Raw genomic sequence first — 112247 nt, forward strand, 5'->3', positions numbered from 1 at the left:
GGGGCGGCGGGGCGGCGGGGCGGCAGGGCCGGGGGGGGCGGCGGGGCGGGGTGATCGGGGTCAGCGGGCGTCGACCAGCGGAAGGGCCTTTCCGGCGCCGCCGCCCGGCATCGCGATCGAGGAGAAGTGCGAGACCACCCGCTCGTCGGTCGGGTCGTCGGCCGGGGTCCGGTGCACGGCCAGCCGGTTGTAGAGGGTGTCCCGCTGGGCGGGGATCCGGTCCGCCGCGCGGATCATGCCGATCAGCTCGTGCAGGTTCGAGCGGTGCCGAGCCCCGGCGGAGGAGATGACGTTCTCCTCCAGCATGATCGAACCGAGGTCGTCGACGCCCATGTGCAGGGCGAGCTGCCCGACGTCCTTGCCGGTGGTCAGCCAGGACGCCTGGAGGTGCGGCACCGTCTCGAAGAAGAGCCGGGCCACCGCGACCAGCCGCAGGTATTCCAGGGTGGTGGCCTGGGTGCGGCCCTTGAGGTGGTTGTTCTCCGGCTGGTACGTCCACGGGATGAACGCCCGGAAGCCCCGGGTGCGGTCCTGCACGTCGCGGATCATCCGCAGGTGCTCGATCCGCTCGGCGGCCGTCTCGCCGGTGCCCATCATCATGGTGGCGGTCGACTCGACGCCCTGCCGGTGCGCCAGCTCCATGACCTCCAGCCAGCGCTCGCCCGACTCCTTCAGCGGCGCGATCGCCTTGCGGGGTCGCTCGGGCAGCATCTCCGCGCCGGCACCGGCGATCGAGTCCAGCCCGGCCGCCTTGATCCGGGCGATCGCCTCGTCCAGGCTGACGCCGGACACCTTGGCCATGTGCAGGATCTCGCTCGGGCCGATGGAGTGGATGGCGAGCTGCGGGTAGGCCTTCTTGACCGAGGAGAACAGCTCCTCGTAGTACTCCACGCCGTAGTCGGGGTGGTGACCGCCCTGGAGCATGACCTGGGTGGCCCCCAGCTCGACCGCCTCGCCGCAGCGGCGCAGGATCTCCTCGGTCGGGTGGGTCCAGCCCTCCTTGTGCTTGGGCGCCCGGTAGAACGCGCAGAACTTGCACGCCGTCACGCAGACATTGGTGTAGTTGATGTTGCGGTCGATCAGGTACGTGACGATGTTGTCCGGGTACCGCCGGCGGCGCACCGCGTCGGCAGCCTCGCCCAGGGGGTGGAAGGGCGCCTCGGTGTAGAGCAGCAGGGCCTCCTCGGGCGTGATCCGCCCGCCGTCCGCGCCACGCTGCAGGATGTCGTCGATCTCCCGGCTCACACTCACCCCCCGAGCCTACGTCGCCCGCTCGGGCGGCCGGTCGATGGCCACCGAACAACCCGCCCGGCGACCGTCACCTGTGACGCCGTTCACGCTCGCCGGCCGGGCTCCGGCGGTGCGGCGTCGCCCGTCGGACGACGCCGCACCAACCGGTCAGAAAATACGCGGCACGGTGCTGACCGCCCAGGCGCTGCCCGCGTCACCGGGGCTGGTGGCGTACAGCTTGAAATCGGCGCTCAGGTCTCCGGTGGACCGGAAGCCGCGCAGGTTGCCGGCGGCGTCCTGGCCGATCAGGTCGGCGCGCCCGTCCCCGGTGAGGTCCCCGACCAGGATGCGGGGCCGGTTCGTCGCGCCCCAGTTGGTGCCGACGAACGGGAACGGCCCGGAGAACAGGGGCTCGTCACCGGTCAGCGCCCCCGACGACCGGAACGCCCGCAGCCGCCCGTCGTCGAGCTGGGCGACCAGGTCGGTGGTGCCGTCACCGTCGATGTCGGCCGGCAGCGCCCGGGGAATCGAGGAACTCTGCCAACCGGTGCCGACCACCTTCGCCACAAAGGTCGCCGGGAAGAGCCTCATGTCCATGGAAAGATCTCCGCTGGACCGGTACCCCTTCATGGTGCCGTCGGCGTGCTGGGCGATCAGGTCGGTCCGCCCGTCGCCGTTGAAGTCGCCGGTCAGGATCCGCGGCACCTCCGTGGTGGTGAAACCGGTGCCGACGTCTCTCGTCGCCCCGGCAAACAGCCGGGCGTCGGCGGAGAGATCACCCGTGGACGTCCAGACCCGTAGCGTGCCGTTGGACAGTTGACCGAGAAGGTCGGTGCGGCCGTCGCCGTTGAAGTCACCCGGGATGATCCGGGGCATCGAGCCGATGCTGAACCCGGTGCCGACGATCGCGGTCGCTCCCGAGAAGAGCCGGTAGTCGGCAGAGAGATCGCCGGTCGACGCCCAGGCGGTCAGCGTGCCGTCAGCAGTCTGCCCGATGATGTCCGTCCGGCCGTCCCCGGTGAAGTCCCCGGTGAGCACCCGTGGCCGGTTGGTCCCACCCCAGTTCGTCCCGACGTACGGATTGGACGCCGGGAAGAGCGGAGTCGCACCCGAGAGGTCGCCGCTCGAAGCGTAGGCCCGCAGCCGGCCGTCGGCGAGTTGGGCGAGCACGTCGGTGCGGCAGTCGCCGGTCCAGTCGCCCAGGATCACCACACCTGCCTGGTCTGCCGGGCCGTGACTCGCGCCACCGGCACTGCAGTTGTTGGGGGTGTTCTGGCGAATCCAACCGGCCAGGTCGTCGATGCGGGTCTCGGTGGCGTCCCGCCGGGTCTCCGTCTCGCCGAGGCAGCCACCCTGCCAGGAGGTGGCGTGTACGGCAACCAGCTCGGGACTTCCGTTCACCACCCGCACCGCCGGCCCCCCGGCGTCACCCTTGCAGGTGGTCGGCCCACCCTGCCCGTTGCTGATCGCGATGGTGGTGGCCGAGACGGTGCCGACCGTGACCGGCGCACCGTGCAGCTTGTCGGGCACCCACTCGGTGGCGGTGCGGCCGAAGCCGAGCGCCTGCAACGTCTCGCCCGGCACGGGTGCCCCGGTGGCGAGCGCGACGGGGGTGACGCCGACCACCGGCAGCGTGAGCCGGAGCAGCGCGAGGTTCCGGTCCGGGTGCGACACCACGAGATTGGCACGCTGCACCCGGCCGTCGTTCGTGGTCAGGTCCAGCCGGCCCACGGTGACCGTGGTGGGCCACGCGGGAGCGCTCGCGGTCGAGCGCGGGCCCGCGCCGGGGGGAAGGCACGAATGGGCCGTCAACACCCACTGGGGCGCGACCAGCACCCCGGAGCAGGCACCCAACTCGCCGAAGGTGACCTTCGCCGCGAAGGCGTACGCGCTGTCCGTTACCGGGCTACCCCCGCTTACCGCCCGGGCCGGCGCACCTGCGACAGCCCCTGCCGTCAACGCGGCAGCGACACCGATGACGAGGGCTCTTCGCCGTCGTCGCACCATCTGAACCATCAGGACTCCCACTCCTCGGGCACGGCTGCCCGATGACGAGATCAATATAGATAAAGGAGAGTCTCCGCATCGCCCCACGCGACCGCCTCACGACGCCCCGACCTGCCAGCGTCCGACACGTCGTCTCCGGCGGGCGGGAGCCACCCACGCCGGCGTCGGCGACGACCGCCGGGCCGACCTGTGGCACAGCATCGCCTTCGACGGCCAGGTCACTGATTCACCGCGGCGGCGGCCGGCTCGTCAGGCGTCGTAGTCGACAGTCAGGGTGTCGGTGGTCGGGCTGGACTGGCAGGTCAGGACGTAGCCAGCGGCCACCTCGTCCGGCTCCAGCGCGTAGTTGCGGGCCATCGTGACCGCGCCGTCGACCACCCTGGCCTTGCAGGTCGAGCAGACCCCGCCCTTGCAGGCGTAGGGCAGCTCGCCGCGCACCTTGAGCGCCGCGTCCAGCACCCGCTCGTCGCGCCGCATCGTGAAGCGCGACGACCGGCCGTCCAGCAGGATCGTCACCTCGGCGCCGCCGCCCGGCTCGTCGGCCGGTCGCCTCGGCGGGGCCGGGGCCTCCGCGACGTGGAACAACTCCGCGTGCACCGCCGACTCCGGCACGCCACGCGCGGTGAGCACCTCCCGGGCGTCCACCACCATGCCGTACGGGCCGCACAGGAACCACTCGTCGACGGCGTCGGCGGGCACGATGGTGTCCAGCAGCCGGCCCAGCCGCTCGGCGTCGATCCGGCCGGAGAGCAGCGGCGACTCGCCCTGCTCCCGGGAGAGCACGTGCACCAGGTGCAGCCGGGCCGGCCACCGGTCCTTCAGGTCGGCCAGCTCCTCGGCGAACATCACCGTGTTCGCCGTGCGGTTGCCGTACACCAGGGTGAACGTGCTGGCCGGCTCGACGGCGAGCGCCGTGGCGACCAGCGCGAGCACCGGGGTGATGCCCGAGCCGGCGACCACCGCGCCGTAGTGGCGGGCCCGGTCCGGCGCGAAGGCCGTGGTGAAGTGCCCGAGCGGCGGCAGCACCTCGACGGTGTCGCCGCCCCGCAGCGCGCCGCAGGCGTACGCGGAGAAGGCACCGCCGGGGATCTCCCGCACGCCGATCCGCAGCCGGCCGTGCCGGGCAAGCTCGTCGGGGGTGGAGCAGATGGAGTACGACCGCCGCACGTCCTCCCCGGCGTCGGTGCTGCGCCGGACGGTGAGGTGCTGGCCGGCGGCGAACGCGAACGTCTCCCGCAGCTCCTCGGGCACGGCGAAGGTGACCGCCACGGCGTCGTCGGTGAGCCGGTCGACGGCGGCGACGGACAGCGGGTGGAAGACCGGCCGGCGACGGACCGGGCGGGTGATGGTGACAGTCACAGCGCCTTCAGGTGGTCGAAGGGTTCACGGCAGGTACGGCAGCGCCAGAGCGCCTTGCACGCGGTCGAGCCGAAACGGCTGACCTGCTCGGTCTCGGCCGAGCCGCAGCGCGGGCAGCGGACGGCGAGGGTCAGTGGCACCGCGTTGCCGGCGGGGACGGGTGCCGGCGGGGCGATGCCGGCGGCGGCGAGCTTCGCCCGGCCGGCGGCGGAGATCCAGTCGGTGCTCCACGCCGGGCTGTAGACGGTGCGAACCTCGGCGTCCGGGTGCCCGGCCGCCGCCAGCGCCCGGCGGATGTCGGCCCGGATCACGTCCATCGCCGGGCAGCCCGTGTAGGTGGGGGTGATGGTCACGACCACCCGGCCGGTGGCCGGGTCCTCGTCGACCGCCCGCAGGATGCCGAGCTCGTCGATGGTGACGACCCGGATCTCCGGATCCACCACCGCCGCCACGGCCTCCCTCGGGTCCGTCACCGGTATGGCCTTCCGTTCGCGACTGCGGGGCTCCGCTGCGCTGCACTCCTCGCGCTCACCGGTACCCCCTCACCAGTTGGCCCCGGGGTGGGCGCGGTGCAGCACCTGCATCTCCGCGAGCAGGAAGGACAGGTGCTCGGTGTGCACCCCGTCCCGCCCACCGGCCGGCGCCCAGCCGGCCTCCGGCAGGGTCAGCGTCGCCTCGTCGAGCACGGCGGTCACCCGGGCGTCGAAGTCGGCCCGCAGGGTGGCCGGATCGACCGGCGCGGCCGGGTCCGCAGTGAACAGCTCGTGCACGTACGGCCAGACCTGGTCGACCGCCGCCTGCATGCGCCGGTGCGACTCCTCGGTGCCGTCGCCGAGCCGCTTCACCCACAGTGAGCCGTGGTCGAGGTGGTAGGCCGACTCCTTACGGGCCTTGGCCCCGATCGCGGCCAGCCGCTCGTCGGTGCACCCGGCCAGCGCGGTGTAGAGCGGGACCTGGTAGGCCGCGAGGAAGAACAGCTTGGCCACGGTGACCGCGAAGTCGCCGTTGGGCAGCTCCACCAGCAGGCAGTTGCGGAACTCCCGGTCGTCGCGGAGGAACGCCAGCGCGTCCTCGTCCCGGCCGGCGCCCTCCAGCTCGCCCGCGTACGACAGCAGGAGCCGGGCCGCGCCGAGCTGGTCGAGGGCGATGTTCGCCAGGGCGATGTCCTCCTCCATCTCCGGCGCGCGGGTGGTCCACTCGGCCAGCCGCTGCGCCGCGACGAGCGCGTCGTCGCCGAGGGCGAGGGTGAAGTCGAAGGGGCCGGTCACGCCGCCACCCCGCTCCGCTCGGCGGCGGCGCGACGCGCCCCGGTGCCGAACCGGATGGTTCGCTCGCTGCGCTCGCTCACAGGTGCGCCACCCCGTCCGGCACCTCGTAGAAGGTGGGGTGGCGGTAGACCTTGTCGGCCGCCGGGTCGAAGAAGGCGTCCTTCTCGTCGGGGCTCGACGCGGTGATCGCGCCCGCCGGCACCACCCAGATGGAGACGCCCTCCTGGCGGCGGGTGTAGAGGTCCCGGGCGTTGCGCAGGGCCAGCTCGGCGTCGGGCGCGTGCAGGCTGCCGACGTGGGTGTGCGACAACCCGCGCCGGGCCCGCACGAAGACCTCCCACAGAGGCGAAGGACCGCTCACACCGCGCAAAGGCGACGGACCGCTCACACCGCGCAAAGGCGACGGATCACTCACACCGCGCAAAGGCGACGGATCGCTCACGCCGCGCTGATCCGTTCGCTCGCTACGCTCGCTCACGCCGACACCTTCTCCTTCTTCTCCGCCCGCTTGGCGGCGTACGCCGTCGCGGCCTCGCGCACCCAGGCGCCCTCGGTGTGGGCGCGGCGGCGGTGCTCCGCCCGCTGCCGGTTGCACGGGCCGTCTCCCTTGATCACCCGCATCAGCTCGTCGTAGTCGGGCTGGGTGAAGTCGTACGACTGCCGTGCCTCGTTCCAGCGCAGGCCCGGGTCCGGGATGGTCACGCCGAGGATCTCGGCCTGCTGCACGCACATGTCGACGAAACGCTGGCGCAGCTCGTCGTTGGAGAACCGCTTGATCTTCCAGGCCATGGACTGCGCCGAGTGGGTCGAGTCGGTGTCCGGCGGGCCGAACATCGCCAGCGACGGGTACCACCAGCGGTCGACGGCGTCCTGCGCCATCGCCTTCTGCGCTCCGGTGCCGTGCGCCAGCGTGTGCAGGATCTCGTAGCCCTGCCGCTGGTGGAACGACTCCTCCTTGCAGACCCGGATCATCGCCCGCGCGTACGGCCCGTAGGAACAGCGGCACAGCGGCACCTGGTTGACGATGGCGGCGCCGTCCACCAGCCAGCCGATCGCGCCCACGTCGGCCCAGGTCAGCGTCGGGTAGTTGAAGATCGAGCTGTACTTCTGCCGGCCGTTGAGCAGCAGCTCGACCAGCTCGTCCCGGCTGATCCCGAGGGTCTCGGCGGCGGCGTAGAGATAGAGGCCGTGGCCGGCCTCGTCCTGGACCTTGGCCAGCAGGATCGCCTTGCGCTTGAGCGAGGGTGCCCGGCTGATCCAGTTCCCCTCCGGCTGCATGCCGATGATCTCGGAGTGCGCGTGCTGCGCGATCTGCCGGATCAGCGTCTTCCGGTACGCCTCGGGCATCCAGTCGCGCGGCTCGATCTTCTGGTCGGCGTCGATGACCTCGGCAAAGTACGCCGCGAGGTCCTCGCCCGGGGCGGGAGCACCGCCCTGGCGCCCCCGCTCGGCGGCCTCCCGCAGGGCCGCCTCCGCCGCCTCGACCTCACCGAGCAGGCCACCGCCGGATGTGTCCTCGGCGGAGAAGTCGTTGCCATACATGAGCCAAGTGTTACAGCTCGCATCTTGTGGCACCAGAGGTGTGTAACAGGTTTCCGGAGCCGCCCAACGGATGGCGGCCCGTGCCGGGGCGGGCCGAAACTATGACTTGGGTCACGAACAGGAGGTGAATCCTCTCAATGACCGCATAGCGGTCCGATATCCCGCCTTCATGGCAAGTTGCCAGGTGTCGGGTCGTGGCGTGCCGCCGATCCGCACGTAGACTTCCTCCGTCACACCGATCGGCTGACGGCGATCGCCCGAGCAACACGGAGGCCGCTTCCCCCCGGCCCCGGCGGTCCGCCGATCCGTCCCGACAACAAGCCGGTCCCCCCGGCCCTGACATCTGGAGTTCATCCGCTCATGCGATCCCGCGTGCCCCTGGTGCTCGCCGTCGTGGCGGTCCTTCTCGGTGGCGGCCTGTTGGTTCCCGCCGCGTACGCCAAACTCGCCGGCGACGACGACGCCGCGAGCGGCGGAAGCGGCGGCGGGAGCGTCGCGGCACCCGCACCGACCACGCCGCCACCGCCGACCCTGGCCGCCGGCCCGGTCTCGGTGAACTTCAAGGGCGAGTTCTTCTCGTGGGCGCTGATGGACCGGGAGACCGGCGAGATCTCCGGGTCGAAGAACCTGGCCGCGACCAGCTCCACCGAGTCGATGATCAAGGCCTGGATCGTCGCCGACTACCTGCGCCAGCTCGGCGACAAGGAGCCGTCGGCGAAGTTGAAGCAGCAGGCGAGCCTCGCCATCCGGGACAGTAACGACGACGCCGCCAACGCCGTCTACTACGCCGCGGGCGGCTCATATCGGAAATCCCCGGACGGCCAGCCGGGTCCGGTCATCAAGCGGGCGATCAGCATCTGCGGCCTGACCGACACCAAGCGCGGCAACGTGGTGGGGTACGAGGGCTACTGGAGCTTCACCCGGATGTCCCCCCGGGACGCCGTCCGGCTCGGTGACTGCATCGCCGACGGCAAGGCGGCCGGGCCGAAGTGGACCCAGTGGGTGCTGGACGAGATGTCCAAGGTGCGCGGCAGCGTGAAGAGCCAGCAGGCCAAATCCGGCGGCGGCAAGTGGGGCATCGTCGACGGCCTGCCGGCCGAGATCAAGGCCCAGGGGCCGGTGAGCATCAAGAACGGGTGGACGCCCCTCAACTACGACGGCAACTGGCACGTGAGCTGCCTGGCGGTCGCCGACAAGTGGAGCCTCGCGGTCATGCTCCGCTACCCGCAGAAGAGCGGCCTGAACTACGGCGCGCAGGTCTGCGCCTCCGTCGCCACACAGCTCGTGACCCCGCAGCCCGGTGCCGCCCTCAAGGTGCCGCAGCAGCCGGCCGGGAAGCTCTGATGGCGCGCCAGCGGCGGGCCGACCGGGGCGGCGACGCCTCCCCCGTCAAGCTGATCGCCGTCGCCGTGGTCCTCGTCGGCCTGGTCCTCGTCTCCCTGCGGCTGCTGCCGGGCTCGCCGTTCGAGTCCACCGCCGCCGCCAGGTGGGGCGCCCCCGCCGGCCCGGTCGACCGCGCCACGGGTGCCCCGAGCGACCGCAGCTCGCGGCCGTCGCCGTCGCCGACACCGAGCCCCACGCCGGAGCCGTTGCCGTTCGAGGCACAGGAGCTCGACCTCGACATCGAGGGCTGGTATTCCTGGAGCGTCCTCGACCGCCGCAGCGGCGAGATCATCGGCTCGGACAACATGGACGAGACCAACACCACCGCGTCGCTGATCAAGGCCTGGATCGTCGCCGACCACCTGCGCCGGGCCGACGAGCAGGGGCAGACCCCCAGCGACGCCAAGCTGGCCGACGCCACGAGGATCATCCGAGACAGCGACAACACCCGGACCCAGCAGTTCTACAACGCCCTGGGCGGGTCCGCCTCGATCAAGCGACTGCTCGCCAAGTGCGAGCTGACCGACAGCAGCGTCGCCAGCGACGGCGGCTGGAGCCGGACGAAGCTCTCCCCCCGGGACACCGCCCGGATGGGCGCCTGCATCGCCGACGGCCGGGCGGCCGGCCCGAAGTGGACCAAGTGGCTGCTCAACGAGATGCGGCTGGTCCGGGGCAGCGGCGACTTCGGCATCCGCAAGGCGTTCCCGGCCGCCGAGCGCAAGACCATCGCCATCAAGAACGGCTGGATCGACCGGACCAAGGAGCAGGAGATGCACATCAACTGCCTCGCCATCGGTGACACCTGGACGATGGGCGTGATGGTCCGCTACCCGATCGACATGGGCTACGAGTACGGCATGAAGAACTGCCAGAAGATCACCGAGGCCCTGCTCCGCCCCGCCACCTGATCCCCCCGCCGCCCGCCCGCCCGGGCCTCGGCCGGGGCGGGCGCGTGACGAAGCGGCGGGTCAGCCCCGGAAGAAGTCCGGCCCGGAGTCGGGCAGGGGCGGGGCGGCGCCGAGAGTGGCCGCCCGACGGGCGAACTCCCGCAGGCCGGCCACCTGGCGCTCGCCCAGCGAGAAGTCCAGCGCCCGGAAGTAGGTCGCCAGGGTCTCCGCGTCGAACGGCTCCCAGCGCGCGGCGGCCTCGGCCACCTGGTCCAGCTCGGCCAGGCAGAGGTCCCGGGAACGCAGGAACGCCTCGTGCACCTCCTTGACCAGGCCCGGGTGGGCGGCGGCGAAGTCGCGGCGTACCGCCCACACGGCGAAGACCATCGGCAGGCCGGTCCACTCCCGCCACGCCTGCCCGAGGTCGGTGACCTCCAGGCCGCGCCGCGGCGCCTCGTAGAGGGCACGCAGCGCCACGTCGCCGATCAGCACCCCGGCGTCGGCCTCCAGCAGCATCTGGGTCAGGTCGGGCGGGCAGCGGAAGTACTCCGGGTTCACCCCGTACCGCTCGCCGAGCAACAACTGGGCCAGCAGCACGCCGGTCCGCGAGGTCGAGCCCAGCGCCACCTTGCCATGGTCGAGGTCGGCCAGCGGGCGGGTGGAGACGATGTTGACCGACAGCACCGGCCCGTCGCTGCCGACCGCCAGGTCGGGCAGGAGCAGCAGCTCGTCGGCGTGGCGCAGGTACTCCACGTGGGAGATCGGGCCGATGTCCAGGTCACCGGCGACCAGCGCGGCGCTCAGCCGGTCCGGGGAGTCCTTGTGCAGGTCGACGTCGATCAGGGCGCCGGAGCGCATCAACCCCCAGTAGATCGGCAGGCAGTTCAGGAACTGGATGTGCCCGACCCGGGGGCGTGCGACGTGCTCAACCATGCCCCGACCGTATCCCCGCCGCCGCGCCGGGGCTCAACGGGCCGGGCTGGGAGTGGCCAACCCCGCATCCGCCGCCCGACCGCCGCCGCCCTGCCCGCCGGTCTGCTCCGCCACCACCGACCCGGCCACGGCGACGCCGCCCACGCGCCCGCCGTCTGCGTCGCCGTCGGTGGCGGTGGCGGTGGCGGTGGCGACGGACCGGGCACGCCGGACGGACCGGACGACGGCCGGCACGATCGCCGCCACGACCAGCAGGCCGACGGCACCGGCTGCCGCGATGAGGGGTCGCGGTGACAGCACGGCCAACAGGGCGCCCCCGATGAGGTAGCCGCCCATCGAGCCGCCCTGCACGGCCGCCCCGTAGGCGGCGTACGCCCGGCCGCGCGCCGCCTCGGGCACCCTGCGGGCGGTGAGCACGTTGGCGAAGACGTTCTCCCCGCCGTTCGCCGCGCCCGCGACCAGCCAGAGCGGGACCAGCAGCGCGGCCGTCGGCACGGCGGCGGCAACCAGCACCATGAGGCAGATGCCGCCGAGCGTCGCCAGCACCCCGTACACCAGGGCACCGTCGTCGGTGAGCCGGCGGGCCAGCCGGGCGCAGAGCCAGCTCCCCGGCATCATGCCCGCCATCCAGGCGGCGCCGACGAGCCCGTACGTGGTGGGCGAGCCGCCGAGCGTCTCCCGGATGAAGAAGACCTCGATCACGTTGAGGCCGCCCACCGCCGTGATGACCGCCGCCGTACTGAGGACGACGACCAGCAGCAACGGGTCGCGGCGCAGCCGCCACGCCTGGGCCTGGCCGGCCCCGGTCCCCGGCACGACCGCGACGGTCCGCCGGCCGCCCCGCCGGGTCTTCAGCAGCAGGCCCACGGCCACCAGGGCGAGATAGCTCGCGGCGTCGATGAGTAGCGGTACGCGGGTGCCGAACTGCCCGACGAGGAGCCCGGCGAGCACCGGGCCGCCGAGCGCGCCCAGGGACGAGGCGGTCTGGCTGATCGCGCTGGCCCGGGGCAGGTCGGCGGGGCGCACCATCGTCGGCAGCAGCGCCGCGAGGCAGGGCTGGGTCACGGCCAGCCCGCAGGCGAGCAGCGCGACCAGCCCGATGATCAGGGCGGGGTGGTCGGCGAAGGCGAGCAGGGCGCACACGGTGGCCTGCCCGAACCCGACGGCGACCAGCAGCGTACGGCTGTCCACCCGGTCGGCGAGCCGCCCGGTGACCGGGGCGAGCACCACCAGCGGCAGGGTGGCCGCCAGCAGCAGCCCGGACACGGCGAGCCCGCTGGCCCCGGTGGCCTGGAGCGCGAGCGCCAGCGCGGTGGCGGCGAGGAAGTCCCCGCAGATCGAGGTGCCACGCGCGACGGCGGCGAGCCAGACATCGGACCAACGCGAACCGTCAGTTGTGAAGGACATACTTCGAAAATAATCCTTCACAACTGATCGGATCAACCCCCTTACGCCAGCGGCACCACCCGGTAGTGCACCGCCACCGAACGCCCACCGGCGGGCGCGTCCGCCTGCCGGTTCCGCTGCCGGTACGGCTCGAACAGCGCGCTCACCGCCTCGTTCAGCTCGGCCAACTCCTCGGCGGTGAGCAGCAGCACCGTGTCGCTGAACAGCGCGGCGTCGTACCACTCGGGGGGCTCCTCGCCCGCCCGACGCAGCCAGTCCCGGGCCCGCTCCAGGTCCCGCGCCGCGTGCGCCTCCACCAGCGCCTGCTCGGCCGCGCGCACCTCGGGCCCGGCGGAGCGGCCCGCGTCGACCATCAGGCCTTGACCGACCGTGCGCCACAGCCGCTCGCGCGCGTCGCCGCGGCTCGGCGCCTGCTCCACCAGGCCCGACTTCGCCAGCGCCCGCAGGTGGTAGCTGGTGGCGCTCGGCGACAGCCCGGCCACCTCCGCGCACTCGGTGGCGGTCGCACCGCCCGGCACCCTGCCCAGATGCTCCATGATCGCGATTCGGGCCGGATGGGCCAGCGCCCGCATCACCTGCGGATCGCTGACCGTCATCTGGCGCCGCTCGGGACGCGCCTCCGTCATGCGTCCATGATTCCTGGTCGCCCGGCCGCCAGCGGCCCCCGGCCGGCCAGCACACCGCCGCGCCGACCGGCCCGCCGTCGTGACTGCGGAAATCCGGTGGTCCGCACCCCGATGTGGACCGGCAGCGGCGCCGGGGGCCCTACCGATGGTTTCGAGGCAACTACGATCCATGACATCGTCGCGCGTTGAGCCCGCAGGAGCAGCTGATGATCACCGATGAAACGCTCGCCCGCATCAACCAAGGTGTGCAGTTGCATCATCAGCAAGGCCAACGCGAGGCTGCTCGCGACCTGTTTGCGCGGATCTGGGACGATATCGGCGGCGAGCAGGGCGATCCCCTGCACGTATGCGTCCTCGCGCACTCGATGGCCGACGTGCAGGACGACGTCCACCAGGAGCTGGTCTGGGACGAGCGGGCGCTGGCGGCGGCCGACCTGCTCACCGATGACCGGGTTGCGCAGGCTGGGGTGCCGATGTCCGTGGCCGGCCTCTATCCGTCGTTGCATCTCAACCTCGGTGAGTGCCACCGCAAGCTCGGCGACCTCGACCGGGCCCGCGAATGCCTCCAGCAGGCGCGGGCGGGGATCGGCGCGCTCGGTGATGACGACTACGCACAGCTGATCAAGGGCGGGCTGGATCGGCTGGCGCAGCAACTGACCTCTGAGCAGGCACGTACCGCGGAAGAGACCACCCGGTAGCCGGGGCGGCGGGGTCGGGTCCGGATCGGCAGCAGAGCCCGAACGTCTTCCGACACGCGCAACTCCGAAAAACCGGTGGGACCCGCCGCACCCGCGCGCGTAAGATGTCAGGCCGCTGACGGCCGGGGTGAGAGTGACCACCGCATCGGACGTCCCGCGCCGGGGCCGGCCATCCGCCCGCCGGACACGCGAGCGATCAGCAGATGACCCGATGGGATTCAGCGTGACGGCACTCGACCTCGACCTCGACGCCGACCTGGCCGCCGAACGCACGCACCTCGCCACCTCGCGGACGGCCCTGGCCCAGATGCGGGAACGCGCCGAGGCCCTCTTCTCCACCGGCGACCAGGTGGCCGGCGACGCGTACGCGGCCGAGACGCTGGGGCGCACCCTGGCCCGCCGCGTCGCCGAACTCGCCGACGACCCGACCACGCCGCTCTTCTTCGGCCGCCTCGACTTCGGCCCGGCAGCCGGCGGCGCACCCGGCGAGGCGCCCGTGGGCGGCCGGTCCGGCGGCTGGTCCGGTGCCGCCGACGACCCCTCGGGCGGGTGGCACCACGCGGAGCACGCCGGGCGGCGGTACCACGTCGGCCGACGGCACGTCACCGACGAACGGGGCGAGCCGCTGGTGCTGGACTGGCGGGCCCCGGTCTCCCGGTCGTTCTACCGGGCGAGCGCGAGCGACCCGCAGGGCGTGGCGGTGCGGCGCCGCTTCGGGTTCAGCAACGGGGCGCTGACCAGCTTCGAGGACGAGCGCCTCGACCAGGGCGAGGAACTCGGCACCGCCAGCCGGATCCTGACCGCCGAGATCGAGCGGCCGCGCGTCGGGCCGATGCGTGACATCGTCGCCACCATCCAGCCGGAGCAGGACGAGCTGGTCCGGGCCGACCTGAGCGCCTCGATCTGCGTGCAGGGCGCCCCGGGCACCGGCAAGACGGCGGTCGGCCTGCACCGGGCCGCGTACCTGCTCTACCTGCACCGGGAACGGCTGCGCCGGGCCGGTGTGCTGATCGTGGGGCCGAACCGGGCCTTCCTGTCGTACATCGCGGCCGTGCTGCCGGCACTCGGCGAGGTCGAGGTCGAGCAGGCCACGGTGGAGGACCTGGCCGGCCGGGTGCCGGTGCGGGCCGTCGACGACCCGGCCGGCGCGGCGGTCAAGCACGACGCCCGGATGGCCGAGGTGCTGCGCCGGGCGGTCGCGGCGCACATCGGCGAGCCGCCCGAGCCGATCATGGTTTCGGACGGCTCGTTCCGTTGGCGGATCGGGCTGGAGCCGCTGCACCGGCTGGTGGAGGAGACCCGCCGGGAGCAGCTCCCGTACGCCACCGGGCGGGAACGCGTCCGGGCCCGGGTGGTCGCGCTGCTGCAACGGCAGGCCGAGGCGCGGCGAGCCGAGTCGCCGAGCGACGCCTGGCTGCGCCGGATGGGCAGGGCCACGCCGGTCACCACCTTCCTCGACGCGGTCTGGCCGGCGCTCACCCCGGAAGGGCTGGTGCACGCCCTGCTCACCGACGCCGACCTGCTGGCCGCCGCTGCGGACGGGCTGCTGACCGCCGACGAGCAGGCACGGCTACGCGGGACGGCCGCCCCGGTCGGGACACCCGAGCCGGCGACGGGTGGCGCAGCCGACGTCCCGCGCCCGGCGCGCCGCCCGGCTGCGGCCGGAACAAAGCTCGGGCGGACGCCGAAGGCCACCAGATGGACGGCCGCCGACGCCGTACTCATCGACGAGGCGGCCGGGCTGATCGAACGGCCGGCCGGCTTCGGCCACGTCGTCGTGGACGAGGCGCAGGACCTCTCCCCGATGCAGTGCCGGGTGATCGCCCGGCGCAGCGAGCACGGGTCGGTCACCCTCCTCGGCGACCTGGCCCAGGGCACCGCCCCGTGGGCCGCCGCCGACTGGCGGGAGTCCCTGCGCCACCTGGGCAAGCCGGAGGCGGTCGTGGTGCCGCTGACGGTCGGCTTCCGGGTGCCCGCCGCCGTGGTCGCGTTCGCCAACCGGCTGCTGCCGGCGCTCGCCGTCGACGTGCCCCCGGCCGAGTCGCTCCGCCGCGACGGCGCGCTCGACGTGCGTACCGTCGACGACCTGACCGCCGCGACGGTGGCCGAGGTGCACGCGGCGCTGGCGTTCGACGGCTCGGTGGCGGTGATCGCCGAGGACGCCGCGGTCGACGACCTGCGGGCGGCGCTGGAGACCGCCGGTGTGCCGACCGGGACCGTCGACGACCCGGCCGCCGCGGCGCGCGTCACGGTGGTGCCCGCGACCCTGGTCAAGGGCCTGGAGTACGACCACGTCGTGGTCGTCGAGCCGGCGGCGATCGTGGCCGCCGAACCGCGCGGCCTGCACCGGCTCTACGTGGTGCTCACCCGGGCGGTCTCCCGCCTCACCGTGCTGCACGCACGACCGCTGCCCGCGCCGCTCGGCTGACCCACCGGCTCGGCTGGTGCCGCTGGCGGGGCGCGCCGGGGTCGACGGTTCAGTTGACGTTTCGCCCGAACCGCCCCGGGGCGCGGCGGGTCGGTGCCACGATTCCGGCAGGGCGTGCCGGCGTGGCCGCCCCCAGCCGAGAGGGGTCGACGTGAGCACCGTCCCGCCGGGTACGCCCTGCTGGGCCGACCTCGCCACCCCCGGTCTCGCCGACGCGCGGCGGTTCTATCCCGAACTGTTCGGCTGGACCGGGCGGATCGACCCGGAACCCGAGGCGGGCGGCTACACGGTCTTCCTGCTCGGCGGGCGGGCGGTGGCGGGCGCCGGACCGCCGGCCATCCCCGACCAGGTGCCGATCTGGTCGACGTACCTGGCGACCGACGACGCGGACCTGGTGGCCGGCCGGGTCGAGCGGGCCGGCGGGCAGGTGGTGGTGCCGCCGTTCGAGGTCTTCGACCGGGGACGGATGGCGGTCTTCGCCGACCCCGCCGGGGCCGCCTTCAGCGTCTGGCAGCCGATGGCGATGCCCGGCGCCGAGGTCTTCGACACCCCGGGCGCACTGACCTGGACCGAGCTGGTCACCCCGGACCCGGACGGCGCCAAGGTCTTCTACGAGCTGGTCTTCGGCTGGCACCCGGACGACCAGCGGACGGGGCCGGTCACGTACACGGGCTGGCGGCTCGGCACCCGGATCGTGGCCGGCATGCTGCCGCCGCTGGGTGACGGGTTCCCCGCGGACACGCCCGCGTACTGGTCGGTGTACTTCGGAGTGGCCGACGCCGACGCGGCCGCGGCCCGCGCCGCCGAACTCGGCGGCACCATCCTCGTCCCGCCCCAGGACGCCCCGGCGGGCCGCTACGCCGCCCTCCGCGACCCCCACGGCGCCCTCTTCAACATCCTCACCCGCCCCTGACCCTCATCCCCGCCCGCCCCTGACCCTCGTCCCCGCCCCGCCCCGCCCGCCCCCCGCGCCCGCCCGCCCCCTCGCCCCCTCGCCACGCGATCTTGCACATACTGCCCCGACGAATCGCACATAAGGGGCAGTTCGAGGGCCGAAAGTGCAAGATCGCGGGGGCGAAGACGCGGGGCAGGGGCAGGGCGGGGGGCAGGGCGGGGACGGGGTGGGTCAGCGGGGGCGGGTGGGGACCACCAGGGGGCCGTGGTCGCCGGGGATGACGCGGACGGAGGCGCGGTACCAGGTCGCGAGGAGTTGCTCGGTCAGCACCTCACTCGGGGTGCCGACCGCGACCACCCTGCCGTCGGCGAGCAGCACCATGCGGTCGGCGTACTCGCCGGCGATGGAGAGGTCGTGCATGGTGGCGAGCACGGTCAGGCCGTGCTCGCGGCGCAACCGGTCGACCAGTTCCAGCACCTCCTGCTGGTGGCCGATGTCCAGGGCGCTGGTCGGCTCGTCCAGCAGGAGCAGGGTCGCGCCCTGGGCCAGCGCCCGGGCCAGGAAGACGCGCTGCCGCTCGCCGCCGGAGAGGGTGGCCAGTTCCCGGGTGTGGAACGCGGCCAGGTCCAGCCCGTCGAGCACCTCGTACGCGGCGGCCAGGTCGGCGGCCGACTCCCGGCCCAGCGGCGGGATGTAGGGGGTGCGGCCCAGCAGCACGTAGTCGAGCACCGTCATGCCGGCCGGCACAGCCGGGGACTGCGCCACCGTGGCCACCACCCGGGCCCGGTCGCGACGACGCAGCGCCTCGCTCGGCGTACCGAAGAGGAAGACGGCGCCCGGCGCGGGCAGCAGGCCGCCGACGGCGCGCAGCAGGGTCGACTTCCCGGCGCCGTTCGGGCCGATCACGGTGACCCACTCGCCGGGCGCGACGGTCAGGTCGACGCCGGCCAGGATCGGCGTGCCGTCCAGGCGGACGTGCAGGTCGCGTACCTCGACGGCGGGCGCGCCGAGCCCGGCCTTCCGGACCCCACCGTCCCGTGCCGGCGGGACCGGCGCACGGCGCCCGCTCATTGCATGACCCGGCGGGAGGTACGCAGCACCAGCACGAAGAACGGGCCGCCGAGCAGCGCGGTGACCACGCCGATCGGGATCTCCGACGGGGCGGCGGCGGTGCGGGCGACCACGTCGGTCAGGGCCAGGAAGGCACCACCGAAGAGCAGCGACAGCGGCAGGATCACCCGGTAGCTCGACCCGGCGAGCAGCCGGATGGCGTGCGGCACGATGATGCCGACGAAGCCGATCAGGCCGGAGACGGAGACGGCGGCCGCGGTACCCAGCGACGCGGCGACGATCAGCAGGTAGCGCGAGCGCTGCGGGTGCAGGCCGAGACTCGCGGCCTCGTCGTCGCCCACGGAGAGCACGTCGAGCTCCCGCCGGTGCAGCAGCACCACCAGCGCGGTGAGCAGGAAGTACGGAAGCACCAGCCGGACGTCGTGCCAGCCGGCGGTGGCGAGCCGCCCGAGCAACCAGGAGTAGACCTGCTGGATGCTGTCCGAGTTGCGTTGCAGCAGATAGGTCTGCCCGGCCGAGAGGAACGCGGAGACGGCCACCCCGGCGAGGATCAATGTGGCCGGGGATCGGCCGCGCCCGCCGGAGGCGCCGAGCAGGTACGTCATCAGCACCGCCCCGATCGAGCCCACGAAGGCGGCCAGCGGGATGGTGAGCGGCAGCCCGGTCAGCGCCCCGCCGGCGCCGACCCCGAGGGTGAGCACGGCCGTGACCGCGAGCCCGGCCCCGGCCGCCACGCCGAGCAGGTACGGGTCGGCCAACGGGTTGCGGAACACCCCCTGGTAGCAGCCCCCGGCCAGGGCGAGCAGCCCGCCGACCAGCAGGCCGAGCACCACCCGGGGCAGCCGCAGCTCCGTGACGATGGCGATCTCGCGCTCGGTCAGGCCGCTGTCGACGCGTACCCCGGGGACGAGGTTGAGCAGCTCGGCCGCGACGCTGCCCGGCGGCAGGCTGACCGGGCCGAGCGACACCCCGGCGACCAGGGCGACCAGCACGGCGGCGACCCCGGCGACGAGCCAGCGCGGGCGCAGCCCGGCGGGCCGGTACGCGGGAGGCGTCCCGGCCCGTCGGGTGGTGCGTGCGCTGACGGGCGCCTTGGTCATGGGCGGTCGTTGCTCACGCGGGCACCTTGGCGACCGCGTCGACGACGGCCCGGAGCAGGTCCACCACGCGGGGGCCCCAGCGCGACGCGACGTCGTCGTCGAGCGCGACGATCTGGTTGTTCTTGACCGCGGTGACGCCCGCCCAGCCGGCGCGCGCCTTGACCGTCTCCGCGCTCTGCTGGCAGCACTTGGTGTCGGCGAGGAAGACGAAGTCCGGGTCCGCCTTGACGATGACCTCCTGGGAGAGCTGCGGGTAGCCGCCGCTCTTGCCGTCGGCGTCGGCCGGGTCGGCGATGTTCTCCAGGCCGACCAGCGCGTAGAGCGAGCCGATGAAGGTCTTGCTGGTGGCGGTGTAGAACTCCGGACCCAGCTCGTGGTAGTAGGTCAGCTTCTCGGCGCGCTGCGGCAGGTCGGCGACCAGCTTGGCGATGTCGTCCTTCATCCGCCTGGTCACGTCGGCGGCCTCGTCCGCGTGACCGGTGAGCGCGCCCAGCTCGGTGATCTGCCGGTACGAGTCGTCGAGCGTCTTCGCCGCCGGGGTGAGGTAGACCGGGATCTTCAGCGTGGTCAACTGCTCGACGATCTTGTTGCGGTCGTCCGAGAGCACCACCAGGTCGGGGCTCTTGCCGGCGATCGCCTCGGCGTTCGGGGTGAAGCCCGAGAGGTCGGTCTTCGGCGCGTCCGCCGGGTGGTTCGACTGGTCGTCGACGGCGGTGACCTGCTTGCCGGCGCCGATGGCGAAGAGCATCTCGGTGGCCGACGGGGAGAGTGACACGATCTTCTCGGGCCGCTTCTCCAGCGTCAGCGCGCCCACGGTGACCGGGTAGGTCGCGCCCGCCGAGCTGGCGCCGGCGGCGGGGGTCTCGTCGGCGGTCTTCTCGGCGCACGCGCCGAGGGCGAGCGCGGCCACCGCGAGGGTCGCCGCGAAGAGCCGGGGGGTACGTCTGAGCATCGGTCCTCCTGTCGGTCGAGGAGCGTGGTGCTTCGCCGACAGGGAGCAGAGCGCCCGTCCGCGAGGCGCCCTTCCTCGAGAGCGCGTGTCGCGACCACGGACGCAGGCGACCTGGCTCGTCCCCGCCGCGCCCGACGCTCGGCCGGGGTGGTGGGGCATCACAGTTGCGGGACAGCGCCGGTTTCGCACCGGCTTCGCTGCGCGTGGTCGGTAGAACGGTAGCGCACGCCCCGGACGTGCCAGATCGATCCGGGACGCATCGGCGCTCGTTGATCATCAACGGCGGCGATATGCCCTGGATCGACGACTGTTGGGGAGGTGGTGGGGCCCCGCCGGGGCGGAGCGGGGCCCCACCCGGGTCAGGAACTGGTGATGGTGACGTTGTCCACAGCCGCCTCGACCAGGCTCGCGCCCGAGGCGTCCGCCGCCTCCACCAGGATCCGCACCGACTGGCCGGCGTACGGGGTGAGGTTGGCGTTGGCCACCGCCCAGGCGCCGTTGCGGTTGCTGGCCGCGCCGGCCTGGGTGAACAGGGCCGTGGTGCCGCCGTCGTGCACCACGCTCACCCGGAGGTAGTCGGCCGACGAGGCGTTCGAGCCGTGGGCCAGGTACCAGGCGAGGGAGAGCGTCAGCGTGCCGCTCGCCGGCAGGGTCACGGCCGGCGACCGGGCGCTGGTCACGCCGCCGTCGAGGTCGTAGTCACCCGCCGCCGTGCCGGCCAGCCGGCCGGTGACCAGGTCGTTGGCGCCGGCGTACGGGGCGAGCTGCTTCGCGCCGCTGGAGTTGGTCGCCTGGGCGGCGCCCCGCTCCCACGCCCCGGAGGTCGCGGTGTCGGTGCCGCTGGGGTTGATGGTCCAGCCGGTGGCCGTCTCGAAGGTGTCCGACCAGACCGTGGTGCCGCCGCCACCGCCGCAGTACTGGTCCTGCTTGCCGATGACCCGGTACGGGCAGTCGGCGTACTCGCTGATCAGCAGGACCGCCTCCCGGTTGCGCGAGGTCTGGGCGGGGATCACCTCGTCGGGCGGGTAGAAGCCGCCGCCGCCGGCCGAGCCCGGGTACATCTCGAAGGTGTATGCCCAGATGCCGTGCTGGCCCCACATCCAGTCGATGCTGTCCCCGTCGGTGATGTAGAGGTCGCTGGACTGCTGCGGGGTGTAACCGTTGGTGTTCGCCATCTGCTGGCCCAGGGTGGCGAAGGTGTTGTACTGGTCCGTCGTCATCCCGGGGGCGGTGTTGTTGTACGTGTAGCCGAACGGCCAGAGCACCAGCTCCGAGTAGGTGTGGAAGTCGATGTTGGCCTTGATCTGCTGCGTGCCGCCGACGACCCGGCTGTTCACGAAGTTCCGCAGCGCCGCGGTCTCCGGTGCGGAGAACGCCGACGGGCCCCGGTAGGTGTCCGACGAGGTCGTGCCGGACGAGCCGCCGCAGCAACCCCACTGGTAGGACCAGTTGCGGTTCAGGTCGGTGCCGACGGCCGTCGAGCCGCTGTTCGGCTGCCGGTTCTTGCGCCAGGAGCGGTACGAGCCGGTGGCGATGTCGTACTCGCTGCCGTCCGGGTTGACCGTGGGCACGATCCAGATCTCCCGGCTGTTCACGATGCTGCTGATCCGGGAGTCCGTGCCGTAGCTGTCGGTGAACAGGTTGAGCAGGTAGACCGCCATCTCGACGGTCAGGTGCTCGCGGGCGTGCTGCTGCGAGTTGAACAGGATCTCCGGCTCGTTCTCGTCGGTGGCGACGTTGTCGGAGATCTTCACCGCCATCAGGTCCCGGCCCTCGTACGAGGAACCGATGCTGATCTTCCGGGCGATCGAGGGATGGTCGGCGACCACCTTGTTCACGACGGCGGTCAGCTCCGCGTAGTCGTGGTAGTTGGAGTCGGCGGGCGGGAAGGCCGCCGTGCCGACGTCCCCCTCGGCATGGTCGTGGCCGTGGGCCGACGGGGCGGCAGCCGCCTCCAGCCGGAACCCGAGCCGGGTGATCGCCGCCGCCTCGGCCGGGGTGGCCGAGACGTTCAGCACCCCGTGCTCGACGAAGTCGATGGCGGCGCCGGTGCCGGCCACGGCGGTGCGGTCGGCGACCGTACGTGGGCCGAGCACGCGGTAGGACGTGGCGGCGGAGTCGGCGGCGTGTTCCGGGGCCGGCCGGGCGGTGGCCGGCGCGGCGGCGACCGCGAGCAGGCCGAACCCGGCGGCGACGGCGATCGCCAGGCGACGACGGAGGGCAGTGTTGCGGAAGGCCATGGACAACCTCCTCGGGGGCGGGCAAAGATCCCGCGCGGTGGGGAAACTCCACCACCACTCACATGGTCATATCAACATCCATCGCTGCCTGTTTGCATCTCAGCCGGATCCTCACATCGGCAAGGATTTTCCATCTCTCGACCTCTGGCGAAAGTTCCTTCCGAGCGGGACACTGACCCGCAACGATCGTCCGTCCCTGCGGAGGACTTATGCCCAGACCACGCCTGCGCACGGCCGCGTTCGCGGCCGCCACCGCGCTCACCCTTCTCGGCACCGCGACCCCCGCCGTCGCCGCGCCCGTCGAGGCCCCGGCGACCACCCGGCCGGTGGTCCACGACGAACAGATCACCTTCCAGGAGTGGTCCCGCTACCCCGACTGGCGGAGCGGCACCCACACCGGCACGCGCGCCGTGCCCGGGCTCCGGCCGGGCGTCACCCTGGCCCAGCCGCTCGGCACCACCGACTACGCGGACCCGCACACCGGCGTCACCAAGAGCTGGGAGTACGCGACCTGGACCTCCCCGGTCACCCAGGTCGGGTTCGACGCGACCGAGCTGATCGCCTCGTGGAACGCGAAGACCCCGGCCGGCACCTGGATCCAGGTGGAGATGCAGGGCACGTACAACACCGGCGTCCAGACCAAGTGGTACGTGATGGGCCGGTGGGCCTCCGGCGACGCCGACATCAAGCGCACCAGCGTCAACCGGCAGGGCGACCCCTGGTCGACCATCTGGACCGACACCTTCAGCATCGACGACGCCTCCGTCGGCGTGCTGCTGCGGGCGTACCAGCTGCGGTTGACCCTCTACCGGGCGCCGGGCCAGCAGGCCGCGCCGGTGGTCCACACCCTGGGTGCGATGAGCTCGAACGTCCCCGACCGGTTCACCGTCGAGCCGAGCGCGGGCGGCATCGCCTGGGGCAAGGAACTCTCCGTCCCCCGCTACTCGCAGAACGTCCACGCCGGCCACTACCCCGAGTACGACGGCGGCGGCCAGGCCTGGTGCTCCCCCACGTCCACCACGATGGTGATCGAGTACTGGGGCCGGAAGGCGTCCGAGGAGGACACCTCCTGGGTCGACCCGACCTACCCGGACCCGACGGTCAACCACGCCGCCCGGATGGTCTACGACTACCAGTACGACGGCGCCGGCAACTGGCCCTTCAACACCGCGTACGCCGCCAGCTTCCCGGGCCTGGAGGCACGGGTCACCCGGCTGCACTCGCTGGACGAGGTGGAGCGCTTCATCGCCGCCGGGATCCCGGTCGTGACCAGCCAGTCGTTCCTGGCCAGCGAGCTGGACGACGCGAACTACGGCACCTCCGGGCACCTGTTCGTCATCGTCGGCTTCACCGCCGAGGGCGACGTGATCGTCAACGACCCGGCCTCGTCGAGCAACGACGTGGTGCGCAACGTCTACAAGCGTGAGCAGTTCGAGCAGATCTGGCTGCGGACCAAGCGGATCAACGCCAGCGGCGGGGTGTCCGGCGGCTCCGGCGGCGTCGTCTACCTGATCAAGCCCACGTTGAAGCCGTGGCCGAAGGTGGCCGGCTCCACCAACTGGTGACCTGACACCGACCCGATCGACCGAGGGGTCCGCGTCGCCCGGCTCAGCCCGGCGACCGGGCCCCTCGGCCGTTCCCGGTAACGACGATCATGTGCTCGCCAGGTGTCTACGGGTTCGCCGACTCGCCACGTTAATAGGGCGTGACATTCGAGGAGTACGCGTTCGCCCGCACTTCGGCGCTGGTGCGGCTCGCCCGGTTGCTGACCGGTGACGAGCATCGGGCCGAGGACCTGGTCCAGGACGTCCTCGCCAGGGCGTACGCCCGCTGGGCGCGCATCTCCCGGACGGAACGCCCCGATGCGTACGTCCGCCGGATGCTCGTCAATGCCCACCACTCGTGGTGGCGCCGGCGTAGCAGCCAGGAGATCTCCGTCGCCGTGGTGAACGATCGGCCGGACGCCACGGACGAGGCCGCCGGTGTCGCGGAACGCGACGCGCTCTGGCGGCTCGTCTGCGATCTGCCGATACGTCAACGCACCGTGATCGTGCTCCGCTACTACGAGGATCTTGACGACGCCATGATCGCCGAGATCCTGGACTGTTCGACCGGCACAGTTCGTACCCACGCGAAGCGGGCCCTGTCGGCACTCCGCAAGCGGCAGGAAGCATCCGCATCCGCATCTGCCCGTACAGGAGGAGAGTTCTGATGTCCAGCGACCTCGATCAGCAGCTCGCCACGACGCTCCAGCTCCACGCGGGCGGCGATGTCGACCCCACGCCGATCGTGGAACACGCCCGGCGTCGCGGCCACCGCCTCCGACTGCGCCGCCGGTGGCTGGCCACCGGGGGAACGGCAGCAGCGTGCCTCGTCCTGGCCACGGCGGTCATGGCGGTTCCGTTCGATCGGCCACCCGATGGCGCGACCATGCAGGCCACGGCACTCGTGCTGCCGGACGCGCCGGGCCAGCCCGGCGCCATCGCCCGGCCCGAGGTGGTGGGGGCCGACCCCGGCGTGGTGCACTTCACGACCGACAGCCTGGTCAGCGATGCCACGTCCGCGACCTGGAGCGCCGGCCGTGGCGTCGAGAGCGTCGAGTTCCAGGGCCCGACCGGGCAGGCCCGGTTCGCGTTGGCGCGCAGCGTCGCGACGCTCGACGGGCTGCAGCAGACCATATCGTCGGCGGGGCGACCCCAGCCGCCGGCCGACGTACGCATCGGAGGCCGCCCGGGAATCGCTTGGTTCGATCCGTCCGGCGACACGAAACTGTGGTTCGTCCGTTGGCAACCCGTCGACGGGCTCTGGGCTCAGCTCGACATCTACGCGACCGGCCGCGACGAGGCGACAGACGCCGCTAGTCGGGTCCGGTTCGACGGTGCCCACCGCTGCGTGGTGCCGTTCCGCCTGCGGTCGCTGCCGCCGGGTGGGCGGCTGCTCGGCTGCTCGGTCACGCTGCTCCGGTCGGCGCATGGCTCCTTCAGAGAGGCCTCGCTGGTGGTAGGTGACGAATCCGGTCGCTGGCTGACGGCTCGGGCGCAACCCGTGCCGGGCCGCGATTCGGAGGCCGCCGACCTCGTCGCAGGGCCCTACCGGGCACGCCGGCAGGGCAGCGACGTGCTGGAGATGTTCGTCGAGCCATGCGTCGTCGAGGCGTTCCTCAAGGGTTGGGGGAACGGCTACACCGAGTCGGAAGGCCTGACGGTTCTGAGCGGATACCAGCCGGCCCGCGACCTCGACCGCCCCGACACCTGGTGACAACATCCGACGCCGAGGGAGGCCGTTGGAGCGTCCAACCGTTCGCCCGTCTGCGAGGCGCATGCGGAGTCGGACGGGGCACCGGCAGGGTCGTCGGGGAACTAAACTCGGTGCCCCATCGAGGGAGGCGGATGTGGCGGACTGCTCGAAGTGTGGCCGGTCAAAGAACTACGCGGGCGAGTGCATGTACTGCTGGGGGCGGGAGGCGGGAGACGACATAAATGCCGGGAGAACCATGCGCCTGCCGAACTCCGATTCGCGGCGCGACATACACACCGGGCAGACCTACCACAACCCGAAGAACTCCTCCGGCTGCCTCGTGCTCGCCGTGCTCACACTGTCGTTGTCCGGGCTGATTCCCGGCGTACTGCTGATGTGGCGGCTGGCAAGCTGACCGAGGCGACGCCCGGGCACCCGCCAACAGCAACTGCGCCCGCGGATTCGGGGTGCCGCTGAGATCACCTCACTCGACCCGGACGAGCGCGAGGTCGTCCGGGTCGGGAGTGAAGATGTCCTCGATCACCACGCCGAACACCGCCGCCAAGCGCATCGCTACCTTCAGAGTCGGCTCGTACCTGCCGTTCTCCAGTGAAACCACGGTCTGGCGCGACACGTTGATCCGCTCCGCCAACTCAGCCTGGCTCCACCGGCGTTCCGCGCGCAGCACCGGCAGCCGGTTGCTGATCACTCCCGCTCACCGCCGAAGTGTCCCCACGAGAACGCGATCATCCACACCAGACCGGCCGCCGCAGCCGGAACCGCGGCGGTCATCCGCGGCAGCCCGGCAAAAGCCTCCAGAATCGAGTACGCGAACCCGGCCACCACGATCACCAGCACCGCCACCATCGAAGCTCGCGCCGCGTCCTGACGCTCCACGCCCTCGGTGTCCCCGCGCAGCAACGCCTTCACGGTCGTCCCCACGAGCAGTACCAGCCCGGCGATCGCCACGACGGCCAGCGACCATCCTGCCCAGCGCGGCAACGCGTCGAGCGCGTACAGGACGCCGGCCAGCACTGCACCGGCGAAGAACACCACCGTCCCGGCTGTCACCGCGACCCAATCACGCACACCTAGCGCCTTCATGGGCACGAAAGTACAGCTCGCTTGTCATTATGACAAGCAAGCTTGTCGCGTGATCGTCGACAGTTCAGCAACAGCCGTCCCGGCGTGTCGAATTGCTCAGCCGTCACCGTTCCAGTGAACGGGCGCCACCCTGTTGCTCGTCGCCGCCGGGCTCGTCCTCGCCGGCGAGGGCGGAGCGGAGGCGCTCCTTCTCGTCGCGCCGGCGCTCGGCGGCGGCAGCCATCTCCTCGGCCATCTCGTCCCGCAAGCCCTTGAGCAGGAAGAACGAGAGGGCGGCCGAGAACGCCAGCGCCAGCATCAGCTTGAGGAAGATGTTCATCTCGACCAGCCACAGGGCCGCCAGCACGCCGACGAACAGCCCGATCCGGCCCAGCGTGTACTTGAGCGCCGCGCTCACGTTCCGCACTCCGTTCTCCACCGCCGGGGCCCGGCGGAAGGTTCAGCCCGTCCGGCGGGCGAGCCAGTGGACGCCGTGGAACCAGACCACCGCGTACGCCAGGGTGAAGGTCGCCGCCCCCAGACCGCCGGAGACCAGCGGCGGGAGACCGGCGGCGAGGCCGGCCACCACCAGCCCGGCGACGACCCCCACCGCGGCGGCGGCCAGCGCCGCCACCACCCGGGCCGCGCCGAACTCCCAGGCGCGGAAGTCGTCCCAGAACAGCCAGGCCGGCAGGATGATCGCCAGCCAGCCGTTGGCGCCGCCGAAGTCGCCGGCGCCGATCAGCTCGAACGCCCAGTCGAACAGCGCCACCGCCAGCACGCCGATGACGAGGCCAGCCAGACTCACCCCGAGCAGGTCGCCCAGGGTGAGGATGCGCCCGTCGGCGTCGCGCCGGGGGAACCCGCTCCGCTGCTCGGTCATGGCCTAGGAGATTACGTGCCGGCTCAGGCCCAGACCTGCTGCGGCTCGGCGCGGCGCTCGGCCAGGGACGGGGCGGCGTCGTATTCGCGGACCACCTCGTAGCGGGTGTTCCGCTCGACGGGGCGGAAGCCCGCGTCCCAGATCAGGTGCAGCAGGTCGTCCCGGTGCATCGTGTTCGGGGTGCCGTACGAGTCGGCGTCGTGGGTGATCTTGTATTCGACGACCGAGCCGTCCAGGTCGTCCACGCCGAAGTTGAGCGAGAGCTGGGCGACCGACAGGCCGTGCATCACCCAGAAGCACTTCACGTGCGGGACGTTGTCGAAGAGCAGCCGGGAGACCGCGAACGTCTTCAGCGACTCGGCCGGCGAGGCCATCGTCGTACGCGCCTGGATCCGGTTACGGATCTTGCCGTCCGCCGAGTCGACGAAGTCGTGCTGGTAGCGCAGCGGGATGAAGACCATGAAGCCGCCGGTCTCGTCCTGCAACTCGCGCAACCGCAGCACGTGGTCGACCCGGTGCCGGGGCTCCTCGATGTGCCCGTAGAGCATGGTCGACGGCGTCTTCATGCCCTTGCTGTGCGCCAGGGCGTGGATCCGCGACCAGTCCTCCCAGTGGCAGGCGTGGTCGACGATGTGCTGGCGGACCTCCCAGTCGAAGATCTCCGCCCCGCCGCCGGTCAGCGACTCCAGGCCGGCGGCCATCAGCTCGTCGAGGATCTCGTCGGCGCTCAGGCCGCTGATCTTCTCGAACCACTGCACCTCGGTCGCGGTGAACGCCTTGAGCTTGACGTTGGGCAGCGCCGCCTTCAGCTCGCTGAGCACCTTCGGGTAGTAGCGCCAGGGCAGCGTCGGGTGCAGGCCGTTGACGATGTGCAGCTCGGTGAGCTGCTCGTCCTCCATCTCCTTGGCCTTGCGGACCGCCTCGTCGATGCGCATCGTGTAAGCGTCCTTCTCGCCCGGCTTGCGCTGGAACGAGCAGTACGCGCACGAGGCGGAACAGACGTTGGTCAGGTTGAGGTGCCGGTTGACGTTGAACATCACCCGGTCGCCGTTGAGTTCCGTGCGCCGGTGGTGCGCCAGCCGACCCAGCCACGCGAGGTCGTCACTGTCGTAGAGGGCGATGCCGTCCTCGCGGGTCAGCCGCTCGCCGGCGTACACCTTCGCTTCGAGCTCACGCTTGAGTCCGGCGTCCATCGAAAGCCACGTCCCTTCCACCTGCGGTAGGAATCGAGCCTACGTCGGCCCGTCGACGGCACCGCAGCATGGTCGGCCCCCGTGGGCCGACTCACCCAACTCTCAGCCTCCCGTTACCTGCGACGCATCGACATGGCTGCGTCCGTGCGGTAAGACAGGATGGGACGTTCGCCGCACGCTGGTAGCGTCCTCACGGCCGCGCCCACCCAGCGCGCGGCGTCACACTCCGGACGGGGAGCGGAATGGTCGACAGCGGGCACGGGCGACGGCAGCGACGACGGAGCCCGGTGATCTCGCCCGTGCTGCGGCCGGCGCTCTGGTCCGCACTGCTCGGAGCCATCGTCGCCACGGTCCTCGCCAGCCCGGTCCAGGCCGATCCGGCGCTGCCCACCACCGTGCCCGACACCGGTGCCCGACCGACCGTCAGCGGCCAGATCCAGCTTCCCGGCGGCGCTCCGCTTCCCGGGCTGCCCGGCGGCGGCGTCACCACCCCGCCGCCCGGCAACCTGATCGACGGCCCGCTCGCCGCCCAGATCTACGCCGCCGAGGCCCTGGTCGGGCAGCTCCGCGACGAGTTGCTCCTGCGCCTGCAGCAGCGCACCGAGGCCGAGACCCAGCGGGCCACCGCCGAGCGCGACCTCGGGCTCGCCCGGGAGGCGCTGGCCCGCGCCCAGGAGGGCGCCGACGCCGCCGCCGCGGGAGCGTTCAAGGCCGCCGCCGCCCTGCCGCCCGGCGAGTTCGCCAACGACCTGCACGAGCTGAGCCGGCTGTCCCGGATCATCCGGGGCGAGAAGGCCGAGGGCGGCACCACCGCCGCCGAGGGCGAGCTGTCCCGGGCCCGCACCGGGGAGCAGGCGGCCGGCCAGGCGATGGTGTCGGCCGAGTCCCGACTCAAGATCGCCCAGACGGACTACGCCGCCGGCGAGAAGGCCCTGCGCGACGCCGAGGCCAAGCTCACCAAGATCAACCGCGACAACGCCGCGCAGAAGATCGAGCTGGAGCGCCAGCAGGAGGCCCTCGAACAGCGCCTCGGCGCCGACTACCTCGGCAACGAGACCGCCAACGGCCTGGCCGCCCACCCCACGGCCCTGAAGGCCCTGGCGTACGCCAAGGCGCAGCTCGGCGACCCCTACCTGTGGGCCGCCGAAGGGCCGGACCGGTTCGACTGCTCCGGCCTCATCTACGCCGCCTACCGGTACGCGGGTTACTACGGGCTGCCCCGGGTCTCCCGGGACCAGTACTACGCCACCCGGTCCCGCACCGTGTCCCGCACCGCGCTGCTCCCCGGCGACCTGCTCTTCTTCGCCTCCGGCAGCAGCTGGAAGACGATCCACCACATGGGGATGTACGTCGGCGGCGGCAAGATGATCCACGCGCCGACCACCGGCGACGTCGTCAAGATCTCCACCGTGCGCTGGTCCCGGCTCTACGCGGCCACCCGCGTGATCGGGGCGGTGCCCGCGCCGACCAGCACCCCCTCGCCCACCCCGACGCCGACCAAGCCGCCGTCGCCCACGCCGACGAACAGCCCGACGCCGACCCCGAAGCCCACGTCACCATCGCCGACGCCGAAGCCCACGTCGCCGTCGCCGTCGCCGAAGCCCACGTCGCCATCGCCGACGACCTCGCCGACGCCGACGCCGACGCCGTCCGAGTCGCCCGACGGGTCGGCGTCACCCTCGCCGACGCCGACGCCGGAGGATTCGTCCCCGGCGGCGAGCCGCTCCGCCTCGTCCCCGAGCACCACCCCCGGCAGTGTGGCGCCGACCACGGCGACGGGCAGCGCCTCGGCGAGCACCGGCAGCTGACCGGGCAGCCGTCGGCGCCGGCACCGGTCGAACCGACGCCCCGGTACGCGCTCCGGCTGTGCCGCCGGGCCGGAATATGGCACGGTGACAGTCAGGCACGCCCGGTCCGATGTCGCGGATCCGGGCGCGAGCGTGCGCGGAGGGCGAGCATGGCCGAGCAAGAGGTTCCGGCGAAGCCGGTCGACCACGGGTCCACGCCCGACCGGAGTCCCGCCGCGACGCCGCATCCCGCGGCCACCGTCGGCGCACCCGACGCCGGGACCCCGTCGGGCACCGCCTCCGCCGGCCCGTCGGGGTCGTCGCCCGAGCCACCCGCCGACGACGTACGCCGACAGCCCACTCCCGCGCCGGCCCGGGGCCGGGTGTCCGTCACCACCGCCGCCTCGCCCGACAAGGACGATGCCGTGGCACCGGCCACCCCGAGCGCCAGCACCACCTACCGGGCGGCCGGAGCGGCGTCCCCGGCCGTCGCGCAGGTCCCCGGGCAACGCGGTACGGCCGCACGAGCCAGTGCCGCCGTACCGGGGATGACGCGGGTCTCGGCCGACGAGGCCGGGGCCATCCGCTCCCGGACGGGCGAGGCCAGGATCTACCGGGCGGCGCCGGTCAACCCGGAGCCGCCGGAGCCCGCCCAGCCGCCGGAGCCGGCGCAGCCGCCGACGCCGCCGGTCCCGGAGCCCGAGCCGGCCCCCGCACCGCCGGTCCCGGAGCCCGGGCCCGCCCCCGCACCGCCGGTCCCGGAGCCCGGGCCCGCCCCCGCACCGCCGGTCCCCGGCCCCAACCCGCCGTCACCGACGCCGCCGGTGCCGACCCCGACGCCGCCGGTACCGGGCCCGTACCCGCCCGGGCCTGTGCCGCCCGGCCCCGGACCCAGGCCACCGGCACCGGTGCCGCCCGTGCCGGGACCGCCCGTGCCCCCGCCCGGGCCGCCGGTGCCCGCCCCTCCGCCCCCGCCCGGGCCCGCGCCGGCACCGCCGTTCCCGCCGCCGCCCCTCACGGGCACCGCACCGGTCCCCCCGCCCTCCCCGAGCACGCCGACGTTCTTCGGGCCACCGGCAACCGCAGGGCCAACGTCCGCGCCGCCGGCCAGTGCGCCGCAGGTCCCGGTGCCACCGACCAGCGCGCCACGCGTACCGGTGCCGCCGGCCAGCGCGTCGTTGCCCTCCGTTTCGCCGGCAGCCGCACCGCCGGTGGCCGCGACAGCGGTGGTGCCCGCGCCCGCGCTGCCGGGTTGGCCGCCGTCGACCGAACCGGGTGACCGCCGGCCCGGTGCCGCCGAGCCGGCGGCGCTCCGAGAGTCGCACCGGTCGACCGACCATCCGGGCGGGGCAGCCGCAGGCGGGCCGGCCGCGCGCCCCGGGCAGGCCGGGGCCGCCACCTCGGGCCGCTACGACGGCGGGCCCGATCTGGGCACGATCTACGGCGCCGGCACCGAAGGGCCGGGCTTCAGCACGGTCTCGTTCCCGACCAACGCGGTGGAGAACTCCGGCTCGCTGACCGGGCACATCCTGGCCCAGGGCTGGACGGACACCCCCACGGAGGAACGGTCCAGCACCACCAAGGTGGTGCTCGTGCTGGCCGCCTCGCTGGGCCTGCTGGTCGCGATCAGCGTGCTGGTCGTCCTGCTGGCCAACGACACGGTGGGCGGGCTCGTGGGCGGCCTCCTGAACAAGTGAGTCGCGGGGCGGCGACGACGATGGTGAGCCCGCCCACTACCCGTCCGTTGTCCGGTGGCGGGTTCGCCCGGCAGCCGTACACTGGTACAGATCACTGACCCGGCGCGCGCCGTGCGCGCCCATGGGCGATCTTGCGGGCGATTCGGCGGCGTTCAGCTGCGGCAGGCCATCGCGAAGATGCGCCCCGCTCGAAAGGCATTTCTTGACCACCTCTGCTGAACTCAGCACGCTTTCGCTTTCACCCGCCCTCGACACCGCCGACACGCCCACCTCCGAGCGGGACGTCACCCGGCAGGGCCCGACCACCCCGGTGACTGCCGGCGCCACCGACTTCGCCGCGCTGGGGCTGCCCCAGCCGCTGGTCCAGGCGCTCGCCCGGCAGGGCATCACCACTCCGTTCGAGATCCAGCGCGCCACCATGCCGGACGCGCTCGCCGGCCGGGACGTCCTCGGCCGGGGCCAGACCGGCTCCGGCAAGACCCTGGCCTTCGGCCTGCCCCTGCTGGCACTCGTGGCCGACCGCAACCGGGCCCGGCCGCTGCACCCCCGGGCCCTGGTGCTGGTGCCCACCCGGGAACTCGCGATGCAGGTCAACGACGCGTTGATGCCGCTCGGCAAGGCCGTCGGCGTGTTCCTGAAGACCGCCGTCGGCGGCGTGCCGTACGACCGGCAGATCGACGCCCTGCGGCGCGGTGTGGAGATCATCGTGGCCACCCCGGGTCGGCTGGGCGACCTGATCGCCCGGGGCGTCTGCCGCCTCGACGACGTCGAGATCACCGTCCTCGACGAGGCCGACCAGATGGCCGACATGGGCTTCCTGCCCGAGGTCACCGAACTGCTGGCGAAGACGCCCGCCGACTCCCAGCGGCTGCTCTTCTCGGCCACTCTGGACAACGACGTCGACGCGCTGGTCAAGCGGTTCATGACCGACCCGGTCACGCACTCCACCGCTCCGTCCACCGCGTCCGTGTCCACCATGGACCACCACATGCTGCTGATCCCGCCGCACGACAAGTTCCCGGTGGCCGCGTCCATCGCGGCCCGGGAGGGGCGGACGATGGTCTTCGCCCGTACGCAGCTCGGCGTCGACCGGCTGGTCGAGCAGCTCGCCGCCGTCGGGGTACGGGCCGGTGGGCTGCACGGCGGCAAGACCCAGCGGATGCGTACCCGCACGCTGGCCGAGTTCCGTGAGGGCCGGATGAACGTCCTGGTCGCCACGGATGTGGCGGCCCGGGGCATCCATGTGGACGGTGTCTCGCTGGTGCTGCACGTCGACCCGCCGAAGGACCCGAAGGACTACCTGCACCGTGCGGGGCGTACGGCCCGGGCCGGCGAGTCGGGTGCGGTGGCCACGCTGGTGCTGCCGAAGCAGCGGCGGACCACTCTCGCCATGCTGGAGAAGGCCGGGGTGGCACCGGCCGAGACCCGGGTGCGCGCCGGAGACCCGGCGCTCGCCGAGTTGACCGGCGCCCGCGAGCCGAGCGGTGTCCCGGTCCGCAACGAGCCCGAGGAGCCGCGCCGGAACGGCGATCGACCGGGCGGCCCGCGCCGCTACGGCGACCGGCCGCAGGGCGAGCGGCGCTACGGCGACCGGCCGCAGGGCGAGCGCCGCTACGGTGACCGGCCGCAGGGCGAGCGGCGCTACGGCGACCGCCCCGCCGAGGGCCGGGGCTACGCGGACCGGAGCTTCGCGGACCGTGGCGACCGGCGCTTCGGCGACCGGCCGCGCGGCGAGCACGGGTTCGGCGACCGGCCGCGCGGCGAGCGGACCTTCGGTGACCGGGACGGGCGCGGCGAGGGCCGCTACGGGGACCGGCCGCAGGGCGAGCGCCGCTACGGCGACCGGCCGGCCGAGGGGCGCGGCTACGGGGAGCGGTCCGGCGGCGGACGGGCCTACGGGGACCGTCCCCAGGGGGAGCGGCGCTACGGTGACCGGCCGGCCGAGAGCCGGGGCTACGGCGAGCGCGGCGAGCGGCGCTTCGGCGACCGGGGCGCCTTCCGGCCCGAGAGCCGGGGGCGTGACGACCGGCCGCGCGACGAGCGCCGGGGCTTCGGTGGGCGGCCGCCGGCTCGTACCCACTGATCATCAGCGTCATCCCGGAACGCCGTCGTGGGGCCCGCGCCCCGCGGCGGCGTTTCCGCATCCGCTGCCGGTGTCGGTGTGGTGGCGTAACGTCCGGCTCATGCCGACCATGCCGAAGTCGCTCTTCTGGACCCGGACGGACACCGCCGGCACGGAGCACGCGCTGTTCGACGACAGCCAGGGGCTGACGGCGCGGGGCACGCTCACGGCCGTCGACCCGATCCCCTACACCTGCCGCTACCACCTCACCACCGACCCGGAGTGGGCCAGCAGCCGGCTCGACGTGGAGGCGGAGGGCGCCGGGTGGCTGCGGAGCGTACGCCTGGAGCGGGCCGTCGACCGGTGGCGGGTGACGACCGCCGAGCAGGGTGACCTGGACGCGGCGCTGCGGGCCGCCGGCCACCCGTCCGCCGGGCTGCCCGGCACCGACGACCCCGACCGGCTGGCCGAGGCGCGGGACGTGGACCTCGGCGGCGCGGCGCTCTTCAACGCCCTGCCGGTGCACCGGCTCGGGTTGACCCGCGCGACGGCCGGCAGCCCGCACCGGATCGACGTCGCCTGGGTGCTGGTGCCCAGCCTGACGGTGGTGCCCGCCGAGCAGGTCTACACCCCGCTCGGCCCCGACCGGGTGCGGTTCACCAGCGACACCTTCACTGCCGAGATCGACCTCGACGGCGAGGGTTACGTCACGCGCTACCCCGGGCTGGCCGAACGCGTCGACCCGCGCTGACCGGCTGCGGGTCGCTGACCGGCCGGCCCTGCCGGCTCAGGCGGGCCAGGCCCCGGAGGCGAGGAAACGCTCGACCGTCGCCAGGTGCGGGGCCAGGTCGAGCCCCTGCGCGGCCACCCAGTCGTCGGCGTAGTAGGTGTCGGCGTAGCGGTCGCCGGAGTCGCAGATCAGGGTGACCACCGAGCCGGTGCGGCCCTCGGCGAGCAGCTCCGCGATCAACCCGAAGGCGCCCCACAGGTTGGTGCCGGTCGAGCCGCCCACCTGGCGGCCGAGCACGGCCGAGCCGGCGCGCATGGCGGCCAGCGAGGCGGCGTCGGGCACCTGGACCATCCGGTCCACGACCGACGGCAGGAAGGACGCCTCCACGGTCGGCCGGCCGATCCCCTCGATGCGGGAGCCGCGCCCGGTGCGCACCGACCAGTCGGCCGCCTGCCAGGCGGGATAGAACGCGGAGTTCTCCGGGTCGACCACGCACAGCTTGGTGGGCAGCCGGCGGTAGCGGGCGTACCGGCCGATGGTGGCGCTGGTGCCGCCGGTGCCGGCGCCCACCACGACCCAGGCCGGCACCGGGTGCCGTTCCAGGGCGAGCTGCGCGTAGATCGACTCGGCGATGTTGTTGTTGCCCCGCCAGTCGGTGGCCCGCTCCGCGTAGGTGAACTGGTCCATGAAGCGCCCGCCGGAGTCCTCTGCCAGCCAGCGGGCCTCGACGACCACCTTGGCCGGGTCGTCGACGAGGTGGCAGCGCCCGCCCTGGAACTCGATCTGGGCGATCTTCTCGGGCGAGGTGGAGGCCGGCATGACCGCGATGAACGGCAGCTCCAGCATCCGCGCGAAGTATGCCTCGGAGACCGCCGTCGACCCCGAGGACGCCTCCACGATCGTGGTGTCCGGGCCGATCCAGCCGTTGCACAGCCCGTAGAGGAAGAGCGAGCGGGCCAGGCGGTGCTTGAGCGAGCCGGTCGGGTGCACCGACTCGTCCTTGAGGTAGAGGTCGATCCCCCACGCCCGGGGCAGCGGGAACGGCAGCAGGTGGGTGTCGGCGGAGCGGTTGGCGTCCGCCTCGACGGTGGCGATCGCCTCGGTCACCCAGCGCCGGCTGGCCTCGTCGCACCGGTCGAGATGAGTCACCTTCGCAACCTAGCAAGCCGGTTCAGTCTCCAGCGGCCCCGGCCCGGCGGTGCTGGCGGCGCTGACCGGCCCGGCCGGTCGCGAGGATCAGCGGGGCCAGCCGCACCGCGGCGCCGGGCAGCGCGTCGAGGAGCCGGACCTGCGCGCCGCGCCAGCGCGGGACGCTGACCACCGGGCGGGGCCGCCGGGCCAACCGCGCCGCCCGCCGGGCCACCCGCTCGGGGCTCAGCAGCGTCCCGGTGAAGGACACCGCGGCGCCCGGGTCGTCGAGCCTGTCGTGCAGCATCGGCGTCCAGATCCCGTCCGGGCACAGGCACGACACGTGTACGCCCCGGTGCCCGGCCAGCCGGAGGTCGGCGAGGGTGCCGATGCTGAAGGCGATCAGCGCGTGCTTGCTGGCCGCGTAGACGGTCTCGCCGGGCGCGGCCACCAGGCCGGCCAGCGACACGACGTTGACCACGTGCCCGTGCCCCTGGGCCCGCATGACGGCGAGAGCGGCGAGGGTGCCGTTCATGGCGCCGAGGGTGTTGACCTCGACCACCCGGCGACGGGTCGCGGCGTCGTGCTCCCACGAGGGGCCGGTGACCAGGATCCCGGCGTTGTTGACCCAGAGGCCGAGCCCGCCCCGGCCGGCCGCCTCGGCGGCGACGGCGGCGCAGGCGGCCTCGTCGCGTACGTCCAGGGGCCGGGACCAGCCGCCGAGCGGCGCGGCGGCGCGGGCCGCGTCCCCGGCGTCGAGGTCGGTGAGCAGCACCGGCCAGCCGTCGGCGTGCAGCGCGGCGGCGATGGCCTGGCCGAGGCCGCCGGCGGCACCGGTCACCACCGCGGTTCCGGGCGCTGGCTTCGTCATCGGCGCACGCTATCGCCGCCCGGCTGCCGGGCGCCAGAGCTGGCCGGCTCAGGTGCTGGCCGGGCTGGCCGGGTGCCGGCGGCGGCCGGCTCAGGTGGTGGGCGGCACCGGGGGCTGGGGGCGGTTCTCCCACTTCGTGGAGAGGGCGATGCCCGTCCGGGTGGAGGCGACGCCCGGGGTGCGGTTGAGCCGGACGATCAGTCGTTCCAGCTCCGCGATGGTGCCGACCCGGGCCTTGAGCAGGAACGACTCGACGCCGGCCATGAAGTAGCAGGATTCGATCTCGGGCATCTGCCGGAACGCCTCCAGCACGTCGTCGGTGTCGCCGCCGGAGTCCTCGACGATCCCGATGAGCGCGGTGACGGCGAGGCCGATCGCCTCGGGCTCCACCTCCGCCCGGTACGCCCGGATCACGCCGCCGGATTCCAGCTTGCCGACCCGTTCGTGCACGGCCGGCGCGGAGAGGCCGACCTGCCGGGCCAGCTCGGCGTAGGACAGGCGGGCGTTGCCGCGCAGCAGCTCCACGAGGCTCAGGTCGATGGCGTCCACGGACTGTAGACCCTAGCGGTCGGGGCGTAACGTCGGACACTCGGCACGCGTTGAACATGACACGGTGTAGTTGTTCGCAGACTCACAGTCAGGGGCTCCCTCCACAGGTAATATTTCCTAACTTCCCACTCAGTGCGTTTTTCGCGTTTGGCGGACAGGCCAGGTCGCTGGTGCTGTAATTGCCATACGTCCCTCATGACGGCTCTGGGCTCGCACCGGCCGGGGGCAGTGTGTTCAGCCGAGGGCTTCGTCGACGCGAGGAGGGGGCTGTGGACACTGGAGATCGCCTGCTGACACCGGGTGAAGTTGCCGCGTTGTTTCGGGTAGACCCGAAGACTGTGACGCGTTGGGCAGCGGCGGGCCGGATAGGCAGCATCCGGACTCCAGGCGGGCATCGCCGGTTTCGGGAATCCGAGGTGCGGGCCCTGCTTGAAGGGGAGGGCATGTTGGACGAGGCGGAGGACGTCGGCAAACCGCGCAACGCGGGTCCGGCCGCCTCGACCGGGCCAGGCCCGGCCAACGCCGGCATGTACTGAACGGTGCGGATCGTCGCGCGGACCGGGCATCGGGTCCGGTCCGCGTCGCGGTGGGCGCGGCCCAGGTCACTCCCGCGCCGCGCCCAGCGCACCCGACCAGCGACGGAACAGCGTGTGCGATACGCCGAGGGCGTCCAGCACCTTGCCGGCCACGAAGTCAACGAGTTGCTGGGCGGAGGCCGCCGCCCCGGCGCCGTAGAAGCCGGGGCTCGCCGGTAGCACCACCGCCCCGGCGTCGTGCAGCGCGATGAGGTGCTCCAGGTGGCTGCGGGTCACGGGCGTCTCCCGGGGCACCACCACCACCGGCCGGCGCTCCTTGAGGTTCACCTCGGCCGCCCGCTGCAACAGGTCCTTGGAGAGCCCGATCGCGATACCGGCACAGGCGGCCGTACTCGCGGGGACCACCACCATTCCGCGTACCGGGTAGGAGCCGCTGCTCGGGCCGGCCGCCAGGTCTCCGGCGGGCCAGTGCCGCACGTCGGCGTCCGTGAGGTCGCGGCCCAGCCAGGCGGCGAGGTCCCCGGTCCAGTGCCCGTCCCGGAACGGGTGGCCGGTCTCGTCGAGCACGGTCAGCCGGGCCGCCCGGGAGACGATGAGGTCCACCGGCTCTCCGGCGTCGAGCAGCGCGCGCACGACGGCCGCCGCGTACGGCGTGCCGGACGCGCCGGAGACTCCGACCACCCATGGTTCCCGCATGCCCCCCAGCCTGCCTGGTCGCCGTCTTCGGGCACCACGGCACCCCCTGACGGGTAGCGCCCGCGATGCCGGACTCAGCGCCGATTGTCGTCCGTCGGGAGCTGTGTCGGGGCAGAGATCCGGTCATCCCAGCGACCTGACATGCTGCCGGTGCAATTTGCACGGACGCCGATCGCACGCGGGAGGAATCGGTGACCACCGGCGGCGTCCTCTGGTCGCTACGGTCCGAGTGCCCCATCCCACCCCGGCTCTCGCCGCATGCCGACCGGGTGCAGGAGTGGCTGGTCGAGGACCTGCTGCCGGGCCTCGGCCTCGCACTGGACGGGGTGGCCCTGGAACGGCTGGGCCGCTCCGGCTTGGCCCGGTACGCCGGCCGGCTCCACCCGGACGCCACGGAGGCCGACCTGCGCGTGCTGACCGCCCTGTTCACCTGGTTCTTCCTGGTCGACGACGCCAGCGACGGCCTCGGCCGGCTCGACCCGGGTCAGCTCCGGGCGTTGCGCGCCGGCACGCTCGCCCTCCTGCGGGACGGACCGCGGCTCCGGCACGCCGGCCTGACCGGGCCGCTGCGGCGGCTGCTGGCGTACGCGTGGCGGGAGCCACGCCGCCGGATGCCGGCCCGTTGGCGGCTGCGCTTCACCGACGCCGTCGCCCACCACCTCGCCGGCACCTGGCGGGAGGCGGTCAACAAGACGGCCGGGCACGCCCCCGGCGTCGCCGAGTACGTCGAACTGCGGCGCGCGACCTCGGCCGCGTACGTGTCGTATCCACTCGTGGAGTTCGGCACCGGGCGACCGCTGCCCGACCCGGTGCACCACCACCCGCTGCTGCGCGAGATCGCCGACACCGGCAACGACCTGATCTCCTGGTACAACGACCTCGCCTCACTGGATCGGGACGAGGTCACGTCCGGCGGGCACAACCTGGTGCTGGCCACGGCGGCGGAGCACCGGGTGCCGGTGGAGACCGCGGTCGGGCTGACCGCCGAGCGCTGGCGGGCGTCGATGCGCCGGCTCGTCGAGTTGCGCGCGGCCGTGCCGCCCTTCGGCCCGGCGCTGGACGCGGCGGTCGCCGGCCACCTCGACGGGATCGCCGACGCGGTCCGGGGCACCATCGAGTGGACCCTGGAGAGCACCCGCTACGGCGGTAAGGAAGGGCACCTTGTTAACGCTTCCGGTAGAGGAAGGGCCCCTTCCTAACACCGGAGGGCCCGGCCGCCTCCAGCGACAGCCGGCGCCCGCAGGGCCGGCAACGGGCCGGGTCAGGCGCGCAGGCCGAGGCGGATCACCAGGTCGAGCAGGGCGAACACGAACAGCGCGATGCCGACGAAGCCGTTCGCGGTGAAGAAGGCCCGGTTGACCTTGCTCAGATCCGTCGGGCTGACCACCAGGTGCTGGTAGCCGAAGGCGAACGCGGTCAGCGCCAGCCCGATCCACCAGAGCCAGCCGAAGCCGACCAGCGCCCCGAACCAGATGAACAACGCGAACGTCACCACGTGCGCGACGGTGGAGGCGTGCAGCGCGAACCGCAGCCCGTAGCGGGCCGGCACGCTGTGCACGCCGATCTGCCGGTCGACCTCGGCGTCCTGGCAGGCGTAGATCAGGTCGAAGCCGCCGATCCAGAGGCCGACGGCCACCCCGAGCAGCCAGGCCGGCCAGGAACCGTCGAGCGTGCCGGTGACGCCGAGCCAGGCGCCGACCGGGCCGACCGCCTGGGCGATGGCCAGGATCGCGTGCGGCCAGTTGGTGAACCGCTTGCCGTACGGGTAGACGATCAGCGGCACCACGGCCAGCGGCGCGAGCACCAGGCAGAGCGGGTTGAGCAGGGCGGCGGCGGCCAGGAAGACCACGAGCGCGACCGCCGCGCCGGTCCAGGCCGTCCGCACGCTCACCGCCCCGGTGACCAGCTCCCGGGCGGCGGTACGCGGGTTCCGCGCGTCGATCCGCCGGTCCAGGATCCGGTTGGCGGCCATCGCGAACGTCCGCGCGCCGACCATCGCCACGGTGATCAGCAGCAGGTCCCCCCACCGCACCCGCCCCCCGGAAACCTGCATCGCGGTCAACGCCGACAGGTACGCGAACGGCAACGCGAACACGGAGTGCTCGATCGCCACGAGATCGAGGAAGGCCCGCACCTTCCCCCGCGATCTTGCACTTTCCGCCCCACCAGAGGTGGGCGAACCGGGCGAACCGGGGGCCGAAACTGCAAGATCGCGGGGATCAGGGTTCGTTGGCATCAGATGCCGTATTCCTTCCAGCGCTTGTCGACCAGGGAGACGACCTCGGGGGCCATCGTCATCTCCTCGGGCCAGCCCCGGGTGTAGCCCTCGGCGGGCAGCTTGCGGGTCGCGTCCACGCCCGCCTTGCCGCCCCAGAACTGCTGGTACGAGGCGTGGTCCAGGTGGTCCACCGGGCCCTCGGTGAGCAGCAGGTCGCGGGCGTAGTCGACGTTGCCGAAGGCGCGGAAGGCGACCTCGTTGTAGTCGTGCACGTCGCAGTCCTCGTCGACGATCACGATCAGCTTGGTCAGCGACATCATGTGCGCGCCCCAGATCGCGTTCATGACCTTCTGGGCGTGCTTCGGGTAGCGCTTGCGGATCGACACGATCGCGCAGTTGTGGAAGACCCCGGCGGCCGGCAGGTCGTAGTCGACGATGTCCGGGATCAGGAAGCGCAACAACGGCGCGAAGATCCGCTCGGTGGCCTTGCCGAGGCCGTGGTCCTCCTGCGGCGGCTGCGACGTGACGATCGAGTGGTAGACCGGGTCGCGCTGCATGGTCATGCACTCGATGTGCATCACCGGGAAGGGCTCCACCGGCGTGTAGAAGCCGGTGTGGTCACCGAACGGTCCCTCCGGGAGCCGCTCACCCGGCTCGATGTAGCCCTCCAGGACGACCTGCGCGTGCGCCGGCACCTGCAGCGGGACGGTCAGGCAGTCCACCATCTCGACCCGCTCACCGCGCAGGTACCCGGCGAACAGGTACTCGTCGATGTCGGCGGGGAGTGGCGCGCTGGCCGCGTAGGCGACCGCGGGATCCGCGCCGATGGCGATCGCCACCGGCAGCCGCTGCCCGAGCCGCTCGGCGACCGCGTGGTGCGCCGTGGAGTTCTTGTGGATCTGCCAGTGCATGCCGATGGTGTTCCGCGAGTGCTGCTGCAACCGGTACAACCCCAGGTTGCGCTTGCCGGTCTCCGGGTGCTTGGTGTGGGTCAGCCCGAAGTTGTGGAAGATCCCGCCGTCACCCGGCCAGACCTGCAGCCCCGGCAGCCGGTCCAGGTCGACGTCGTCGCCCCGGTAGACCACCTGCTGGCAGGGGGCGGTCCTGACCTTTTTCGGCGGCATCGACTTGAGCTGCATGACCTTGCCGAGGCCGTCCATCATCCCGGAGAGGCCCATCGGCAGCTCCGGCTTGAGCATGTTGCCGATCCGCTCGCCGACCTCGTCGAGGCTCTCGACGCCGAGCGCCATCGCCATCCGCTTCTCGGTGCCGAAGAGGTTGATCGCCACCGGCATCTCGCCCCGGGTCGGCCGCTCGAAGAGCAGCGCCGGCCCACCCGCGCGGACGGTCCGGGTGACGATCTCGCTGATCTCCAGGGTGGGATCGACCGGGGCACTCACCCGCCGCAACTCGCCCGCGCGCTCCAGCGCAGCGAGGAAGTCCTTCAGATCGTTGTACGGGAAGCCACGAGCCGCCATACCTGCCAGTCTCCCGTACCGGTCGCGGCGGCGACCACGCCGGGTGGTGTGACACCGGCGATCCCGGCGGTACGGCGGCGCGCTCGGTCCGGCCGCCCTCGCCCGGGCGGCGGCCGGGGCCACCCGCCGGGCATCGAGGGTCGACGCGATCGGAATCGACCTTCGGCGTACCGGACCGGGCTGCCCGCGATCACTAGGATCAAAGTTTGCCGATCGAGTCGGTGGTGGTGCCCCACCGCGCGGCTCTGGCTCGGCCCACCCACGAAGGAGATCGATGGATTCTGTGCGCGTTCCGCGCGGCGGCATTCTGCGCGCCCTGACCGTGCTGGCCGTGGTCACGGCGGGGGCGGGCGCGGCGGCCGCTCCCGCCGTCGCCCGGACCGACCCCGGCCAGATCAACGGCTGGTTCAACGACCTCACCGTCGGCGCGCCCGGTGCGCCCGGCCGGACGGCGCCGCTGAGCCTGACCAGCACCGGCGCGACCGACCCCCGGGTCACCGTCGACGTGACCGGCCTCACCGGCGTCGTCACGGCCAGCTTCCCCGACTGGTGTGTCGCCGAGGGCACCTCGGTGACCTGCCCGATGCCGCCGGGGGCGACGCCGGACGAGTACGGCACCGTCAACGGCATCGTGCCGGTGGTGTTCCGCGCCGCGCCCGGCGCCGTCGACGGCGCGACCGGCACGCTGGACTACACGTTGCGGGCCGAGGGACTGGAGCCGCGCACCCAGCAGGCGACCATCAGCGTGCGGTCCGGCCCCGACCTGGTCGACCTGGTCGACGAGTACGTCCCGGGCACCGAGGTCGGCGACGTCCGCGACGTGCCCGTGGTCGTGGTCAACGCCGGTGACCAGCCGGTCGAGGACCTCAGGGTGACCTTCCGCTTCCCGGTGGGCCTGCTCCCCGCCAGCTACCGGAACTGCCGGTACGGCACCGACACCGTGCTCGCCACGGTGGTGGTCTGCACCCTTCGGGGCACCTTCGCGCCAGGGATCCGGCACGAGCTGCGACACGGCTTCACCACCACGGTCGGCCCGGCCGCTCTCGGCGACAAGCGCATCAGCCAGTTCGTGGAGCCGCGGGCCACGGCGGGGCCGCTGCCCGGCAACGTGCGGCTGACCCGCCGGGAGGCCGACCGTGCGCTCCGGCTGCGGCCGGTCGGCGAGCCGCTCGATCCGGTCACCGGCAACGGCGCGGGCGGCGGGACCTACCTGCGCGACATCCGCGGCGCCTTCGACATCGTCGCGGAGGGTGCCACCGTCACCGGTGCCGTCGGTGACACCGTCCGGGTGACCGTGGGGATCCGCAACGACGGTCCGGGCGTGCCGGACGACACCGTTTCCGGCGGCCACGCCGGCGCGTTCATCTTCACCCCGCCGGCCGGAGTGACCGTGCTGGCCAGGCCGACCGGCTGCGGGCCGACCGGCGACGACGAGGGCGGCGCTCCGACGGCCTGGGTCTGCTACCAGGGGACCGTGTTCCCCGCCGGGCAGAGCTTCACGGCTCCGTTCGACCTGCGGATCGACGGGCCGGCGGGCGCCCCCGGCGAGGTCCGGGTGTACTGCGAATACCCGCGTCCGGACGACAACCCGGCCAACAACGCCGCCCCGGTCACCCTCGGCTGACCCGGTCTCCGCCTCCGTCGGGTAGGTAGAGCCCGACGGAGAGGGCCGGCCACCGGGGCCCACCCGGTGGCCGGCCTGCTGGCCCACCGCACTCTCAAACCGGCCCCGGAGGTCGGTCGGTCAGCGATCAGACAGGGCCGGCGGGCTCCCAGGCGTACGCCGCCACGGGCGGGTCGAGCGGCGCGCCGGTGAGCCGGTTGGCGAAGGTCGAGACGGTGTACGTCCCGACGCCGAGCACCACGTCCAGGGCGTGCCGGGGCTCATAGCCGGCCGACAGGAAGGCGGTGATCCCGTCCTCGGGCACCGCGCCCCGGTGGTCGAGCACGGCGACGGTGAACCGCCGCAGCGCCTCCAGCCGGCAGTCGGGCAGGGGCGTGCCGGCGCGCAGCGCGTCGATCAGCTCGGGCGCGGCACCGTGCCGGGTCAGGGTGGCGGTGTGCATCGCGACGCAGAGGTGGCACTCGTTGCGGGTGGCGACCGTCAGCACGACGACCTCCCGCTCGATCGGGGCGAGCCCGCAGCTCTCGAAGATGCCGTTGACGGTGAGGAATCCCTTGAGTAACTCCGGGGACTCGGCCATCAGGCCGACCGCGGCGGGCAGGTGTCCGAGCTTGCGGCGTACCCCCTCGATGGTCGGCCGCGCGGCGGCGGGGGCGGTGTCGACGGTGTGCGCGGTGAACGGGGACACGGGTGACCTGCTCTCGGGGTCGGGAACGGTCGGCGCGGCCCGATCGGCGACGCGCCGTGCGTGACGTAGAATCGTCAACGTGGTTGTCGAAATAGTAAACCAGGTTGTCGAACGTGACAACGGCTGACCCCGACCGTCCCGGCTTCCTGCTGCCCCTGTTGCTGCTGGCCGGCTTCCGTACGCTCATCGACGATCTGCACGCGGAGCTGGCCCGGCAGGGGCACCCGGAGCTGCGGCCACTGCACGGCTTCGTCCTCCAGGCCGTCGGCGGCGAGGGCACCACCGCCACCGAGCTGGGCCAACGACTGGCCGTCTCCAAACAGGCCGCCGGCAAGACGGTGGACCGGCTGGTCGCGCTCGGCTACCTGGAGCGCGCCGACGACCCGCGCGACGCCCGGCGCAAGCTGGTCCGGATGACCCCGCACGGCCTGGACGGCCTGCGCCGCTCGGCGGCCATCTTCGACGGGTTGCGGCACCGGTGGATCGCCACTCTCGGCCCCGACCGGGTGGCCGCGCTGGAGGACGACCTGCGGGCGGTCACTCCGACCGACCCGTTCCGCCTCGACGTGCCCGGCTGGTTCGGCGGCTGACCCGCCCCCGGGGGCCGTGCGCCCCGGGCCGCGCCGATCGCCTCTGACGCCGCGCCGCCACAGGAGGCTGTGCCCGCCAGCCAGGAAAGATCGCCAGCCGGCGACAAATGTCACCGGCTCTGGCGGGCGCTGGTGAACGGGTGCAGGGTCGACGCATGTCGGACGCCTATGTCGTCGGCGACCCGGACGGGCTGTCGCCACTACTGACCGAGCTGCGGGACGCCGTCGCCCGCGAACTGCACGCCCAACTCGCGCTGCGCGCCGAGCGCATCGAGCTGGCCGACGTGCCCGAGGTCGCCTACCAGGTCACCTTGAGAGTCGACGAGACCCTTCGCCTGCGTCGCCCGGGGCCGAGAAAGTAGAACCACAGTTCTTATGAGCGTAGTTCTACGAGGTGCAGGCGACGGTGTTTCAGTCCAGGCCGCCGTACGAGTGCAGGCCCTCGAAGAAGATGTTCACGCCGAACAGGTTCATCAGCATGGTGAGGAAGCCGACGATGGCGAGCCAGGTCGCCACGTTCCGCTTCACGCTCGGGGTGGCCCGGGCGTGGAGGTAGCCGGCGTAGATCACCCAGGAGATGAACGACCAGGTCTCCTTCGGGTCCCAGCCCCAGGGCCGCCCCCAGGCCGCCTCGGCCCAGATCGCCCCGGCGATCACCGCGAAGGTGAAGACCGGGAACGCGAAGGCGTGCAGCACGAAGGTCAGCCGCTCCAGCGCGGCCGCCGCCGGCAGCCGCTTCGCCAGCGTGTACGGGAAGCTCCGCTTGCCCCGCTCGTAGCCGGAACGCATCAGGAACGCCGCCGCCGGCACCGCGCCCAGCAGGAAGATGCCGGAGGCGAAGACGATCGTCGAGACGTGGATGACGAACCAGTACGAGTTGAGCGCCGGCACCAGCGGCACGATCGGCGTGTAGAGCACCAGCTCGGCGATGGCCACCAGCAGCACCATCACCAGCGACAGGAACAGCCCGAGGCGGCGCAGCTGCGGCCGCTTCCAGAGCACCGCCAGCCAGGCGGCGGCACCGATCCAGGTGCCCGTGAGCACGAACTCGTACATGTTGCCCCAGGGCATCCGGTCGGCGGCGATGCCGCGCGTGACCAGCGCACCGAGGTGCAGCAGTACCCCGAGCGCGGTGGCCGCGACGGCCACCAGGCCGGCCAGCCGGGCCCGTCGGGCGGTGCGCTCGGCGGCCGGGTCACCGGTCACGGCCGGCGCCTGCGCGCCCACGCCTCCGGTGGTGCTCGCGCCCCCGCCCACGGCCGCGCCGACCAGTTCCCGCGCGGGCGCCGCGGTGATCCGGCCGCGGGAGTTGCCGAGCGCGTACTCGACGGCGTGACTGATCATCGCGACCAGGTACGCCAGGATCGCGAACGACACCAGCTGGTCGGAGAGTGCGGACATCACTCGACTCCTTCTCGCGCTCCGGCCCCGTCGCCGCCGTCACGATCGACACCGGCCGCACCGGCCGGTCGCCCGTCGCCGCCGATCGCGGCCACGAGCTGCGTGAACTCCTCGGCGAACCCGGGATGGTCGGTGCGCGGCAGGCCACCGGCCTCGACCAAACTACTACCGCCCGTCGGAGATCCACTCGTGGGGTCGGCGGCACCGGCCGGCAGCACCCGGAAGAAGACCCGGCGACGCCGGCCGAAGAGCGAGCCCATCAGCCCGACCAGCAGGACGGCGGAGCTGACCAGCAGCAGCGTCGCGCCGGGGTCGTACCGGACCGACAGCGTGATGTACGGGACGGTACCCAGGAACTCGACAGTGGTGCCGTCGTCCAGCGTCCACGTCTCGCCCTTGCGGAGCAGCTTGGTGCCGACCTCCTTGACCTTGCCGGCCCGCACCTGCCGCTGGTCCAGCTCGTAGACCGAGCCGGGGATGCCGGCGTCCATGCCCAGGTTGCCCCGGTAGGCGACGAGGTTCAGCGCGGGATTGCGCTCCGTCGGGTACTCGGAACGCGCGAACGGCGCGGCGGCGGGCGCGGTCGGCAGGTAGAGGCCGGAGAACGCCATCTGGAGATCCGGGTTCCGGCTGCCGGTGGCCGGGTCGACGTTGACGTCCGGGAAGGCGGCGAGGCCCTCGCTGGTCAGCCCGACGTCGCCGGTGGTCAGGAACGGGAAGTCGCTGGTCTGGCTCTTGCCGAACCGGTCGGTGTAGCGGATCACCGGGGCGTAGCCGTGGCCCAGCAGGTAGACGTTCGCGCCGTCGAGGCGCAGCGGCGAGTTGACCGAGAACTCGGCCGGCCGCCGCGCGCCGTCGGCCTCGTCCACGGTCACCTCGGCGTTGAAGAACTCCGGCTGACCGGACTCCAGGAACCGGGCGTCGAAGTCGTCGAGCTGGATGCAGAAGCCGGGCAGGTCGGCGCTGCTGACCCGGGGGCCGATCTTGCTCTCGGCGTACTGCTGCCGGGTGTTGCAGAACGCGTTGTCCGCGCCGGCCACCAGCAGCTTGTTGCCGCTCCAGCCGTACCACGAGCCGAGCGCGACGCCGACCAGCACGACCACCAGCGAGCTGTGGAAGAGCAGGTTGCCGGTCTCCTTGAGGTAGCCCTTCTCGGCGGAGACCTCGTCGCCGCGAACCACCACCCGCCAGCGTCGCCGGCGCAGCGTCTCCGCGATCGCCGCCGCGCCGCCCTCCGGCGCGGGCAGCACCGCGTGCTGCGGCAGCCGGTCCAGCCGCTTCGGCGCGGCCGGCGGCTTCGACCGCAGCGCCCGCACGTGGTCGCGTAGCCGGGGCGTGATGCAGCCGATCAGCGAGGTGAAGAGCAGCAGGTAGATCGCGGAGAACCAGACCGAGCCGAACGCCTCGAAGGCGCCGATCCGGTCCAGGACCGGGGCCAGGTCGGGGTGCGCGGTGAAGTAGTCCCGTACGTCCTCCGGGTTGACCCCGCGCTGCGGCAGCACCGAGCCGGGGATGGCGGCCACCGCGAGCAGGAAGAGCAGCACCAGGGCCGTACGCATGCTGGTGAGCTGCCGCCACGAGTTGCGCAGCAGGGCGAGCAGGCGGTTGGGCCGGCGGCGGGGCGCCTCGGCCGGCGGTGCCGGACGCTCGTCGACGGCGGTCATCAGATGCTCACCTCGCCCACCCCGACCATGCCCCGCAACCAGATCACGAAGTCCGTCCAGCCGCCGGTGACCAGGGCGAGGCCGATCAGGATCAGCAGCGCGCCACCCACCCCGGTGACCCACCTGCTGTTGCGCCGGACGGCGCGGAACACCCCGAGCAGGCGTTCGAAGCCCAACCCGAAGACGACGAACGGCACCCCCAGCCCCAGGCAGTACGCCAGGGCGAGCACCACGGCCCGGTCGGTCTGCCCGCCGACGGCGGCCATGCCCATCACCGCGCCGAGCGTCGGGCCGGCACAGGGCACCCAGCTGAGCGCGAAGACCGCGCCGAACACCGGCGCGCCCCACAGCCCGGCGGCGGGCAGCCGCTGGATCCGGAACTCCCGCTGCAACCCCGGGACCAGCCCGAGGTAGCTCAGCCCGAGCACGACGATCAACACGCCGACGACGATCTCCAGCGCCCGCCCGTACTCGAAGAAGACCCTGCCGACGCTGGCGAAGAGGATCGCGGTGGCGGTGAAGACGACGCTGAAGCCGCCGATGAACAGCAGCGTGCCGGCCAGCACCCGCCCCTTGACCGAGGCGGCGGCCGGCTCGGCGCGCTCCCGCACCGCCACCCCGCCGCTGCCGCCCTCGGTGTCAGGAAGGGCACCTTCCGCTACCGGATCCGATGGCGGGGGGCCCTTCCTGACCTGCGGGCGGCGGGTTTCGAGGTCCGCGCCGGCGAGGCCGGTGACGTACGACAGGTAGCCGGGCACCAGCGGGAGCACGCACGGGGAGAGGAAGCTGACCAGCCCGGCGAGCGCCGCCGCGCCGATGGCGAGCAGCAGCGGACCCGACTGGGCGAGTTGCTCGAACGTCTCGCCCATCAGCGGGACCTGTTGGGCGCCGGCTGCTCGGCCGCGATCCGCTCGACGATGGGCTGGAGGCCCTCCTGCTTCACCGCCGCGCGGATCACCACGGCGATCCGGCCGTCGCGGTCCAGCACGACGGTGGCCGGGACGGTGTTCGGCGCGATGTCCAGGGCGAGCGCCAGCCGGCTCGGCGGGTCGAAGAGGCTCGGGTAGGTGACGCCGAAGCTCTTCTCGAAGGCGAGCGCCTTGTCCCGCTCGTCCTGGACGTTGATGCCCAGGAAGGTGACCCCGGAGGCCTTCGTGGCCTGGTAGGTGTTCTCCAGGTCGTCCGCCTCGGCCCGGCACGGCGCGCACCACGAGCCCCAGAAGTTGACCACCACGACCTGGCCACGGTCGCTGGCCACGTCGTGGCTGCCGCCGGTGAGCAGCTCACCGGCGAGCTTCGGGGCGGCGGACCGCTGGTCGGGGGCGCACTCGATGATGCCGTCCCGGTTGCCGCAGTCCTCCTCGCGGTCCCGCGACGAGCAGCCGGCCAGCGCCACCGCCGCGACGGCGGCGAGCAGACCCGCGGTCCACCTCCGGGCGGTCATCAGGCCCCCTTGGCGGTCCGGGCCGTCGCCGACAGCGCGATCAGGTGCGCCGCCGGCTCGGAGTAACCGATGCCGACCACCTTCGCGCCGTCGAAGTGGAACGAGGTGAGACTGGCCAGCCCGCACTGGCGACGACGCGGGTCGTGCCAGAGCCGCTTGCGCTCGACGTACCGGCGTAGCGTCCAGATCGGGAGCTGGTGCGAGACCAGCACGGCCTCGCGTCCCTCGGCGGCCACCCGCGCGGCGTGCAGGGCGGCGAACATCCGCTCCGCGATGGCGCGGTACGCCTCGCCCCAGGACGGGGTGACCGGGTCCCGCAGCACCCACCAGTTGCGCGGGTCGCGGAACGAGCCGTCGCCGGGAGAGACCTTCTTGCCCTCGAACCAGTTGGCGCTCTCGATGAGCCGCTCGTCCACGCCGACCGGCAGCCCGAACTGCCCGGCGATCGGCTCGGCCGTCTGCTGGGCGCGTTCCAGCGGGCTGGCCACCACGTGCACGACCTCCCGCTCGGCCAGCCCCTGCGCGGCGGCCTTGGCCATCTGCACGCCCAGCTCGGAGAGCCGGAAACCCGGCAACCGGCCGTAGAGGATGCCGTCCGGGTTGTGCACCTCGCCGTGCCGCAGCACGTGGACCACCGTCTTGCTCACTGCTGCACCCCCTTCGCTCGCGACTGCGGGGCTCGCAAACCCGGCTCACTCCTCGCGCTCACCGCAACGCCCTTCGTTCGCGACTGCGGGGCTCGCAAACCCGGCTCACTCCTCGCACTCACCGCTACCCCCCGTGACCGGCCGATGCCGCCGCGTTGGCCGCCGCCGGCAGTGCGGCGGCGATCTGCTCCAGAGCGGCGTCGTCCAGCGCCGCCGACACGAACCACGCCTCGAACGCGCTCGGCGGAAGGTAGACACCGCTGGCGAGCATCGCGTGGAAGAACGCCTTGAACGCCGGCACCTGCTGGGTGCGGGCGCTGTCGTAGTCGACCACGTCGGCGTCGGTAAAGAAGATCGAGAACATGTTCCCCGCGTACGACAGCCGGTGCGGGACACCGGCGGCGGCGAGCGCGTCGGCGGCGAGCCGGCCCACGACGGCGGCCGTCTCGTCGAGTTTGCGGTAGAGCGCGTCGTCGGCCAGCCGCAGGGTGGCCAGGCCCGCGGCGCAGGCCAGCGGGTTACCGGAGAGGGTGCCGGCCTGGTAGACCGGGCCGGCGGGGGCCAGTCGCTCCATGATCTCCGCGCGCCCGCCGAACGCCGCGGCCGGCAGCCCACCACCCATGACCTTGCCGTACGTCCACAGGTCGGCGTCGGAGGGGTCGAGGCCGTGCCAACCGGCGCGGGAGACCCGGAACCCGGTCATCACCTCGTCGACGATGAGCAGCGCCCCGTGCGCGTGCGCGATCCGGGCGAGCTGGGAGTTGAAGCCGTCGCGCGGGGCCACCACGCCCATGTTGCCGGCGGCGGCCTCGGTGATGATCGCGGCGATGTGCTGACCCTCGGCGGCGAACGCCTGCTCCACGGCGGCGATGTCGTTGTACGGCAGCACGATCGTGTCGCCCGCCGCCGCGCCGGTCACGCCCGGCGAGTCGGGCAGGCCGAGGGTGGCCACCCCCGAGCCGGCGGCGGCCAGGAGGCCGTCGGAGTGCCCGTGGTAGCAACCGGAGAACTTGACGATCCGGGGACGGCCGGTGAACCCACGGGCCAGCCGGATCGCCGACATGGTCGCCTCGGTGCCGGAGTTGACCAGCCGGACCTGCTCCACCGGGGTGCGGTCGACGATCTCGGCCGCCAGCTCGACCTCGCCCGGGGTGGGGGTGCCGAAGCTGGTGCCCCGCGTCGCGGCCGACCTGATCGCCTCCACGACCTCGGGGTGGGCGTGGCCGAGGATCAGCGGGCCCCAGGAGGAGACCAGGTCGACGTAGCGCCGGTCGTCGGCGTCGTAGAGCCAGGGCCCCTCCCCCCGGACCATGAAGCGTGGTGTGCCGCCGACGGCGCGGAAGGCACGCACGGGGGAGTTCACCCCGCCGGGCACGATGGCCTTGGCGCGGTCGAACAGGGCCTCGGAGGCCGGCGCGTCGGCCGCGTAGCGGCCCGACCCGGCGGGAAACATATCGGTCACGATGCCGCCATTGTGTCAGCGTCGGCGGGCGAATCGGCAGGCACCCCGCACTGGGGTTACCAGGCTCACCCGGGCCGGCCTGCTCCGACGTCCCGTACAGGGCGACAGCGGCCCGCCGGGGCCAGCATCGGGCCGGGGATCGACACCCCGGGCGCAGCCCTCACCGGCGCTCACCGGGGCGGCGATTGTGGCGGTGGTGCCGCCAGCACCGCTCGACAGGCCGCGTCACCCAGATCGCGATAGGCTGATCCGGTGGATCGTGCCGAACTGTCCATCACGCTACACCGGGCGGGCGACGAAGCAGTGCTTCGCCTGGCCGGTGAGATCGACATGCTCACGGCCGCCCAACTGTCGACCGTCGTCAACGAGGTGCTCGCCGACCCGCCTCCCCGGATCGTCCTCGACCTCGGCGGGGTCACCTTCTGCGACTCGCAGGGGCTGGGCACCCTCGTCGTACTCAGCCGCAAGGCCAGCCACGCGCAGAGCCTCCTGATGCTGACAAACGTGGGCGACTTCCTGCTCCGCGTACTGGACATCACCGGCCTCCGCAGCGCCCTGATGATCCGCAACGACCAGACCACGGGCTGACCCCTCCCCGCCCTCCCCTCCCCTCCCCGCCGCCCGCGCTTTCTCAGCGTCGATCTTGCACTTTTGGCCCTCTGATTGCCCGTTTGCAGCCGTTTCGCCCGGGCACAAAGTGCAAGATCGACGCCGCCGGGAGGGGGCGGGGAGGGGGGGTTGGGGTTAAGGGGTTGGGGTTAGGGGGTGTTGGTCCAGCGGGCTTGTTCCAGGAGGTGGATGGCGCGGTCGCGGGCGTCCGGGTCGTCGGTGGCCAGCAGCGCGGTGGCCTCGTCGACCGCGTCGGTCAGCACCCGCCACTGGGCGTCGCGTTCCCGCACCAGGTCCGACTGGGCTGCCAGCTGCCGGGTCTTCACCCACAGCTCGACGAAGACCGACACCTTGGCCCGCAGCACCCACGGGTCGAACGGCTTGGTCAGGTAGTCGACCGCGCCGACCGCGTAACCGCGCAACGCGAGCTGGGCGTCCCGGTCGGCGGCGGTCAGGAAGATGATCGGCACGTGCCGGGTACGCTCGCGCCGCTTGATGTGGCTGGCCGTCTCGAAGCCGTCCATGTCGGGCATCTGCGCGTCCAGCAGGATCACCGCGAAGTCGTCGACCAGCAGCTGTTTCAGCGCCGCCTCACCGCTCTCCACGGCGACCGACTGCACCGGCAGGCCCTGGAGGATCGCCTCCAGCGCCATCAGATTTTCCCGGCGGTCGTCCACCAGCAGCGCCTTCGCCATCTGGGTCACGGACTCTCCTCGGTTCGGCGTCCGCTGATCCAGGACGACATGAGCTCGATCAACTCATCCAGGTCGACGGGCTTGGTGATGTAGTCGCTTCCTCCAGCCGCCAGCGCCGACTCGCGGTCGCCGGGCATGGCCTTTGCGGTGAGGAAGACGATGGGCAGGTCGGCGAACCGGTGGTTGCGCCGGATCTGTCGGGTCGTCTCGTAGCCGTCCTGGTCGGGCATCATCGCGTCCATCAAGACGATGTCCACCTCCGGATGCTCGGCCAGCAGGCGGACGCCGTCCGCCCCGTTGTCCGAGTACAACACGGTCAACCCGTGCAGTTCCAACGCACTCGTCAGCGCGAAGACGTTCCGGACGTCGTCGTCGATGATCAACACGGTGGCGCCGTCCAGCAGCCGGGTGGCCGGCGTGGAGGCCGGCTCGGGCAGCTCCGGCGGCGGCATCAGCAGCGAGGACGGCAGCCCGGCCCGGGCCGGCGACGGCGGCAGCGGCGCGACCACCGCGTCCGGGGCGAGCACGTCCGGCACGAAGAGGGTGAACGTGGAGCCCTGGCCGGGCGCCGACGACACCACGATGCTGCCACCCAGCAGCCGGGCCAGGTCCCGGCTGATCGACAGCCCCAGCCCCGTGCCGCCGTACCGGCGGCTGGTGGTGCCGTCGGCCTGCTGGAACGCCTCGAAGATCAGCGACAGCTTGTCGTCCGAGATGCCGATGCCGGTGTCGACCACCGTGAACGCGATGACCTGCCGCGCGTTGGTCAGCGCCGGTACGTCGAAGACCACGGTGTCGGGCGCCGGTGCGATCCGCAGCGTCACCGCGCCGTTGTCGGTGAACTTGACGGCGTTGGAGAGCAGGTTGCGCAGGATCTGCTGGAGGCGCTGGGCGTCGGTGACCAACGCGGCCGGCAGGTCCTTGCTGATCCGCACCTGGAAGTCCAGGTTCTTCTCCTCGGCCTGCGGCGCGAACGCCTGCTCCACGTAGCCACGGATCTCGTCGAACCGGACCTCGGTGGGCTCGACGTCCATCCGGCCCGCCTCGATCTTGGACAGGTCCAGGATGTCGTCGATCAGCGACAGCAGGTCGGAGCCGGCCCCGTGGATCGTCCGGGCGAACTCGATCTGCTTCGGCGTGAGGTTCCGCTCCGAGTTCTCGGCCAGCAGCCGGGCCAGCAGCAGCAGCGAGTTCAACGGCGTACGCAGCTCGTGGCTCATGTTGGCCAGGAACTCCGACTTGTACGCCGACGCCCGGGTGAGCTGCTGGGCCTTGTCCTCCAGGCCGAGCCGGGCCAGCTCGATCTCCCGGTTCTTCGTCTCGATGTTGCCCTTCTGTTCCGAGAGCAGTTGCGCCTTGTCCTCCAGCTCGGCGTTGGTGCGCTGGAGTTCGGCGGACTGCTCCTGCAACTCGTGGGCGAGCCGCTGGGACTGCGCGAGCAGCTCCTCCGTACGCCGGTTGGCCTGGATGGTGTTGACCGCGATGCCGGTGGTCAGCACGAGCCGCTCCAGGAACGACAGGTGCAGCTCGGAGAAGGCCGCCACGCTGGCGAACTCGATGACCCCGAGCAGCTCGCCCTCGAAGAGGACGGGCAGCACGACCAGGTCGGTCGGCGGGGTCTCGGCGAGCCCGGAGCGGAGCATCAGCTTCCCGTCCGGCGCCCCGCCCATCCGGATCGTGCGGCGGGAGAGGGCGGCCTGGCCGACCAGTCCCTCGCCCGGGCCGAAGGTGACCTCGTGGCCACGGGCGACGTAGCCGTACGAGGCGGTCAGTCGCAGCCGCATCACCCCCTCGGAGGTGTCCGCCAGGAAGAACGCGCCGAGCTGCGCGTCGACCAGCGGGGTCACCTCCATCATGATCATGCGGCAGACCTCGCCGAGGTCGCGCTGCCCCTGGAGCAGGCCGCCGATGCGGGCCAGGTTGGAGTCGAGCCAGCCCTGCTCGGCGTTCTTCTTGGTCGTCTCCCGCAGGGTGACGATCATCTGGTTGATGTTGTCCTTCAGCTCGGCGACCTCGCCCTGCGCCTTGACCGCGATCCGCTGGGTCAGGTCGCCCCGGGTCACCGAGGTGGAGACCTGCGCGATGGCGCGCAGCTGGGTGGTGAGGGTCGAGGCGAGCTGGTTCACGTTCTCGGTGAGGTCCCGCCAGGTGCCCGAGACGCCCTTGACCTGGGCCTGACCGCCCAGCTTGCCCTCCGTACCCACCTCGCGCGCGACCCGGGTCACCTCGTCGGCGAACGACGACAGCTGGTCCACCATCGTGTTCACCGTGGACTTCAGCTCCAGGATCTCGCCCTGCGCGTCCACCGTGATCTTCTGCGAGAGATCGCCCTTCGCCACCGCCGTGGTGACCGAGGCGATGTTGCGCACCTGCGACGTCAGGTTCGACGCCATCGAGTTCACGTTGTCGGTCAGGTCCCGCCAGGTGCCCGAGACGCCCTTCACCTGGGCCTGACCGCCCAGCTTGCCCTCCGTACCCACCTCACGGGCCACCCGCGTGACCTCGTCGGCGAACGACGACAACTGGTCCACCATCGTGTTCACCGTGGACTTCAGCTCCAGGATCTCGCCCTGCGCGTCCACCGTGATCTTCTGCGAGAGATCGCCCTTCGCCACGGCGGTCGAGACCTGGGCGATGTTGCGTACCTGGGCCGTCAGGTTCGACGCCATCGAGTTCACGTTGTCGGTCAGGTCCCGCCAGGTGCCGGCGACGCCCCGCACCTGGGCCTGACCGCCCAGCTTGCCCTCCGTACCCACCTCACGGGCCACCCGCGTGACCTCGTCGGCGAACGACGACAACTGGTCCACCATCGTGTTCACCGTGGACTTCAGCTCCAGGATCTCGCCCCGGGCATCCACCGTGATCTTCTGCGACAGGTCACCCTTCGCCACCGCCGTGGTGACCGAGGCGATGTTGCGCACCTGCGACGTCAGGTTCGACGCCATCGAGTTCACGTTGTCGGTCAGGTCCCGCCACGTACCCGAGACGCCCTTCACCTGGGCCTGACCGCCCAGCTTGCCCTCCGTACCCACCTCGCGCGCGACCCGGGTGACCTCGTCGGCGAACGACGACAACTGGTCCACCATCGTGTTGACGGTGTTCTTCAGCTCCAGGATCTCGCCCTGCGCGTCCACCGTGATCTTCTGCGACAGGTCACCCCGGGCCACCGCCGTCGAGACCTGGGAGATGTTGCGGACCTGGCTGGTCAGGTTGCCGGCGAGCTGGTTGACGTTCTCGGTCAGGTCACGCCAGGTGCCGGAGACGCCGCGCACCTGGGCCTGACCGCCCAGCTTGCCCTCGATGCCCACCTCGCGCGCCACCCGAGTGACCTCGTCGGCGAACGACGACAACTGGTCCACCATCGTGTTGACGGTGTCCTTCAGCTCCAGGATCTCGCCCTGCGCCGCCACGGTGATCTTCTGCGACAGGTCGCCCCGGGCCACCGCCGTGGAGACCTGGGCGATGTTGCGCACCTGGGCCGTCAGGTTCGACGCCATCGAGTTGACGCTGTCGGTCAGGTCCTTCCAGGTGCCGGCCACGTTCGGCACCTCGGCCTGGCCGCCCAGCTTGCCCTCGGTGCCCACCTCCCGGGCCACCCGGGTCACCTGCTCGGCGAAGAGCCGCAGGGTGTCGGTGAGGTAGTTCATCGTGTCGGCCAGCTCGGCGACCTCGCCCCGCGCGCCGACCGTGATCTTCTGCGACAGGTCGCCCTTTGCCACCGCCGTCGCCACCTGTGAGATCGACCGCACCTGGCCGGTCAGGTTCGACGCCATGGTGTTCACCGAGTCGGTGAGGTCCTTCCAGGTGCCGGCGACGCCCCGGACGTCGGCCTGGCCGCCCAGCTTGCCCTCGGTGCCCACCTCCCGGGCCACCCGGGTGACCTCGTTGGAGAAGGACGAGAGCTGGTCGACCATGGTGTTGACCGTGCGACCGATCCGCAGGTACTCGCCGCGCAGCGGCCGGCCGTCGATCTCCAGGGCCATGTGCTGGGAGAGGTCGCCGTCGGCGACCGCGACGATGACCCGGGCGATCTCGGTGGTGGGCCGGCCCAGGTCGTCGATCAGCGAGTTGACCGCCCGCTGGCCCTCGGCCCAGGACCCGTCCAGGCCCTCGTCGTCCAGGCGCTCGGTGAGCCGGCCGTCCCGGCCGACGATCCGGCTGATCCGCCGCAGGTCGAGGTACTGCCGCTCCTGGAGCGACACCACCTCGTTGAAGGCGTCCGCGACCTCACCTGCCTGCCCCGCCCGGCGGGGCAGGCGGACCTTGAGGTCACCCCGGCGGACCCGCCGCAACGCCTCGGTGAGTTCACCGAGGAGCGCCTCGTGGTCGGACGCGGAGGGATCCGCGGTCGCCGACTGTTTCGCCGTCATCATTCCTCGCTCAGCTCGGGGTCACCGACTCCTGCCGACGCCGGCCATCCCATCATTGTGCCCGCGTCCGCCTCCACGCCACGAACGCGTGGCCGGTCGCCACGCCCGGGCGATGGCCCGGCCGCCCGTCCCGACCGGCCGTTCCGGCCGCGGGCCACCGCCTCGCCACGGGCCGGAGGTCGACAGCAAGGCCCGGCTCCCTTCGCCCCGTTCATCCGGTTCCGGCGGGCCGGCGCCACGCCCGACGAGCGGCCGGTCCCGGGCATCGGCTTGGCACCCGTACGGACGGCGGTGGAGGATACGGGGGTGTCAGCGGAGGCGGGGCCCGCGGCGACCGGGGGCCGAGACGAGCACGTCCGGCGCGTCCGGCTTCCCGCCGACCGCCGTACGCCAGCCGCGGCACGGGCCCTCGTGCGGTCCGTGCTGACCGAGGCCGACCTGGACGAGCTGGCCAACGAGGCCATGCTGCTGACCACGGAACTCTCGACCAACGCGGTGGAGCACGCCCGCACCGAGCTGGACATCGAGGTGATCGCCGACGCGGGCGGGCTCACCGTCACCGTGTCCGACTTCGCGGGCGGCCCGGTGGAGGAGCTGACCGTCGGCGTCCGCAACGCCGCCACGGACATCAGCGAGGTCTCGGAACGCGGTCGCGGGTTGCTGCTCGTCGACCACTTCGCGAGCCGCTGGGGCACCACCTACCTGCCCACCGGCAAGGGCGTCTGGTTCCGGCTGGACCGGCCCGGCCCGGCGACGGGCGACCGGAACGCGGCGGCCACCCGGCTTGCGCTGCCGGGCGTGGCGACCCCCGGGGGCGGCGCCGCCATGGCCCCGGAAGGTTCCGCGCCGAGCGCCGGGGCGATGAGCGCGCTGATGCAGACCACCCCCGATCCGTACGCCGAGGATCCGCTGCCCGAGTTCGCGACCAGCCTGCTCACCCGGGTGGCGGAGATGGTCGGCGCGGCCGGCGGGCTGGTCCGGCTGGACCGGGGCGACGGACAGGGCATCCAGGTGCTGGCCCGGTACGGTCGCCAGCCCCGGCCCGGCAACGAGCTGCTTCGGGTGCCGCTGGCCGTGCACCGACCGTACGCCGGCGAACTGGAGCTGGACGCGGCCCCCTCGGCGTACGCCCGCCCGCTGGCCGTGCTGACGGCCGAGCGGCTCTCGCTGCACCTGGAGAACGACCGGCTGCGCCGGTCGGACATCCGCCGCCGGGCCTGGCTCACCTTCCTCGCCGAGGCCAGCGAACTGCTCGCGCAGTCGCTGGACGTCGAGTTGACCATGGCGCTCGTCCCGCAGCTCGTGGTGCCCCGACTCGGGCAGTGGTGCGCGGTGCACACGACCGACGAGTGGGGCCGGCTGCGCCTCGCGGCGGCCAGCCACGCCGACGAGTCGGTGCTGCCCCAACTGCACAAGGTGCTCCAGGAGACCGGCCCGGACTCGGTCCAGGCGCGGCTGCGCGAGGTGTCCCGCAACGGCATCCAGACACCGCTCGGCGCGCCGATGGAGGGCTTCGCCCTGCCGCTGATCGCCCGGGGCCAGCGGCTGGGCACCCTGGCCGTCGGCCGGCACCAGCGGCACCGGCACGACCCGGACGAGATCGCGGTGGTGGAGGACGTCGCCCGGCGGGCGGCGCTGGCGATCGAGAACGCCCGGATCCACGCCGAGCGCCGGCGGGTCGCGCACACGCTCCAGCAGTCGCTGCTGCCACCGGCGCTGCCCGTGGTCGAGGGCATCGGCTTCGCCGCCGAGTACGTCCCGACCGGCGGCGACGTCGACGTCGGCGGCGACTTCTACGACGTGGTGCCGCTGCCGGACGGCCGCTGGCTGGTGGTGATCGGCGACGTCTCGGGCAAGGGAGTGCACGCGGCGACGGTCACCGGCCTGGTCCGCGACGTCATCCGGGTGCTGGTGGGCGACGGCAAGCCGCTGCCGGAGGCGCTGGCCCGGGTGAACGAGACGCTGTTCGAGCGGGGTGGTGGGCGCTACTGCACGCTGGCGCTGGCGGCGGTCGGCCCCGGCGACAACGGCCAGCTCGAGGTCTCCCTGCACCTCGCCGGCCACGACCGGCCGGTGCTGGTCTCCGCCGGCGGCCGGGCCCGTTTCGTCGGCACCGGGGGCACCGCGCTCGGCCTGCTCGACTCGATCGCCTCACCGACGGCGGTGGTGCCGCTCGACCCGGGCGACTCGCTGATCTTCTACACCGACGGGGTCACCGAGCGGCGGCGCGGCCGGGAACTGTTCGGCACCGAGCGGCTGCGCGACGCCGCCGCCCCGCTGGCCGGCTACTCGGCCGAGGTGATCGCGGCCCGGCTCCGCTCGACGACGATCGGCTTCTCGGCCGAGGCACCCCGCGACGACATCGCCATCCTGGTGCTCCGCAACGAGGCCACCTGAACGCGCAGACGCTTGACGCCGGTCGTGCTCGCCCTGACCTTCCCGCGCCGCCCACCTCCCGCGATCTTGCACTTTCAGCCCCCGAGTTGAGCGAGATGCCCCATTCGTCCGGGCAAGAAGTGCAAGATCGCGGGGCGCAGGGCGCGCGGGGCGCGGGGCGCGGGGCGCGCGGGGCGCGGGGCGCGGGGCGCGCGGGGCGCGCGGGTGGACCGTCACAGGCCGCCGGGGAGGCGGCCCGGGGCGAGACGGTGGTGCGGGTCGAGGTGCTCCTTCGCGGAGCGCAGCCGGGCGAGCCCGGCCAGCTCGCCCCACAGGTCGACGGCCCGGCGGACGGCCGCCGGCGCGTTGACCACCACGCACCGGCCCTGGCGGGCGAGCAGCACGCCCCGGACGGCGGCCAGGATCGAGGCCACCCGGTCGGCGGGCAGGGCGCCGGGCAGGGCCGCGTGCACCACGCCCAGGCCGGCGGAGCCGCGCACCGGGACGGGGGTGCCGGCGGCGTCGCGCAGCGCGTAGACGGCGGCGTGCAGGTCGGCGATCGGCACCTCGATCCGCAGCGCCGTGTCGCCCGGGCCGAACGGGTAGCGCCGCCACCACTCCGGTGCCGAGTGGCCGGCCTTCGCGCCACCGCCGAGCAGCGTGACGAGCCGGTCCGCGCGCTCGGCGACGTCGGCCGGCCCGCCCTCCAACAGCACCACCAAGCGACCGGCGCCCACCGGGCCGGCGAGGGTGCGCCCCGTCATGGACGGGTGACGCGCCATCGCCTCGGCCCGGGGGCCCTGGCGCGGCCGGGGTCCCGCGCCGGCCGGCAGGTCCAGCTCGACCGCCGCCGGGTCGAGGCGTGCGGCGAGGACGGTGCGGACCAGGTCGTGCACCTCCAGCGGGGTCCAGACCGGTCGGCTGACCCAGACCCGGCTGGCGGGGACGGCCTGCACCCGCAGGGTCGCGGACACCAGCACACCGAGCGCCCCCTGCGACCCGCAGAGCATCCGGGCCAGTTCCGTCCCGGCGGCACCGCCACCGGCCTCGACCAGCTCGCCGTCGGCGTCGAGATAGCGCAGCCGGACGAGCTGGTCGCAGGGGCTGCCGTGGCGGTGCCGCAGGGGCCCCGCCTCGCCGGCCGCGAGCACCCCGCCGAGGGTGGCACCGGGCGAGGGGGCGTCGAGCGCCAGGCGCTGCCCGGTGCGGTCGAGCGTGGCCTGCACGGCGCGCAGGGGGGTGCCCGCTCCCACCTCGGCGGTGGGCGCCCCCACCGGCTCGTGCCCGATCCCGGCGAGCCGGCCGGTGTCGAGCATGATGTCGACCCGGTCGGGGGCGCCGCCCCAGTCGATCTTCGTGCCGGCGCCGCGCGGCACCACCGTCAGGTCGTGCCGGGCGGCCAGCCGCAACACCTCGGCGGCGGCCCGGGTGCCGCCGGGGACGGCGACCCAGCGGGCCGGGCGGCCGGCCACCTCGTCGGCGGGGCCGGCGAAGCGGGCGAAGGGCGGGCCGCAGATGTCCGTCAATCGCCTGGTGATGTCGAGGGCTCCGGGCCGGTCCGTGGAACTCGCTGCAGCCGCCATGCGGTCATCGTACACATGTTCGAAAGGTGCGCTGGCGCGTCGCCGTCGAGGCGGCGCGGCGCGCGGCGGGCGGCCGGTAACGTGGCGCCGTGACCACCGAGACCCCCGCGCCCACGGCGAAGCGGGTGCCCAGCGAGCGCACCCACCACGGCGACACCGTCGTCGACGAGTACGCCTGGCTCACCGCCAAGGACGACCCCGAGACGGTCGCCTACCTGACCGCCGAGAACGACCACACCGATGCCCGCACGGCGCATCTCGAAGGGCTGCGCGGCGAACTGTTCGAGGAGACCCGCCGGCGCACCCAGGAGACCGACCTCTCGGTGCCCGCCCGCAAGGGCGGCTACTGGTACTACGCCCGCACGGTCGAGGGCCAGCAGTACGGCGTGCAGTGCCGCCGGGCGGTCCGGGACGGCGAGACGGAGCCACCGGTCAGCACCGACGGCGCGCCGCTCGACGGCGAGGAGGTGCTGCTCGACGCCAACCTGCTCGCCGAGGGGCACGACTTCTTCGCGCTGGGCGCGCTCGACGTCAGCCCGGACGGGCGGTGGCTGGCCTACTCCACCGACTTCTCCGGCGACGAGCGGTTCACGCTGCGGGTCAAGGACCTGACCACCGGCGAACTGCTGCCCGACGAGTTGCCCGAGGTCTTCTACGGCGCGGCCTGGTCCGCCGACGCCTCGGTGCTGTTCTACGTGACGGTCGACGAGAGCTGGCGGCCCAACCGGGTCTGGCGGCACACCATGGGCACGCCGTCCAGCGAGGACGTGGTGGTCCACCAGGAGGACGACGAGCGGTTCTGGGTCGGCGTCGAGCTGAGCCGCTCGGAGCGGTTCATCCTCATCGACGTGCACAGCAAGATCACCAGCGAGGTCCTGGTGATCCCGGCCGGCAACCCGACAGGCGTGCCCGCGTCCGTGGCGCCCCGGCGGCAGGGTGTGGAATACGCGGTCGAGCACCACGGCCACCGGTTCCTGATCCTGCACAACGACGGCGCGGAGGACTTCGCGCTGGCGTACACCTCGGCGGACGCGCCCGGCGACTGGGTCCCACTGATCGAGCACTCGCCCGGCACCCGGCTGGAGGCGGTGGACGCCTTCGCCGACCACCTGGTCGTCTCGCTGCGCACCAACGGGCTGACCGGGCTCCGGGTGCTGCCCGTCGGCGGCGGCGACGCGTACGACATCGACTTCCCGGAGCCGCTCTACAGCGTCGGTCTGGACGGCAACCCGGAATACCGCACCGGGCAGATCCGGCTCCGCTACACCTCGCTGGTCACCCCCGACTCGGTCTACGACTACGACCTGGTCACCCGCCAGATGGTGCTGCGCCGCCAGAAGCCGGTGAAGCCCGGGCCGGACGGGCGGGCGTACGACCCGGCCGACTACGAGCAGCACCGCGACTGGGCGCTCGCCGACGACGGCACCCGGGTGCCGATCTCGCTGGTCTGCAAGGCCGGCACGCCGAAGGACGGCTCGGCTCCCTGCGTCATCTACGGCTACGGCTCGTACGAGGCCAGCATGGACCCGTGGTTCTCCATCGCCCGGCTGTCCCTGCTGGACCGGGGCGTCATCTTCGCCGTGGCGCACATCCGCGGCGGCGGCGAGCTGGGCCGCCGCTGGTACGAGCAGGGCAAGCTGCTGGCCAAGCGGAACACCTTCACCGACTTCGTCGCCTGCGCCCGGCACCTGGTCAAGGCCGGCTGGACGACGGGCGACCGGCTCGTCGCCCGGGGCGCCTCGGCCGGCGGGCTGCTGATGGGCGCGGTCGCCAACCTCGCCCCGGACGCGTTCGCCGGCATCGTCGCGCAGGTGCCCTTCGTCGACGCGCTCACCTCGATCCTCGACCCGTCGCTGCCGCTGACCGTCACCGAGTGGGAGGAGTGGGGCAACCCGCTCGCCGACCCGGAGGTCTACGCGTACATGAAGTCCTACACGCCGTACGAGAACGTGCGGGCGGTGGACTATCCGGCGATCCTCGCGGTGACCAGCCTCAACGACACCCGCGTGCTCTACCACGAGCCGGCGAAGTGGATCGCCCGGCTGCGGGCGGTCGCCCCGCAGGGCGACTACCTGCTCAAGACCGAGATGGGCGCCGGCCACGGCGGCCCCAGCGGCCGCTACGACTCCTGGCGGGAGGAGGCGTTCATCAACGCCTGGATCCTCGACCGCCTCGGCCGCGCCTGACCCCGCGTCAGGAAGGGCACCTTGTTATCGGATTCTGCATAGGAAGGTGCCCTTCCAAACGCTCTCGGCAGAGCGCGCCCAACACACTCAGCGGAGCACGCCCGCCAGCACCGCCGGGTCCACGTTGCCGCCGGTGACCACGGCGACCGTACGCCCCGGCGGCAGCTCGGCGGCGTGGAACAGCCGGGCGGCCACGGCCACCGCGCCGCTCGGCTCCACGACCAGACGGGCGTCGGAGACCAGCCGGCCCATCGCGGCGCGGATCTCGTCCTCGGTCACCGTGACGATGCGGTCGAGCCGGGCCCGCAGGTGGGCGAGGGTCAGGTCGGACGGCGGCAGGCGCAGCCCGTCGGCCATCGTCCGGTAGGTACGTTCCTCGCCCCAGACGACCACCGCCCCGGCCGCCAGCGACTCCCGGGCGTCGGCGGCGAGTTCCGGCTCGACGCCGATCACGGTCGCCGCGGGCCGCAGCGCCGTGACCGCCGTCGCGACGCCCGAGGAGAGCCCGCCGCCGCCCACCGGCACCAGCACCACGTCGACGTCGGGCAGGTCCTCGACGATCTCCAGCCCGACCGTGCCCTGCCCGGCGACGACGCGCCGGTCGTCGAACGGCGGCACCAGCACCGCGCCCGTCGTCGCGGCGATCCGCTCCGCCTCCGGCCCGCGTTGCGGGGGTGGCACCAGCACCACCTCCACACCCAGCGCCCGGATCCGGTCCACCTTGGCGGCCGGGGCGCCCTCGGGCACCACGATCCGGCACGGCACCCCGGCCGCGCGGGCCGCGTACGCCAGGGCGAGGCCGTGGTTGCCGGAGGAGTGGGTGACCACCCCGCGCGCCCGCTCCTCGGGCGTCAGCCGGGCGACCGCGTGGGTCGCGCCGCGCAGCTTGAACGATCCCACCGGTTGCAGGCTCTCCGGCTTGAGCCACAGCTCCGGATCCCATCCGGTGCGCAACAGCGGGGTACGCGACACGATGCCCGCGATGTCGGCGGCGGCGTTTCGGACGTCGTCGATCGAGACCAGATCCATCGGCCCATCCTGCCCGATCGCGCGGCCGGTCAGTCGAGGCAGAACTCGTTGCCCTCGGGGTCGGCCATGACGATGTGGCCGGCGCCGAGCGGGGGTTCGGGCTCGTGCCGCCGGAGCCGGGTGGCGCCCCGGGAGACGAGCCGCTCGGCCTCGCCCTCCAGGGCCGCCATCCGCGCGTCACCCTCAAGCCCGGGGGCGGCCCGCACATCGAGGTGTACGCGGTTCTTGGCCCGCTTCCCCTCCGGTACCCGTAGGAAGAACAGCCGTGGCCGGGAGCCCTCGGGGTCGACCAGCCCCGAGGCGTCGTTGCGGTTCTCGGGCGGCACGCCCATCGCCTCCAGCGCCTGCTCCCACGACTCGAAGCCCTCGGGCGGGGCCTGCAACCGGTAGCCGAGGACGTCGGCCCAGAACGCCGCCAGCCCGGCCGGGTCGGCGCAGTCGAAAGTTATCTGGACGTCGCGCGCCATCTCAGTTCGCCTCCTGTCGGGTCTGCCCATGAGTGTGCAGGTGGAGGTCGCGCAGCAGGCACACTTCGGACAGGTGGTGGATCAGCTCGCGGTTGATGTGCAGCACCAGCTCCGCCAGGGAACGCTCGGCGTACGGCCCCTCGGCTTCCCCGCAGCGCCGGGCGAGGCCACTCTCGCCGAGGGACTCGACCCCGGCCTGCCAGGTGGCGTACTCCGTGTCGAGCTGGGCCAGCGCCGCTTTCGCGGTCGGGGCGTACTCGAACGACTGGTAGTCGGTGGGCGCGCGACCGAAGTGCGCGGCGTTGCGCACCGCGAGCACGCCGACGATCACGTGCCCGAGTCGCCAGGCGATCGTCGTGATCGGTTCCGGGTCGGGCGCCGGCATCGCGAAGTCGATGGTCATCGCGCCGGCCCCCGCCTGCACCGGCGCGGTGCCGGTGCCGCGCGGGCGCACGTTCCAGCAGTCGGGTACCGGCTCCCAGAAGTACTCGTCGTCGGTGAGCCCGTCGAGGCGATCGCGTAGCTGGTTGGCCCAGTGCCAGTCGAGCTGCTCTCGCAGCAGGGGGTTCCACGTCTGCTCGGTCATGGCCCCAGCCTCCCGTGAATAGCGGACAGGATCGTTCCGTTATCCGTGTAACGATGAACCGGTGACAGTGGAGGCGACGACCGAACGGGTGCTGCGGTTGCTGGCGCTGTTGCAGCGGCGGCCGTCCTGGACCGCCACCGAACTGGCCGCCGAGCTGGGCGTCACCGACCGCTCGGTCCGCCGCGACGTGGAGCGGCTGCGCGCGATCGGCTACCCCGTGCACGCGACGGCGGGCGTCGGCGGCGGCTACCAGCTCGGCGCGGGCAGCCGGCTGCCGCCGCTGCTCCTCGACGACGAGGAGGCCATCGCGACGGCGGTCTCCCTGCGGCTGGCGTCGGGGGGCACGGTCGCCGGGGCCGGCGAGGCGGCACTGCGGGCGCTCGCGAAGCTCGACCAGGTGATGCCGGCCCGGCTGCGCGCCGAGATACGGGCCGTGCACGGCGCCACCGAGACCCTTGTCGGCCCCGGGGTCGAGATCGACGCGGAGCTGCTGGTGACGCTCGCGCGGGCCTGTCGCGACGCCGTACGGGTCCGGTTCCGGTACGCCGGCCGCGACGGCGGGGAACGCGAGCGCACGGTCGAGCCGGTGCGGATGGTCACCACCGGCCGCCGCTGGTACCTGATGGCCTGGGACGTCGACCGCGCCGACTGGCGCACCTTCCGGCTGGACCGGATGCGCGAGGTGACGGCGACGACCTGGCACTTCCGGGCGAGGGAGCATCCGGACCCGGTCGCCTACGTGCACCGCGCCGTGACCGCGGCGCCGTACCGGTATCTCGCCCGGGTGCGACTGCACGCCCGGCCCGAGCAGGTGCGGCAGCTGATCCCGCCCCAGGTGGGGCGCGTCGAGGACGACCGCGACGGGTGGTGCGTGCTCGCCTTCGGCGGGGAGAACCTGGACTGGCTCGCCCTGCACGTGGCCCGGCTGGGGTTCGAGGCGGAGGTGCTGGATCCTCCGGAGCTGCGGGAGGCCGTCGTCCGGCTCGCCCACCGCCTCGCGGCGATGGCCGGGCCGGCCGGCGGGAGCACCTAGACTGCCGAGGTGACCGGGGCCGGCGAGATGGACGACGACGAGCCGGCCGAGGGCGTACCGGCGTCGGGTTGGCGGGCGGCGGCGCGCGACCGGCGGGTCTGGGCGATCCTCGCGGTGGTGGCGTTCCTGCTGGTGTGCTGCTGTTCCGCCGCGGCCGGGACGCTGCTCGCGCTCTCCGCCGGCCTGTTCACCGCCGGCTGACCGCGCCAGCGTCAGAAGGGCGCGCGTCCCCGCGGCCCGACCAGCGCGGCCGCCTCGCCGGTGCGCACCATCCGCTGCCAGCGCAGCCGGTTGCCGACCAGCGCGGTGACCACCGACTGCACCACCACCAGGTACATCACCTGCCGGTAGATCAGCTGTTGGAACGGCAGGCTCCACAGCGGACCGGGACGTTCCCGGTCCAGCCGCAGCGCGTACGCGGCGGTGACCGCCTGTAGCAGCAGCAGCCCCGCCCAGGCCAGCACCAACGTCGACCAGGGCAGGAACAGCAGGCCGTAGACGGCGTAGACGTCCACCGCCGGGGCGGCCAGCGGCAGCACGATCTGGAACACGGTCAGGTACGGCAGGCCGCGCCGACCGAGCCTGCCGCCCGCGCCCCGCTCGCGCAGCGCATGCCGGTGCTTCCACATCGCCTGCATGGTGCCGTAGCACCAGCGGTAGCGCTGCCGCCAGAGCTGCCGCAGCGAGGAGGGCGCCTCGGTCCAGGCGATGGCCGCCTCCTCGTAGACCACCCGCCAGCCGGCCCGCAGCACCTTCATGGTGAGGTCGGTGTCCTCCGCCAGCGTGTCGGAGGGCACCCCGCCGACGGCGAACAGCACCTCGCGGCGGAACGCGCCGATCGCGCCGGGGATGGTCGGCATGCACTCCAGCACGTCGTACATCCGGCGGTCGAGGTTGAAGCCGATCACGTACTCCAGGTGCTGCCAGCGGCCGAGCAGCCGGCGCCGGTTGGCGACCTTGGTGTTGCCGGAGATCGCGCCCACGGTCGGGTCGGCGAAGCTCTGCACCAGCCGGCGCACGGTGTCCGGCTGGAAGACGGTGTCGCCGTCCACCAGCACCAGCAGGTCGGCGCGGGCGGCCCGGATGCCGGTGTTCAGCGCCGCCGGCTTGCCGGCGTTGGCCTGCCGGATGACCCGCACCCCGCGCAGGCGGAGCCGCTCGACGATCCCGGCGGTGTCGTCGTCGGACCCGTCGTCCACGACGATCACCTCCAGCGTGGGGTAGTCGCTGGCCGCCAGCGACCGGACGGTCGCGGCGATGTTCGCGGCCTCGTTGTAGGCCGGCACGATCACCGACACCGGGGCGGTGACCGTCGGCGGCAGCCGCCTCGGCCGGCGTACCCGCCGCACGTGCACCTGGGCGCAGACCACCTGCACGACCAGTCGGGCCACGCCCAGCACCAGCGCGACCCCGAGCAGCAGGTCCATCGCCCCGGCCAGCCAGCCGGCGCCGGCCTGCGCCCACCGGAGGGCGTGGCCGCCGAGCCGGCTGCCCCCACCCGCCGGCACCATGGAGGCCGGCGCGTCGATCCCCTCCGAGACGGTGGTGAACCGGTAGCCCTGCCGGGTCAGGGCGGGCAGCAGCCGGTCGAGGGCGGCCACCGTCTGGGCCCGGTCGCCGCCGCCGTCGTGCATCAGCACCACCGCGCCGCGCCCCTGCCTCGGGGAGGCGGCCTGCACGATGGCCGACACGCCTGGCCGCTGCCAGTCCCTGGTGTCCAGGTCGGCGAGCACGGCGACATGCCCGGTACCGGCGGCGGCGCTCAGTGCGGCGTACTCGGGGCTGGTCAGCGCCGACGGGTGCGACGAGAACGGCGGCCGGAGCAGGGTGACCTCGCGGCCGGCCGCACCGGCGACGGCCTTGCGGGTCAGCGAGAGTTCCAGGTTGCGCCGCCAGTCCGGGGCGGAGCCGAGGTCGGCGTGGGTGAAGCTGTGCGAGCCGATTTCGTGCCCCTCGGCGAGGATCCGGCGGACCAGCGCGGGGTGCTCGTTGACCCGGGCGCCGACCACGAAGAAGGTGGCGTGCGCGCCGTGCCGGCGCAGCGCGTCGAGCACCTGCGGCGTCCATCGCGGGTCGGGTCCGTCGTCGAAGGTCAGCGCGATCGTCCGGTCGGGCATGGCGCGGCTGACCGGCCGATCCTGGTCGAGCCGCAGCACCGGCCCGCCGGTGACGACCTCCTTCGGCACCGCCGGCCCGGCGGACGTGTCGGTCCGTGCCCCGCCGGAGCCACCGGCGAGCCCGGTCACCAGGCCGTTGACGGTGAGCGCCGCCAGCAGCAGCGCCAGCCCGAGCAGGAGCAGGACCCAGTGCGCCCGCGGGTCCGGGCGGGCGATGTGCCGCCCCACCGCTACCTCGGCTTGCCCGGGGACCGGCTGGGCTTCGCGGTGCGCCGCTCGTCGCCTCGGCCCGGCTCGTCCGACCGGCTCGGCCGGGCGGTTGGCACGCCGGTTACCCGGACGTCGCCGACCGTGCGGGTGGGCACCGGAACCGGGGTGCTGGTCTCTGGCGACAGACGGGGGCCGGTCGGCGAGGCGCCGCCCAGCTTGCCGCGGCCGTCCGCCTCGGCTTCGCGTGGTGCCGCCGGGCGGGTGTCCGACCAGCCGGGCACCGACACCGACGAGTCCATGAAGAGGCCGGCGGCCACCAGACCGAAGCTGGTGAGCAGGCCCAGACCCATCGCGATGCCGGCGATCACCGTGAGCCGGCGCCGCCGTCCGGTGCGGTCGACGAACACCGGCGTTCCGCCCGGCTGGTTGTGCATCCACTGACTCCCGCTGCCGCACACGCCGGAGGCCGTTCTGCCCCCGGCCGGCCCGTCGGCCGGGCCTCCACAGCGAACAGCGTGCGCGTGACCGCCGGCGTTACGTCGGCACCGCTCAGGTCGTCCGCAGCTCCTCGACCGTCGCGCCGGCCCGCAGGAACAGCAGGCCGACCCCGACCGTCACGAGCACCGCGGCCAGCGCGCCGCCGCCGAGCGCCGCCAACTGTTCCAGGGGTACGTCGACCGGCACGGTCACCTCCGGCTCCGCGACGATCCGGGTGTACCGCTGCCGCGTGGCCGGATCGGCGCAGAGCTGTGCGGCGGCGTCGCAGACCTCGTGGTACGAGTAGCTGCTCGGCGGCCGGAACATCCCCCGGGCCAGCAGCAGGCCGACGGTGAGCGCGACGGCCACCGCCGGCACGGCCGGCGCCAACGACTGCCAGGCGATGGACCGGCCGAGCGTGCGCCGGGGCACCCCGGTCGCCACCAGGGTCGCGTACGTGCGTCGGCGGGCCGTGATGCCCTCCACCAGCGCGACGGCCAGCCCACCGGCGGCGACCGCCACCGCCACCGCCACCGTCAGGTCCACCAGGTCCATGGTCCGCAGGTAGAAGTCGCCGCCGGCCGACCCGCCGTCAGTCCGTCGGTTGAGCTTGTTCGAGGCGACGAAGTACTCCCGGAGCCCGGCCGCGCCCGCGCCGAGGAGCACCGCCGCCAGCAGGGTGGCGAAGGTGCGGCTGCCCGCCCACGGGTCGGCCATCAGCCGGCGGGCGGCGAGTAGCGCGGCCGGCCCCCGGGCGTGGCGGTGCAGCACCCGGCCGGCGGTCCAGGAGATCCAGCCGGTGCCGACCACCACCCCGACCAGCGCGGCCAGCCCGCCGCCGATCAGCAACGTCGGCACCAGCCAGGACGGCGGGTCGTCCGCGCGCCGGGCGTACCAGTTGGTGACCGGCTCGATGGCGACGAAGGCGGCGAGCCCGACACCGATGAGGAGGCCCGCCCAGGGGCGGGGACCGCGTTCCCGGCGGTGCGTACGCAGCACGCCGAACGGGGTGGCGCTCACCCGGCGCAGCATCAGCGCGGTGGCCAGCGCCGCGACCACCGGGAGCCCGAGCAGCACGGCCGCCAGCGCGCCCGTCGACGGCAGCACGTCGGTGGGTAGGGCGAGCCGGCCGTCCGCGCCGGGCCGGTCCCACAGCTCCCGGCCCGCGAAGTAGACCGACGCGCCGACCAGCGTGCCGAGCAGGCTCGCCAGGCCGGTCTCCAGCACCGCGATCCGGGTCACCTGCCCCGGCGTCGCGCCGGCCAGCCGCAACGCGGCCAGCCGGCGGTCCCGCGCCGGGGCGCCGAGCCGGGCGCACTGCCCGGCCAGCGCCAGCACCGGGATGGTGAGCAGGAGCAGGGCGAAGGCGGTGCCGCCGCGCAGCCCCGGCTCGACGAGCAGCGGGTTGGCGTACTGCTGCGACCAGCGGTTGCCGTTGCTCTCGGTGGCGGGCGGCGTGGGGATCGCCAGCACAGTGAGCGCGGCCAGGCCGACGAGGGTGGCCAGGGTGGCGCTGAGCGCGGTCAGCGCCACCCTGGCGGTGTCCGTACGGGTGCCGGCCAGGGCGAGGCGGATCAGCGTCGACGGCCTCACCGGCGGGCGCCCGGCAGCGGGACGTCGAGGCCGAGCCCGGTGTGGTCCACCATGCCGTCGCGGAGCAAAATCTCGCGGTCGGCGTACGCGGCGATCTGCGGTTCGTGGGTGACCAGGACGACCGTGGTCCGCTGCTCGCGGGCGAGCCGGACCAGCTGGGTGAGCACCTGCTCGCCGGTGAGGGTGTCGAGTGCGCCGGTCGGCTCGTCGGCGAAGAGCACCCGGGGCTCGGTGACCAGGGCCCGCGCCGTGGCGCAGCGCTGTTGCTGCCCGCCGGACATCTCGCCGGGCCGGACGTCGGCCAGCTCGGCCACCCCGAGCCGGTCCATCCAGGACAGCGCCGCCGTCCGCGCCTCCCGCCGCCCCGTGCCGGCGAGAAGCAGCGGAAGGGCGACGTTCTCCGCCGCGGTCAGCTCGGCGACGAGCTGGCCGAACTGGAAGAGCACCCCGAACTCGGTGCGCCGCAGTCGGGACCGTGCCGCCTCGGACCAGGTGTCGATCCGGTGCCCGTGCCAGGTCACCTCGCCGGCGTCGGGGCGGAGGATCCCGGCGAGGCAGTGCAGCAGGGTGGACTTGCCGCAGCCGCTCGGGCCGGTCACGGCGACGATCTCGCCCTCGGCGACGTCGAGGGTGACGCCGCGCAGGGCGGGTGTGCGCCCGTAGGCCTTCACCACGCCGCGAGCCTGGAGTTCCGTCACGAGTGCACCTCCCGGTGCCAGTCGGCGACCCGGTCCAGCGTGGTCCGCAACCACCGCAGGTCGGCGTCGAGATGGGCGATGGCGAAGTCGGCCGCGACGACGTCGTCGAGGCTGGCCGAGGGCGCCGTCTTCACCGCGGTCAGCTCGCGCAGCCGCTCGGTGTGGGCCTGCCGCTGGGCGACGAGGTAGGCCCGGGCCCGGTCCGCGTCGGCCACCAGCAGCGCCACGACCACCTTCGCGAAGAGCGTGCTGGCGACGTACGGCATCGGCGGCTCGACCTCGGCGAGCCACCGGTCCAGCGCGGCCCGGCCGTCACCGGTCAGCGCGTAGGCGGTGCGGTCCGGGCCGGCCTCGCGTTCCTGCCCGGCCGGCGCCACCAGACCGTCCCGCTGCAACCGGCCGAGGGTCGCGTAGACCTGCCCGAACGCCAGTGGCCGGGCCCGGGGCAGGCGTTCGTCGTGGGCCCGCTTGAGCTCGTAGCCGTGCCGGTTGCCGGCGGCGAGGAGCCCGAGCAGAACGTGCGGTGTGGACACCCCGGTCACTATTCATCGAGTGAATAGCTGCTGTCAAGGAGGCCCGCGCGGCGTGGCGCCGCGCGGGCCTCCGGACTGTCCGCTTCAGGCGCCCGCCGACCAGCCGGGGTCCCGACCGGTCAGGGCGAGCAGGCGGTCGATCTCCGGAGCACCCGACGGCGACGTCCCCACCGGCTCCCCGAAGACGCCCGACTCGCGGGCCGCCGCCCCCATCTGCTCGACGAGGTCGTACAGCGGGGGTAGCACCTCCGGCGCGGGCCGGAACGGCTGCCCGGTGGCGACGGCCAGGTCCCAGGCGTGCACCGTCACGTCGAGCAGCACCATGGCGCCGACCGTCTCCTGCGGCAGCCCCATGCCGGGCGAGACGCCCTCCAGCGCTGCCGGATCCGACCACGCCTCGACCAGTTTCGCGGTCTCCGCCTCGAACCGGTCCCGCCAGCCCTCGGCCAGGTGGTCGGGCTTCTCCGCCCACTCCGGCTGCCGCCTGGCGGCGAGGGCCTGGAAGTTGACCACCACGTCGTAGAGGTGGTTGAGCAGGTCACGCACCGCGTACTCGCTGCACGGCGTCGGCAGCTCCAGTTGGTCGTCCGAGACGCGCCGGACCACCGCGACGGCACGGGGCGCCGCGGCTGCCAGCAGCTCGCTAATCTTCGTGGCCATGGGGCCAGCGTAAGAGGGCGGTCTTGAAGAAATGCGACACCAGCCGCGCCGCGACAGCCGGGGAATCCTGGACCCCCACCGGTTGATGCGGGACGTCCGGTTCCGTCGCCGGCTGCCGGCCACCGCGCTGCGGTGCTACGTGGAGCACTACTGGCTCGTCGACTGGGAGCTGACCGGGTCCTTCGCGCAGCAGGTGGTGCCACACCCGGCGGTGAACGTGGTCTTCGCCCGGCACGACGACGCCCTGGAGACCGCCGAGGTCGCCGGCGTCGGGCAACGGCTGTTCTCGATCACATTGGCGGGCACCGGCCGGGTCTGCGGGATCCAGTTCCGCCCCGGCGGTTTCCGGCCGTTCTGGCGCCGGTCGGTCGCCGAGCTGACCGGCGTGCGCCGGCCGCTCACCACGGGGCCGTCCGCCGCCGTCGGGGGCAGCGCCGCCGGCCCCGGCCCGGTCTGCGCGGGTACGGACGACGAGCGCTGCGCCGCCCTGGACGCCGTCCTCACCGCCTGGGCGCCCGAACCGGACCCGGTCGCCGACGAGGTGATCGCGCTGGTCGAGGAGATCCGCGCCGACCGGAGCATCCTGCGGGTGGACGACTTCGCCCGACGCCACGACAGCTCGGTCCGCCGGCTGCAACGACTCTTCCTGGAGTACGTCGGGGTCGGTCCCAAGTGGGTCATCCGGCGCTACCGGCTCCAGGAGGCGATCGAGCAGGCCGCCGACGGGCCGCAGGACTGGGCGGCGCTCGCCTCCGAGCTGGGCTACAGCGACCAGGCCCACCTGGTCCGGGAGTTCACCGCCGTCGCCGGGGTCTCCCCGGCCGCGTACGCCCGCTCGCTCCGCTGACCCGCGCCCCGGCCGCCGAGCGGTTAGGAAGGGCACCTTCCTATGCAGAATCCGTTAACAGGGTGCCCTTCCTTACACCTCAGCGGCGGCGGAGGGCGACCACGGCCACGTCGTCGTGGATCTCCGGCGGGGCGAGTTCGACCAGGAGCCGCGCGCAGAACCGGTCCAGGTCGTCGTCGACCCGGGCGGCGGCCGTGGCCAGGGCGGCCAGCCCGTCGTCGATCGTGGCGTCCCGCCGCTCGATCAGGCCGTCGGTGTAGAAGACCAGGGTCGCCCCGGGCGGCAGCACGAACTCCAGGTCGGGCGGCCGGGGTGCCCGGACCCCGAGCAGCGGGGCCGAGTGCTGCACGAACTCCACCTTGCCGTCCAGGCTGAGCACCGGCGGCAGGTGGCCGGCGCTGGCCAACCGGATCCGGCCGGTGGGCGGGTGCAGCAGCAGCAGGCAGATCGTGGCCAGCTCGGCGGGGAGCAGGGTACGCATCAGCTCGTTGACCCGGTGCAGGATCTCGCCCGGCGGATGCCCCTCCACCGCGTACGCCCGCACCGCGTGCCGCAGCTCGGCCATCACCGTCGCGGCGTGCAGCGAGTGGCCGGCCACGTCGCCGATCGCCAGCAGCAGGTGGCCGTCGAGCACCACCAGCTCGTAGAAGTCGCCACCCACCTCGGTCTGCGCGCTCGCCGGCTCGTAGCGGACGGCCAGGTCGAGCCCGTTGATCTCCGGTAGCCGGCGTGGCAGCAGGCTGCGCTGGAGGGTGACCGCGATCCGGTGCTCCTCGTCGAAGGAGCGTTGCGCCTCCACCGCCGCCGCCACCGCCTGGGCGAGCTGTCGCAGCACGGGGGTGCGGGCGGTCTGCGTGGCGGTGGGCACGACGACGTAGAGCGGCGGGCGGTCCTCCCGCAGCCGGGCGGCGGCCACCGTGACCGGGCCACCCGCCGGCCAGTCCACCAGCCCCCAGGCGGCCGGCTCGTCCACCCGGACCGTCGTCCCGGGCGGCACCCCGGTGTCGTCGACGACCCAGGGGACGATCGTCGCCGTGGCGTCGGGACCGCCCGCGACGCCGGCGACGCAGTCGCCGTCGAACGTCTCGGCGACCACCGCGGCCGGGCTCTTGAAGATCTGCGCGGCACCGGACGCCGCCGCCTCCAGCAGGCCCGCGAGGTTCGGGGCGGAGTGCACCGCCATGGTGGTGTCGGCCAGCCCGAGCAGCCGCTCGGCGAGCAGTTCCGCACGCTGCCGGGCCCGGTAGTACCGCAGCACGGCGTGGGAGGTGGCGACCAGTTCCTCCGGCTCGATCGGCTCCGCCAGGTACGCGTCCGCGCCCCGGGTCAGCCCCTGCGCCCGGTCCACCACGTCCACCGCGTGCGCGGACACGTGGATCACGGGCATCGCCGGATGCGCCGCCTTGATCCGTTCGCAGACCTCGAACCCGTTGATGTCGGGCAGCCGCACGTCGAGCACCACGAGGTCGATCGGATCGACCCCGACCCGGGTCAGCGCCTCGCCGCCGGTCTCCGCCTCCAGCACCGTGAAGCCCGCCCGGGAGAGCCAGCTCACCAGGAGGTAGCGCTTGGTGGGGCTGTCGTCGACCACCAGCACTGTCGCCGGGCCGCCCTCCACCGTCACGCACCACCCACCGGCAGGGTGACCGTGAACGTGCTGCCGCGGCCGGGCTCGCTGGACACCACCAGGCTGCCGCCGAGCAGGGTCACCAGCCGTCGCGCGTACGGCAGGCCGAGGCCGGTGCCGCCGACCCGCGTCGGGCCCGGCACCTGGTAGAACTCCTCGAAGATCCGCTCGTGCAGCTCCGGAGGGATGCCCGCGCCGGTGTCGGAGACCGACAGCAACCAGTGGTCGCCCCGCCGTTCCGCCCGCAGCCGCACCTCCCCACGCTCGGTGAACTTGAGCCCGTTGTGCAGCAGGTTGCGCAGCACCTGGGCGAGCAGCACCTCGTCGCTGCGCAACGTCGCCGGGGCCGGCGGCTCCTCCACCACCAGCTCCACCTCGGGCCGGGTGGCCAGGGCCCGCAGCGTGCCGCGCAACTGACCGAAGACCGGCCGCAGGTCGACCTCGGTCCACTCCGGCTCGATCCGGCCCGACTCGGCCTTCGCCAGGTCGAGCAGCTCGTTTACCAGCGTGAGCAGGTCGCTCGCCGAGGAACGGATGAGCCCGACCTGCCGGGACTGCTCGGCGGTGAGCGGGTCGGAGGCGGAGTCGCCCAGCAGCCGGCCGAGCCCGATGATCGCGGTGACCGGCGCCCGCAGCTCGTGGCTGACGTTCGCCAGGAACCGGCTCTTCGACTCGCTCGCCGCGCGGAGCTGGGCGGACTTCTCGTCCAGCTCGGCGTAGAGGGCCACCACGCCGAGGTTGGTCGCCTCCAGTTCCTCGGTGAGCTGGTTGTAGAGCGCCATCACGCCCCGGTTGGTCTCGGCCAGTTCGTCGTTCAGCACGGCCAGCTCGTCACGCTGGCTGCGTACCTCGTCGAGGGCGGCGATCAGTTGGGTGTTCTGGGCGGCCAACTCGTCCAGGGCGCTGCCCGGGGCCTTCCCGCCGAGCTCGGTGCGTAGCTCGGCGAGACGCTCGGGGGTCAGCGCCGCTGCGGCGACCGGGACACGACGGGACATCCTTACGACCGTATCCCCCTCCCCGGCCACAACGCCCAACTTGTCCACCAACCGTGCCACCGCGCCCGACTGCGGCTCGTACCGCCCGTCCGGCAGCGGGCGCGCCGGGACGAGGTCCACCTGCAGGTGGCGCCTGTTGCCGGCGGGATCATCGACGACGGCGAACGTCACGTCCGCCCCGCCGGCCGCGCGCAGCAGATCCCGGGCCACCTCGCTGAGGGCCGTGGCCATGCGTACCTGGTCCTGGTGCTCCAGGCCCACCGCGGCGGCGACCTCGCGGCCCCGCTGCCGGACCAGGAAAATGTCGTTTTCGACCCGCAGCGCCATCCGCAGCAGCGGCGTCGGATCGGCGGGCCTGGTCACGACCACGCCCGGGCGGCCACGACGCAGGCGTCGTCGCGACGGATGCCGGCGTCCCGCAGCAGCGTCGCGGCCACCACCAGGGGCGACCGGTCGGCGAGACCCGGGTAGTCGGCGAGCTTCCAGCGATCGACCACCCCGTCACTGTGCATCACCAGCAGAGCGCCGGCGTCGAAGGGGTAGTCGTACTCGCGGACCGCAGGTCGCTGGTGCCCCGCGATGCCGGGCAGCGAGACCAGGCCCCGCCGCTTGCCGTCCGCGCCGATCACGGCGGCGGAGATGTTGCCCAGCCCGGAGTAGCGCAGCACCCCGGCCGACGGGTCCGGCTCGGCCACGGCCAGTGCCGCGCCCCGGGTGTGCGACATCGAGCGGTGCAGGTGCTGGACCACTGCCGCCGGCGGCCCCGCCGGCGCCCTGCGGAACGCGTCGAGCGCGGCGTCGGTGGCGGCGGCGGCGAGCGGCCCGTGCCCCAGGCCGTCGCAGGCCAGCACCTGCCGCCGGCCCTCGACGATCCGCCACGCGTACCCGTCGCCGCTGACCGACTCCCCCGCCAGCGGCCGGGTGAGCGCGCCGACCCAGGGCCGTTCGTCCGCGCCCCGGCGGTCCGGCCAGATCTGGACGGCGAGGACCGTGCCGCGGTCCGGCCGGGAGTAGCCGTCGAACCAGGTCGCCTGTCGGACGATCGCGCCGAGGCCGATGCCGAGCGTGCCGGTGGTGGAGTGCCCGTCCTGCGAGGAGACGGCCAGGTCGACCATCCCCGGCCCGGCGTCCACGGCGACCAGCTCCACGCCGGCCTCCCCGTCGCACCGCACCGGCCGCAGCAGCAGGATGCCGTCCTCGGCGTGCTTGACCAGGTTGCTGGTCAGCTCGGCGGCGACGATGGCCAGGTCGGCGGTGCGGGCGTCACCCAGGTCGAGCTGGACGCCGAGCCGCCCGGCGGCCCGCCGCACCGCGCTGGCCGCGCTGCCGCTCTCGACCCGGAACCAGACCCCGCGGTCGGAGACCACGTCGTCGTTCATCGGGACCACTTGGTGACCGTGATCCGGGTGCCCTCTCCGACGGCGGTCTGGATGTCGAACTCGTCGACCAGTCGGCGTGCCCCGCTCAGCCCGAGGCCGAGCCCGCCACCGGTGGTGTAGCCGTCGGTCAGCGCCAGGTCGAGGTCGGCGATGCCCGGACCGGAGTCGGCGAAGACGATCCGCACGCCCCGTCGCCGGCCGTTGTCCACCGTTGCCACCTCGACCGAGCCGCCGCCGCCGTAGACCAGCGTGTTGCGGGCCAGCTCGCTCGCCGCGGTGACCAGCTTGGTCTGGTCGACCAGCGAGAGCTTGACCGCCACGGCCACCGTACGCACCAACTGCCGGACTCGTACGACGTCCTCGTCACTGCGGATCGCCTGCGCCTGCGGTTGGCCCAGGTCGACGCCCGCCGTCACGACGACGCCGTCGTCTCGGCGTCCGGTTCGTCGTCCAGCACGAACTCGTCCTCGTCGACGTGGGCCACCGCGATCAGCTCCATGCCCCGCTCGACGTTGAGCGCGGTCCGGATGCCGTTGAGCGACAGGCCCAGCTCCACCAGGGTGATGGCGACGGCGGGCCGCATCCCGACCACGACCGTCTCCGCGTCGAGCACCTTGGAGATCGAGGCGATGGTCGACAGCATCCGCCCGACGAAGGAGTCGACGATGTCCAGGGCGGTGATGTCGATGATCACGCCGTGGCAGCCGGTGGCGACGATCCGCTCCGCGAGGTCCTCCTGGAGCTGGACCGCCGTCTGGTCGGACATGTCGACCTGGATGGAGACCAGCAGGATGTCGCCGATCTTGAGAATCGGCACCCGCTCCATCACGCCTCCCGGCGCTGGCGGCGGGTCTCGGCCCCGGTGAGTCGGAGGACGTGCCGCAGCGCGTCGGCGAGGCTGGCCTTGGTGGCGATGTCGCCGAACTCGATGCCCAGGGCCACGATGGTCTGCGCGATCTGCGGCCGGATGCCGGAGATGATGCAGTCGGCGCCCATCAGCCGGGCGGCCACCACGGTCTTGAGGATGTGCTGGGCAACCTGGGTGTCCACCGCCGGTACACCGGTGATGTCGATGATCGCGTACGGCGAGCCGGTGTCGACCAGGGTCTGGAGCAGCCGCTCCATCACCACCTGGGCCCGGGCCGAGTCGAGGGTGCCGACCAGCGGCACGGCGACCACGCCCTCCCAGAGCTTCACCACGGGAGTGGACAGCTCCAGCAGCTGCTCCGCCTGGTCGGCGATGAGGCTCTCCCGGGTGCGTACGTAGGCCTCGAAGGTGAACAGGCCCATCTGGTCGATCAGCCCGGAGAAGGCGACGTAGTCGCGGAGCGCGTCGGGGCCGCCCTCGACCTCGAGCAGCTCCAGCAACGCCTGCTTGAGCGCGAACACGCTGATCGCGGTCTCGGAGGCGGAGAAGCCCTGGCGGGCGCGGCCCCGGGACAGCTCCGAGAGCACCGCGCGCAGCTCCGTGGCCTGCTCGGAGTCGAGGTCGACGGCACCCTCGCTGGCCGCGACAATGCTGCCGTGCAGCTCCTGCACCTGCCGGCGCAGCTCCGCCTGGCTGAGTCGCCCGCGCAGGGACGTGGCGACGATCTCCGTCCAGCGCTGCGTGATCTGTTTGGCGTGACCCGTCAGCAGATTCGCCAACCGGGTGCTCTCGTCGGCGCTCAGCGCCATGGCAAACCCCTCTCGACCTGGACGGCGGACTCTATCACCGGAGGTCCGCGCACTAGTTGCCGCACGGCAAACGAATGCCGGGTATCACGGGACACCCGATCCTGTTCTGCGTACCCCCCCGATCGTGGGATACCGTTTCCCCGATAACAGGAGGTCTGGCGAATGTCCTTGACGGTGCACACGGAACAACGTGGCGACGTGGTGGTCGTATCGGTCGCGGGCGAGCTGGACATGGCGACCGCGCCGCAGTTGCAGGACCAGATCACCGATCTGCTCGACAAGGGCCGCAGCCGGCTGGTCTTCGACCTGGCGAACGTCTCGTTCTGCGACTCCACGGGCCTGTCGGTGTTCGTCCGTGCCAAGAACAGCTGCGACGAGGCCGGCGGCGTGGTGCGGCTGGCCGCCCCCCAGCGGGGCGTGCTCCGCATCCTCGAGGTGAGCGGCCTCGTCGAGGTGCTGCACACCTACCCGACGGTCGAGCAGGCCGTGGCCGGCGAACCGACACCGGCCTCCTCCTGACGGTCCCGCGTCACGCCTCGTCCTCGATGTGCCGGGGACGGGCGATCACCATGCCCGCCCCGGTCTGCACGGCGAGCGCCACCAGCAGGAACCCGATCGGGGCGGTCCACCCGCCGGTCGTCTCGTAGAGGACGCCCACCAGCAACGGCCCCAGGGCCGCGATGAGGTAGCCGACGCTCTGGCTGAACGCGGACAGCGCCACCGTCCCCTCCGTGGTCCGGGCGCGCAGCCCGATGGTGGCCAACACCAGCGGGAAGGCGCTCTGCCCGATCGCGAGCAGCACCATCCAGACCAGCGCCCCGGCGTGCGGCGCGGCGGCCAGCCCGGCGTAGGCCACCACCATCGCGGCGGAGAGTGTCAGCACCAACGGGCGCAGCGAGCGCAGCCGGCCGGCCAGGGTCGGCATCAGCAGCGCGATCGGCACGCCCAGCGCGGTCACCCCGGCGAGCAGCAGGCCGGCGTCCTGCGGCCGGTAGCCGGCATCGCGGAAGAGCTGGGCCAGCCAGCCCATGATCGCGTAGGCGCCCAGCGACTGCGTGCCGAAGTACACCGCCATCGCCCAGCCGAGCCGGGTCCGTCCCGGCCGGATCCGGCTCGGGCGGGCCGCCGCCACCGCCCGGGTTTCCGCCCGCCGGGCCGCGCGCGCCCGCAGCGCCAGCGGCACCCACGGGAGTACGGCCACCAGGGCCAGCCCGGCCCAGACGGCGAGCCCGGCCCGCCAGGAGCCGAACAGGTGGGCCACCGGCACCGCCGCCGCGGCGGCCACCGTCGAGCCCACGGTCAACGTCATCGAGTACGCCCCGGTGACCAGCCCCACGCGGTGCGGGAAGTACTGCTTGACCAGCAGCGGGAGCAGGACGTTCGCCACCGCGATCCCGGCCAGCGCGAGGGCGCTGCCGGCGATGAAGACCAGCGGGGAACCCGTGGCGACGCGGACGAGCTGCCCGGCGGCGAGGATCAGCATCGCCACCACCAGCACGCGGGCCGGGGAGTGCCGGCGGACCAGCCGGGGGGTGAGCGCCCCGAAGGCGGCGAAGGCCAGCGCGGGCAGGGTGGTGACGAACCCGGCGAGCGCGCCGGAGAGCGCGAGGCCGCCGCGCACCTCGTCGAGCAGGGCACCCAGGCTGGTGATCGCGGCCCGCAGGTTCAGCGCCACGAGCAGCATGCCGACGAGCACGAGCAGGCCGCCGGTGACCGGGTTGGCGGCGCGGGGGGACCGCACGTCCGCACCCGCCACGGCGCCGGAGTCGACGGGGGCGGCCGGGGCGGCGATGGGTGGCGGGGTCATGAGTCCGAACCTACAATCATGGGATGAATTTCGGGCAGGTGATGTAACCAGTGCCACCGCCGGTTGATTCCGCCACCGCGCCGCCCCGGGGGCACCGGGTGCGGCAGACCATCGCGCAGCTCAGGGAGCGGATCCTCGGCGGCGAGTGGCCGGTGGGCGGGCGGATCCCCACCGAGCCGCAGCTCGTCGCGGCGCTCGGCGTGGGGCGCAACACGGTCCGCGAGGCGGTCCGGGCGCTGGTGCACGCCGGGGTGCTGGAGTGCCGGCAGGGCTCCGGCACGTACGTCGTCTCGACCGACGAGCTGGCCCCGGTGGTGGCCCGCCGGCTCACCGACGACCGGATGGCCGAGGTGGTCGAGGTGCGCCGCGCCTTCGAGGTCGAGGCCGCCCGGCTCGCCGCGCTGAGGCGTACGACCGAGGACCTGGCGGCCCTGGACGACGCGCTCGCCGCCCGCGAGGCGGCCTGGCGCGGCGGCCGGGTCGACGAGTTCGTGGAGGCCGACGCCGCGCTGCACACCGCCGTGGTCGCGGCGGCGCACAACGGCATGCTCGCCGAGCTGTACGCCTCGGTCGGGGCGGCGCTGCGCAGCACGATCACCCAGTCGATGGGTGACGCGCTGGAGCCGGAGCGCTACGTCGACCACTCCCGGCTGGTCGAGGCGATCCGGGCCGGCGACCCGGGCCGGGCGGCGATCGAGGCCGGCGCTTTTCTGGAGCCCTCGCCCGGGGCATAGGTTGTGCCGGACGGAAGACCGGACACCTCGGGAGTACGGATGCTCAAGGGCTTCAAAGACTTCATCATGCGCGGGAACGTCGTCGACCTGGCGGTCGGTGTCGTCATCGGCGCCGCGTTCACGGGCGTGGTCACCCAGCTCACCAAGTCGTTCCTGGAACCGTTCGTCCGGGTGCTCATCGCCCTGCTCACCGGCAGCGAGAACGGCCTCGCCGGCTCGACGCCGACCTTCCGGAACATCCCGTTCGACTGGGTGGCGTTCGTCAACGCGTTGATCACCTTCCTGCTCACCGCGGCGGCGCTCTACTTCCTCGTGGTGTTCCCGATGAACAAGCTGGCCGAGCGGCGCAAGCGGGGCGAGGAGCCGCCGCCGAAGGCGCCGAGCGAGGAGGTCCGGCTGCTCACCGAGATCCGGGACGCCCTGGTGGCCGCCGGCCACACCGCCCCCGGGCAGCAGCGGAGCGCGCTCGACGACGTGCTCCGGCGCCGGGAGGAACCGCCCACTGGGCGCTGAACCCGGCACACGCACATCGGCCCCTGCGGGAATCCCGCAGGGGCCCGCTTTTTTCGTACGCATGTTCGATAGAGTCCCCGCCATGGAGCAGCGAAAGCACTGGTGGAACGGGAAATGGGGCCGACTGGCCCGGCGGGACGTCTTCCTCCGGGTGGACGCCGACCGGTGGCACGTCGAGCAGCGTGCCGGCGGCTCCGAGGGCGTCTCCCGGTTCTACGAGTACGACACCGCCGAGGACGCCGAGGAGACCGTCCGGGCGCTGCTCCACGGCACCGACACGTGGCGCGAACTCTCCCCCCGCCCCCCGACCGCCTGGTCCCCGGAGCCGTGACTCACCGCCAGCACGAGATCTTGGACAGTTGCCGTTCGGCCCGAGCGACAACTGTCCATGATCTCGACGATGGTTTAGCCGGAGCAGGGGCCGGGAACCGCCCCGGGATGGAGCAGCAGGGCACCGAGCGGCAGGCGACAGTTTCCCGGGTCACCACGGGCATGCGGGTGATCGACGTCGACGGCACCGAGGTGGGCACCGTCGACCTCGTCCAGCGGGGCGACCCCAACGCGGTGACCGTGCAGGCGACGACCGCCGACCCGGGCAGCAGCCTGGACGAGCTGATCGAGTCGACGGCGGTCGAGGAGCCGGACGTGCCGGCCGACCTGGCCGCCCGCCTGCTGCACAGCGGCTACCTGAAGGTCACCACCGACCTGGTCCGCACGGGCGCGGTCTACGTGCTCGCCGAACAGATCGCCACCGTCGCCGACGGCCGGGTACGCCTCGACGTCCCCGCCGGGAACCTAGCGCCGGAGGAGTGAGCCCTGCCGCTCGGTCGGAGCCGGCGCGGGCTCGGGCGCGGGCCCGGCGGAGCGGTCGCGGAAGAGCAGGAGCATCAGCGCTCCGGCGACCAGGCCCCAGAACGCGCCGCCCACGCCGGCCAGGGTCACCCCGGAGGCGGTCACCACGAAGGTGACCACCGCGGCCTCCCGGGCGGCCGGCTCCGCCAGCGCCGAGGTGAGCGCGGTGGCCAGCGCGCCCAGCAGGGCCAAACCGGCCACCGCCTCGATCAGCACCGGCGGGGCGAGGGCGACCAGCGCTGTGGCCGCCCCGGCGCCCAGCCCCAGCAGGGCCAGCCCGATCCCGGCGGTGACCGAGGCGATCCACCGGCGGTCCGGATCCGGGTGGGCGTCCGGGCCGGCGGCCAGCGCGGCGGTGATCGCGGCGAGGTTGACCGCGTGGCCCCCGGCGGGAGCGGCGGCCATGCTGGTCAGCCCCGTGGCCCGCAGCGCGGCGCCGAGCGGCGGCCGGTAGCCGTAGCCGACCAGCACCGCCGTCCCGGGCACGTTCTGCGCGGCCATGGTGACCAGGAAGAGCGGCAGGGCCAGGCCGACGATGGCGGAGACGCTCCAGGCCGGGGTGGTCAGCTCGACCGTGGGCAGCAGCCGCGCTCCGCCGAGGCCGGTGACCGGGGTGGTCGACGCGATCGCCGCCACCGCGACGGCCAGCGCGCCCGGCACCGCCCACCGCCGGGCGAACCGGTGCAGCAGCAGCCAGGCCAGCACCACGGGAACGGCCAGCCGGGGCACCTCGACCAGGGCGCGGACGGGCGCGGTGCAGAGCGGCAGCAGGACCCCGGCGAGCATCGCGCCCGCGATCGGCCGGGGAATCGCCGCGACGGCCCGCCCGAGCGCCGGGAACAGCCCGGCGGCCACGATCAGCACACCCGAGACGAGGAACGCGCCGACGGCGACGGGCCACCCGCCGGGAACGGTGCCGGTGGCGGCGAGCAGCGCCGCCCCCGGGGTGGACCAGGCGACGCTCATCGGGATCCGGTGCCGCAGGCCAAGCCAGACGGCGGAGACCCCGGAGGCCAGGCACACCGCGAGCAGCCCGGAGGCGGCCTGCGCGTCGGAGGCGCCGACGGCCCGCAGGCCGGCCAGCACCACAGTGAACGAGCTGGCGAATCCCACCAGCGCGGTCACCACGCCCGCCAGCACCGGTTGCGACAGTCCTGCCATCCCCGCCCCCGATCGTTCCGTTTACGGAACACAAACCTGTAGCACCATAGCGGGGTGCCGCAGACGTCACCAGTCCACCGTTCGGCCCCCGACCCGGGTGCCGGGGCCGTCGGCCGCCGGGTCCGCGCCCTGCGCGAGGAACGGGGGATGTCGCTGTCCACCCTGGCCCGGCTGGCCGGGGTGGGAAAGGCGACCCTCTCCGGGCTGGAGAACGGCACCCGCAACCCGACCCTGGAGACGCTCTACGCGATCACCGCGCAGCTCGGCGTACCGCTGACGGCCGTGCTCTCCGGCCCGGCCGCCGGCCCGACCGTCCGCGGCGCGGCGGTGAGCGCCACGCTGCTGGAGGTCTTCGAGGACGCCGACGCCACCTACGAGCTGTACCGGATGCTTGTCGCGCCCGGCCCGGAGCAGCTCTCCCCCGCGCACCAGCGGGGCGTCACCGAGCACGTCACCGTCTTCGCGGGCGTGCTGCGGGCCGGCCCGGCCGACGCGCCGCTGACCGCGGCCGCCGGCGGGCACCTGCGCTGGACCTCCGACGTGCCGCACGTGTACGCCGCCGTCGGCGACGAGCAGGTCGCCGCCAGCCTCCTGCTCCGCTACCCCCGGCGGTGACGCCAGGTGTAAGGAAGGGCCCCTTGCTAACGCATAGCGTTAGCAAGGGGCCCTTCCTTACACCTCAACCGGGCGGGCGGGTGCTCAGCCGTCGACAGGCGTCGACACCGGCAGCCGCCGCTGCACAGCCCAGATCGCCGCCTCGGTACGCGACGCCGACCCGGTCTTGCGCAGCAGGTTGGACACGTGCACGGTGACCGTACGCACCGAGATGCCCAGCGCCCGCGCCGCCTGCTTGTTGGACATCCCGGCGACCAGGCAGTCCAGCACCTCGATCTCCCGCCCGGTCAGCTCGGCGTCGACCGGGTCGGCCGGGCGACGCGGCGCCACCACCGGCGGGTGCGGAGCCGGTGCCGGCCGGAGCAGCGCCTCCGGGCCCCGGCCGGCGTGCGCGGCGAGCAGCTCGGTCAGCGCGTACGGGTTGCCGCCGGTGCGTCGCCAGACGGCGCGCACCAGCCGGCCGGACGGGCGCGGGTCCGCGTACACCTGGGTCAGCACCTCGGCCACCTCGGCCGGGACCAACGGTCCGAGATGTTGGCGGACGGCGCCCCGGACGCCACAGAACCGGGCCAGGGCGCGGACCGCGAGGTCCGGTGCGACCGCGTCCTCGGCGGGCCGGCTGGCCACCACCAGCAACGCCGGCAGGTCGGTGGCCGTGGCCAGCTCGCCGACCAGGTTGAGGCTGGCCGGATCGAGGGCGTGCAGGTCCTCCACCACCAGCACGGCCGGGCCGGAGCCGACCAGCAGCCGGACGACGCGCACCGCGAGCCGGAGCAGGGTGCCCGGCGCGTAGCGCTCGCGCGGCGCGGTCGGCTGCTGGGCGAGCCAGGCCAGCGCGTCCGGCGGAAGGTCGAGCCGGCTCGTGTCCCGGCCGGTGAGGACGGCGGCGAGCCAGTCGTACGGGGCGGGGCTGTGCACCCGGGCGGCGCCGGAGAGCACCACCGCCGGCCGGGGGGCGAACGCGTCCAGGGCGGCCGCGACCAGCAGGGACTTGCCCACTCCGGCGGCACCGGTGATCACCGCGACGGTCGGCGCGGGCCGCCGGGCGGCGACCACGGTGGACCACGCCCGGTCGAGCTCGGCCAGCTCACCGGCGCGTCCGACCATCGACACCGGCATCATTCCCCAACCCTACGCAGTAGTGCGTAGAGACGGCGGGAGGGTGTTCTTGGCAAGCTTGACCCCATGACGCTGATCCTCCGCTCGGCCATCCTCAACGACATCGGCCTGGTTCGCGCCAACAACGAGGACTCCGCCCTCGCCGGTGACCGCCTCGTCGCGGTCGCGGACGGCATGGGCGGCCTGCCCGCGGGCGAGGTGGCGAGCGAGATCGTCATCCGCATCCTGGACGAGCTGAGCCCGCCGACCACCCCCAACGAGGCGGCCGACGCGCTGCGGGCCGTGGTGAGCACCGCCAACCAGCGCATCCACGCCGCCATCACCGTCGACCCGGCACGCGACGGCATGGGTACGACGCTGACCGCCGCCCTGCTGGCCGGTGACGCGCTGGTGCTGGCCCAGGTCGGCGACTCCCGCTGTTACCTGCTGCGCGGCGGGGAGCTGACCCAGCTCACCCGGGACGACACCTTCGTCCAGGCGCTTGTCGACCAGGGTGCCCTCTCGCCCGAGCAGGCGCGGCACCACCCGCAGCGGTCGCTGGTGACCCGGGCGGTGCAGGGCTCGGACACGCCCCCGGCGGTCGGGGTGCTCACTGTCGTCGCCGGCGACCGGCTGCTGCTGTGCAGCGACGGCCTCTCCGACTATGTCGAGGACGCCGCGATCGCCGCCGCGCTCACCACGTACGGCGACCGCCAGCAGTGCGGCGAACAGCTCGTCAAGCTGGCCCACCAGGCCGGCGCGCCGGACAACGTCACAGTCGTGGTCTCCGACGTCACGGCCGTCTGAGCCGGATCGCCGGGGATTGCGGTTGCGAGGACCGCCGGGGCGGGATGGGATGGGCGGATGAGCGTCCGCCAGGTGACCGCCGAGGAACGACTGACCACCAGTTTCGCGCTCGGCGCGTACGCCTTCGAGGCGTCGCCGCGCAGCGCGGCGCGGGCGGAGGAGTTCCGTGGTTACCTGCCCTACAACAAGGGCAACCGGACGCTTGTCGTCGAGGAGGGCGGCACCACGCTGGCCGCCGCCTCGGCCATCCCGATGCGGCAGAACCTGCGCGGCGAGGTGCTGCCGATGGCGGGCGTCGCCGGGGTGTCCAGCCACCCGCTGGCCCGCCGGCAGGGGCACGTACGCACGCTGCTGCACCAGCTCCTCGACGAGATGCGCGACGAGGGACACCAGCTCAGCGCGCTCTACCCGTTCCGGCCGTCGTTCTACGCCCGGTTCGGCTACGTGGGGCTGCCGAAGCCGCGTACGGTCGCGTTCTCGCCGGCCGACCTGGGCGAGCTGCTCGCCGCCGACCTGCCCGGCGAGGTGGGTTGGGGGCGGATCGGCGACGGCTACCAGGGGTGGCGTGCGTTCACCGAGCGGTGCCTGAACGAGCGGCACGGCTTCGCGATCTTCCCCAGCTACCGGGACGTGGGGCTGCGCGACCGGGACGAGCACTGGCTGCTCACGGCCCGCTCCGGCGGCAAGGTCACCGGCGCGGTCCTCTACCGGATCGACGACCACGGCGGCACGCTCGTCGCCGACGACCTGCTCGCCACCGACCCGGTCGCCCGGATGCTGATGTTGCAGTTCTTCGGCCGGCACGTCGACCAGGTGGAGCGGATCACCGTCCAGGTGGCCGCCGACGAGCTGCCCGAGCTGTGGCTCACCGACCTTGCCGTGCACGTCGAGGCGCGGGTGGCCCGGCCGAGTGCCGCCGCGCCGATGGCCCGGCTGCTCTCGGTCGACGCGCTGGCGGGGCTGCCCGCCGGGCCCGGCCGGGTGCGGGTGGAGCTGACCGGTGACCGCTGGCTGGCCGGGTCGTACCTGCTGGACGGCACGACCGGCACGCTGGAGCTGATCGGCGGCACCGCCGCCACCGCAGGCTCGCCGCCGGCCGCCACGCTGACCGCCGCCGGTGTCTCCGCCCTGGCGTACGGGGTGCTGGACCCGGTGGAGGTGGGCCTGCGCGGGCTGGGCGAGGTGCCGGCCGACGCCGCGACGGAGCTGCGCCGCCTCTTCCCCCGCCAGGTCCCCTACGTCGTCGCCGACTTCTGACCGCGCCCGTCCGGGGGCCTTGAGACCACGGCCGGCGGCTCAGTAGGGATTGCCGTGGCCGACGCTGCGGGCACGGAGCGCGACGGCGGGGCGGCCGGGGCGCTCGGCGGTCGCCGACATCGGCGGGCTGGCCGTGTGCGCCCCCTCGGCCATGCCGGCGAAGAGTTCCTTCAACGCGCTCACCGCGTCGTGGCGCGGGCGCCAGCCCAGCTCCGTCTCGGCGCGCTCGCTCGACATCAGCGGCGCGTGCAGCGCCAGCCGCACCCAGCCGGCGTCGATCGGTTGCAGCCGCGCCCGCCAGGTCAGCGCGGCGGCGGCGCGCAGCACCGGGGCGGCCACCGGCACCGTCCAGCCGTGGAAGTGCCGGGCCACCAGCTCCGGGGTCAGCACCGGGTCCGCCGCGACGTTGAACGCGCCGCGCGCGTCACCGAGGACCGCCCGGGCGTACGCGTCGGCGACGTCGTCGGTGTGCACCGCCTGCATCCGCAGCCGCCGGTTCGCCGGCACCAGCGGGATCCGGCCGAAGCGGAGCAGCCGGGTCGGCACGAACGGGCCGAGGAAGTAGCGGGAGATCTCGGTGGCCGCCGCCCGCTGGAAGTTCAGGCCGGGCCGCAGCCGCACCACCCGCAGCCCCGGGTGCTCCCGCTCGGCCCGGTCGAGCAGCGCCTCCACCTCGGCCTTGTGCACGCTGTACGACGAGCCGGGCACCCCGGTCGCCGGCCAGCGCTCCGAGACCGGCTGGTCCTTCGGGCCGGACGCGTAGGTGCCGACCGACGACGCGTACACCAGGGCCGGCACACCCGCGAGGACCGTCGCCTCGATCACCGCCGTGCTGCCGCCCACGTTGGTCCGGCGCAGCACCCGCTGGTCGTGGCTGGGCTGGATCTGCCAGGCCAGGTGCACCACCGCGTCGGCGCCGGCGAGGATCTCGGCGAGCTGGCCGGGCGCGCCGGGCAGCCCGATGTCGCAGGAGTGCCACTCCACCTGGTCGTACGGCTCGCCGCAGTCCGGGCCGGGCAGCCGGCGGGCCACCCCGACGAGTTCCACCCCGCGCTCCCGGCGCAGCCGGCGCAACAGGGCGGTACCAGCGTTGCCGGTCGCCCCCACCACCACGATCCGCATGCCCGCCCCGTACCCGGTCAGCCGCGAGTCAATCGCGCCCCGGCTCGGCGGTGCTCACCCACCCCGGACCAGCAGCGCGGCGATCAGGCAGGCGAACGCGGCCACCGAGGAGAGCGTGCGGACGAGGTTCCACCGCACCCAGGCCCGCTCGAACCAGCCCCGCACCTCGGCCAGGTCGGTGATCCGGTCCACCGGGCCGGCGGCCTCCAGTCGATCGTTGAGCGGCACGTTGAGCCGCATGGTGACCCCGAAGGTGACCAGGTAGCAGACCAGCGCGGCGACGATCCAGAACAGGACCGGGCCACCCCGGCCCAGGTGCGCGGCGCCGGCCACGACGAGCAGCAACAGCGCCCCGATGAAGGCGCCCAGGAACCAACCGTTGAGGATCTTCCTGTTGATCGACTGCATGGTCCCGACCAGCGTCCGGTCGTCGGTCGCGGCCAGACCCGGCATCACCGAGCAGGTGTACGCGAAAAACAGCCCCGCCACCAACCCGGTGGTCAGGGTCGCCCCGGCCAGGGCAGCGATACGGACAATCTCGATCACGATGACCTCCCCACCGCCATCTCACCACCCCCGCCCCACCCCCGCCCCACCCCCGTTCCCCGCTCCCCACGCCGGGCCGATCCGTCGACCATGCACTTTCGACCCTCCCCCGTTCCGCGATCATGGACTTTCGGCCTCTCCGTTCCGCGATCATGGAGTTTCGGCCCCCCAAAAGTGCGCTTTGCTCCTTTTGTCGGGGCCAGAACTGCATGATCGCTGGCGAGAGGGGGCGGGGGGCGGGGGGCGGGGCGGGCGGGGCGGGGCGGGTTAGGGAGCGTTGGGGCGGGCCCAGGCGGTGAAGCGGTCGGCGAGGTCGAGGTGGGGGCGGGGGCCGTCCAGTTCGGCCAGTTGGCCGGCGGCCTCCTCCTGGAGAGTCGCCAGGTAGACCAGCAGTGCGGTCCGGTCGGTGCGGTACTCGCCCAGCAGACGCAGCTTCGCCGCCGAGCAGGGCCAGGCGATCCCGCAGACCGCACACCGCCAGGTGGGACGGGACGGCAGATGGTCGCGCCGCCGGGTCATCGCGCCGGCCCCCGCGCCACCGTCGCCCGGTCCACGCGGACGGAGGCGTACCGCTCGCGCGGCCGGAGCGTGCCGTCCGGGGCGAACTCCCGACCGCGCAGCTCGACCCACTCCGCGCCCTCGAACGGCTCGGCTTCGAGGACCTCGATGACGTACATCGTCAGGGTCCCGATGCCGAACCGGTAGGAGTCCTCCGGTACGCGGACGACCTCACCCGGCACGATCGCCCGCGCCCCACCTGGCCTGTCGACCACCACGTCCAGCTCCCACCCGCCGGCCCGCCACTCCTGGAAGGGGCCGCCCGCCGGACGCTCGCCCGGGCGGCCCCGCGAGGGCGCCCCCGGCCAGCGCTCCACGGACACCCCTCGCTGGTGACACTCTGCTGTGGAGGCGACTACGCTCGGAAGGCTGTGTGCGCGTCCGGGCCGAGCTGGCCGAGTCCAGGCCCGACCGGAGGCGCCATGAGTAGTCGATCTTCAAATCGGGAGGCCCTGAATGGCCGACGTACCGAGTCCGCTGGCCGCCTTCGTCGTGGCCGAGATCCGCCGCGCCCGGGGTGCCGCCGGCATGACGCAGGAGACCTTCGGCAGGGGCTCGGGTTTCAGCGCCTCGCACGTCAGCGCCGTCGAGAGCGGCACCCGGGCGCTGACGATGGACTTCATCAAGGGCGCCGATCGGGCCCTGAAGACCGGCGGGCTGTTCGAACGGCTCATCGCCAGCGTCGGCGCTCCGTCCTGGTTCCTGCCCTGGCTCGACGCCGAACGCGCCGCCACCCAACTCCGCTACTTCGAGCCGAACCTGATCCCGGGTCTACTCCAGACCGAGGACTACGCCCGCACTGTGCTGCGCTCCGTCGACATCCTCACCAGCGACGAGGTGGAGCAACGCCTCTCGGCTCGCATGGAGCGCCAGAAGATCCTGACAGGCGACCGGCCACCGCAGTTCGTCGCGGTGTTGGACGAGGCAGCGCTGCGCCGCTCGGGCAATGACATCGGCGGGACCATGGCACAACAGATCGCGCACCTGATCGCCCGAGCCGAGCTGCCGCACGTTCATGTGCATGTGATCCCAGCGGGGAGCGGCCTACACGTCGGCTTGTCGGGACCGTTCGCCCTGGCCCGCTCCGGCGAGGGTGTCTGGGTCGGACACCTTGAGAACCAGCTTGCCGGTGTTGTGATCGACAAGGACGATGACGTAGCTACGCTTCAAGCCCGGTGGGAAAGCGTGCGGAACGAGGCTCTGCCTCGCCGGCAGTCCATCGACCTACTCAAGGAAGTAGAGAGTCATCATGGACCTCAATAACGCCCGGTGGCGCAAGTCCACCCGCAGCGGCGCGAGCGGTGGAAACTGCGTCGAGGTGGCCGACAATCTGCCCGGCGTGGTCGCCGTCCGCGACTCGAAGGACCCGTCCGGCCCGGCCCTCACCTTCGCCCCCACGGCCTGGCGCGCGTTCGTCGCCCGCGCCGCCGGCCGGGCCTGACCGACTCCCGTACCCCCGGATCCGTCGTGGAGGGCGGGTGTCCCCGCCCTCCACGACGGGCGACTACCGGGCGATCAGCAGCAGCAGTGCCCGCCCACCCAGGCCGTACGTGGTGGCGGCGCCACCGATCAGGGCCTCGCTGCCGGGGCTGGCCACCTGGTTGGGTCCTTCGGCCCAGGTGGAGGTGTCGGTGACCCGGTACCACTGCTTGCCCGGCGGCGGGGCGGGCAGGGTGAAGGTCACGTTGCCGGACCAGCCGTTGTAGGCGACGTAGAGACCCGAGTCGCCGAACTCGCTGCCGTCGATGCGCCAGGCCAGCGCGTGGTTGTTCGCGTTGCCCCAGTACGCACCGTCCGGTGCCGTGCCCGCCGGGGTGAACCATTCGAGCTGGCCCAGTCCGTTGCCGTTGGTGTCGGCGGCGGTGTAGAAGTTCGCCGGTCGCAGGGCGGGGTGTGCCTTGCGGAAGGCGAGCAGCCGGCTGGTGAAGGCGGCGAAGGTCGTCTGGTCGGCGTCGGGGGTCCAGTCCAGCCAGTTCGCGCTGGAGTCCAGGTTGTAGGGGTTGTTGTTGCAACCGGTGGTGCGCAGGTACTCGTCGCCGCCGGTCATCATCGGGGTGCCCGCCGACAGCATGAGGAACGCGTGACCGTTGCGGGCCGCCCTGCGTTGGTCGGCGGCCACGCCGCCCTGGTCCCAGGAGATGTTGTCGTCGGATCCGCCGTCGGACGGACCGTACGGCCATGGTTGGTTGTTGTTCTTGCTGTTACAGGCGTAGAGGTCCCGCAGCGTGAACCCGTCGTGGGCGACCACGAAGTTCACCGAGTTCCAGGGGCGCCTGCCGTCGTCGCCGTAGAGGTCGGACGAGCCGGCGAACCGGTCGGCGAGGGTGGCGGGCGTGACCGCGTCGACGCCCATCTTGTTCTGGTCGCGGCGGAGGGTGTCGCGGTAGATACCGTTCCATTCCGACCAGCCGGTCGGGAAGTTGCCGACCTGGTAGGTGTTTCCGCCGATGGCCCACGGTTCGGCGATCCAGTCGACGCCGGCCCCACCGCCGGCAGGGCGCGCGGACATCTCGGCGACCAGGCGGTTCAGTGCGGTGCCGGGGTCGGTACGGCTGTAGTTGAAGCAGCCGTGCTGGCAGGTGTTGCCCAGCACGGACGCCAGGTCGAACCGGAAGCCGTCGACGCCGAGCGTGTCCTTCCAGTAGGCGACGGAGTCGACGATGAGGTTCTGCGCGGCGGGGTTGAAGGTGTTGTAGTTGCCGCCGACACCGGTGTTGTCCCAGGGGCTCTGCCGGTCGCCGGTCAGCGAGTAGTAGGTGGGGTTGTCCAGGCCGCGCCAGGAGAACAGGTTGTAGGTGAACTTGTCGCCCTGCGGCCCCTCCTCGCCGGTGTGGTTGTAGACCACGTCCACGAGCACCTTGATCCCGGCGTCGTGGAACGCCTTCACCATGGCCTTGAACTCGGCCGTGGGACCGCCGGGAGACTTGTCGTAGGCGTAGCGCCGGTCGGGGGCGAAGTAGTTGAGGGTCATGTAACCCCAGTAGTTGTCGCCGGCGGTGCTGGTCGGGTCGACGTCGTGGGTGTCGTTCTGCGTCTCCTGGAGGGGCAGGAACTCCACCGCCGTCACACCCAGCGACGCGAGGTAGGCGGCCTTGAGCCCGGCGCCCCGGTAGGTGCCGCGGTACGCCGACGCGATCGTGGGGTCGTTCTTGGTGAGTCCGCGTACGTGCACCTCGTACACGATGTCGTCCTTGAGCGCCCGGGTGGGCTTGGTGCCGAATCCGCCGGCCGTGGGCGTGAGGACGATGCCCTTGGGGGCGAACGTGCCGGTGTCGACCGCGCGGTTGGCACCGCTGCGGTAGCCGGCCACGTCGGGACGGCTCGGCGTCTGCGGGTCGTGGCTGATCTCCCGCGCGTACGGGTCGATCAGCAGCTTGTTGGGGTTGAACCGGTTGCCGGCGGCGTCGACGTCGGAGACGAATCCCGCCGTCGATCCCTTCGTCCAGCTTGTGTGGTACGGCCAGTTCGGTCCCCAGGCGCGGTAGCCGTAGTAGACCGTGCCGGTGATGCCGAGGCGGTTCAACTCGGCGACGGTTACCGTCTTGGCGAAGATGCCGCTGTTGCCGGTCAGCACGTAGCTGACCCGTTCCTGCGCCCCGGTGGCGGCGCTGTAGAGGTAGAGCGCGATCCGGGTGGCCGTCGCCGAGCGGACGCGGAAGGTGATCTCGCTGGCGGCCCCGTTGTAGCGCGCGCCCAGCGACTGCCCGTCGATCGCGGCCTGGGCCACCGGTGCGGTGACCAGGCCCGAGGGCAGTACGCCGGTCAGGCCGACAAGCATCGCGACGAGCAGGGCGAGACGTCGTGGTGCGGGTCGGGTGGTCGTCCTCGGCTCCGGGGCCGCGGTGAGCGGCGTGGAGCGCGATTGGGGGTTCATGCGAAAGACCTCCTCGCGGGGGGCGGGGTGTGGGGCGAGGAGGTCGGCAGCGGGCCCGTCCACCGACCATCGAACGATGCAAGTCCTTGCAATGTTTCCAGGACGCTACCATCCAGGATCATCAAAGTGAACATGCTCGATGTGAGTCAGAGGGCTGGAACGGGCCAGCGAGGTGTCACGCCGCCTGGAAGGTGTTGCACAGCCAGCAAGAACTCGGCGCGCCGGAGACGCCCGCCCACCGTGGGCAGGCGTCTCCGGCGGCGGTTGCCCGCGCCCGGCCGGCCCTCACCCGACGACACCCGTGTCACGTCGGCCAGGGGTCTCCAGCCGCGAACTGATCGTCGTGAAGCCCCCACCCGCCCGGGCGCCGGCGGCGATGGCTGTGAGCACCTCGAGGACGTGGAGCCCCCGGGTCGCCGAGGCCAGCGCGGGCCGGCCCGCCAGGATGGCCCTGGCCATCTGGACCAGGCCCATCCCCATGAATCCGTCGGACTCGCGCGGGTCGGGAAGCACCTCGACGAAGTCGGTACCGCCCGATCCCCTGAGCAGCACGGGGCCACCCCACGAGTTGGCCTGCGCCGCGACGATCGTGCCCTCGGTGCCGTGGATCTCGAGGTGCGGCGTACGCGTCGCCACGACGTCGAAGCTGGTCACCAGCGTGCCCAGGGCGCCGCTGGCGAACTCCAGGACGCTGGTGAGGTGGGTGGGTGTCCGCACGCTGAAGGTCGACCCCGCGCGGGGTCCGGTCAACACGACACGCTCGGTACGCGCGGTCGCGCCCAGCGCCCCCACCCGGACGACGGAACCCATGAGTTCGGTCAGCACCGTGAGGTAGTACGGACCGATGTCGAACAGGGGCCCGGCACCCTCCTGGTAGAGGAACTCCGGCTCGGGGTGGAACCGTTCCGGTCCGGCGTTCATCATGGCGGCGTTCACCGAGGTCGGGGTGCCGATCGCGCCGTCGGCGAGCAGTGCCGCGCAGGTCCGCGCCCCGACTCCCAGGAAGGTGTCCGGCGCGGTACCGACCTGCAACGACCGTGCCCGGGCGGCCTCGACGATGCGGTGACCGTCGGCCATGGTGGTCGCCAGGGGCTTCTCCGTGTAGACGTGCTTGCCGTGCTCCAGGGCGCGCAGGGTCACCTCGGCGTGCGCCCTGGGTGGGGTCAGGTTGAGAACCAGGTCGACGTCCGGATGAGCCAGCAGGTCGTCGACCGGGTGCACCGCCGGCACCGCGTGGGCGGCGCCGAGCGCCCGCGCACGCGCCGGGTCGGCGTCGGCGCAGGCGACGACGGTGACCGCCGGTTCTCCGGCGAGGTTGGTCAGGTAGCGGGAACTGACGTTTCCGCACCCCACGACCCCCACCCGCACGACCCCTCCGTCGTGGACCATGTCAGGAGAGCCTGATCTCGTGGCCGGCCCGCGCCGACTCGTAGATCCCGTCGAGCATGCGCATGACCTCCGTGCCGTGGGAGACGGGGGCCATCTGCTCGGCCTCGCCCAGGCACAGCGCGACGAAGTGCGCGATCTCGTTGGCGAACCCCTCGGCGAAGTCGAAGCTGAGGTGGTCGATCTGCGGTCCCACGTTGAGGACGGTGTCGTGCATCTCGGTGGCGATCCGAAGCTTCGGTTCGAGTTCCGCGCCACCGCGCTCGCCGAAGACCGCCACTTCGAGGCGGTCCTCGAGTGCGTGCAGGGAGTAGCTGGTCTCCAACGTCAGGGACGCCCCGTTGTCGAACCGGATGAGGGCGACGGCGAAGTCCTCGACGTCGCTCTGCGTCGGGTCGTAGTCCGCGACCTTGTACCGCGACAACGACGTGACGTTCGCCCGGTTGCCCAGCCGGGCGTGGGTGACCGCGCTGACCGTAACGGCCTTCGGGGTGCCCATGAAGTACCAGCAGAGGTCCAGGACGTGCACGCCGATGTCGATGAGCGGTCCCCCGCCGGACCGCTTGTGGTCCGCGAACCAGCCACCGGGGTTGCCGAGCCGTCGGATGTTCGTCGCGCGCGCGTGGTAGACGTCGCCCAGCAGCCCGCTGTCGACGAACGACTTGAGGACCTTGGCGTTCGCGCCGAAGCGCCGGACGAAGCCGACCTCCAGGTGCCGGCCGCTGCGCTCGACAGCCGCGACGAGCGCCTCGGCCTCGCCGGCCGTACGACTCAACGGCTTCTCCACCAGGACGTGCTTGCCGGCGTCGAGCGCCGCCGTGGCGATCTCCGCGTGGCTGTCGTTCCACGTGCAGATGCTCACCGCGTCGATCTCGGAGTCGGCGAGCAGGCTGTCGAGCGTCGGGTGCACGCGGGTCACGCCGAAGGTCTCGGCCTTCTGCGCGCTCCGCTCCTGGTTGACGTCGAACACCCCGACGAGGTCGACGTCCGGGTTGGCGGCGTACGCGCCCAGGTGCATCTCCGCGATGCTCCCGACGCCGATCACGCCCACGCCGAGCCGGCTCACTTCGCCGCCTCCGCCTCGGCGAAGAGCCGCTTCGCGTTGGCCAGACCGATCGGGTTGGCCATCAGGCACTCCTCGATGCCCTCGAACTCGATGGACACGAAGCCGTCGTAGCCGGCGTCGACGATGCCCCGCACGATCCTGCGCATGTCGAGGTCGCCGTAGCCGACGATGGAGCCGAGCAGGTAGTTGCCGCCGGGGGTGTGGTGCCAGCCGTCGCCGGGGTACTGCGAGCGGACGTAGAAGTCCTTCAGGTGCACGATGCTGGCGTACGGGGCGTTCTCGGCGACCGACACCACCGGGTTGTCGTCCACCGACATGAAGTTGCCGACGTCGAGGGTGGTCTTGAAGTTCGGCTCGTCGACGAGGTGGATGAGCCGGCGTACGCGCTCACCGCCGTTCATCAGCAGCCCGTGGTTCTCCACGCTGGTGGTGATGCCGTACGGGGCGGCGTACCGGGCGATCTCCTTGCACGCCTCCACCATGCGGGGCAGCAGCGCCTCGAACTCGGCGATGTCCTTCGCCCGGTGCGCCCACTTGGCGACGTCGTGGCGGAAGAGCTTGATGTCCAGCGCGGCGGCCACCTCGATGTGCCGCTTGACCCGCTGCATGTTCTTCTCGGCGTTCTCGCCGAGCAGGTCGGCCGGGACGACGAGGTTGGACAGGGTGACGCCCTGGTCCGCCGCGCGGGTCTTGATCTCCTGGACGAATCCGGGGTCCTGGTCGAGCGTGGAGGTGTCGTTGGAGATCTCCGGGGAGAGCGACACCGTCGCGATCTCCATGTGGGTGGCGTCGCTGGCGCCGATCCAGTCGATGACCTCCAGGAGGCTCATCCGGTTGGTGCGCAGGTGCTGGTAGAAGGAGTAGGAACTGAAGCCGAACTGCACGGGTACTTCCTTTGCTCGGATTGCAGGGGTCAGGAGGAGAGCGCGGCGTACTGGCGGCGGCGTTCCGCCTGCCGTGCCGGGTCAGGGATGGGCGACGCCATGAGCAGCCGATTCGTGTACGGGTGGCGCGGCCGCGACGTGACGGTGTCACCGTCGCCGGTCTCCACGATCCGGCCCTTGAACATGACCGCGACCCGGTGGCAGATGTAGCGGACCACCGACAGATCGTGGGAGATGAACAGGTACGCGACGCCGGTCTGCTCCTGGATGTCGATGAGCAGGTCGAGGATGCGCGCCTGGGTGGAGAGGTCGAGGGCGCTGACCGGTTCGTCACAGACGATGAGTCGGGGCCTCAGCGCGAGGGCGCGGGCGATGGCGATCCGCTGCCGTTGCCCGCCGGAGAACTCACGGGGGTACCGTCGCCCGGCGTCGGCCTCCAGGCCGATCTGGCCCAACAGCTGACCGATCCGCGCGGAGGCTTCGGCACCGGGCACCCCCTGCGCCCTGAGCGGCTCGGCGAGGATGCTCTCGACGGACATCGCCGGATTGAGCGACGAGTACGGGTCCTGGAAGACTACCTGGATGTCCTGGCTCAGGGCCCGCCGGGCGCGCCGGTTCGCCCGGGTGATGTCGGTGCCGTCGAACGTGACCGTGCCGGCGCTGATCGGGGCGAGCCCCAGCAACGCGCGGCCCAGGGTCGTCTTTCCCGAGCCGGACTCGCCGACCAGGCCGACGGTTTCTCCCGCCCGGATCTGCATCGAGACGTCGTGCAGCGCGTGGAAGGACGGACTGCGCCACCGGGACCCGCGATAGACGACGTTGACGTCGCGGACGTCGAGCAGCGGGGCGCCGGAATCGTCGCGGGTGCTCATGACTGCGCCTCCTGAAGGTCGTCGCGCGACCGGCGGGGAGGGGCGTCCTCCAGGGTCGCGTCCAAGAGCATGCGGGTGTACTCGTGCTGGGGGTTGGCGAAGAGTTCGGCGACCGGCTGCTGCTCGACGACGAGGCCGTCCCGCATCACCGCGACCCGGTCACAGAGGTCGGCGACCACACCCAGGTTGTGGGTGACCAGGATGAGGCCCATGTTGCGCTCCCGTTGCAGGTCGCGGAGGAGTTCGAGGACCTCCGCCTGGACCGTGACGTCGAGGGCGGTGGTCGGCTCGTCCGCGATGAGCAGCTCGGGATCGCAGGAGACGGCGCCCGCGATGAGCACCCGCTGTGCCATTCCTCCGCTGAGCTGATGGGGGTAGGCGGCGAGCGTGCGGGCGGGGTCGGGAATGCCGACGCGTTCGAGCAGGTGCAGGGCCCGCTCGGTCGCGGCCTTCCTGGACAGGTTGAGCTTGCGCCGCATCGGCTTCGTGAGCTGGGCGCCGATGGTGAAGGACGGGTCCAGGTTCGACATCGGCTCCTGCGGTACGTAGGCCATCTGCGGCCCGCGCAGCTTCTGCAACTCGCCCTCGCGCAGCCCGATCAGGGACCGACCGTCGAGGGAGAGATGCCGGGCGGAAACGGAGGCGTCGGGTGGCAGGAGTCCGAGAATCGCGAAGGACGTCTGGGACTTTCCGGAGCCGGACTCCCCGACCAGACCGAGCACCTCTCCTCGCGCGACGTGCAAGGACACGCCCCGTACCACGTCCTTGGCGGCCCCGTCCTCGGCCACGTACCGCACCGACAGGTCCTCGACGCGGAGCAGGGTGTCCGCGGGGAGGGCGGTCGCGGGCGTACGGTCGGCATCGCCCTGGACGACCGTCGGGTCGTCCCGGCGGGCGGACCGCGCGGCCCGCTTGGCCTTCGGCTTGCGGCTGACCCCCAGCGAATCCGCCAGGGCCGTGCCGAAGAGCACGAGTGCCATGACCGTGCAGCCGATGGCGACGCCGGGTGCGATGACCAGCTCGGGCGCCCGGTGGAAGTTCTGGAAGGCGTTGCTGAGCTCGCCACCCCAGCTGGGGCGCTGCGGGTCGCCGAAACCGAGGAACTCCAGGCCGGACTGGACGATGATCGCCATGCCGAAGATGAACGAGGACCGTACGAGGACCGGCCCCAGCACCACGGAGAGGACGTGGCGGAAGATGATGCGCAGGTCGGACAGCCCCGCGACGCGGGCGGCGTCGAGGTAGAGCTCCTCGCGCACCGCGATCACGGCGCTCCGGGTCAGCCGGAAGATGTCCGGCGACGCCAGCACGCCAAGGGTGATCATCGTCGGGGCGAGGCCGCTGCCGAGGGAGGCGATCACCACGATGATGATGAGGATCTCCGGCAGGGACATCAGCATGTTGAAGATCCAGCTCGACACCCCGTCGAACCGCTTCGCGTGGTAGCCGGCGAGCAGACCTGCGGGAATGCCGCACAGGAGAGCGACGGCGACCATGATCGTGCCCGCCTGGAGGCTCACCCGGCCGCCCCAGAGGAGACGGCTGAGGATGTCCCGCCCGTTTCCGTCCGTGCCGAGCGGGTGGTCGCCGCTCGGCGGTCGGAGCGCCTCCGAGAGCACCACCAGGTTCGGGTCCTGTGGGGCGAGCAGCGGCGCGAGGATGCTCGCCGCGACGATGGCCAGCAGGACACCGCCCGCCACCACGCCCATCGGGTTACGCAGGAAGGAGCGGAATCTCCTGGCTGTCAGGCCCGCGCGGGCCGTCACGTCGGCGCTCATGCGTTCCGTACCTTCGGGTTCAGTGCGGCGTAGAAGATGTCGACCGCGAGATTGACGAGCACGACGACGAGCACGGTGAAGAGCAGGACGCCCATGATCACGGGGATGTCACTGTTGCCCGAGGCGTTGATGGCGACGGCGCCGATGCCCTGGAGGCCGAACACCCGCTCGATGATGGCGGCGCCGCTCATCGCCGCGATGAACTGCAGGGAGAGCATCGTCAGCGCCGGCGGAGCCGCGTTGCGCAGGACGTGGGTGAGCAGGATCTCGCGCTGCGAGAGACCCCGGCTGCGCAGCGTACGGACGTAGTCCTGGCTGTTGACGGTGATCACGGAGTTCCGTAGCTGCTGGGCGATGGCGGCGATCGAACCGATCGACAGCGCGACGATCGGCAGGGTGATGGACAGGAGCCAACCGCCGGGTGAGTCGTTCAGGTGGACGTAGCCCGTGGCCGGGAACCAGCCCAGTCGCACGGCGAAGACCAGGGCCAGGATGATCGCGACCCAGAAGTTCGGCAGGCTGAAGCCGAGCACCATGAACACCTGGAGTACGCGGTCGAACGTTCCGGGCCGGGTCGCCGCGAGCAGCCCGAGCACGACGCCGAGGACCGCGGCCACCAGGACGGCACCCAACGCGAGGGAGACGGTGACCGGCAGCCGCGACACGATGAGGTCGCTCACCTCGGCGTTCTGCGCGGACGAGACCCCCAGGTCACCGCGTACGACCCCGCCCAGCCAGCTCAGGTACTGCTCGACGAGCGACCGGTCGAGGCCGAGTTGCTCCCGCTTTACCGCGACCTGTTCCTCCGTGGCGTAGAGACCGAGCGCGCCCCGGGCCGGGTCGGAGCCGGTGAGCATGAGGAAGAAGAACATCCCCGTCACGACGGAGAACGCCAGCAGCAGGCCCGTGGCCAACCGCCGACCGATGAAGCCCAGCATGCCTGCTACCTCCCAGATGACCTGTAGTGATCCACCGGATGGGCCGGCCGGTTGTCCGGCCCATCCGGGGTTGATCGGCGGTTACTTCGCCGGGGCGAAGAAGCGGAGACTCGGCATGAGCTGCGCCTGCTGCATGGTCACGTCGATGTCCGACTTGAACAGGTAGACGTTCTCCTGCGTGACGATCGGCGCGAACCAGGCCTGCTCGACGAGGTGGGTGTTCAGCTCCTTGAAGAGGGCGGCCTGCTTGTCACCCTGCGCGGCCGGGATCTCCTTGAGCAGCCGGGTGACGGTCTCGTCGGTGTACTTGAAGTTGTTCCACAGCGACGTCGGGGTGAGCTTGTTCAGCACGTCCGTCCAGGCCGGGATGTTCGTGGAGAACGAGAGCATGAACGCCGGCTGACCCTTCAGGGTCTCCAGGCCGCCGTTGGCGAAGCCGTTGACCGGCACCTGCTCGACCGTGATGCCCACGTCGCCCAGGTACTGGCTGACGATCGGCACCAGCGGAGACATGAAACCCTCGCTGTACGAAATCTTGATCTTGAAGCCGCTGCCGTAGCCCGCCGCGGCCAGCAACTCGCGCGCCTTCGCCGGGTCGTACGGGTATCGCGCGTTCAGCTCCGGGACCCACGCCTCGCTGGACGGGTTGAAAGTCTGCGTGGAGACCTGGCCGAAGCCGCCGTAGTGGGTCTCGAGGATGGCCTTGCGGTCGAGCGCGTGGTTGATCGCCTGCCGCACCCGCACGTCGCCGAGTGCCGCCGACGCCTTGCCGGCGCGGTCCTGGAGGATGATGCCCTGCCACTCGCCGGGCACCGTCTTGACGGTGAGCCCGTCGGTCTTGGCCTTCGGCACCATGTCGGAGGTGCCGTACATGAACTGGATCTGGCCGGTGGCGAGCGCGTTGTACCGGGCGGTGAACTCCTCGTACGGGCGGATCACGACGGTCTCGAAGGGGAACGCCTCGCGGTTCCAGTAGCCGTCGCGCGCCTTGAACGTGTACTTGACGCCCTTCTCCGAAGCGCCCGCGTCGTACGTGTAGGGCCCGGAGCCCACCGGGTTCGAGGCGATGTTGCCCGCGCCGAGCGCCGTGGGGCTCACCATGTACCCCGTGTACGTCGCCAGGGCGGCCAACAGGCCGGGGCTGGGTTCGCTGAGGTGCAGGCGCGCCGTGGCCTTGTCCACGACCTCGACGCGTTCGATCGCACGGGCCCCCTCGGAGGCGCTGCCCGCCCCCTTCTTGCGCGCCTCGAGGTTGACCTTCACCACGTCGGCGTCGAAGGCGGCGCCATCACTGAAGGTGACGCCGTCGCGCAGCTTCAGGGTGAGCTCGGTGAGGTCGGCGTTGTACTCGTAGGAGGTGGCCAGGTTGCCCTCGATCTTCGACTCGGGCGTCTTGCGGAGCAGCGGGTCGTAGACGGCCTCCGCGTAGTGGATGACCGCGCCTTCCTTCATCTCGGCGGGGTCCCAGGTCAGCAGGTCGCCGTTGTTGCCCAGGACGAGCTGGGACGAGCCTGCTTCACTCGCCTGCCCGCCACCGCTACAACCGGCGAGGGCGAGAGCGACTACGGCAAACGCTGCCGTCAGCGTGCGTGTTAGTTGCACCGTGTTCCCTTCTATTGTTGCAAGCCAGCGCCGGTCGGCGTCGCTCTGAGTGACGGGGATCGGATCAGCGGATCAGGCGATCCCGAGTTGTTGACTCATGACCATGGCGGTCGCGCCGCGCAGGACGATGTCGTCGCCGAGCTCCGAGAGCCGCAGGACGATGTCGCCGTGGACCTCTGTCAGGGCGCGCTGCCGGATGGTTTCCATCGCCGCGGCGGCCAGTGGTCCTTCCAGCACCCGGTGCGGCCCGCTGAGGACGATTTCCGAGACGTTGAGGGCGGCCACGATCGGGGCCAGCACGGAACCGAGTGCCTCGCCCGCAGCGGCAAGGACCCGGGTGTGCTCCGCATCGGTACGAGCTTCCGAGAGGTCTTCCTGGATGCGCCGGGTCGACAGCCAGGTCTCGAGGCAGCCGAGCTTTCCGCAGACACAGGCCCGCTCGCTGCCGGTGTCCACGACCACGTGGCCGATCTCGCCGGCCGCGAACCTGCTGCCCAGGACGGGCGTACCGCCGAGCAGCAGACCCGCCCCCACGCCGACACCGACCCGGACGAGGAGGGTGTCCGCCGCGCTCTCGCCGTAGCTGCGCTCGGCGAGCGCGGTGGCGTTGGCATCGTTCGACACGACCACGGGGCAGCCGAACTGCTCGGTCAGCACCGACCGGAGGTTGAGGTCCTTCCATCCCAGGTTGGGTGCGCTGAGGACGACGCCACCGAGGTCCACGATCCCCGGGGTGCCGATGCCGATGCCGAGCAGCGGCGCTGTCGCCTGTTCGCGCAACGCCCCGACGAGGCCGACGACCTTCGTCAACGCGTCGGCTCCGGTGCTGCCCTCGATCTCGACCTGCTGACGAGCCACCACCGATCCGCCGAGGTCGAGCACGGCCCCCCGGTAGAGCGTCGAGTGGCTCAGGTCCACGGCGACCGCCTGGTAGGCGTGCTCGTTGAACTCGAGCATCATGGCCGGCTTCCCGGGCCGCGTCCCCGCCCGCGTACCCACCTCGACCACGAGGTCGTCCGCGAGCAGGTCGCTCACGACGTCCGAGACCGAGACCCTTGTCAGCCCCGTGCGTCGCGCCAGATCCGCCCGGCTGTGCGGCCCTTCCCGGTAGAGCATGCGCAGCAGCAACTCGCGGTTGTGCACGCGGGCCTGCTCCGGGAGCACCTTCTCGCCGGAGCGGACCCGGGCCGGAACCCGGTCTCGCCGCAGGGTCCCCACCGCGCGGTCCTGCGGCTCCGGCGGCGTGGTACCCGTGTCATCAATGCAGGTCACCCGGTTAGTACAGGCGGCTAACAAACTGCGGACAAGAACGCGGCTCGCGTTGTTCCCAAGTTGTTACATTCCCATGGCGCGGCTTTCCCAGGCAGCCCCGAACAGCCAAAGTGCCTGGTAGAGCCGCTGATCACGACGCCGGGCGACCCCCCAGACAGGCCGACAGGACGGCACTGCCACGATCGGGGACACCTCGGGCGTCAGCCCTCCGGTAGGGTCCGACCGGAGTCCGGCTTGCCTTCCCCGGGATCGACCGCCGGGCCATGTCGCCCCAGCCCGTCAAGATCAAAAGGGCCTCAGGGTCACAGCCGGAAGCGCAGTGGCGTCTCCGCGCCGTCCGGCCTGACTTTCCTGTACGCGCGTCGTGGACAGGATGGCGAGGTCCACGCCTTCCCGGAGCTGCCGGTTCTTCCGACGGCACGGAAGCCGAGAGCCGCAACCGGCCGCCTTCCGGTAACCTGAGCGCGCGGGCCGCTAGCTCAATGGCAGAGCTGTGGACTTTTAATCCATAGGTTCAGGGTTCGAGTCCCTGGCGGCCCACTCCTCCGCAGGTCACAGGCCCTTCGTGGGGTCGTTTGGGCCGTGATCTCGGCCCGTACAGCAGCGAAGTACAGCAGTAGGCCGTTCACCGGTCGAGTGCGCTGCCGAGCCGCTTGAGCGCGTCGCGGGTGGCCGCCGACGACACCACCGTGTAGATCTCCATCGTGATGGCGAACTGCGCGTGCCGGAGGATCTGCATCGCCACCCGGGGGTGGACGTCCAGGTCCGCCAGGAGCGAGGCGCAGGTCCGCCGGGCGTCCCGAACGGTGATCCGCCGGACTCCGGCAGTGCCGCAGCGCCGGTCCCAGAAACGGTTGAAGTTCCGTGGCTCGACCGGCCGGCCGTAGCGGGTGGTGAAGATCAGGTCGGAGGGGTGCCAGGCCGGGCCGGCGGCGTCCCGGGCGGTGGTCTGGGCGGCGCGGCGACGGTCGAGCGCCACGGTGCAGATGTCCGGCAGCGGCAGGGTGGCGTCCGAGGCGGCCGTCTTCGTCTCCCGGTGCAGCAGTTCGGCACCGACCCGTTGGAGCTGCCGATCGATGGTCAGCTCCCCCGTGTCGAGGTCAACGTCAGCCCAGGTGAGCCCCAGCATCTCGCCCTTGCGCAGGCCGAGCACCAGGACCAGGACGTACGCGGCGTAGAGCGGGTCGTCGTCGGCGCGGGCCGACTCCAGGAAGCGGCGGGCCTCGTCGCTCGTCCACGCCTTCCGCTTGCGCTTCCGTACCGGCGGCAGCTTCACCAGGGACGCGACGTTACGGGTGATCAGCCCTTCGGTGATCGCGCGGGACAGCAGCGTCCGGAGCACGGTCCGCAGGTGGGTGACGCTCGTTGCGGACGGCAGATCCCGGCAGCAGCGGCCGAGGGCACAGCAGCGACGCTGGGCGGGTTTGCGCCGTTCGTCCTTGCCCTGGGCACAGCACTGGCAGGTCCGCCCGACCTCGTTGATCCACGTCTGGACGTCGCTGACCCGGAGCTTGTCGAGGCGCTTCCGGCCGAGCCCTGGCACGAGGTAGAGCCGGACCACCACCTCGTAGGTGACGTAGCTGCCGGGGGCGAGGTTCGGCTTGACGATCTCGCGCAGCCAGTAGCCGGCGTACTCGCCGACGGTCGGGGAGCGCGTCGCTACCGGGCCGGCTTTGGCCTGCCCGTGCAGCTTGATCCACTTGTCGTGGACCTCCTCGCGGCTCTTGCCGTAGACCCACTTCCGGCCCCGCTTGCCGTCGGGCTTCTCCACCCAGACGTACGCGGCGAAGCCGTTGCGGTACGGGAAGATCGAGCCTTCGCCGTTGGCCCGACTACGTCCGGGCATCAGGCCGCCTCCTGCCGCTCGACCTGGTCACGGATGTAGTCGTCGACCCATTCCGGGAGGATCCGGCGGTACTTGCCGTCCTTGATGGAGCGCAGCTCGCCGGTGGCGATCTTTATCTTGACCTTGGAGATGCCGAAGCCGAGCAGGACGGCAACCTCGGCGGGTGAGTACCAGCGCGGGGCGAGGTTCTGGCTCATGCGGCGGCCCCGACGAGCCAGGCTTCGTGGGCGAGTTCTTCCCTCCCGATGCGTCTGGCCTGCCGGCGCTGGGCGGCGGCGGTGTTGGCCAGGAGCGCATCGCCTTCGGTGAGCCACCCGGAGCCGGCGTAGGTAAGAAGGCCAACCGTCACGGTGTCGGTGGGGCCGTCGTCCTCGGTGCGGCGGTAGGTCGCGCGGGTGTCCCGCAGCAGGCCGAAGGTGACGGAGTAGCGGCGGGCCTTGGTGAGGAAGTGACCGCCGAAGCCGAGCATGTGCGCCCAGCGGCGCAGCCCAGCGTAGGCGTTCGGTCTGGTGTCAAGGCTGCCTTGACGGTCGCCGGCCGTTGCGGCGCCGCTGGCGGTGTCGGTGCCACTGGGCCGTCCGAGGTGCCAGCAGGCGTCGATGAGGCGGGCGACGTGGTCGCCTTCCGGATCGGCGTAGTCGTCGACGGTGGCGGGGGTGAGGCGGGTGGACTGGTGGCCGGTGGCTTCGGTCGCCTTAGTGGCGTACTTGGCGAGGTAGGCGGCCACTTTGCCGTCGGTCAGTTCGCCGCTGGCGCTGTTGATGCGTCGAACAGCACCTCACCAGTGCGGGGCCGATACTTCCCGAACCGATCGGTGAACTGCTTGCCGTTGTCAGTGATGATCTCCTCCGGGACCCCGAACCGGGCCGGTGCCTCCGCCAGGGCCAGACACACCGCCCGGCCGGTGGCCCGCTCGACGACCTTCGCGATCACGCAATACCGGGAATGGTCGTCAACGGCAGTGACGAGCTTCGCCTCCCGCAGCACACCGGTGGCCGGGTTGACCAGCTGCACTCCACCGACGATGTCCACCTGCCACAACTGCATCGGCGCGGGCCGTTCCCACCGCTTATACGAGTCCCTCGGCCGCTTCCGGGGCCGGACCCGCAGCAGACCCTGCCGCTGCAGAATCCGATCTATCGTCCGCTCCGACGGCACCGCCAGATCCTCAACCACCCACGGGCCGGACTTGCGCAGCATCTCCAACCGGATCCGCCGCGATCCCCACCGAGGATGCTCTCGACGCATCTCCGCCACAGCGACCACGACTGCCTCCGCCACCTGCCCCGGCGAAGAGTGCGGCCGATGCGACCGGTCGACAAACCCGGCCAACTGCTCAGTCAGATACCGGCCCACCCACCGATGCACCGTCGACCGATGCACCCCCAGGCCCGCGGCTACCTCCGTCACATCCGACCCGGCCAGCACCGCACGAACCGCATCCAACCGCTGCTCGACAACCGACAAGACAACCAGCGCCAATCCCGGCCTCCCCGAGTCCCGACGCCCCGCGGAGACGTCGGGCCCAGAGTGCCGAAACCGACCACCGTCGCAGATCACCTGGCGGACGCGTGTCGCACATCAGCCGACGGAGGACACCGACTGCCGGGCCGGTGTGGGAGAACTTTCTGTACGTCTATCAAGGCGGCCCGGCAAGCGGGCCGCACGCGCCGCCGCCAGGGCGCGCGGCCCGGCCCCTCTGCGTTGCGACAGGCCGGACCACGCCAACGCCCGGCGGCTGGCGCGGAAGCGGGATCCCGAGCGGGCCGCAGCAGAACGACAGATGGTTGACGGGTGAGGGATGGTCCGGCAGCCGGCCGGGCCGCGCGGCCACGAGCCCGCGCGGCGTAGGGGAGGGCACGCCGGCCGCGTTGGCGAGCCGGCAGCGCTCGCGGGGTAGCGGCTACTGCGCCTCCGGCCGGGGCGGTCCAGTTCCAGGAAGGCCGGGGCATCGTCGGCGGGTCGCGGTGCGTGGTGGTTACGGTAGCCTTCCCCTCTGCCAGCGACCCGGGCAAGCCGAGTAGACCGCCGCCCGACCCGCCAGCGCCCGAACCAGCGTCAAGGTCCGCTTGACATGGCGGGCCGGGCGGTGACCCGCTTTCCAGGAGGGCGGGTCGACGGCAGACGGGATGAGGATTCGCAACCGGCTGGAGATGAGCCTGAGACAGATCCGTCAAGCACCGGGACGGCAAGAGGGGCCGGGCAGGAGCTGCCGGTAGTCTTCATCGGCGAGGGTGGAGAACCGTCACGTGAGCACGGGGAACTTTAACGGTCCGCTGCTCGCCCAACTACGGTCGTTCCGAATAGGCTCGCTACGTGGAAAGTGAGAGGGAAGTGTCGGAGGCGCCGGTTGAGAGAAAGTTGCCGGAGGCGGTGCCTAGTCGCATCCGATCGACGTCACCGCTTCACGAACCACGATCATTGACGGCTGCGGAGCGATCCCGATTTCGGGAGTCAGCCCGTAGAGCGAGAGAGGCCAAGGCCGCCGCCCTCAGAGGCGAAGGCCTAGCACCGCTCCACCCGATCAACATACCCGCGCTTGATACGAATGACCTAATGCCGGCGATTTCGTCTACCGGCCTACGATCCCTATCACTGTTCAGTGGCGGCGGAGGTCTAGACCTCGGCTTCGAACGTGCCGGGTTCGACCACGTCGCGTCTTACGAGATCATGGAAGATGCGGCGGCCACGATCGTCAAGGCCCGGCCAGATTGGCAGGTATTTGGCGGCGAGGACGGCGACGTTCGGAACGTTGACTGGAAGAAATGGCGCAGGAAAGTCGACGTTCTGCACGGGGGTCCTCCGTGTCAGCCATTTTCCCACGCTGGACGTCAGCGCGGTGCGCTTGATCCGCGTGACATGTGGCCCCAGTTCGTCCGCGCGACCCTCGAAATCATGCCGGCCGCGTTCGTCGGCGAGAACGTGTCAGCTCTGGCTGACTCCAAGTTCTCAGAATATGTAACTGCAAATATTCTCGCCCCACTGAGTGAGCGGTACACGATAGCTCCGGTTACGGTGCTGCACGCTGGAGACTTTGGAGTACCACAGGTTCGCCGGCGAGTCTTCTTTGTCGGATTCCGTTCGAAGGTTACGGCGCGTAGGTACAGGTCTCCCGAGCCGACTCATTGCCGGCCGAACTCGCCCTCAGGCGACGGGCGTCGAAGAGGGCTCGGAGTGAGGGCTGCGCTTGGTTTACCCGACATCGGTTTCGACGATCTCAGCCCCACGATCCGGAGCACGCTCAACGGACCCCGCAACACGACGTCCATTCTCAACAGCGTCTCCGCGAAAAAGAAGTTTGAGCAGCTAGCGATCTGGCCCAACGGTGTCGCCATGACCAGAGAGATGGCCCATCGATTCGTCGCGCAGAACGGACACTTTCGTCTGTCGGTACCCGACGTCGCGTTGATCCAAGGATTTCCGGACGGTTGGCCTTTCGTGGGTGCGACCTACATGATGTTGGGTCAGATTGGGAACGCGGTGCCGCCGCCTCTCGGCTACCAAGTGGCTAGAGCCGTCGCTGCAGCCTTGGCCAAGGCTGCCTAGCTCGACTTCCCATGGTCACGAGACTGCCTGGCCCGCAGCCGGTTAGCGAAGCCGTACGCAAGCGTTTCCAACGCCAGCGGACAAGGGACACGCGGCCGGAAATACTACTGCGAAGGCTCCTACATCGTCGTGGTCTACGCTACCGTGTAGATTCTCCGCTTCCTGGCCAGCGTCGACGCGCCGATTTGCTCTTCTCGAAGGCAAAGGTGGCGGTGTTCGTAGATGGCTGCTTCTGGCACCGCTGCCCGGAGCATGGCACTTTTCCGAAAAACAATGGCCCCTGGTGGCATCAGAAACTGGAGAGGAACGTTGCCAGGGACCGGGAAGTTGACTCGGTACTGGTCAGCCAGGGGTGGCTCGTCATAAGGATCTGGGAACACGAGGATCCGCCGTTGGCAGCCGAGAAGGTATATCAGGCCGTGCGTTCGCGATGGAAGCCTGCTGTCAGCAGCAAAGAAAGTTAGATTAGCCCCATCCGTTCTCCTCTGCCCACGCCTCCTCGACCGCGGCATAGAAGTTCGCCGACCAGCGGGGGCCCACGATTTCCACGCAGTTCTCTTTGACGTAGCGGGCTGTGATTTTCCGGTTATTCACGGTCCCGCCCCTGGCGAGTAGGTAGTGGACTCGCTCCCGCACAGCAAATTCCGCTACCTCCCGACTGTACAGACAATCCGCCGCGCGCCTGCCTCGGCGAATATCGGCATTCTCTAGGTAGAGATTGGGCCGCCCCGATATCTGGTCCGCATCCCATTGAGCCTTTAGTAGCACCCTCAATTCCTCGTAAGTATAGACATCCTTGTCTCCCAGGATGTGGGTGACGGCCTCACTGTCGATCGTGGCGGGGACATAGTGAAGCAACTCCAGATCCGGAATCAGATATGCCTGCTCCCTATCATTCCAGGCTCGCATCATGCCGGGCGATCCGTACCAGAGTCGCTGTGGCTGATTGTCCCGCGGCTCGAACCAGCCGAAGACGAAGTGCATATCCGCCCACCGCTGTAGCTGCCGCAAGCCAGTGTCTCTTCCGGTGCCGAAATCCTTATTGTGGGGAGCTGACTTGCATTCGAACAGTAGGCGGTGCAAGCGTCCACCGCTGTCGAGATCGAGGTGGGCGTCGTATCCGTGCCGCGCCCGGTCCGGCGGCTGCTCAAGGTTGAGCGCGGCAACCATGGCTCTCTCGCGGCCATCATCCTGATTGAAGGGCACCTGTACATCCTGCCCTACATGAGTCCACAGTGCCCCGACGGGTGGGCCGGGGCGAGAGCCTTCCGGGCGGCCGGTGGCGGGATCTGGCGACTTACCGCTGGCTGACGGGGAGCAGCCACTCAGGGCTGTCTAGCCAGGGTGCCAGCTACTGCTGAGGCTGGCCTCAGCGGTACCCAGGCGATGGAACGCGCGCTGTCAGCTAACGATCGGCCTTGCAGCGCGGCCCGATGCGAACGGACACGCCCTGGAGCGGATGGCGGAACTCGGCCTGACGAAACTCCACCCGAGCGGCGTAGAAGACGTCGCTCGGGTGGAGCCCTCGCCCTGTTATGGGTGCTCTGCCCCCGGCTGCTCATCATGATCAATTATGACGATACGGGGTTGAGGTGACCGCTCCTCAGGGCGAAGCTTGTCGAGGACCTGCAGTGCAGCTCTGTGAACCTGAGAGACGTACTCGGTCGTTCTCTCGCGGTATGCTGGCGGGATGTCAAATGTGACAGATTTGAGGTCGAGCAACTCTGTGACCATCCGTGCCAGCGCTAGGTTCGCCTTGATCGCGCGTTCTTCTGCCTTTGCTAGGATTTCTGGTGCCGCTAGCTGCGCACGGGCGTCTTGCTCCTGAATCCTCAGCGCTATCCGCGCCTTGATTAGCTCCTCGTCTTCAATGGCTTTCGCGGCCGCCTTGAGGTGTCGACTCCGCGACTTGGACCGATGGGTCAGCGCTTGGCGCAGCTCCGGATCACTTAGCAGAGACTCGGCCTTCTCAACCTTCTCGCGGATTCGGGCACTCAGGCCATCGTCTGTCTCGTCATTCAATAGCAGGCTGAGTCGGTTCGGACGAGACGCGTATCGAGAGTGCTTGGCGTGAGAGATGTCCGGGATCCGCATGCCCGAGGGCCACTTCTCGGAAGTCCGGTGGCAGTCCTTGAGTAGGCTCAATGAAAGGCCAGTTGCAGCAGAGAACTCTTTCAATTTCTCTTGTACCGCTGACCTCTCGGCCCTTGTTTTGCCGGGTGGAATTGCCTCAATCGCCAAGTCGCCGATGGCCCAACGGTCGAGGCGGTTCGACTCATGCATTCGTTTCGCCTCGACCACAAGGGCCTCCCACGAGCGGGAGGTCATGCGCATTTAGCCCTTCGACGATCCCGACGAGATGGCCTTCGTGCTTCTTGTCGCCCCACCAGTGAGGGCAGCCAGATCCGGACTCGCCACCTGCATCAGGCGACCGACTGCTGTTGTGACGCTGATCCCGAGTTCCCGCTTCATGCGTTCATTGATGCCTTCGAACGTCATGCCGACCATGGTGCAGTCGTCACGCACACCCCCGCTGACTCGGACGAGCTGGTCCCCGCGAGGCCGGATGTAGTACTCGACAATCAGGTCCTGGTCGTCCGTCGCGGCCTTGACGACGACCTGCACGCCCTCCCGGACTGCTTTAGCCTCGATGAGCAGAAGGCTTTTTTGAA

At 72.2% G+C, this 112247-nt stretch carries 108 protein-coding genes, 1 tRNA gene, 1 pseudogene and 1 riboswitch (1 of these 111 running past the window's edge); of the genes and pseudogenes, 37 read left to right on the plus strand and 73 right to left on the minus strand.

Annotation, left to right across the window (positions count from 1 at the left end):
- Positions 1–60 precede the first annotated feature (60 nt).
- The 7 genes from mqnC to paaA all read right to left on the minus strand — a co-directional run bounded on the left by mqnC (position 61) and on the right by paaA (position 7406).
- Entirely contained in the window at positions 61–1251 is a 1191-nt protein-coding gene (gene mqnC, locus ABZ809_RS00005; protein ID WP_357560091.1) for a cyclic dehypoxanthinyl futalosine synthase, read from the minus strand.
- A 147-nt stretch (positions 1252–1398) separates the two neighbouring features.
- Entirely contained in the window at positions 1399–3246 is a 1848-nt protein-coding gene (locus ABZ809_RS00010; RefSeq protein ID WP_357560092.1) for an FG-GAP-like repeat-containing protein, read from the minus strand.
- Between the two features lie 240 nt (positions 3247–3486).
- Positions 3487–4596, minus strand: coding sequence for a 1,2-phenylacetyl-CoA epoxidase subunit PaaE (gene paaE / locus ABZ809_RS00015; protein ID WP_357560093.1), 1110 nt, complete (start codon positions 4594–4596; stop codon positions 3487–3489).
- Entirely contained in the window at positions 4593–5069 is a 477-nt protein-coding gene (paaD, locus tag ABZ809_RS00020; protein WP_357560094.1) for a 1,2-phenylacetyl-CoA epoxidase subunit PaaD, read from the minus strand. Before paaD ends, paaE begins: the two co-directional genes overlap by 4 nt.
- Positions 5070–5138: 69 nt before the next feature.
- Positions 5139–5864: a 1,2-phenylacetyl-CoA epoxidase subunit PaaC gene (gene paaC, locus ABZ809_RS00025; protein WP_357560095.1), complete on the minus strand. Its 726-nt coding sequence runs from the start codon at positions 5862–5864 to the stop codon at positions 5139–5141.
- A gap of 76 nt (positions 5865–5940) precedes the next feature.
- Positions 5941–6261, minus strand: a complete 321-nt coding sequence (paaB, locus tag ABZ809_RS00030; protein ID WP_357560788.1) for a 1,2-phenylacetyl-CoA epoxidase subunit PaaB — start codon at positions 6259–6261, stop codon at positions 5941–5943.
- 77 nt (positions 6262–6338) lie between these two features.
- Positions 6339–7406 (minus strand): 1,2-phenylacetyl-CoA epoxidase subunit PaaA, encoded by a 1068-nt coding sequence (gene paaA / locus ABZ809_RS00035; RefSeq protein ID WP_357560096.1) that lies wholly within the window; start codon positions 7404–7406, stop codon positions 6339–6341.
- A gap of 360 nt (positions 7407–7766) precedes the next feature.
- Between paaA and ABZ809_RS00040 the strand changes: the two genes are divergently transcribed.
- Positions 7767–8750, plus strand: coding sequence for a hypothetical protein (locus ABZ809_RS00040; RefSeq protein ID WP_357560097.1), 984 nt, complete (start codon positions 7767–7769; stop codon positions 8748–8750).
- The gene (locus tag ABZ809_RS00045) at positions 8750–9697 is read left to right on the plus strand and encodes a hypothetical protein (protein ID WP_357560098.1); all 948 of its coding nucleotides are present in this window, start codon (positions 8750–8752) and stop codon (positions 9695–9697) included. The genes ABZ809_RS00040 and ABZ809_RS00045 overlap by 1 nt, the downstream gene beginning before the upstream one ends.
- 60 nt (positions 9698–9757) lie before the next feature.
- Here the strand turns inward: ABZ809_RS00045 and ABZ809_RS00050 are convergent, their stop codons facing one another.
- The 3 genes from ABZ809_RS00050 to ABZ809_RS00060 are packed head-to-tail and all read right to left on the minus strand — an operon-like array spanning position 9758 to position 12642.
- Positions 9758–10609, minus strand: coding sequence for a menaquinone biosynthesis protein (locus ABZ809_RS00050; RefSeq protein WP_357560099.1), 852 nt, complete (start codon positions 10607–10609; stop codon positions 9758–9760).
- Between the two features lie 33 nt (positions 10610–10642).
- The gene (locus ABZ809_RS00055; protein ID WP_357560100.1) at positions 10643–12016 is read right to left on the minus strand and encodes an MFS transporter; all 1374 of its coding nucleotides are present in this window, start codon (positions 12014–12016) and stop codon (positions 10643–10645) included.
- Positions 12017–12057: 41 nt separating this feature from the next.
- Positions 12058–12642, minus strand: a complete 585-nt coding sequence (locus tag ABZ809_RS00060; protein WP_357560101.1) for a helix-turn-helix domain-containing protein — start codon at positions 12640–12642, stop codon at positions 12058–12060.
- Between the two features lie 206 nt (positions 12643–12848).
- On the opposite strand from ABZ809_RS00060, the gene ABZ809_RS00065 reads away from it, so the two are divergent.
- From ABZ809_RS00065 to ABZ809_RS00075, 3 genes are all read left to right on the plus strand, one after another.
- Positions 12849–13340, plus strand: a complete 492-nt coding sequence (locus ABZ809_RS00065; protein WP_357560102.1) for a tetratricopeptide repeat protein — start codon at positions 12849–12851, stop codon at positions 13338–13340.
- Between the two features lie 223 nt (positions 13341–13563).
- On the plus strand, positions 13564–15768 hold the full coding sequence (locus ABZ809_RS00070) for an AAA family ATPase (RefSeq protein ID WP_357560103.1): 2205 nt from the start codon (positions 13564–13566) through the stop codon (positions 15766–15768).
- A gap of 151 nt (positions 15769–15919) precedes the next feature.
- Positions 15920–16681 (plus strand): VOC family protein, encoded by a 762-nt coding sequence (locus ABZ809_RS00075; RefSeq protein ID WP_357560104.1) that lies wholly within the window; start codon positions 15920–15922, stop codon positions 16679–16681.
- 213 nt (positions 16682–16894) lie between these two features.
- On the opposite strand, the gene ABZ809_RS00080 is transcribed toward ABZ809_RS00075, so the two are convergent.
- The 4 genes from ABZ809_RS00080 to ABZ809_RS00095 form a co-directional block, all read right to left on the minus strand.
- Entirely contained in the window at positions 16895–17734 is an 840-nt protein-coding gene (locus ABZ809_RS00080; protein ID WP_357560105.1) for an ABC transporter ATP-binding protein, read from the minus strand.
- On the minus strand, positions 17731–18834 hold the full coding sequence (locus ABZ809_RS00085) for an iron ABC transporter permease (RefSeq protein ID WP_357560106.1): 1104 nt from the start codon (positions 18832–18834) through the stop codon (positions 17731–17733). The genes ABZ809_RS00080 and ABZ809_RS00085 overlap by 4 nt, the downstream gene beginning before the upstream one ends.
- A gap of 13 nt (positions 18835–18847) precedes the next feature.
- Entirely contained in the window at positions 18848–19786 is a 939-nt protein-coding gene (locus ABZ809_RS00090) for an ABC transporter substrate-binding protein (protein WP_357560107.1), read from the minus strand.
- Positions 19787–19896: 110 nt separating this feature from the next.
- A riboswitch (cobalamin riboswitch) is annotated at positions 19897–19979 on the minus strand.
- Positions 19980–20145: 166 nt separating this feature from the next.
- Positions 20146–22026 carry a M14 family zinc carboxypeptidase gene (locus tag ABZ809_RS00095; protein ID WP_357560108.1) on the minus strand — a complete coding sequence of 627 codons (1881 nt, stop codon included), beginning with the start codon at positions 22024–22026 and terminating at the stop codon, positions 20146–20148.
- A 209-nt stretch (positions 22027–22235) separates the two neighbouring features.
- Here ABZ809_RS00095 and ABZ809_RS00100 point away from each other — a divergent pair, with 209 nt between their 5' ends.
- From ABZ809_RS00100 to ABZ809_RS00115, 4 genes are all read left to right on the plus strand, one after another.
- A complete protein-coding gene (locus ABZ809_RS00100; protein WP_357560109.1) occupies positions 22236–23591 on the plus strand; it encodes a C39 family peptidase in 1356 nt (451 codons plus the stop codon).
- A 140-nt stretch (positions 23592–23731) separates the two neighbouring features.
- A complete protein-coding gene (locus tag ABZ809_RS00105; RefSeq protein WP_357560110.1) occupies positions 23732–24238 on the plus strand; it encodes a SigE family RNA polymerase sigma factor in 507 nt (168 codons plus the stop codon).
- Entirely contained in the window at positions 24238–25284 is a 1047-nt protein-coding gene (locus ABZ809_RS00110) for a hypothetical protein (protein ID WP_357560111.1), read from the plus strand. The genes ABZ809_RS00105 and ABZ809_RS00110 overlap by 1 nt, the downstream gene beginning before the upstream one ends.
- Positions 25285–25519: 235 nt before the next feature.
- The gene (locus tag ABZ809_RS00115; RefSeq protein ID WP_357560112.1) at positions 25520–25678 is read left to right on the plus strand and encodes a hypothetical protein; all 159 of its coding nucleotides are present in this window, start codon (positions 25520–25522) and stop codon (positions 25676–25678) included.
- Positions 25679–25747: 69 nt separating this feature from the next.
- Here the strand turns inward: ABZ809_RS00115 and ABZ809_RS00120 are convergent, their stop codons facing one another.
- The 5 genes from ABZ809_RS00120 to mqnE all read right to left on the minus strand — a co-directional run bounded on the left by ABZ809_RS00120 (position 25748) and on the right by mqnE (position 28422).
- Positions 25748–25972: a helix-turn-helix transcriptional regulator gene (locus tag ABZ809_RS00120; RefSeq protein WP_357560113.1), complete on the minus strand. Its 225-nt coding sequence runs from the start codon at positions 25970–25972 to the stop codon at positions 25748–25750.
- Positions 25969–26352 carry a hypothetical protein gene (locus ABZ809_RS00125; protein WP_357560114.1) on the minus strand — a complete coding sequence of 128 codons (384 nt, stop codon included), beginning with the start codon at positions 26350–26352 and terminating at the stop codon, positions 25969–25971. The genes ABZ809_RS00120 and ABZ809_RS00125 overlap by 4 nt, the downstream gene beginning before the upstream one ends.
- A 118-nt stretch (positions 26353–26470) precedes the next feature.
- Positions 26471–26764 carry a DUF4229 domain-containing protein gene (locus ABZ809_RS00130; protein WP_357560789.1) on the minus strand — a complete coding sequence of 98 codons (294 nt, stop codon included), beginning with the start codon at positions 26762–26764 and terminating at the stop codon, positions 26471–26473.
- Positions 26765–26806: 42 nt separating this feature from the next.
- The gene (locus ABZ809_RS00135; protein WP_357560115.1) at positions 26807–27229 is read right to left on the minus strand and encodes a hypothetical protein; all 423 of its coding nucleotides are present in this window, start codon (positions 27227–27229) and stop codon (positions 26807–26809) included.
- Positions 27230–27252: 23 nt separating this feature from the next.
- Positions 27253–28422, minus strand: a complete 1170-nt coding sequence (gene mqnE, locus ABZ809_RS00140; RefSeq protein ID WP_357560116.1) for an aminofutalosine synthase MqnE — start codon at positions 28420–28422, stop codon at positions 27253–27255.
- 242 nt (positions 28423–28664) lie between these two features.
- On the opposite strand from mqnE, the gene ABZ809_RS00145 reads away from it, so the two are divergent.
- From ABZ809_RS00145 to ABZ809_RS00160, 4 genes are all read left to right on the plus strand, one after another.
- A complete protein-coding gene (locus ABZ809_RS00145; protein ID WP_357560117.1) occupies positions 28665–30230 on the plus strand; it encodes an NlpC/P60 family protein in 1566 nt (521 codons plus the stop codon).
- 1190 nt (positions 30231–31420) lie between these two features.
- On the plus strand, positions 31421–31906 hold the full coding sequence (locus ABZ809_RS00150) for a hypothetical protein (protein WP_357560118.1): 486 nt from the start codon (positions 31421–31423) through the stop codon (positions 31904–31906).
- 202 nt (positions 31907–32108) lie between these two features.
- Positions 32109–33989, plus strand: a complete 1881-nt coding sequence (locus ABZ809_RS00155; RefSeq protein ID WP_357560119.1) for a DEAD/DEAH box helicase — start codon at positions 32109–32111, stop codon at positions 33987–33989.
- Positions 33990–34089: 100 nt separating this feature from the next.
- A complete protein-coding gene (locus ABZ809_RS00160; RefSeq protein ID WP_357560120.1) occupies positions 34090–34719 on the plus strand; it encodes a putative glycolipid-binding domain-containing protein in 630 nt (209 codons plus the stop codon).
- A 36-nt stretch (positions 34720–34755) separates the two neighbouring features.
- Here the strand turns inward: ABZ809_RS00160 and ABZ809_RS00165 are convergent, their stop codons facing one another.
- The 3 genes from ABZ809_RS00165 to ABZ809_RS00175 form a co-directional block, all read right to left on the minus strand.
- Complete coding sequence (locus tag ABZ809_RS00165; protein WP_357560121.1) at positions 34756–35847, minus strand: PLP-dependent cysteine synthase family protein; 1092 nt, start codon at positions 35845–35847, stop codon at positions 34756–34758.
- A 22-nt stretch (positions 35848–35869) separates the two neighbouring features.
- The gene (locus ABZ809_RS00170) at positions 35870–36697 is read right to left on the minus strand and encodes an SDR family oxidoreductase (RefSeq protein ID WP_357560122.1); all 828 of its coding nucleotides are present in this window, start codon (positions 36695–36697) and stop codon (positions 35870–35872) included.
- A 90-nt stretch (positions 36698–36787) separates the two neighbouring features.
- Entirely contained in the window at positions 36788–37246 is a 459-nt protein-coding gene (locus ABZ809_RS00175; RefSeq protein WP_357560123.1) for an Lrp/AsnC family transcriptional regulator, read from the minus strand.
- Between the two features lie 269 nt (positions 37247–37515).
- Between ABZ809_RS00175 and ABZ809_RS00180 the strand changes: the two genes are divergently transcribed.
- Positions 37516–37782, plus strand: a complete 267-nt coding sequence (locus tag ABZ809_RS00180) for a BldC family transcriptional regulator (protein ID WP_089002465.1) — start codon at positions 37516–37518, stop codon at positions 37780–37782.
- A gap of 66 nt (positions 37783–37848) precedes the next feature.
- Here the strand turns inward: ABZ809_RS00180 and ABZ809_RS00185 are convergent, their stop codons facing one another.
- Complete coding sequence (locus ABZ809_RS00185) at positions 37849–38478, minus strand: UbiX family flavin prenyltransferase (protein WP_357560124.1); 630 nt, start codon at positions 38476–38478, stop codon at positions 37849–37851.
- A gap of 191 nt (positions 38479–38669) precedes the next feature.
- Here ABZ809_RS00185 and ABZ809_RS00190 point away from each other — a divergent pair, with 191 nt between their 5' ends.
- Positions 38670–39677, plus strand: a complete 1008-nt coding sequence (locus tag ABZ809_RS00190; protein WP_357560125.1) for a terpene synthase — start codon at positions 38670–38672, stop codon at positions 39675–39677.
- Positions 39678–39739: 62 nt separating this feature from the next.
- Here ABZ809_RS00190 and mqnP read toward each other — a convergent pair whose 3' ends face one another.
- Together mqnP and ABZ809_RS00200 are read right to left on the minus strand one after the other, a co-directional pair.
- Positions 39740–40714, minus strand: a complete 975-nt coding sequence (gene mqnP / locus ABZ809_RS00195) for a menaquinone biosynthesis prenyltransferase MqnP (RefSeq protein WP_357560126.1) — start codon at positions 40712–40714, stop codon at positions 39740–39742.
- Positions 40714–42174 (minus strand): menaquinone biosynthesis decarboxylase, encoded by a 1461-nt coding sequence (locus tag ABZ809_RS00200; protein WP_357560127.1) that lies wholly within the window; start codon positions 42172–42174, stop codon positions 40714–40716. Before ABZ809_RS00200 ends, mqnP begins: the two co-directional genes overlap by 1 nt.
- Before the next feature lie 274 nt (positions 42175–42448).
- On the opposite strand from ABZ809_RS00200, the gene ABZ809_RS00205 reads away from it, so the two are divergent.
- Positions 42449–43798, plus strand: a complete 1350-nt coding sequence (locus ABZ809_RS00205) for a hypothetical protein (RefSeq protein WP_357560128.1) — start codon at positions 42449–42451, stop codon at positions 43796–43798.
- A gap of 127 nt (positions 43799–43925) precedes the next feature.
- On the opposite strand, the gene ABZ809_RS00210 is transcribed toward ABZ809_RS00205, so the two are convergent.
- Positions 43926–44486 (minus strand): carboxymuconolactone decarboxylase family protein, encoded by a 561-nt coding sequence (locus ABZ809_RS00210; protein WP_357560129.1) that lies wholly within the window; start codon positions 44484–44486, stop codon positions 43926–43928.
- A gap of 113 nt (positions 44487–44599) precedes the next feature.
- Between ABZ809_RS00210 and ABZ809_RS00215 the strand changes: the two genes are divergently transcribed.
- Positions 44600–45076, plus strand: a complete 477-nt coding sequence (locus ABZ809_RS00215) for a MarR family winged helix-turn-helix transcriptional regulator (protein ID WP_357560130.1) — start codon at positions 44600–44602, stop codon at positions 45074–45076.
- Positions 45077–45231: 155 nt separating this feature from the next.
- Positions 45232–45438 (plus strand): hypothetical protein, encoded by a 207-nt coding sequence (locus ABZ809_RS00220; RefSeq protein ID WP_357560131.1) that lies wholly within the window; start codon positions 45232–45234, stop codon positions 45436–45438.
- A gap of 49 nt (positions 45439–45487) precedes the next feature.
- Here ABZ809_RS00220 and ccsB read toward each other — a convergent pair whose 3' ends face one another.
- The 6 genes from ccsB to hemL form a co-directional block, all read right to left on the minus strand.
- Positions 45488–46477, minus strand: a complete 990-nt coding sequence (gene ccsB, locus ABZ809_RS00225) for a c-type cytochrome biogenesis protein CcsB (RefSeq protein WP_357560132.1) — start codon at positions 46475–46477, stop codon at positions 45488–45490.
- Positions 46477–48141 carry a cytochrome c biogenesis protein ResB gene (locus tag ABZ809_RS00230; protein WP_357560133.1) on the minus strand — a complete coding sequence of 555 codons (1665 nt, stop codon included), beginning with the start codon at positions 48139–48141 and terminating at the stop codon, positions 46477–46479. Before ABZ809_RS00230 ends, ccsB begins: the two co-directional genes overlap by 1 nt.
- Complete coding sequence (locus tag ABZ809_RS00235; protein ID WP_357560134.1) at positions 48141–49010, minus strand: cytochrome c biogenesis protein CcdA; 870 nt, start codon at positions 49008–49010, stop codon at positions 48141–48143. Before ABZ809_RS00235 ends, ABZ809_RS00230 begins: the two co-directional genes overlap by 1 nt.
- Positions 49010–49585 carry a TlpA disulfide reductase family protein gene (locus tag ABZ809_RS00240; protein ID WP_357560135.1) on the minus strand — a complete coding sequence of 192 codons (576 nt, stop codon included), beginning with the start codon at positions 49583–49585 and terminating at the stop codon, positions 49010–49012. Before ABZ809_RS00240 ends, ABZ809_RS00235 begins: the two co-directional genes overlap by 1 nt.
- Positions 49585–50232 carry a histidine phosphatase family protein gene (locus ABZ809_RS00245; protein WP_357560136.1) on the minus strand — a complete coding sequence of 216 codons (648 nt, stop codon included), beginning with the start codon at positions 50230–50232 and terminating at the stop codon, positions 49585–49587. Before ABZ809_RS00245 ends, ABZ809_RS00240 begins: the two co-directional genes overlap by 1 nt.
- 124 nt (positions 50233–50356) lie before the next feature.
- The gene (hemL, locus tag ABZ809_RS00250; protein ID WP_357560137.1) at positions 50357–51694 is read right to left on the minus strand and encodes a glutamate-1-semialdehyde 2,1-aminomutase; all 1338 of its coding nucleotides are present in this window, start codon (positions 51692–51694) and stop codon (positions 50357–50359) included.
- A 252-nt stretch (positions 51695–51946) separates the two neighbouring features.
- On the opposite strand from hemL, the gene ABZ809_RS00255 reads away from it, so the two are divergent.
- Complete coding sequence (locus tag ABZ809_RS00255; protein ID WP_357560138.1) at positions 51947–52282, plus strand: STAS domain-containing protein; 336 nt, start codon at positions 51947–51949, stop codon at positions 52280–52282.
- Positions 52283–52452: 170 nt separating this feature from the next.
- Here ABZ809_RS00255 and ABZ809_RS00260 read toward each other — a convergent pair whose 3' ends face one another.
- Together ABZ809_RS00260 and ABZ809_RS00265 are read right to left on the minus strand one after the other, a co-directional pair.
- Positions 52453–53007 (minus strand): response regulator, encoded by a 555-nt coding sequence (locus ABZ809_RS00260; protein WP_357560139.1) that lies wholly within the window; start codon positions 53005–53007, stop codon positions 52453–52455.
- Entirely contained in the window at positions 53004–57371 is a 4368-nt protein-coding gene (locus ABZ809_RS00265; RefSeq protein ID WP_357560140.1) for a HAMP domain-containing protein, read from the minus strand. Before ABZ809_RS00265 ends, ABZ809_RS00260 begins: the two co-directional genes overlap by 4 nt.
- A 303-nt stretch (positions 57372–57674) precedes the next feature.
- Between ABZ809_RS00265 and ABZ809_RS00270 the strand changes: the two genes are divergently transcribed.
- A complete protein-coding gene (locus ABZ809_RS00270) occupies positions 57675–59765 on the plus strand; it encodes a SpoIIE family protein phosphatase (protein ID WP_357560141.1) in 2091 nt (696 codons plus the stop codon).
- Positions 59766–59977: 212 nt separating this feature from the next.
- On the opposite strand, the gene ABZ809_RS00275 is transcribed toward ABZ809_RS00270, so the two are convergent.
- Positions 59978–61327, minus strand: coding sequence for an FAD-binding oxidoreductase (locus ABZ809_RS00275; RefSeq protein WP_357560142.1), 1350 nt, complete (start codon positions 61325–61327; stop codon positions 59978–59980).
- 89 nt (positions 61328–61416) lie between these two features.
- Between ABZ809_RS00275 and ABZ809_RS00280 the strand changes: the two genes are divergently transcribed.
- On the plus strand, positions 61417–63513 hold the full coding sequence (locus ABZ809_RS00280) for a S9 family peptidase (protein ID WP_357560143.1): 2097 nt from the start codon (positions 61417–61419) through the stop codon (positions 63511–63513).
- Positions 63514–63600: 87 nt separating this feature from the next.
- Here ABZ809_RS00280 and ABZ809_RS00285 read toward each other — a convergent pair whose 3' ends face one another.
- The 3 genes from ABZ809_RS00285 to ABZ809_RS00295 are packed head-to-tail and all read right to left on the minus strand — an operon-like array spanning position 63601 to position 65595.
- The gene (locus ABZ809_RS00285) at positions 63601–64542 is read right to left on the minus strand and encodes a threonine/serine dehydratase (RefSeq protein WP_357560144.1); all 942 of its coding nucleotides are present in this window, start codon (positions 64540–64542) and stop codon (positions 63601–63603) included.
- Between the two features lie 29 nt (positions 64543–64571).
- Positions 64572–65009: a VOC family protein gene (locus ABZ809_RS00290; RefSeq protein ID WP_357560145.1), complete on the minus strand. Its 438-nt coding sequence runs from the start codon at positions 65007–65009 to the stop codon at positions 64572–64574.
- A 1-nt stretch (position 65010) separates the two neighbouring features.
- A complete protein-coding gene (locus tag ABZ809_RS00295) occupies positions 65011–65595 on the minus strand; it encodes a DinB family protein (protein ID WP_357560146.1) in 585 nt (194 codons plus the stop codon).
- Between the two features lie 61 nt (positions 65596–65656).
- Here ABZ809_RS00295 and ABZ809_RS00300 point away from each other — a divergent pair, with 61 nt between their 5' ends.
- Together ABZ809_RS00300 and ABZ809_RS00305 are read left to right on the plus strand one after the other, a co-directional pair.
- A complete protein-coding gene (locus ABZ809_RS00300; RefSeq protein ID WP_357560147.1) occupies positions 65657–66628 on the plus strand; it encodes a YafY family protein in 972 nt (323 codons plus the stop codon).
- Positions 66629–66637: 9 nt separating this feature from the next.
- Complete coding sequence (locus ABZ809_RS00305) at positions 66638–66829, plus strand: hypothetical protein (RefSeq protein ID WP_357560830.1); 192 nt, start codon at positions 66638–66640, stop codon at positions 66827–66829.
- An 11-nt stretch (positions 66830–66840) separates the two neighbouring features.
- Here the strand turns inward: ABZ809_RS00305 and ABZ809_RS00310 are convergent, their stop codons facing one another.
- The 6 genes from ABZ809_RS00310 to ABZ809_RS00335 form a co-directional block, all read right to left on the minus strand.
- Positions 66841–68973, minus strand: a complete 2133-nt coding sequence (locus ABZ809_RS00310) for a bifunctional polysaccharide deacetylase/glycosyltransferase family 2 protein (RefSeq protein ID WP_357560148.1) — start codon at positions 68971–68973, stop codon at positions 66841–66843.
- Positions 68974–68975: 2 nt separating this feature from the next.
- Positions 68976–69389, minus strand: coding sequence for a hypothetical protein (locus ABZ809_RS00315; RefSeq protein WP_357560149.1), 414 nt, complete (start codon positions 69387–69389; stop codon positions 68976–68978).
- 115 nt (positions 69390–69504) lie between these two features.
- Entirely contained in the window at positions 69505–71025 is a 1521-nt protein-coding gene (locus ABZ809_RS00320) for an FtsX-like permease family protein (protein WP_357560150.1), read from the minus strand.
- Positions 71022–71723, minus strand: coding sequence for an ABC transporter ATP-binding protein (locus ABZ809_RS00325; protein WP_357560151.1), 702 nt, complete (start codon positions 71721–71723; stop codon positions 71022–71024). The genes ABZ809_RS00320 and ABZ809_RS00325 overlap by 4 nt, the downstream gene beginning before the upstream one ends.
- Positions 71720–72256 carry a PadR family transcriptional regulator gene (locus tag ABZ809_RS00330; protein WP_357560152.1) on the minus strand — a complete coding sequence of 179 codons (537 nt, stop codon included), beginning with the start codon at positions 72254–72256 and terminating at the stop codon, positions 71720–71722. The genes ABZ809_RS00325 and ABZ809_RS00330 overlap by 4 nt, the downstream gene beginning before the upstream one ends.
- A gap of 84 nt (positions 72257–72340) precedes the next feature.
- Positions 72341–72916, minus strand: coding sequence for a TIGR03086 family metal-binding protein (locus ABZ809_RS00335; RefSeq protein ID WP_357560153.1), 576 nt, complete (start codon positions 72914–72916; stop codon positions 72341–72343).
- Positions 72917–72947: 31 nt separating this feature from the next.
- Here ABZ809_RS00335 and ABZ809_RS00340 point away from each other — a divergent pair, with 31 nt between their 5' ends.
- Complete coding sequence (locus tag ABZ809_RS00340; protein ID WP_357560154.1) at positions 72948–73763, plus strand: AraC family transcriptional regulator; 816 nt, start codon at positions 72948–72950, stop codon at positions 73761–73763.
- Between the two features lie 79 nt (positions 73764–73842).
- Here ABZ809_RS00340 and ABZ809_RS00345 read toward each other — a convergent pair whose 3' ends face one another.
- Genes ABZ809_RS00345 through ABZ809_RS00370 form a run of 6 tightly spaced genes read right to left on the minus strand, consistent with a single transcriptional unit; the run spans position 73843 to position 79441 of the window.
- Entirely contained in the window at positions 73843–75381 is a 1539-nt protein-coding gene (locus ABZ809_RS00345) for a SpoIIE family protein phosphatase (protein ID WP_357560790.1), read from the minus strand.
- A gap of 2 nt (positions 75382–75383) precedes the next feature.
- The gene (locus ABZ809_RS00350) at positions 75384–76712 is read right to left on the minus strand and encodes a sensor histidine kinase (RefSeq protein ID WP_357560791.1); all 1329 of its coding nucleotides are present in this window, start codon (positions 76710–76712) and stop codon (positions 75384–75386) included.
- A 32-nt stretch (positions 76713–76744) separates the two neighbouring features.
- Positions 76745–77764, minus strand: a complete 1020-nt coding sequence (locus ABZ809_RS00355; RefSeq protein WP_357560155.1) for a SpoIIE family protein phosphatase — start codon at positions 77762–77764, stop codon at positions 76745–76747.
- The gene (locus ABZ809_RS00360; RefSeq protein WP_357560156.1) at positions 77761–78180 is read right to left on the minus strand and encodes an ATP-binding protein; all 420 of its coding nucleotides are present in this window, start codon (positions 78178–78180) and stop codon (positions 77761–77763) included. Before ABZ809_RS00360 ends, ABZ809_RS00355 begins: the two co-directional genes overlap by 4 nt.
- On the minus strand, positions 78177–78590 hold the full coding sequence (locus tag ABZ809_RS00365) for an STAS domain-containing protein (protein WP_357560157.1): 414 nt from the start codon (positions 78588–78590) through the stop codon (positions 78177–78179). Before ABZ809_RS00365 ends, ABZ809_RS00360 begins: the two co-directional genes overlap by 4 nt.
- Complete coding sequence (locus ABZ809_RS00370; protein ID WP_357560158.1) at positions 78590–79441, minus strand: STAS domain-containing protein; 852 nt, start codon at positions 79439–79441, stop codon at positions 78590–78592. Before ABZ809_RS00370 ends, ABZ809_RS00365 begins: the two co-directional genes overlap by 1 nt.
- Positions 79442–79603: 162 nt before the next feature.
- Between ABZ809_RS00370 and ABZ809_RS00375 the strand changes: the two genes are divergently transcribed.
- Positions 79604–79960, plus strand: coding sequence for an STAS domain-containing protein (locus tag ABZ809_RS00375; protein ID WP_357560159.1), 357 nt, complete (start codon positions 79604–79606; stop codon positions 79958–79960).
- A 10-nt stretch (positions 79961–79970) separates the two neighbouring features.
- On the opposite strand, the gene ABZ809_RS00380 is transcribed toward ABZ809_RS00375, so the two are convergent.
- Complete coding sequence (locus tag ABZ809_RS00380) at positions 79971–81125, minus strand: MFS transporter (protein WP_357560792.1); 1155 nt, start codon at positions 81123–81125, stop codon at positions 79971–79973.
- Positions 81126–81298: 173 nt separating this feature from the next.
- Here ABZ809_RS00380 and ABZ809_RS00385 point away from each other — a divergent pair, with 173 nt between their 5' ends.
- From ABZ809_RS00385 to ABZ809_RS00400, 4 genes are all read left to right on the plus strand, one after another.
- A complete protein-coding gene (locus ABZ809_RS00385) occupies positions 81299–81982 on the plus strand; it encodes an FCD domain-containing protein (protein ID WP_357560160.1) in 684 nt (227 codons plus the stop codon).
- A gap of 39 nt (positions 81983–82021) precedes the next feature.
- Complete coding sequence (gene mscL, locus ABZ809_RS00390) at positions 82022–82495, plus strand: large conductance mechanosensitive channel protein MscL (RefSeq protein ID WP_357560161.1); 474 nt, start codon at positions 82022–82024, stop codon at positions 82493–82495.
- Positions 82496–82577: 82 nt separating this feature from the next.
- A complete protein-coding gene (locus ABZ809_RS00395) occupies positions 82578–82826 on the plus strand; it encodes a hypothetical protein (RefSeq protein ID WP_357560162.1) in 249 nt (82 codons plus the stop codon).
- Between the two features lie 107 nt (positions 82827–82933).
- Complete coding sequence (locus ABZ809_RS00400; RefSeq protein ID WP_357560163.1) at positions 82934–83308, plus strand: hypothetical protein; 375 nt, start codon at positions 82934–82936, stop codon at positions 83306–83308.
- Here ABZ809_RS00400 and ABZ809_RS00405 read toward each other — a convergent pair.
- Positions 83291–84508, minus strand: a complete 1218-nt coding sequence (locus ABZ809_RS00405; RefSeq protein ID WP_357560164.1) for a benzoate/H(+) symporter BenE family transporter — start codon at positions 84506–84508, stop codon at positions 83291–83293. The two genes, ABZ809_RS00400 and ABZ809_RS00405, sit on opposite strands and share 18 nt — an antisense overlap.
- 147 nt (positions 84509–84655) lie before the next feature.
- On the opposite strand from ABZ809_RS00405, the gene ABZ809_RS00410 reads away from it, so the two are divergent.
- Complete coding sequence (locus ABZ809_RS00410) at positions 84656–85123, plus strand: helix-turn-helix domain-containing protein (RefSeq protein WP_357560165.1); 468 nt, start codon at positions 84656–84658, stop codon at positions 85121–85123.
- A gap of 84 nt (positions 85124–85207) precedes the next feature.
- Here the strand turns inward: ABZ809_RS00410 and ABZ809_RS00415 are convergent, their stop codons facing one another.
- Positions 85208–86245 carry an AAA family ATPase gene (locus ABZ809_RS00415; RefSeq protein WP_357560166.1) on the minus strand — a complete coding sequence of 346 codons (1038 nt, stop codon included), beginning with the start codon at positions 86243–86245 and terminating at the stop codon, positions 85208–85210.
- A 63-nt stretch (positions 86246–86308) separates the two neighbouring features.
- Here ABZ809_RS00415 and ABZ809_RS00420 point away from each other — a divergent pair, with 63 nt between their 5' ends.
- A complete protein-coding gene (locus ABZ809_RS00420; RefSeq protein WP_357560167.1) occupies positions 86309–87028 on the plus strand; it encodes a PP2C family serine/threonine-protein phosphatase in 720 nt (239 codons plus the stop codon).
- Between the two features lie 57 nt (positions 87029–87085).
- The gene (locus tag ABZ809_RS00425; RefSeq protein ID WP_357560168.1) at positions 87086–88285 is read left to right on the plus strand and encodes a GNAT family N-acetyltransferase; all 1200 of its coding nucleotides are present in this window, start codon (positions 87086–87088) and stop codon (positions 88283–88285) included.
- Positions 88286–88324: 39 nt separating this feature from the next.
- On the opposite strand, the gene ABZ809_RS00430 is transcribed toward ABZ809_RS00425, so the two are convergent.
- The 4 genes from ABZ809_RS00430 to ABZ809_RS00445 all read right to left on the minus strand — a co-directional run bounded on the left by ABZ809_RS00430 (position 88325) and on the right by ABZ809_RS00445 (position 90828).
- Positions 88325–89407: an NAD-dependent epimerase/dehydratase family protein gene (locus tag ABZ809_RS00430; RefSeq protein WP_357560169.1), complete on the minus strand. Its 1083-nt coding sequence runs from the start codon at positions 89405–89407 to the stop codon at positions 88325–88327.
- A gap of 54 nt (positions 89408–89461) precedes the next feature.
- The gene (locus ABZ809_RS00435) at positions 89462–89953 is read right to left on the minus strand and encodes an anthrone oxygenase family protein (RefSeq protein ID WP_357560170.1); all 492 of its coding nucleotides are present in this window, start codon (positions 89951–89953) and stop codon (positions 89462–89464) included.
- Between the two features lie 267 nt (positions 89954–90220).
- A complete protein-coding gene (locus tag ABZ809_RS00440) occupies positions 90221–90472 on the minus strand; it encodes a flavin reductase (RefSeq protein WP_357560171.1) in 252 nt (83 codons plus the stop codon).
- The gene (locus ABZ809_RS00445; RefSeq protein ID WP_357560172.1) at positions 90469–90828 is read right to left on the minus strand and encodes a hypothetical protein; all 360 of its coding nucleotides are present in this window, start codon (positions 90826–90828) and stop codon (positions 90469–90471) included. Before ABZ809_RS00445 ends, ABZ809_RS00440 begins: the two co-directional genes overlap by 4 nt.
- A gap of 139 nt (positions 90829–90967) precedes the next feature.
- Here ABZ809_RS00445 and ABZ809_RS00450 point away from each other — a divergent pair, with 139 nt between their 5' ends.
- Together ABZ809_RS00450 and ABZ809_RS00455 are read left to right on the plus strand one after the other, a co-directional pair.
- A complete protein-coding gene (locus ABZ809_RS00450; protein ID WP_357560173.1) occupies positions 90968–91774 on the plus strand; it encodes a helix-turn-helix transcriptional regulator in 807 nt (268 codons plus the stop codon).
- Positions 91761–91952: a DUF397 domain-containing protein gene (locus ABZ809_RS00455; RefSeq protein ID WP_357560174.1), complete on the plus strand. Its 192-nt coding sequence runs from the start codon at positions 91761–91763 to the stop codon at positions 91950–91952. The genes ABZ809_RS00450 and ABZ809_RS00455 overlap by 14 nt, the downstream gene beginning before the upstream one ends.
- A 63-nt stretch (positions 91953–92015) precedes the next feature.
- On the opposite strand, the gene ABZ809_RS00460 is transcribed toward ABZ809_RS00455, so the two are convergent.
- The 9 genes from ABZ809_RS00460 to ABZ809_RS00500 all read right to left on the minus strand — a co-directional run bounded on the left by ABZ809_RS00460 (position 92016) and on the right by ABZ809_RS00500 (position 104183).
- On the minus strand, positions 92016–94385 hold the full coding sequence (locus tag ABZ809_RS00460) for an isoamylase (RefSeq protein ID WP_357560175.1): 2370 nt from the start codon (positions 94383–94385) through the stop codon (positions 92016–92018).
- Between the two features lie 285 nt (positions 94386–94670).
- A complete protein-coding gene (locus tag ABZ809_RS00465) occupies positions 94671–95774 on the minus strand; it encodes a Gfo/Idh/MocA family oxidoreductase (RefSeq protein WP_357560176.1) in 1104 nt (367 codons plus the stop codon).
- Position 95775: 1 nt separating this feature from the next.
- Positions 95776–96837: a Gfo/Idh/MocA family oxidoreductase gene (locus tag ABZ809_RS00470; RefSeq protein WP_357560177.1), complete on the minus strand. Its 1062-nt coding sequence runs from the start codon at positions 96835–96837 to the stop codon at positions 95776–95778.
- Complete coding sequence (locus ABZ809_RS00475; protein WP_357560178.1) at positions 96834–97721, minus strand: sugar phosphate isomerase/epimerase family protein; 888 nt, start codon at positions 97719–97721, stop codon at positions 96834–96836. The genes ABZ809_RS00470 and ABZ809_RS00475 overlap by 4 nt, the downstream gene beginning before the upstream one ends.
- A gap of 29 nt (positions 97722–97750) precedes the next feature.
- Positions 97751–98593, minus strand: a complete 843-nt coding sequence (locus tag ABZ809_RS00480; protein ID WP_357560179.1) for an ATP-binding cassette domain-containing protein — start codon at positions 98591–98593, stop codon at positions 97751–97753.
- Entirely contained in the window at positions 98590–100371 is a 1782-nt protein-coding gene (locus ABZ809_RS00485) for a dipeptide/oligopeptide/nickel ABC transporter permease/ATP-binding protein (RefSeq protein WP_357560180.1), read from the minus strand. The genes ABZ809_RS00480 and ABZ809_RS00485 overlap by 4 nt, the downstream gene beginning before the upstream one ends.
- On the minus strand, positions 100368–101309 hold the full coding sequence (locus tag ABZ809_RS00490) for an ABC transporter permease (protein WP_357560181.1): 942 nt from the start codon (positions 101307–101309) through the stop codon (positions 100368–100370). The genes ABZ809_RS00485 and ABZ809_RS00490 overlap by 4 nt, the downstream gene beginning before the upstream one ends.
- 81 nt (positions 101310–101390) lie before the next feature.
- Positions 101391–102911, minus strand: coding sequence for an ABC transporter substrate-binding protein (locus ABZ809_RS00495; protein WP_357560182.1), 1521 nt, complete (start codon positions 102909–102911; stop codon positions 101391–101393).
- Positions 102912–102983: 72 nt separating this feature from the next.
- Positions 102984–104183: an ROK family transcriptional regulator gene (locus ABZ809_RS00500; RefSeq protein WP_357560183.1), complete on the minus strand. Its 1200-nt coding sequence runs from the start codon at positions 104181–104183 to the stop codon at positions 102984–102986.
- A 468-nt stretch (positions 104184–104651) separates the two neighbouring features.
- Here ABZ809_RS00500 and ABZ809_RS00505 point away from each other — a divergent pair.
- A tRNA-Lys gene (locus ABZ809_RS00505) sits at positions 104652–104723 on the plus strand.
- Between the two features lie 85 nt (positions 104724–104808).
- Here ABZ809_RS00505 and ABZ809_RS00510 read toward each other — a convergent pair.
- The 4 genes and pseudogenes from ABZ809_RS00510 to ABZ809_RS00525 form a co-directional block, all read right to left on the minus strand.
- Complete coding sequence (locus ABZ809_RS00510) at positions 104809–106029, minus strand: tyrosine-type recombinase/integrase (protein WP_357560184.1); 1221 nt, start codon at positions 106027–106029, stop codon at positions 104809–104811.
- Positions 106029–106226 (minus strand): helix-turn-helix domain-containing protein, encoded by a 198-nt coding sequence (locus ABZ809_RS00515; protein WP_357560185.1) that lies wholly within the window; start codon positions 106224–106226, stop codon positions 106029–106031. The genes ABZ809_RS00510 and ABZ809_RS00515 overlap by 1 nt, the downstream gene beginning before the upstream one ends.
- Positions 106223–106801: pseudogene (locus tag ABZ809_RS00520) on the minus strand (replication initiator); the annotation flags it as partial. The pseudogene ABZ809_RS00520 and the gene ABZ809_RS00515, both read right to left, overlap by 4 nt.
- Complete coding sequence (locus ABZ809_RS00525; RefSeq protein ID WP_357560186.1) at positions 106768–107589, minus strand: DDE-type integrase/transposase/recombinase; 822 nt, start codon at positions 107587–107589, stop codon at positions 106768–106770. The gene ABZ809_RS00525 and the pseudogene ABZ809_RS00520, both read right to left, overlap by 34 nt.
- 996 nt (positions 107590–108585) lie before the next feature.
- Between ABZ809_RS00525 and dcm the strand changes: the two genes are divergently transcribed.
- Positions 108586–109575 carry a DNA (cytosine-5-)-methyltransferase gene (dcm, locus tag ABZ809_RS00530; RefSeq protein ID WP_357560793.1) on the plus strand — a complete coding sequence of 330 codons (990 nt, stop codon included), beginning with the start codon at positions 108586–108588 and terminating at the stop codon, positions 109573–109575.
- 11 nt (positions 109576–109586) lie between these two features.
- Complete coding sequence (gene vsr / locus ABZ809_RS00535) at positions 109587–110039, plus strand: DNA mismatch endonuclease Vsr (RefSeq protein ID WP_357560187.1); 453 nt, start codon at positions 109587–109589, stop codon at positions 110037–110039.
- A 1-nt stretch (position 110040) separates the two neighbouring features.
- Here vsr and ABZ809_RS00540 read toward each other — a convergent pair whose 3' ends face one another.
- From ABZ809_RS00540 to ABZ809_RS00550, 3 genes are all read right to left on the minus strand, one after another.
- Complete coding sequence (locus tag ABZ809_RS00540; RefSeq protein ID WP_357560188.1) at positions 110041–110781, minus strand: hypothetical protein; 741 nt, start codon at positions 110779–110781, stop codon at positions 110041–110043.
- 327 nt (positions 110782–111108) lie between these two features.
- A complete protein-coding gene (locus ABZ809_RS00545) occupies positions 111109–111903 on the minus strand; it encodes a hypothetical protein (RefSeq protein WP_357560189.1) in 795 nt (264 codons plus the stop codon).
- A gap of 6 nt (positions 111904–111909) precedes the next feature.
- Positions 111910–112247, minus strand: the 3' portion of a protein-coding gene (locus ABZ809_RS00550) for a hypothetical protein (RefSeq protein ID WP_357560190.1). 394 nt of this gene lie beyond the right edge of the window; the window shows 338 of its 732 coding nt (coding positions 395–732); its start codon lies off the right edge, out of view — the gene reads right to left on this strand; the stop codon is at positions 111910–111912.

It is taken from the genome of Micromonospora sp. NPDC047074 (genome assembly GCF_040643815.1).
In the GTDB taxonomy this organism is placed as follows: Bacteria; Actinomycetota; Actinomycetes; order Mycobacteriales; family Micromonosporaceae; genus Micromonospora.

Bases quoted from the DNA above. Each gene is read 5' to 3' on its own strand.
- vsr (WP_357560187.1), top strand. From the start codon at position 109,587: ATGGTCACGAGACTGCCTGGCCCGCAGCCGGTTAGCGAAGCCGTACGC.
- ABZ809_RS00480 (WP_357560179.1), bottom strand. From the start codon at position 98,593: ATGAGCACCCGCGACGATTCCGGCGCCCCGCTGCTCGACGTCCGCGAC.
- ABZ809_RS00315 (WP_357560149.1), bottom strand. From the start codon at position 69,389: ATGCACAACCAGCCGGGCGGAACGCCGGTGTTCGTCGACCGCACCGGA.
- mqnP (WP_357560126.1), bottom strand. From the start codon at position 40,714: ATGCCAACGAACCCTGATCCCCGCGATCTTGCAGTTTCGGCCCCCGGT.
- ABZ809_RS00205 (WP_357560128.1), top strand. From the start codon at position 42,449: ATGGATTCTGTGCGCGTTCCGCGCGGCGGCATTCTGCGCGCCCTGACC.
- dcm (WP_357560793.1), top strand. From the start codon at position 108,586: ATGCCGGCGATTTCGTCTACCGGCCTACGATCCCTATCACTGTTCAGT.
- ABZ809_RS00395 (WP_357560162.1), top strand. From the start codon at position 82,578: ATGGAGCAGCGAAAGCACTGGTGGAACGGGAAATGGGGCCGACTGGCC.
- ABZ809_RS00400 (WP_357560163.1), top strand. From the start codon at position 82,934: ATGGAGCAGCAGGGCACCGAGCGGCAGGCGACAGTTTCCCGGGTCACC.
- ABZ809_RS00380 (WP_357560792.1), bottom strand. From the start codon at position 81,125: ATGCTGCTCGTGGCGCTGAACCTGCGGGCCGCGATCACCAGCCTGGGT.
- ABZ809_RS00050 (WP_357560099.1), bottom strand. From the start codon at position 10,609: ATGGTTGAGCACGTCGCACGCCCCCGGGTCGGGCACATCCAGTTCCTG.
- ABZ809_RS00240 (WP_357560135.1), bottom strand. From the start codon at position 49,585: ATGACCGCCCGGAGGTGGACCGCGGGTCTGCTCGCCGCCGTCGCGGCG.
- ABZ809_RS00350 (WP_357560791.1), bottom strand. From the start codon at position 76,712: ATGGCGCTGCGGGTCGAAAACGACATTTTCCTGGTCCGGCAGCGGGGC.
- ABZ809_RS00375 (WP_357560159.1), top strand. From the start codon at position 79,604: ATGTCCTTGACGGTGCACACGGAACAACGTGGCGACGTGGTGGTCGTA.
- ABZ809_RS00160 (WP_357560120.1), top strand. From the start codon at position 34,090: ATGCCGACCATGCCGAAGTCGCTCTTCTGGACCCGGACGGACACCGCC.
- ABZ809_RS00450 (WP_357560173.1), top strand. From the start codon at position 90,968: ATGGCCGACGTACCGAGTCCGCTGGCCGCCTTCGTCGTGGCCGAGATC.
- ABZ809_RS00415 (WP_357560166.1), bottom strand. From the start codon at position 86,245: ATGATGCCGGTGTCGATGGTCGGACGCGCCGGTGAGCTGGCCGAGCTC.
- ABZ809_RS00420 (WP_357560167.1), top strand. From the start codon at position 86,309: ATGACGCTGATCCTCCGCTCGGCCATCCTCAACGACATCGGCCTGGTT.
- ABZ809_RS00440 (WP_357560171.1), bottom strand. From the start codon at position 90,472: ATGACCCGGCGGCGCGACCATCTGCCGTCCCGTCCCACCTGGCGGTGT.
- ABZ809_RS00100 (WP_357560109.1), top strand. From the start codon at position 22,236: ATGCCCAGACCACGCCTGCGCACGGCCGCGTTCGCGGCCGCCACCGCG.
- ABZ809_RS00295 (WP_357560146.1), bottom strand. From the start codon at position 65,595: ATGACCGAGCAGACGTGGAACCCCCTGCTGCGAGAGCAGCTCGACTGG.
- ABZ809_RS00410 (WP_357560165.1), top strand. From the start codon at position 84,656: ATGTCGCTGTCCACCCTGGCCCGGCTGGCCGGGGTGGGAAAGGCGACC.
- ABZ809_RS00405 (WP_357560164.1), bottom strand. From the start codon at position 84,508: ATGGCAGGACTGTCGCAACCGGTGCTGGCGGGCGTGGTGACCGCGCTG.
- ABZ809_RS00065 (WP_357560102.1), top strand. From the start codon at position 12,849: ATGATCACCGATGAAACGCTCGCCCGCATCAACCAAGGTGTGCAGTTG.
- ABZ809_RS00285 (WP_357560144.1), bottom strand. From the start codon at position 64,542: ATGGATCTGGTCTCGATCGACGACGTCCGAAACGCCGCCGCCGACATC.
- ABZ809_RS00110 (WP_357560111.1), top strand. From the start codon at position 24,238: ATGTCCAGCGACCTCGATCAGCAGCTCGCCACGACGCTCCAGCTCCAC.
- ABZ809_RS00465 (WP_357560176.1), bottom strand. From the start codon at position 95,774: ATGGTCCACGACGGAGGGGTCGTGCGGGTGGGGGTCGTGGGGTGCGGA.
- mqnE (WP_357560116.1), bottom strand. From the start codon at position 28,422: ATGGACGCCGGACTCAAGCGTGAGCTCGAAGCGAAGGTGTACGCCGGC.
- ABZ809_RS00170 (WP_357560122.1), bottom strand. From the start codon at position 36,697: ATGACGAAGCCAGCGCCCGGAACCGCGGTGGTGACCGGTGCCGCCGGC.
- ABZ809_RS00220 (WP_357560131.1), top strand. From the start codon at position 45,232: ATGTCGGACGCCTATGTCGTCGGCGACCCGGACGGGCTGTCGCCACTA.
- ABZ809_RS00060 (WP_357560101.1), bottom strand. From the start codon at position 12,642: ATGACGGAGGCGCGTCCCGAGCGGCGCCAGATGACGGTCAGCGATCCG.
- mscL (WP_357560161.1), top strand. From the start codon at position 82,022: ATGCTCAAGGGCTTCAAAGACTTCATCATGCGCGGGAACGTCGTCGAC.
- ABZ809_RS00355 (WP_357560155.1), bottom strand. From the start codon at position 77,764: ATGAACGACGACGTGGTCTCCGACCGCGGGGTCTGGTTCCGGGTCGAG.
- ABZ809_RS00455 (WP_357560174.1), top strand. From the start codon at position 91,761: ATGGACCTCAATAACGCCCGGTGGCGCAAGTCCACCCGCAGCGGCGCG.
- ABZ809_RS00185 (WP_357560124.1), bottom strand. From the start codon at position 38,478: ATGCGGGAACCATGGGTGGTCGGAGTCTCCGGCGCGTCCGGCACGCCG.
- ABZ809_RS00370 (WP_357560158.1), bottom strand. From the start codon at position 79,441: ATGGCGCTGAGCGCCGACGAGAGCACCCGGTTGGCGAATCTGCTGACG.
- ABZ809_RS00340 (WP_357560154.1), top strand. From the start codon at position 72,948: ATGCGACACCAGCCGCGCCGCGACAGCCGGGGAATCCTGGACCCCCAC.
- ABZ809_RS00085 (WP_357560106.1), bottom strand. From the start codon at position 18,834: ATGACCAAGGCGCCCGTCAGCGCACGCACCACCCGACGGGCCGGGACG.
- ABZ809_RS00010 (WP_357560092.1), bottom strand. From the start codon at position 3,246: ATGGTTCAGATGGTGCGACGACGGCGAAGAGCCCTCGTCATCGGTGTC.
- ABZ809_RS00275 (WP_357560142.1), bottom strand. From the start codon at position 61,327: ATGGCGGCTGCAGCGAGTTCCACGGACCGGCCCGGAGCCCTCGACATC.
- ABZ809_RS00485 (WP_357560180.1), bottom strand. From the start codon at position 100,371: ATGAGCGCCGACGTGACGGCCCGCGCGGGCCTGACAGCCAGGAGATTC.
- ABZ809_RS00230 (WP_357560133.1), bottom strand. From the start codon at position 48,141: ATGACCGCCGTCGACGAGCGTCCGGCACCGCCGGCCGAGGCGCCCCGC.
- ABZ809_RS00545 (WP_357560189.1), bottom strand. From the start codon at position 111,903: ATGACCTCCCGCTCGTGGGAGGCCCTTGTGGTCGAGGCGAAACGAATG.
- ABZ809_RS00515 (WP_357560185.1), bottom strand. From the start codon at position 106,226: ATGAGCCAGAACCTCGCCCCGCGCTGGTACTCACCCGCCGAGGTTGCC.
- ABZ809_RS00290 (WP_357560145.1), bottom strand. From the start codon at position 65,009: ATGGCGCGCGACGTCCAGATAACTTTCGACTGCGCCGACCCGGCCGGG.
- ABZ809_RS00200 (WP_357560127.1), bottom strand. From the start codon at position 42,174: ATGGCGGCTCGTGGCTTCCCGTACAACGATCTGAAGGACTTCCTCGCT.
- ABZ809_RS00095 (WP_357560108.1), bottom strand. From the start codon at position 22,026: ATGGCCTTCCGCAACACTGCCCTCCGTCGTCGCCTGGCGATCGCCGTC.
- ABZ809_RS00510 (WP_357560184.1), bottom strand. From the start codon at position 106,029: ATGCCCGGACGTAGTCGGGCCAACGGCGAAGGCTCGATCTTCCCGTAC.
- paaA (WP_357560096.1), bottom strand. From the start codon at position 7,406: ATGTATGGCAACGACTTCTCCGCCGAGGACACATCCGGCGGTGGCCTG.
- ABZ809_RS00425 (WP_357560168.1), top strand. From the start codon at position 87,086: ATGAGCGTCCGCCAGGTGACCGCCGAGGAACGACTGACCACCAGTTTC.
- ABZ809_RS00080 (WP_357560105.1), bottom strand. From the start codon at position 17,734: ATGAGCGGGCGCCGTGCGCCGGTCCCGCCGGCACGGGACGGTGGGGTC.
- ABZ809_RS00090 (WP_357560107.1), bottom strand. From the start codon at position 19,786: ATGCTCAGACGTACCCCCCGGCTCTTCGCGGCGACCCTCGCGGTGGCC.
- ABZ809_RS00115 (WP_357560112.1), top strand. From the start codon at position 25,520: ATGCGCCTGCCGAACTCCGATTCGCGGCGCGACATACACACCGGGCAG.
- ABZ809_RS00145 (WP_357560117.1), top strand. From the start codon at position 28,665: ATGGTCGACAGCGGGCACGGGCGACGGCAGCGACGACGGAGCCCGGTG.
- ABZ809_RS00430 (WP_357560169.1), bottom strand. From the start codon at position 89,407: ATGCGGATCGTGGTGGTGGGGGCGACCGGCAACGCTGGTACCGCCCTG.
- ABZ809_RS00365 (WP_357560157.1), bottom strand. From the start codon at position 78,590: ATGGAGCGGGTGCCGATTCTCAAGATCGGCGACATCCTGCTGGTCTCC.
- ABZ809_RS00335 (WP_357560153.1), bottom strand. From the start codon at position 72,916: ATGGCCACGAAGATTAGCGAGCTGCTGGCAGCCGCGGCGCCCCGTGCC.
- ccsB (WP_357560132.1), bottom strand. From the start codon at position 46,477: ATGTCCGCACTCTCCGACCAGCTGGTGTCGTTCGCGATCCTGGCGTAC.
- ABZ809_RS00460 (WP_357560175.1), bottom strand. From the start codon at position 94,385: ATGAACCCCCAATCGCGCTCCACGCCGCTCACCGCGGCCCCGGAGCCG.
- ABZ809_RS00265 (WP_357560140.1), bottom strand. From the start codon at position 57,371: ATGATGACGGCGAAACAGTCGGCGACCGCGGATCCCTCCGCGTCCGAC.
- ABZ809_RS00045 (WP_357560098.1), top strand. From the start codon at position 8,750: ATGGCGCGCCAGCGGCGGGCCGACCGGGGCGGCGACGCCTCCCCCGTC.
- ABZ809_RS00040 (WP_357560097.1), top strand. From the start codon at position 7,767: ATGCGATCCCGCGTGCCCCTGGTGCTCGCCGTCGTGGCGGTCCTTCTC.
- ABZ809_RS00055 (WP_357560100.1), bottom strand. From the start codon at position 12,016: ATGTCCTTCACAACTGACGGTTCGCGTTGGTCCGATGTCTGGCTCGCC.
- ABZ809_RS00235 (WP_357560134.1), bottom strand. From the start codon at position 49,010: ATGGGCGAGACGTTCGAGCAACTCGCCCAGTCGGGTCCGCTGCTGCTC.
- ABZ809_RS00135 (WP_357560115.1), bottom strand. From the start codon at position 27,229: ATGACCGAGCAGCGGAGCGGGTTCCCCCGGCGCGACGCCGACGGGCGC.
- ABZ809_RS00490 (WP_357560181.1), bottom strand. From the start codon at position 101,309: ATGCTGGGCTTCATCGGTCGGCGGTTGGCCACGGGCCTGCTGCTGGCG.